The organism is Salinicola endophyticus (genome assembly GCF_040536835.1).
In the GTDB taxonomy this organism is placed as follows: domain Bacteria; phylum Pseudomonadota; class Gammaproteobacteria; order Pseudomonadales; family Halomonadaceae; genus Salinicola; species Salinicola endophyticus_A.
In genome coordinates this window covers 3,289,274-3,403,399 of record NZ_CP159578.1, presented here as the reverse complement: position 1 = coordinate 3,403,399, position 114,126 = coordinate 3,289,274, and the positions used below count along the sequence as shown (strand labels likewise).

The following is a 114,126-nucleotide window of genomic DNA, read 5'->3' as shown; positions in this document are numbered from 1 at the left end:
CCCGGCATTGGGCGGCGGTGAGCTGCGCGGCGACGACAACATCGCCAAGGTCTCGCTGGTCGGCGTGGGCATGCGTTCGCACGCCGGTGTGGCGTCCAAGATGTTCCGCGTGCTGGCCGAGGAGAACATCAATATCCGCATGGTCTCGACCTCCGAAATCAAGATCTCCGTGGTCATTGACGAGAAGACGATGGAACTCGCCGTACGCGCGCTCCACACCGCCTTCGGCCTCGACAAAGACAGCATCCAAAGCGAATAACCGAATAAACCTTCAAGAATGTCTCAGGCGTTCTACGCTTAGGGTGAGTTGGACGAAGTGAAAGGAAGCGAGCGCTTCTTCAACGTAGCCGAGGGTGGTCATGGAACTGCGTCATTGGCCTGGTTGGCCTTATGGCGCATAATCGCTCCTCGGGCGGTGAGCGACCGCCGCAAGCGGCCCGAGAGCGTGACCCGAGAATGGAAGAAGGCCCTGAGAAGGAGATCAGACAATGCTCATCCTGACCCGTCGAGTGGGAGAGACTCTCATGATCGGCGACGATATCACCGTCACCGTCCTGGGAGTGAAAGGGAATCAGGTGCGCATCGGCGTCAATGCGCCCAAGGATGTGGCCGTCCATCGCGAAGAGATCTATCAGCGCATCCAGCGTGAGAAATCCGAAGACGAAGATGGCGGTCCCGGCGTATAGCGCAGTGCGCATACTGGAACCGTCTGGGCTGGTGAAGTCGTCCCCTTTATCGGCTCGGGCTCGTCTCGGAACCCTCATCTACGCTCTCTATCCTACGCTACGCCTCGCCTCTCGCGGTAACCCGTTCATCCTTTGAGGTTTTTTTGGAAAAAAGTTTGGGCTTCGACTGGACAAGCCCCGGCGAAATGGGTAACCTACGCGCCGTCGATCAGGGAGAGGTGGCCGAGTGGCTGAAGGCGCTCCCCTGCTAAGGGAGTATGGGGTTTATAGCCTCATCGAGGGTTCGAATCCCTCCCTCTCCGCCATTGACCTTTGGGTTCGACCCGAGAGTCACGGCAAGGATCGACAAACGCAGCGATAGCTCAAGCATCGCCTGCGACTCGCGACAGAGTCAGTGACAAGCGCCCGTAGCTCAGCTGGATAGAGTACCTGACTACGAATCAGGTGGTCGGAGGTTCGAATCCTCCCGGGCGCGCCACTCACTCGATCGCTGCAACCGCGACAAAACGCGAAGACCTTGCAGCAACGTCGCACAAGAGACTGACATGTCTCGACCGATTTCAAGCGCCCGTAGCTCAGCTGGATAGAGTACCTGACTACGAATCAGGTGGTCGGAGGTTCGAATCCTCCCGGGCGCGCCATACAGATGACACCCGCATGCTTCGGCATGCGGGTGTTTTCGTTTGCGCGTCGCGCAGCGCCTGCAAGCGCAGGGCGGGTTACGCCGGGAAGGTCGCGCCGGCAAGGCGGGCGGCCAAAGTGGCGGACGCCCGCCAGCGTCTTATACCAGCGCTGTGGTCGGCTCCGTGGCCGGTGCAGGTTCGCTCAGCGCCGGCTGGGCCAGCCCGGCCAGCAGCGGTGCCAGCGCGGTCTCCCGGCGCAGCGCGGTGAAGCGCGCTGCGGCCTCGGCGTCGCGCCCGCGCATGATGTTGAGCCACTGCTTGAGCAGCGCGACGATGAACTTCTCCGCCATGCCCGCTGCCTGCTTGCGCGCGGCGTAGCGGCACAGCACCTCGGCGCGGGCCGCCCAGGGCGTCGTCGCCAGGCGCTCGCCGCCGCTCGCCTGCCAGTGGCGGATGCGGCGCGCCAGCCAGGGGTCGGCGAGCATGCCACGGCCGAGCATGACGTCGTCGCAACCGGAGAGCGTCCGTGCCTGCCAGTACGCCTCGAGCGTCCAGATATCGCCATTGACCACCACCGGTACGTCGACGGCGGCGCGAATCCTGGCAACCCACTCCCAGTGCGCCGGCGGGCGGTAACCCTCGCGCCGGGTGCGCGCATGCACCACCAGCTCATGGGCGCCGCCGTCCTCGGCGGCCAGCGCGCAGGCCAGTGCCACCCGACGGTCGTCGAAGCCCAGGCGCAGCTTGGCGCTCACCGTGGCGCCACGGGCGGCAGCCACCGCGGCGACCGCCGCCACCGCGCGCGCCACGCGCGCCGGCGTACGCAGCAGCGAGGCGCCGCCATCGTGGCGATTGACCGTCTTGGCCGGGCAGCCGAAGTTGAGGTCGAGCCGGATGGCGCCCAGGGCGATCGCCTGCTCGGCGTTAGCGGCCAGGGCGGCCGGGTCGGAGCCGAGCAGCTGCAGCGTCACCGGGGTCGCGGTCGGGGTCTGTGGCCCCGCCGCATCGGCCTCGGCCAGCTCCGGGCAGTGACGCAGGAAGACCCGCGGTGGCAGACGCGCATCGACCACGCGCACGAACTCGGTGACGCACCAGTCCAGCGCGCCATCGGCGCTGAGCAGTGCCCGGGTATCGGCGTCGATCACGCCCTCCATGGGCGCCAGACCGAGACGCCCGCGCGGGGCGGCATCGGTGGGCACGTAGGTAGCGGCGTGAGTGGGGGCGGAAAAGGGGTGTCGTGCCATGCGGCCTCCAAGGATCTGGCGGCCGCTAAACTAGCACAACCGTGGCGGTATGCCATGCCCCGATGAAGCGCCCCCGGCGGGCGGGTCTGGCCAGGGGCGCGCCGCTCAGCGGATGCCAGCGCGGTGTCTGTCGCGCAGTACTCGGCGCACGCTGAACGCCACCGATAGTGCTGCCAGCACCAGTAGTGCCAGCGAGATAGGGCGGGTGAAGAACAGCGTCCAGCTCTCGTCGGCCATCAGCGCGCGGCGCAGGTTGGTTTCGGCGATCGGCCCCAGGATCACCCCCAGCACCAGCGGCGCCAGCGGATAGTCGAGCTTGGCCAGCAGATAACCGAACAGCCCCACCCCGATCAGCAGATAGAGGTCGGTCAAGCGGTTGTTGAGCGCCAGCGCGCCCACCGCGCAGCACACCAGCACCACCGGTACGATGATCGACTTGGGAATGTCGGTGATGCGCAAGAACCAGCGCAGGCTGAGCAAGCAGAACACCAGCACCATGCCGGCGGCGAGGAACATCGCCAAGAACATGCCATAGACCAGGTCGGGATTGTCCATGATCAGCCGTGGCCCGACGCTGATCCCCTGCACCATCAGCGCCGCCATCAGCACCGCATCCACCGCGCTGCCGGGGATGCCCAGTGCGATCATCGGGATCAGCCCACCGCCGGCGGTAGCGGAGTTGCCCGACTCCGAGGCGACCACGCCGTCGGCGATCCCGGTGCCGAAGCGTTCCGGAGTCTTGGAGGCGCGCTTGGCCTGATCATAGGCGATCAGATTGGCGATGCTGCCCCCGGCGCCGGGTACCGCGCCGATCACCACCCCCACCAGCGACGAGCGCAGCAGGTTGAGCGGGCGCGACAGCACCTCGCGCATCACCACCAGTGGCTTGACCGTGAGGCGCCCCTGGATCAGCGCCTGGCCCTGGCGCAGCTCGTCCGGGTTTTCCACCTCGCCGGCGAGCTGGCTGACCGCGAAGATCCCGATCAGCACCACCAGGAAGGGCAGGCCCGCGGCGAGCAGGTCGAGATCGAAGGTGAAGCGCGGCACGCCCATCATCGGATCGGGCCCCACGGTCGCCACGAACAGTCCCAGCAGGCTCATCATCAGCCCCTTGAGGATCGAGCGACCGACCAGGCTGGCGACCACGGTAATGGCGAACAGGATCAGCGAGAAGTACTCCCAGGGCCCCAGCTTGACCGCGATCAGCGCCAGCGGCGGGGCCGCCACGATCAGCACCAGGGCGCTGATCAGCGCGCCGAAGAACGAGGCCCAGATGCCCAGGCCCAGGGCGCGGCCGGGCTCGCCGCCGCGGGCCATGGGGTAGGCATCGAAGGTGGTCGCCACCGAGGATGGGGTGCCGGGGATACCCAGCAGGGCGGCACTGATCAACCCGCCGGAGCAGCCGCCGACATACACCGCCAGCATCGTCGCCACGCCCTGCAGCGGCGGCATGCTGAAGGTCACTGGCAGCGTCAGCACGATCGCCATGGTCACGGTGAAGCCGGGGATGGCGGCGGCGATCACCCCGGCGACGACGCCGATCAGCATGCTGATCAGGGTCGCCAGCGAAAACAGCTGTTCCACGCTCGACAGCAGAGCATCGGTCATTGGCATGCGCGGGTCTCTCGTTGTCGGGCTACCACAGTCGCCCGGCGGGTAGCGGAATCTGGAACACCTGGCCGAACAGCAGATAGAGGCCCACGCCGAACGCCACCGCGACCCCCGTTGCCACCAGCAGACGTCGCCCGCGACGCGCGCCGAGCAGCCACTGCACCGCGAGCAGGAAGGCCAGCGAGGCAGGTGCGAAGCCGAGCCACGGCATTGCCAGCGCATACAGCGCGAACGCCGCCAGGGTGGCGAAGGCCAACCGCCGCTGGTAAAGCCAGGCGCAGGTACCCGCGCCGCGTGGGGCGTGGCCCAGGGCCAGCGCCGCCTGCAGTGCCAGGGCCAGGTTGAACAGGATCAGCGCGCCCAGCACCAGGCGCGGGAAGGCGCCGGCGCCCAGCGGCTCCCACATCGAAGAGGGCAGCTCGCCGGCAGCCACGAACAGTGCCGTGAACAGCGCCGCCAGGGCGAGATTGAACAGCAGATTGGCCAGCACTGCGCCACGGCTGCCGTCGACCGCCGGCCCCGAGGGGGCGGCGGCCGTGACGCTGTCGGCGCTCATCGGGCCAGCTTGCCGGAGAGACGCTGGACGGTGTCGTCGACCTCGGCCAGATAGTCGGCATAGGCCGTGGGGCCCATGAAGTCGACCTCGGCGCCGAGCGCGCGCATCTTGTCGACGAACGCGGGGTCTTTCGACATCGCCTCGAAGTCCGCCGCCAGTGTCTCCACCTTGGCCGGGTCGATCCCCTTGGGGGCGACGATACCGCGGTTGATGCTCAGCTTGAGTCCGGGATAGCCGAGCTCCTTGAAGGTGGGCACGTCCGGGGTCTGTGCCGGCCGCTGGGGGGTGCCCACGGCGAGGAAGCGCAGGTCGCCGTTGTCGACGAAGCCCAGCGAGGAGGAGATGTCACCGATCGCGGCGTCGATGTGCCCGCCCACCAGACCGCGGATGCGCGCCCCGGTGCCCTCGTAGCCCACATAGCGGAAGGAGGTGCCGATGGCGTCCTCGATCATCGCGCCGTGGACGTGGGGAATGCCGCCGAGGGTGGCACCGAAGCGCACCTTGCCGGGGTTTTCCTTGGCGTAGGCGGCGAAATCGGCAAAGGTCTCCCAGCCGCTGTCGGCGTTGACCACCAGATACTGCGGCGACGAGGCCAGCGAGGCGATCGGCTGGAAGTCATCCCAGTCGAGCGGGGTGAGCCCGGTGGCGTGGGCCGCCATCAGCCCCTCGTGGACCTGGCCCAGGGTGTAGCCGTCTGGCTTTTTCTGGGCCAGCGCCTTCAGCCCCAGGGTGCCGCTGACCCCGGGCATGTTGATCACCGGCAGCGGCTGGCCTAGGTACTGCTCGGCGGCGTTGGAGATCACCCGCATCAGGGAATCGCTGCCGCCGCCGGGTGACCACGGCACGATGAATTCGATGGCGTGGTCGGGGTAGTCGTCGGCCTGGGCGGCGGGGCTGGCGCCGAGCACGCCCAGCCCCAGCGAGCCCAGGCTCAGCCCGGCGGCGAGGGAGGCGAGGGCGGCGCCGAACCGGCGGCGCGCGCTAGCGGAGGTCTTGATCGGTCGAGGAAACATCGAATCGTCCTTTATTGGCATTGGAATGGCGTCGGATGTCGTCTGTCGCAGATTGTCGTTGTGGCCCGGTGCGCATGCCGCGATCACCGGGAGTCGGCCAGCTCAGCCGAGCAGTAGTCCTCCATAGATGAGTCCGAGCAGCACCGCCCAGATCGGGTGAAGCTTGAAGCGCCACAGCAGCAGCGTGGCCGCGGCGCCGATGATCGCCACGTGCAGCCAGCCGGCGTTGTCCACGCCTTCGGCGGCGAACGACCAGGTCAGATAGGCCATCAGCACCATGATCACCGGGCGCACCCACTGGCTCATCGACTTCACCTTGATCGAATCGCGGTAGCGGTAGAGGGTGCCCAGCGCCACCAGCATCAGCAGCAGCGACGGTGCCACGGTGGCGAAGGTGGCGATCGCGCTGCCGCCGATACCGGCGACGTCATAGCCGATGTAGCCGGCCATCTTGGTGGCGATCGGGCTGGGCAGGGTGTTGCCCAGGGCCAGGGTCTCGGCGAACTGCTGCGAGGTCATCCAGCCGTAGCGGCCGACCACCTCGTTCTCGATCAGCGGGATGATCGCCGGGCCGCCGCCGTAGCCGACGATGTTGGGAATGAAGAACGCCAGGAATAGCTCCCAGTAGATCATGAGCTGGCCTCCTTGCGCCGCCGGTTGCGCTCAGGGCGCAGCAGCGCCGCGACCAGGATGGCGCCGATCACCAGGCCCGGGTGGATATCGAGCCCGTAGATCAGCCCGCCGGCGACCGCGCCCATGATCAGGCTGGCGATCCAGCCCAGCGCGGCCCGCGACTTCTGCCAGAAGTCCCAGGTCAGCTGCGCCATCATCACCATCACCACCGGCACCACGCCTTGGCTCATGCCCTCGATCCAGCGCTGATCGCGGTAGCGGGTGAACAGCCCGAGCAGCGCCACCATGGCCACGATGCAGGGCAGGATCTGGGCCAGCACGGCGATCACGCAGCCGCCGAGGCCGCCGACCCGGTAACCGATATAGCCGGCCATCTTGGTCGCGATCGGCCCCGGCAGGGTATTGCCGATGGCCAGCACGTCGCCGAATTCGGCGTCATCCATCCACGCGTAGCGGGTGACCACTTCGGCCCGCACCAGCGGGATCATCGAAGGACCACCGCCGAAGCCGAGCAGGCCGACGCGCAGGAAGGCGAGAAACAGTTGCCACTGGGTGCGCATGCCCTGAGTCCGCATGGTCACAGCACCGCGATGCTGGAGTCGGTGCGCGGCTCGGTGCCGCCGCAGTAGACCCCGGTGTCGGGGTGGCGCAGGATGATCTGGCCGCGGCCGTAGCTGGTGCTGTCGATCGCCAGTGAGACCTGATGGCCGCGCGCGGCCATGTCGCGCACCAGATGCAGCGGATAGCCGGGCTCGATACCCACCTGACGCTCGCCCATCCACTGCCAGCGCGGGGCGTCCAGCGCCGCCTGCGGGTTGAGTCCGTAATCGATCAGATTCATCACCACCTGCATATGTCCCTGTGGCTGCATGAAGCCGCCCATCACCCCGAACGGCCCCAGGCCGATACCGTCACGGCTGAGAAAGCCCGGGATGATGGTGTGGAAGGTGCGCTTGCCGGGGGCGAGCACGTTGACGTGGTCGGCATCGAGGCTGAAGCCGTGGCCGCGGTTCTGCAGCGAGATGCCGGTGTCCGGCACTACCACGCCGGAGCCGAAGCCGTGATAGTTGCTCTGGATGTAGGAGACCATGTTGCCGTCGGCGTCCGCGGTGGCCAGATAGACCGTGCCGCCGGCCTGGGGCTGGCCCGGCTCGGGGTCGATGGCGGTGGCGCCGATCAGGCGCCGGCGGGTGTCGGCGTAGGCGTCGCTGAGCAGCGCCGCCACGCTGGTGCGCATGTGGCCGCTGTCGGTGATGTGATGGTGGCCGTCGGTATAGGCGAGCTTCATCGCCTCGATCTGGCGGTGCAGCAGCTCGGGGTCATCGCGCACGCTGGGATCGAAGCCCTCCATCAGGCGCAGCGCCATCAGTGCCACCATGCCCTGGCCGTTGGGCGGAATCTCCCACACCTGGTAGCCGCGGTAGTCGGCGGCGATCGGCTCGACCCACTCCGGGGTGTAGCCGGCCAGATCCTCGGCGCGCAGGTAGCCGCCGGTCCGGCGCGAAAAGGCGTCGATGGTCTGCGCCAGGGCGCCGCGGTAGAAGCTCTCGCAGTGGCTCTCGGCCAGCGCTTCCAGTGTGCGCGCCTGGGCCTCGTTGCGATGCAGCTCGCCGGGGTGTGGGGCGCGGCCTAGGGGCGCGAAGGCATCGAGCCACGGCGCCACCGCGGGGTCGTCGGCGCGGGCGCGGAACTCGCCTTCGGCACGCTGCCACAGGACGCTGATCACCGGCGATACCGGAAAGCCCTCGCGGGCGATGCGGATCGCCGGCGCCAGCAGAGTGGCGAAGTCGAGCTTGCCGAAGCGCTGCGACAGGGTTGCCCAGGCCGCCGGCGTGCCCGGCACCGTGACCGGCGTCCAGCCGTGCAGCGGCATCTCGCTGTGGCCCGCGGCGCGGACCGCCTCCGGGGTCAGGGCGGCGGGGGCATGGCCGCTGGCGTTGAGGCCGTGGAGCTGGCCGCGGCCGCCTTCGCTTGCGATCCACACCAGGGCGAAGGCGTCACCGCCGATGCCGTTGCCGCTGGGCTCGACCACGCTCAGCACCGCGGCGGTGGCGATCGCGGCATCCACCGCGTTGCCGCCCTGGGCCAGCATGTCGCGCCCCGCCTGACTGGCCTGGGGCTGCGAGGCGGCGACCATGCCGCGCTGGGAGTAGGTCGCGCTGCGGCGCGAGGGGTAGGGGTTGTTGTGGTCGAAGGCGAGGCTCATGGCGGCGATCCCGAAGGTTCTTGTCGTTGAGGTTCGTCTCCCTGACGTTGGCACCGCGGGGTGCTGCGGTGGCGCGAGCACATGGTCGTCACGGGGTACGATCGGTTATGCTGAAAAAATCGATTTTTACTATGACGTCGATTTTATACGAGGGTCAAGCGCTACCGGACCGAGGAGTACGCCATGGATCGACAGCAGGGCACGGCATGAGCATGAGACAGGCGCCGGCCAAGGCGCTGGATGCCACCACCGCGGCGAGTCAGGTCTACGCTGCGCTCAAGCGCGATCTGATCCGCGGGCGCTTCGCCGCCGGCGAGAAGCTCGCGATCAGCCATCTCCGGGAGACCTATGCGGTGGGTTTGAGCCCGCTGCGTGAAGCGCTCAACCGCCTCGCCGCCTACGGGCTGCTGGCGCAGGAGAATCAGCGCGGCTTCCGCGTGCCGGCGCTGAAACGCCGCGAGCTCGACGATATCGCCGGGCTGCGCCAGCAGTTCGAGGTCCAGGCGCTGGAGGCAGCGCTGCACCATGGCGATGCCCTGTGGGAGGCGGAGCTGCTGGCGGCCTTTCACCGGCTCAAGCGCGCCGACGAGCAGCCCGATGCGCTCGAGCACTGGGAGCAGATGCACCTGCAGTTTCATCGGCGCCTGCTCGAACCCTGTGGCTCGGTGTGGCTTTTGCGCTTCATCGAGCAGCTCCACGACCAGTTCGATCGCTACCGGCGCATGGCACCGGCGCATCAGGACATTCGCGCCCAGCTCGATGTACAGCACGCCGAGCTGGTGGAGCTGGCGCTGGCGCGGGGGATCGCCGCGGCGCGCGAGCTGATCCACGCGCATATCCAGCTCTCCTACGATGTGGCCAAAAGCGCCTGCAGCGAATGAACGAACGCCTGCAGCGAATGAACGGGCGCCTGCAGTGAGTCGGCGAGCGCTGTCTACTCGTCGAGGCACTCCAGCTCGCCCCGCAGACGCTGCGCCAGCAGCCCCAGATCGAGACTGTTGTCGGCGGGCCAGGCCAGCGTCAGGGTGACGCCCTGGCCATCGTAGTCGGCCGCTTCCACCGGTACCTCGTGGGCCTGCAGCCAGTGGCGCGCCTGGGCTTCGAGAGCGAAACCGACACGCACTCGCCGCGCGTGGCGCTCGGTGAACTCACGCCGTGGCAGGCTCTCAAGCGCCTGGGTCACCGCCTGGGTGTAGGCGCGCACCAGGCCGCCGGTGCCCAGCTTGATGCCGCCGAAGTAGCGCGTGACGACCACCGCGACCTGGCCCAGGCCGCTGCCCTCCAGGGCCTGGAACATCGGCCGGCCAGCGGTACCACCGGGCTCGCCGTCATCGGAGAAACCGATCGCCACCTGCTCGCCGGGGGCGCCGGCGATGAAGGCGGAGCAGTGGTGGCTGGCATCGGGGTAGGTGGCGCGCGCCTCGTTCAACAGGTGGTCGAAGGCAGCCGCGTCCGGGGCGTGGGCGACCCAGGTGATGAAGCGACTCTTGTCGATTTCGAGGCTGTGGGTGTGGATCGCCCCCGGCGCCAGCGCGGGAATCGCATAGCGCATCAGGCCGCCTGGGGCGGATTGCGCATGACACCCATCACCAGTCCGAGCACCTGCACGTCCTCGTTCTTGAGAAAGATCGGCGCCATGGTGTCGTTGGCCGGCTGCAGGCGCACGCCGGATTTCTCGATGAACAGCTTCTTCAAGGTCACTTCCTGGTTGTTGATCAGGACCACGGCGGTTTCGCCGTTCTCGGCGGATTCGTAGCGCTCGATGATGATGATGTCGCCATCGAAGATATTGCAGTCGATCATCGAGTCGCCGCGCACGCGCAGGGCATAGGTGTTGCGCCGCACCAGTTGGGCGGGCACGTGGACGGTGGCGTCGTCCAGGCACGCCTCCATCGGCAGGCCGGCGGCGACCTGACCCAGCAGGGGGATCTCGACCAGCTCGGTGGCGTCCACCGGTTCCCAGTGGCCGTCGATCAGGGGCAGGTGTGGCTGACGCTGCAGAAAGCTCGGTGCGGAATTTGTCATCGTCTTCTCCCGAGGAAACGGCTTCATCATAGCAAGCCGGCGGTGGGCGGCAAGGCGCGCCGACGGCGGCCGGGCTGGATATCGCCCCCGCGGTGGCTTAGGCTCTGCCGATTCGTTTCGCGGTGCGCTTATTCAAGGAGTCGTGCAGTCGGCATGCGCCTCAAGTCGATCAAACTGGCGGGTTTCAAATCGTTCGTCGATCCGGTCACGGTACCGTTCGACGGCAACATGACCGCGATCGTCGGCCCCAACGGCTGCGGCAAGTCCAATGTCATCGATGCGGTGCGCTGGGTCATGGGGGAGTCCTCGGCCAAGACCCTGCGCGGTGAGTCGATGACCGACGTCATCTTCAACGGCTCCAGCGGCCGTTCGCCGGTGGGCCAGGCCTCCATCGAACTGCTCTTCGACAACCGCGACGGCAGCCTCGGCGGCGCCTATGCCGACTACGCCGAGATCGCGGTCAAGCGCCAGGTCACCCGCGACGCCCAGTCGAGCTACTTCCTCAACGGCCAGAAGTGCCGCCGCCGCGATATCGCCGATATCTTCCTGGGCACCGGCCTGGGTCCGCGCTCCTACGCCATCATCGGCCAGGGCATGATCTCGCGCCTGGTCGAGGCGCGTCCGGAAGAGCTGCGCACCACTCTCGAAGAAGCGGCCGGTATCTCCAAGTACAAGGAGCGCCGACGCGAAACCGAGAACCGCCTGCGGCGGACCCAGGAGAACATCGAGCGTCTCGACGACATTCGCGAGGAGCTCGACAAGCAGCTCGAACGGCTCAAGCGTCAGGCCGATGCCGCGCGCCGCTACCGCACCCTGAAAGAAGAAGAGCATCGCCTGCGCGGCGAGCTGGCGCTGCTGCGCGAGCGCGCGCTGCGCAGCCAGCAGCGCGAGGAGGCGGCGCGGGTCGCCGAGTACGAGACCCAGGTGGAGCGCGAGGTGCTCGGCCTGCGCCAGTGCGAGACCCGTCTGGTCGAGGGGCGTGAGCAGCATGACGAGATCGCCGCCGAGCTGGAGCAGCACCAGGCTGCCTTCTACCAGACCGGGGCCGACATCGCGCGGCTGGAGCAGTCGCTCGAACACGTGCGTCAGCGCGACCAGCAGCTCGCCGCCGATCTCGACGCCGCCCGCCGCGAGCGCGAATCGCTGGCGGCGCTGGCGGGCGAGGACGACGCCCGCGGCGAGGCCCTGGCCGAACGACTCGAAGCGCTGGCACCGGAGGCGGAACTGGCCGACGAGACGCTGCTGACGCTGGCGCAGAGCCTGGAAGAGGCCGAAGCCGAGGCCGAGGCGCACCAGACCGAGTGGGAGCGCATCGAGCAGCAGGCCGGCGACAGCCGCCACCGCGCCGAGCGCGAGCAGGAGGCGATCCAGCGCCTGGAACGCCAGAGCGAGGAGCTGGTGGCGGAGATCGAGCGCCGCCAGCAGCAGCGTGCGGCGCTGCCCGATGTCAGCGCGCTGGAGGCCCAGCGGGACGAACTGCAGGCGGCGCTGGCGATCCTCGACGAGCGCCAGGAGACCCTGACGATCCGGCGTGAAGCGCGCCAGGAGGAGCGTGAGCAGGCGCGTGAGACGCTCGCCGCGGCCCAGCGCGAGCGCGATGCCCTGCGCGAGCGCCACCACCGCGCCCAGGGCGAGATCGCCTCGCTGGAGGCGCTGATCGAAGCCGCGCTGGCGGATGACGACAGCGCTCTGACCGAGCAGCTGGCAGCGCACGCGCTGGACACTGCCCCCCGGCTTGCCGAGTGCCTCGAGGTGGAGCCGGGCTGGGAGCGCTGCGTGAGCTGGGTGCTGGCGCCCTGGCTCAAGGCGCGGGTCACCGATCTGACCCCGGCGCGAGAAGTGCTGGAGCAGTTGGCCAGCGGCGAGCTGCCGCTGGTCGCCCCGGAGGGGGCGGCCGCGCCGGCGCCGGCGGATTCGCTCGCCGCCAAGGCCCGCGGCAGCGCGGCGTTGGGCGCCCTGCTCGGGGCCGTGCGCTGCGTCGACGATCACGCCAGCGCCTGGGCCGCACAGGCCGCGCTCACCCCCGGCGAGAGCGTGATCACAGCCGACGGGCTGTGGCTCGGCCATGGCTGGGTGCGCCGGCTGGGCGAGCAGGACGCCCAGGGCGACAGCGTGCTGCTGCAGCGTCAGCGGCGCGAGGCGCTGGCACTGCAGGTGGCGGAGATCGACCAGCGCCTGGTGGCGCTGGCGGAGAGCCTCGAGGCGGGCGAGGCGGCGATCGAGGAGAGCGAGCGCGGGCTGGAAGCGCTGCGCCAGGCGGAGCTCGACCTCTCCCGTGAGCGCCAGCAGCAGGCCACGCGTCTGGCCACGCTGGAGAGCCGGCTCGAGCACAGTAGCGCGCGGGCCGCCGAACTCGCCGCCGAGAGCGAAGCGCGTCAGGCGCGTCTGGAAGAGACCCGCGAGATGCTGGAAGAGACCCGCGAGCGCTGGCAGCAGGCACTGGCCGAGGTCGAGGCGGGGTCCGGGCAGCGTGCCGCCATCGACGCCACCCGCCAGCAGGCGCGGGAGCGCCTGGCCGAGCTGCGTCGCCAGCAGCAGCAGGCGGGGCAGCGCCAGCAGCAACTGGCGCTGGAGCGCCAGCGTCTCGAGACCCAGCGCGGTGAACTGGCGCAGCAGGCGCAGCGCAGCCGCACCCAACTGGCCGCGCTGGAAGAGCGCTGTGCGGGGCTGGCGGCCGAGCGTGAGCGCCTCAACCAGCCCGATGACGACCAGCAGATGCGCCTGGCCGAGCTGCTAGAGCAGCGCAGCCAGCAGGAGAGTGCCCTCAACCAGTGTCGTGACCGCGCCAACCAGCTCGGCGAGATGCTGCGCCAGAGCGAGCTCGAGCGTCAGCAGCACGAGCGCGATCTGGAAGGGCTGCGCACGCGCCTGCAGGAGGGTCGCATGCAGCTCCAGGCGCTGGCGCTGAAGGCCGATGCCCAGGCCGAGCAGCTCGCCGAGCAGCAGCACGACGTCGACGCCCTGGGCGCCGCGCTGGACCCCAACGCCACCGAGTCGGCGTGGCAGACCCGGCTCGAGGAGACCGGCGAGCGCATCCGCCGCCTGGGCGCGATCAACCTGGCGGCGATCGAGGAGTACGACCAGCAGGCCGAGCGCCGCGACTACCTCGAGGCCCAGCACGCCGAACTCAGCGAGGCGATCGAGACCCTGGAGCGGGCGATCCGGCGTATCGATCAGGAGACCCGAACCCGTTTCAAGCAGACTTTCGAGCAAGTCAATCAGGGCCTGATGGCGCTTTTCCCCCGAGTCTTCGGCGGCGGGGCCGCATGGTTGACCCTGACCGGGGAGGATTTGCTGGAGACCGGGGTGGCTATCATGGCGCGCCCCCCGGGCAAGAAAAACAGCACCATTCATCTGCTCTCCGGCGGCGAAAAGGCGCTGACCGCACTGTCGCTGGTGTTTGCCATCTTCCAGCTCAATCCGGCGCCTTTTTGCATGCTCGACGAAGTCGACGCGCCGCTGGACGATGCCAATGTGGGGCGCTATGCGAAACTGGTGAAGGAGATGTCAGAGAGCGTGCAGTTCATCTTCATCACCCACAACAAGATTGCCATGGAGGCCGCCGAACGATTGATGGGGGTGACCATGCAGGAGCCAGGTGTCTCACGCCTGGTCGCTGTCGGGGTCGACGAGGCGGCGTCGATGGCAGAGGCGTCCTGAGCTTGCCCGAAATAGCCAAAGCGGCTATCGGCGTAATAGGATGTCGAGCATTAGGGAGAATTGAAGGGCGGTTGCTGGCGGGCAAAAACTTTACTTGACAATGAAAAAAAGTCGCCCATTTTAGGAAAATCACGCTATGCTAGGACCCACATGCCGCAGGCATGTTGTCCTCTACCCGCATAGTGGCACCGCGAACAGGCAAGACGACCCATGGAACTAAGAGAGTGGCTGATCATCCTGGGGCTGGTTTTGGTGGCGACCATCGTGATCGATGGCTTCCGTCGTCTACAGCGCCAACGTCGTGTTCCGCGCCTTGACCAGGCGATGGAATCCAGCGGAAGCGACGCCGGATCCAGCGTGGATCCGGAAGAGGAGGCCCGTGCGGCCGAGATCAACTGGGAATTGCCCAATGGAGGGGCACGTGTCGTCCGGCCGGCGACGTTCGAGCGCAGCAGTGATGGCGCCGAACCCATCCGCCCGGCCGAACCCAAGCGTCAGGAGCGGATTCCCGACGACCAGATCAAGGGCGGCGTGTTCGGCCGCTACAAGTCGCGTACGTCGTTCGCCGATATGCAGGAGAACGTCAAGAGCGCGATGAAGGCCGGCGCCAAGCGGGTCAGCGACTCCGCCCATCGCCTGGGTCAGAAACGCGACGAGGCCGCCGCCGCTCGGACGCAGGAGCGGGCGCACGAAGAGCCGCGCCTGTCCGCCGCCGAGGCTGGGGTCGACGCGCGCGCCGAAACCGCCGAAGCCCGCGTCACCGCCGACGCGTCGCGGTTGGAAGAGTCGCGTCTGCAGATCACCGCGCTGACGCCGGCCGGCGAGATGCCGGCGGTGACTGAAGCGCCGGCTAGCGTCGCCGAGGAAGCCGAGATGCGTGGTGCGGCCGATGCGTCGACCTTCGACCAGGCAGCGTTCGATCGAGCCACCCAGGATGACGCGCCGCGGCGTGATGTGGTCACCACGCATCCTGCGGTGGAGCGCGCTAAGCGCCATCACGTCAGCGCTGCGCGGGCCCGTGAAACGCTGTCGAATGCCGAGGAAGTCATCGTCATCAGTGTGCTGGCGCGCACCGAAGAGGGCTTCGACGGCACCACGCTGCTCAACCTGATGCTGGCCTGCGGCCTGCGTTTCAGCGAGATGGGCATCTTCCACCGCTACGAGACCGAGGCGAGCGACAGCGAGCTGCAGTTCTCGATGGTCAACGTGCTCAAGCCGGGCGTGTTCGATCTCGACAAGATGGACGAGATCGTCACCCCGGGGGTCACCTTCCTGATGCCGCTGCCCGGCGCCAACGACACCGCCGCGGCGTTCGAGGCGATGCTCGAGACCGCGATGGTGCTGGTGCGCCATCTGGGCGGCGAGCTCAAGGACGAGAACCACAGCGTGATGACCGCGCAGACGATCGAATTCGCCCGCCAGCGGGTGCAGGAGTTCGAACGTCGCCACCGGCTGCACCGCTATCAGGCCAACTGACATGGCCTGACGCCGAACGCGGTATCGGTATCGATGACGGGGCCTTCGGGCCCCGTCGTCGTTTGGCCGCTGCGTGCTGCGTTGGCATCGCGCGGCGTTCGGCCTGTCCGCCGCCTTCCGCTACAATGCTCCCACCCTGTCAGCGATCGAACCGGACGCCATGAGCCAGACCCCCCAAGCGGCGCAGGAGCGCGCCGCGACCCTGCGTCAGCAGCTCGAAGACGCCAACTACCACTACTACGTCGAAGACGCGCCGCAGCTCACCGATGCCGAGTACGACCAGCGCCTGCGCGAGCTGCAGGCGCTGGAAGCCGAGTACCCCGAACTTGCCACCCCCGATTCGCCGACCCAGCGAGTCGGCGTCAAGCCCGACAGCGGCTTTCCCGAAATCGAGCACGTGGTGCCGATGCTGTCGCTCGACAATGCCCTCGACGAAGAGGAGCTGCTGGCGTTCGGCAAGCGAGTGGCCAAGGGGTTGGAGCGCGACGCCTCGTCACTGGTGTTCTGCTGCGAGCCCAAGCTCGACGGCCTGGCGGTATCGCTGGTCTATGAAAATGGCTACCTGCGCTACGGCGCGACCCGTGGCGATGGGCGCACCGGCGAGGAGATCACCAACAACCTGCGTACCCTGCGCTCGATCCCGCTCAAGCTACGCGGCAAGCATTGGCCTTCACTGCTCGAGGTGCGTGGCGAAGTCTACATGCGCCACTCCGGGTTCGAGGCGCTCAACGCCCGCGCCCTGGAGAACGGTGACAAGGTCTTCGCCAACCCGCGCAACGCCGCCGCCGGCAGCCTGCGCCAGCTCGATCCCGCGATCACCGACCAGCGCCCGCTGGAGTTCTGCGCCTATCAGGTGGCGCGGATCGAGAGTGAGGCCGAACTGGCCGTCACCCACTCCGGGCGCATGGCGCTGCTGCGCGACTGGGGGCTGCCGACCAACCCCGAACTGGCGGTGGTGGAGGGGATCGATGGCGTGGTCGACTTCTGCCGCCGGCTGGGCGAGAAGCGCGAGTCGCTCGACTACGATATCGACGGCGCGGTGATCAAGCTCGATGCGCTGAGCGATCACAACGTGCTGGGCTTCGTCTCGCGCGCACCGCGCTGGGCGATCGCCTTCAAGTACCCCGCCCAGGAGCAGGTGACGCGGCTGCTCGACGTCGAGTTCCAGGTCGGGCGCACCGGCAAGCTGACCCCGGTGGCCAAGCTCGAACCGGTGCAGGTGGCCGGGGTCACCGTCTCCAACGCCACCCTGCACAACATGGATCAGATCGCGCGGCTGGATCTGCGTATCGGCGATAGCGTGAGGATCTATCGCGCCGGCGATGTGATCCCCAAGGTGGTCGAAGTGGTGCGTGAGCGGCGTCCGACGGATGGTCGCGAGATCGTGCTGCCGGAGAACTGCCCGGTGTGCGGCTCGAGGGTCGAGAAGCTCGACGGCGAGGTCGATGCGCGCTGCGCCGGTGGGCTCTACTGCCCGGCCCAGCGCAAGGAGGCGCTCAAGCACTTCGCCAGCCGCCGCGCGCTGGATATCGACGGTCTGGGCGAGAAGCTGATCGACCTGCTGGTCGAGCGTGAGTGGGTCGAGACCCCCGCCGATCTGTTTCGACTCGAAGCCGCGCGTCTCGCCGAGCTGCCGCGGCTGGCGGAGAAGTCCGCCAACAACTTGGTCAACGCCCTGGAGACGGCCAAGCAGACGACGCTTGCGCGCTTCATCTATGCCATCGGCATCCGCGAGGTGGGCGAGACCACGGCGGCCAATCTGGCGCGCCATTTCGGCAGTCTGGAGGCGCTGCGCCACGCCGAGCTGGAAGCCCTCGAAGCGGTCGCCGACGTCGGCCCGGTGGTGGCCCACCACGTGCACACCTTCTTCCGTCAGCCCCATAACCAGCAGACGCTGGACGATCTGATCGCCGTCGGCGTGACCTGGGACGAAGAAGAGATCGGCGAGCGTCCACAGCCGCTGGCGGGGCAGACCTGGGTGCTCACCGGCAGTCTGGAGAGCATGACCCGCGATGACGGCAAGGCGCGCCTGCAGGCGCTGGGGGCCAAGGTCGCAGGCTCCGTCTCCAAGAAGACCACCGCGGTGGTCGCCGGCGAAGCGGCCGGCAGCAAGCTGGAGAAGGCCATGCAGCTCGGCGTCGAGGTGATCGACGAGACCACCTTCATCCAGCGCCTGACCGAGTGGGAGGGGGGCGAATGAGCCGCTTTGTCGAAGTCCCCCACCGCATGCTGCCGGCGGAGACGCTGGACGCGCTGCTCGAGACCTTCGTTACCCGTCAGGGCTACGACACCACCGATGTCGCCAGCGACATGCACGACTGGGTGCGCGAACTCCGGCGCCAGCTCGAACGCGGCGAGCTGCTGATTGTTCACGATCTGCAGACCGAGTCGACCGAGGTGATGACGCTGGCCCAGTGGCAGAGCTTCGGCCGCGCGGTGGCCGATGACGAGGAGGAGGGCGACTGGTAGCCGCCCGGCGCGTGAATGAAAGCCACAAACGACAACGGCGCCCGCAGGCGCCGTTGTCGTTGGGCGGGCTGTTCAACGAGTCAGGTGAAGAACAGCGGCACCACGATGCTCGAGATCAGCAGAATCAGCGCCCCGCCGAGGCGCGAAGAGATCTGCGCGAACGGCATCAGCTGCATGCGCTTGGCCGCGGAGAGCACGGCAACGTCGCCGGTGCCGCCCATGTTGGCCATGCACAGGCCGGCGGTGATGGCCGACTCGATCGGGTAGAAGCCGACCAGCTTGCCCACCAGCCCAGCGCCGAAGGCCGCACCGGCGACCACCGCGAAGACGATCAGCACATAGGTGACCGAGATCGCGTCGATGACCTGGCCGAGATCGGTGTAGGCGATGCCGATACCGAACAGCAGGGCGAAGGTCCAGTTCTTGGCGACGAACTTGAACCACTGCGAGGCGGCTTCGTTGACCGACTCCGGCACCAGGTTGGCGATCTTGAGCACGGCGACCAGGATGATCATCAGCGCGTAGGGGTGCAGCGGGATGAAGTCGCCCAGGATCTCGCCAGCGACGAAGAAGGTCAGTGCCGCGACCAGACCGATGCCCAGCTTGGAGAGATCGGGCTTGCTCTCGCGCTCTTCGATCTCCACGCCCGGCATCATCTGGCCGTTGCCGGTCAGGCTCGGCATCCGGTTGGCCAGACCGTTGAGCAGGCCGGCGATGATGATGGCGAAGACATTGCCCAGCGCCAGCGCCGGCACCAGGATCGAGATGTAGTAGCTCGCCGGCTGGCCCAGCAGCTGCTCGTAGATCTGGCTCATCGGCACCGCGCCGGCGCCCATGCCACCACCCATGATCGGCAGCGTGATCACCACCACCGCGTCCTGGGGCGAGAAGCCCAGCAGCCAGCCCACCGCCACCGCGAACAGCGCCGCGAACAGCACCGCGCAGACCAGCGGTAGGGCATAGCGCGAACCGACTTTGACCAGCACCTTGGAGTCCATGCCCAGGATGCTGCCGGTGATCAGCGCGGCGATGTAGAAGTTGAGAAAGCCGCCGCTCTTCATGAACTGGGTGACGTTGTCGGTGACATCGGCGGGCAGCCAGTTGACGTAGACCAGCGCCGCGGCGCCGAAGATGGCGAGAATCGCGCCACCGCCGAGATAGCTTTTGATGATCGGCAGGCGGTCACCGAGGAACCCGAGCAGCTCGCCGAAGATCATCATCACCAGCAGGGCGCCGATCATGCCGGTGGGGATCGTATCGGTGGCGATGGCGGCGATCATTACCAGCGCGGCGATGGCGAACAGCGGTAGCGGAAGGCCGAAGATCGGCGTCGACAGCCAGTGGCGCGGTCGGGCCGACTCGGCGTGAGCGTTTTGCGTCACGGTTGCGGTCATGGTTCACTCCCAGGATTGCGCGCCCTGCCGGGCGGGTAGGCGGCAGGATAAGAAGCTAGGCCGCGGCGGCCAAACTTTCTGAAGTTAACTAAGCCTTAATAAAATATTGAAAGGGAGCGGCGCGGTGCTGGCACAAAGTGCCGGACTGGGGAATACCCCCTTGGTCTAAAGCTACAGGGTCTGAAACTACAGGATCTGAAACTTCAGCCTCGAGCCGTGACGCCGGATCACGCTCCCCGACATACCCGTGCCGCCCTCGGATACCCCTCGTGAAACGACTGCGTCTCAGTGCCCAGATCTTCATCCTCGTGGCCAGCATGATCGTGCTGACCCTGGGGGTGGCTTTTCTGCTGTTCGACTATCAGCTCAAGGAGAACCTCGAACGCGCCCAGGGTGAGCGGGTGATGGGGCTGGCGGCGGCACTCGCCGACCGCAGCGACATCCGCCATGCGCTCGAGGCCACGCCGATCGTCCACGATGCCGACTCGGCGCTGCGTCGGCACGTCGAAGCCCTGCGCGAGCGCCTGGGGGTCGACTTCATCACCGTGATGGATCGCGACCACCTGCGTCTCACCCACCCCGACCCCAACGAGGTCGGGCGCCACTTCCGCGGCGGCGACGAGGGGCCGGCGCTGGCGGGGGAGTCCTATGTGTCGCGCTCCGAGGGTACGCTCGGGGTGAGCATCCGCGGCTTCGCCCCGGTGCGCGCCGCCGACGGCCAGGTGATCGGCGCGGTGGCCACCGGCGTGACCCTCTCCCGGGTCGGGCTGCTGCTGGCCGAGAAGCGTCAGGTGGTGCTGCTGGGCACGCTGCTGCTGATGCTCGTCGGCGGTCTCGGCGCCTGGTGGCTGGCGCGCTACATCAAGCGCATTCTGCTCGGCTTCGAGCCGCACCAGATCTCGCAGTGGGTGCAGGAGCGCCAGGCGCTGTTGGCGTCGCTTCACGAAGGGGTGCTGGCGATCGACGCCGGCGGTGAACTGAGCCTGATCAACCCCGCGGCGCGTGAGCTGCTGGCCCCGGTGGGGGCGGCACCCGCCACCGGCGTGCCCGCCGCTACCCTGGCCCAACTGTTCGGCGACGGCACCCCGGCGATCAACCAGCGGCTGACCCTCAACGGCCGCGCGCTGATCGTCAATCGGGTGCAGATCCGGGAGCGGGCTCGGCCTCGCCGCCGCGGGCGCGAGGTCGCCGCTGACAACGGCGCGGAGCGCATCGACGAGACCCGCAGCGGCGGCAGCGTGGTGACCCTGCGCGATCGTAGCGAGGTCAACCGCCTGGCCGAGGAGCTGACCGGGGTCAGCCGCTACGCCCAGGCGCTGCGCGCCTCCACCCACGAATTCAAGAACCGCCTGCATGTGATCCTGGGGCTGGTCCAGCTGCGTGACCTGGGGCGTCTGGAGCGCTATCTGCACGAACTCGACGATACCCTGATCGCCCCCGCTGCGGCGCGCGTCTCCGGGGTCAAGGATCCGGTGCTGGCGGGCTTTCTGCTGGCCAAGGGCAGCGAGGCGCGGGAGCGCCGCATCGAGCTCGAGGTGGAGCTGGAGAGCGATATCCCGGCGGCGGCCGAGGAGGAGGTGTGCCATCTGCTGGTGACGATCATCGGCAATCTGCTGGAGAACGCCTTCGAAGCGGTCGCCGGACGCGACGAGCGCCAGGTCACCCTGACGCTGGGGCTGGATGCCGAGGCGCTGTCGCTGCACGTCGCCGACAGCGGCTGCGGCATGGACGCGGCCCAGCGCGACGAGGTGCTCGAGCAGGGGGTGTCGACCAAGGGCGAGGGGCGTGGCTATGGCCTGGCTATGGTCCGCGCCCACATCGATTCCCGCGGTGGCCATCTGGCGATCTATTCCACCCCCGGACGTGGCACCCTGGTCGAGGTGACATTACCCTACGCGGTGGCCCCATCCTGGATTACCGACGGAGTGACATGAGCATGCGTGTACTGGTGGTAGAAGACGACCCGATGGTCATGCGGCTCAACGTCGAGTTTCTCAATCGCATCGAGGGGATCAGCCTGGTCGCCCAGTGCGAGGATCTGCCCGCTGCGCGGGACGTGCTGCAGCGTGAGTCGGTGGATCTGCTGCTGCTGGATGTCTTTCTGCGCGAGCACAACGGCCTGGCGCTGGTGCGCGAGCTGCGCCGCCAGGCCCGCGATATCCAGATCATCCTGATCACCGCGGCCTCGGAGATGGAGACGGTGCGTGAGGCCAAGCATCTGGGGGTCGACGACTATCTGGTCAAGCCGTTCGAGTTCCAGCGCTTCCAGGAGGCGCTGAGCCACTGTCTGGATACCCATCGGCGGCTGGCCGGGCTGCCGGCGCGTGCCCATCAGCGCGACGTCGATGCGCTGTTCCGCCGCGATGGCGCTGCCGTGGCGCCGCCCCAGCGCCCCGGCGACCTGCCCAAGGGACTCACCCTCAACTCGCTGTCGCAGGTGGCGCGCGCCGCCGCCGAGCACCAAGAGGCGACCTTCACCACCGAGGCGCTGAGCGAGGATACCGGGATGTCGCGGGTCTCGGTGCGCAAATACCTCAAGCACCTGGTGGATCAGGGCGTGCTCGAAGAGTCCTTCCACTACGGCCATATCGGCCGCCCCTCCTTCACCTACCGCTGTCTCGACGCCGAGGCGCTGGGGCGGCTGGGCGGTACGCCGACCTCCTGAGCGGCTGCTTTATCACCACAGATACCCGCTTCAGATGACCGGCTGTTTCAGCTGAACGGCCGTGCCAGTTGATAGACAACGGTGCTCGCACGAGCGGGTCTCTGCTCACGCCTGGCGGATCAGCTCGGCGATCAGCCGCCGCCCTGGGTGCAGGTGATCGACCAGCTCCCGTGCCAGCGGCAGCGGCTCGTCATGCAGGCGTGAGGCGATCAGCTCGGCGCACAGCGGCGCGCTGACCAGCCCGCGCGAGCCATGGGCGGTGCTCACCCAGAGACCCGGACGGTGACGCCCGGGGGCGGTAAAGCGCTGCCGCGCGTCCTTGGCCAGTGCGGCGTACGTTTCTCGCCAGGCGGCGCTATCCGGCAGTGGCCCGGCGTAGGGCGTCTTGTCGGGGCTGGCGGCGCGCACGCTGGCACGGCCGTCGAGTGCGGCCAGGGCCGCCGCCTCGCCATCGGCGCAAAGCGTAGCGTGCAGCGCCGGGGCGGTGCGCGAAAGCTCCTCCAGGTTGCGCCGCTGGTCGGCCTCGCGCAGCTGTGTATCGCCGTCGTTGGGGGTGAAGGTGGCGCCGAAGGTGAGCCTGCCGGCATAGGGCGGCAGCACATAGCCTTCGCCGCACAGCACCTGTGTCGGCGTGCCCGGCGCTGCCCACTGCAGGCTCGAGATCTGGCCGCGGACCTGCTGCAGCGGCAGGCCGTCGAGCCAGGCTGCGCTGGCGTGGCCGCTGGCGAACACCACCTGATCCACCTGCAGGTGCCCGGTGGATAGCGTGAGCTGCCAGCCCCCGTCGCATTGCGCGAGTGAGTCGAGCGCAGCGCGCTGGAACTCGACCCCCGGCGTTGCCGCCAGACGTTGGCAGAGCGCCACCGGGTCGACCCAGCCCGCCAGCGGATAGGCCAGCGCCGCGTGCGCCAGCGGCGTCCCCGCCAGCGCGCTGGCGCGGTCCGCATCGCAGCCGCTGACCACGCACTCGGGCAGGGCGTGGTTGGCCAGGAAACGCTGCTGGCGGCGCTGCTCGCGCTCACCGCTGGCGAGCGCGAGCAGGCCGCTGTCGCACCACAGGCTGCGCTCGGGGTCGAGGGTGGCCAGCCAGCGCTGGACGTAGAGCAGGGCGGCCAGGTAGAAGCGGCTCTGGCGGTTGCTCTCCGCGGCCAGCTTGACGTAGAGCGCCGCCTGGGGGTTGCCCGAGGCGCCGCTGGCGATGCCTTCGCGGTCGATCAGGCTGACCCGGCTGCCGCGGCGCGCCAGCGCCTCGGCCACGCTGGTGCCGGCGATCCCGGCACCGATCACCGCCACGTGGCCGGCGCGACGCGGCGGTGGCGGCGTGAACCAGGGCGTGGCGGCGCGCGAGTCGGCGTGCGGAATCGGGCGCTGATCCGGCTGCCATTCGCCGCGCAGCATCTCGCGCTTGCGCCCGAACCCCGGGACCTTGCGCCACTGAAAACCCTCGGCGGCGAGGCCGCGCCGTACCAGACCGGCGCAGGTGAAGGTGGCAAAGGTGGCCCCCGGGCGGCTGGCCGAGGCCAGCGCGGCGAACAGCGCCGGCTGCCACATATCCGGATTCTTGGCCGGGGCGAAGCCATCCAGGAACCAGGCATCCACCTGGCCGTCGAGCTGTGCCAGGCAGGTGGCGGCATCGCCGAAGTGCAGATCCAGGGTCACCCGCGGCGCCAGGCGCAGGCGGTGCACGCCGGGTACCGGCTGTGGCCACTGTGCGATCAGCGCCTGGGCGCGGGAAGCGAAGTCCGGCCAGCTCTGCCACACCCGCTCGAGTGCCTCGCGCGACAGCGGGTGCTTCTCGGTGGAGACCAGGTGCAGCCGCGCCGTGGCCGGCGCATGCTGTTCGAAGCACTCCCAGGCGCACAGCAGGTTGAGCCCGGTGCCGCAGCCGGTCTCGCCGATCACGAAGGCGCGCGTGGCGTCCCAGGCGCGGAAGCGGCTCGGCAGGTCGTTGTTGTCGAGGAACACGAAGCGTGTCTCCTCGCGGCCGTTGTCACGCGAGAAGTAGACGTCGTCGTAGCGGGTCGAGAAGGGCGCTTCCTGCTGCGCGTCATCCTGGCGCCAGTCGAGTTCCGCGGGCTCCAGGCGCTCGCCGAAGGCGGCGAGTCGGTCGTCGGTCATGTGATAGAAGGTCTCGCGTTTCCACACCAGGGTGATCAAAAAGTGATCGACTCACGCCAGCGGACGTCGTTTCGGGGACAGCGAAAGGCGTCCGCGGGATCTTCACAACGTTATCCACAGCAGCTGTGAAAAAGCTCACATCGGGGACTTGTGGATAACGCCTGATCGTTCAGGGCAGGACGTGCTTGAACGGCTTGACCTCGACCTTGGCGTAGACCCCGGCGGCGACGTAAGGGTCGGCGTCGGCCCAGGCCCGGGCGGCTTCCAGCGACTCGAACTCGGCGACGATCAGGCTGCCGCTGAAGCCGGCCTCGCCCGGATCTTCGCCGTCGATGGCGGGGAAGGGGCCGGCCAGGATCAGGCGGCCGTCGTCGCGCAGCGCTTCCAGGCGTGCCAGATGGGCCGGGCGCGCCTCGCGCCGCAGCGAAAGGCTCGAATCGTTGTCATGACCGATGATGGCGTAGCGCATCAGGAGGGCTCCTCAGGGGTTGAGCGGGACATGTGACGTGCCAGGAAGAGCGCCTGTCCGATCACGAACAGCAGCGTCAGTCCGAGCATGCCGAACAGCTTGAAGTCGACCCAGGTCGCTTCGTCGTAGTGGGTGAAGACGAAGACGTTGAGAATCGCCATGGCGAAGAAGAACAGCACCCAGGCGAGATTGAGCCGTCGCCAGACCGCCGCCGGCAGCGATACCGCCTTGCCCATCATGCGCTGGGCCAGGGTCTGCCCGCCGAACAGCGGCGAGAACAGGAAGGCGATGCCGAACAGGGCGTTGATGACGGTCGGCTTCCACTGGATGAACGCCGGATCGCGGAAGGCGATGGTGGCGCCGGCGGAGGCGATCACGATGATCGAGGTGATCAGCAGCATCTTCTCGATGCGCCGCTGGCGCCACCACACCACGCCGAGCTGAATCACGGTGGCGGGGATCAGGATGGCGGTGGCCGTGATGATATCGCCGGTCAGATGATAGACGGCAAAGAAGATCGCGATGGGGAGAAAGTCGAACAGCAGTTTCATGCGCAGGGCTCCGAGAGGGCGGGGCGCGGATTGACCGCGACGGCGGCGGCCCTCACCATGTGCGGCCTATTCTGACAAAGACGCCCCGCGGCGTCATGCCCATGTCCCTTGCCGCCAGTGATTCCGAGAGTACCGCCGCGCCGCTTGCGCGCGCGCCCCTGACCGCCGCCACCCCGCTGGACGAGGCCCGCGGTGTCGATCTGCACCTGCACTCCAGTGCCTCCGATGGCCGGCTCACGCCCACCGAGCTGGTCGATCTGTGCCATGCCAAGGGGCTTTCGCATATCGCGCTGACCGACCACGACACCCTGGCCGGGGTCGAGGAGGCGCGCCAGCGCTGCGCGCATCACGGTATGCGTCTGCTGTGTGCCAGCGAGCTGTCGTGCCAGTGGCGCGGCATGGCGATTCATATCGTGGCGCTGCTGCCCCAGGGGCCGAACGCTGATTTCACGGCCAATCTCGAAGGGCTGGCCGAGGCGCGGGTGCGGCGTGCCGAGGAGATTGCCCGACGGCTGGAGAAGCTGGGGCTCGACGACGCCCTGGCTCGGGCGCGGGCGATCGCCGGTAGTGAGCGCCCACTGGGGCGGCCCGATTTCGCTCAGGCACTGGTCGATGCCGGGATGGCTGCGGACCGTCAGGCGGCGTTCAAGCGCTATCTGGGGGCCGGCAAGCGCGGTGACGTCAAGACCCACTGGCCGGCGCTGGAGACGGTGGTCGGCTGGATCGTCGATGCCGGCGGCGTCGCCGTGGTCGCGCATCCGCTGCGCTATGGCATGACCCGGCGCAAGCGTGATCTGCTGTTCGAGGCCTTCATCGGCGCTGGCGGGCAGGCTGCGGAGTTGGTGAGTGGTTACCAGAACCGCGATACCACCTTCGATCTGGCGCGTCAGCTCGCCCACCACGAACTCTACGGCTCGCTCGGCAGCGACTTCCATTTCCCCGGCGGTGCGCTGGCGCCGGGCACGCTCAGTCCGGCGCCGCGCTCCCACGTGCGCCCGGTGTGGGCGCATCCCGCCCTGGCCGATGTCGTCGCCCCCTGCTGAGCGGCTCCTACCGAGCCATCGCCCACCTTGGCCCGCCTCGCGCTGAGCCTTGGCGGCAGGCGCCGGGCGCGGCATCTGTTACGCTGACGGTGAATGGCGCCGTGCGCGGTGCCTTGCGTCATACCGGCGTGTCGCCAGCGCGTGGCCGCCGTGGCGGGATCAGACCCCAAGGAGGGCACGACATGACCCAGTTTTTCCAGATCCATGCGCAGAACCCGCAGAAGCGCCTGATCGATCAGGCGATCGGTATCCTGCGCCAGGGTGGCGTGGTCGCCTATCCGACCGACTCCGGTTATGCACTGGGCTGCTGCCTGGGCGAGAAGAAGGCGATCGAGAAGATCAAGTGGCTGCGCCAGCTCGATGACCGTCACAACTTCACCCTGGTGTGCTCCGATCTTTCCGAGATCGGCACCTACGCCAAGGTCGACAACAGCGTCTTCCGCCTGCTCAAGTCGCACACCCCCGGGCCCTACACCTTCATTCTCAACGCCACCAGCGAAGTGCCGCGCCTGCTGCTGCACCCCAAGCGGCGTTCGATCGGCGTGCGCGTGCCCGACCACCGTATTACCCATGCGCTGCTCGAGACCCTGGGTGAGCCGCTGATGAGCGTGACCCTGATCCCGGTGGATGAAGAGCTGCCGATGACAGATGCCGAGGAGATCCGCGAACGCTACGGCGCGCATATCGACCTGATCATCGATGGCGGTGCCTGCCACCTGGAGCCAACCACGGTGGTCGATCTGCGCGAGATCCCGCCGACCCTGGTGCGCGAAGGGCGCGGCGACCCCGCGCCGTTCCGCTGAGGCGCGTGCCGCGATAGCACGCGGCGGCAGCCCTCGAGCGAAAATCGGCCGATGTCGATACAGCGCCCCCGCCGGTACCACCCGGCGGGGGCGCTGTGTTTCGGGCACATCACCTGGCGGCTGGCCTGAGCCTGGCCGCCCGCGTGATCAATCCGTCTTGAGCGGTGCCGCCCACGCTTCCAGCGTCGCGTCGCTCCAGCTGCCATAGCTGGCATTGGGGAACATGATCCAGTCGTCGCCGAAGTGCGCCGCCTGCTCGGCCACCAGGCGCTTCTGGGAGGCCAGATCGGCGTGATGAAAGTCGCCGGAGAAGTCGGCCAGCGAGTCGCCGAGTTGCAGCACCAGCCGATAGTCGCGCTCGATGGCGGCACGGCGCTCGGCCTTGGAGGGCCCCAGCAGGCGCACCTGGGCGTCGTCGACCTGGGGCAGACGCAGCGCTTTCAGCGTCGCCAGCGTGGCGGCCTTGTTCTCGTCGTAGCGGTCGGAGACGTAGAAGATCGTTACGCCGTGGGCGTCGGCATAGTCGAGGAAGGCCCGGGCGCCGGGAATCAGGCGCGGATGCCCCTGGCGCTCCCACACCTTCCAGGTATCCCAGCTGGTGAAGTCGTGACACGCCTGCATGTCGCGCACCAGCAGCGCGCTGTTGTCGATCACCGTCTCATCGAGGTCGGTCATGATCGCCAGATTGGTGGCGTCGGGGTGGGCAGCGATCTTCTGCGCCAGGCGCATCGTGGCCAGGGCATAGTTCTGGCGCTGCAGCGCCTGGACCTCCGCCGACTGCTGCTGGTAGCGCAGCGCCATGGCGTACTCTTTGGGCGCGCACTCGCCAGCGCTCGCAGCGGGCGCTGTCTGCGCGGTTGCGCTGGTGGCACACAGCAGGCCGCCGAGCAGCAGGGCGCCGGCGATGCCGCGACTGATAGGGGAGGTGATTGTCATCTTGGGTTCTCCTGACATCGGCGATGCCCGCGCAGGGCGGGCGACCTAGCTACCTTAGAGAAGCCTCGGCGAGGCTTCAAACCGCGCCATGCGCGGCATTCCGGCATGGCACGCGTTTTTGGTCATGGCCGTCGGCGACGACTGTGTCGGTTGCGACGGCGGGTCACGACTCCCGGGACGCTATACCGAGAGCGCTTCCAGGTGGCGTCCGCCCGCACGACGTGCCGCCGGGCGCTCACCGGCGCTGGGGTCGTTGGCCGGTGTCCAGGTCACCATCTCGCTATCGCCTTCGGTGCCGATCTCCCGTTCGGGTACTGTGTCCGGGGCCTCGGCGGCGCCGAGCTGGAAGGTGTCGACGCTGTCGCGCTGACGCTGGGCGCGGGCTTCGATATCGCGGGTGGCGTCCAGGGTCTGCGCTGCCAGCTCGACGTTGCGCTGGGTCGCCGAATCGATCTCGGCGATGGCCTGGTCGATCTGGGCGATGCCCTCATGCTGCTGCTGGCAGGCGGTGGTGATGCTGTCGAGCAGTTGACTCATCTGGCGGCTGGAGTCGACCGCGGTCTCCAGCGCCTGACCGGCCTGGGTGAGCACCTCGGCGCCCTGCTGGACCTGCTGATGGGTGCCTTCGATCTGCTCGCGGATGGTCTGCGCCGCCTCCGCGGAGCGCGAGGCGAGATTCTTGACCTCGGCGGCGACGACCGCAAAGCCGCGGCCGTGTTGGCCGGCGCGCGCGGCCTCCACCGAGGCGTTGAGCGCCAGCATGCTGGTCTGGTAGGCGAGCGAGTCGATCAACGCGATCACCTCCAGCGATGCCTGGGAGCGCGTCTGGGCGGCTTTCATCTCGCTCACCGCGGAGGCCATCTGCTGGCCGCTGTGCTCAAGCTGCTGGCGGCTCTCCTCGGCCAGATGGCGGCCGCGCTCGGTGTGCTCGGCGGTATGCCCGACCGAGGCGGTGATCTGCTCCATGCTCGCCGAGGTCTCCTGCAGCGCCTGCGCCTGCTGCTGGCTCCCGTGGTTGAGCTCTTGGCTGGCCTGCGACAGGCGGCTCGCGTCATCGCTCAAGGCGTTGCTCTCCTGCTGCAGCTGGGAGACCAGCGTCGCCAATGACGCCTGCATGGTTGCCACCCCCTGTTTGAGCTGGCGCATCTCGCGCATGCCGCGGGTGGTCAGCTGCTGGGCCAGATCGCCGGAGGCGATGCCGGTCAGGTGCGAGCGCACCCGACTCAGCGGGCTCAGCAGATGGCGATTGACGCTATGGAAGGCCAGCGCCAGCAGCAGCAGGGTGACACCGCCCGCGATGATCAGACCCAGCTGCATGAGGTCGACGTTGCGCTGCATGGCTGAGACGCCATTGGCGGCATTGCTGGCACCGGCTTCGGTCAGCGTATCCAGCGCCTGGTCGAGGTCGGCGGTGAGTGCGTTGGTATGCTTGACGCTCTGCTGGTAGGCGGCCAGGTTCCAGCTCTTGAGCGCCGCGAAGCCAGGCTCGATGCCGTCTTCGATCAGCGCCTGGAAGCGCGCCTTGAGCGCTACATCCCGGGCTTCGCTGGCGGCCAGGGTATCGAGAGTCTCGCGGGCGCGGGCCAGCGTCTCCTCGGCCTTGGCCCAGGTCGCCTTGGCCGCCTTGACCTTGAGCCGGTTGTAGTCGGTCTGGTAGCTGTCGAGCAGCACCCGGGTCTGCATCAGGTCGGCGTAGACGGCGCGCGCCGTGCCCAGGCGCTCGACGTTGAGATGGTAGACGGAGGCGAAAGCCGCCTGCGCCTGTTTCATGGCGAGATAGCTGCCGCCGCCGATCAGCCCGATCAGCAGGGCAAAGGTGGCGAGCAGGGCGATCAGCCCGCTGCGGAGGGTGAGGCGAAACGGTTTCATGGCAGGCTCCCTGAGGACAAACGTCAATACCGGGAGAGCTTGCCGGGTGAGTGTCACACTAAGATGACAAAGCGTTACAGTTCCCGTTCAGGTGAGCCACGTCGGGAGAGCGTTCAGCCCGCGGTCTCTTCTGCAGGGGCGTTGGGATCTTCACTCTCCTCGTCGAGCCAGGTGCCGCAAAGGCGGCAGTAGCGTGAGTCGCGTTCGTGGCCCTCGTGACCGCAGCCGGGACAGGCCTCGTCGGAGTAGCGCTCCTCGCGAATCGAGCGGATCACCTCGGCCGAGAAGACGCCGGTGGGCACCGCCAGGATCGAGTAGCCCAGCACCATCATGAAGGCGGAGATGAACTGACCGACCGGGGTGACCGGGGCGATGTCGCCGTAGCCCACGGTGGTCAGCGTGACGATGGCCCAGTACATCGAGCGCGGCATGCTGGTGAAGCCGGCTTCCGGCGGTTCGATCATGTAGATCAGGGCGCCGAAGATGGTGATGATCAGCAGTACCGTGATCAGGAACAGCAGGATCTTGCGCTGGCTGCGGCGCAGCGCCTGCACCAGCATGCGCCCCTCGCCGACGAACTCCATCAGACGCAGCACCCGGAACACCCGCAGCACGCGCAGGATGCGCAGCACCAGCAGCGACTGCGCCCCGGGCAGGAACAAGCTCAGCCAGGTGGGCAGAATGGCGAGCAGGTCGAGCACGCCGTAGAAGCTCTTCAGATAGCGCAGCGGCCGCTCCAGGCAGTAGAGCCGCAGCACCAGTTCGAGGGTGAAGATCAGGGTGAAGATCCACTCGACCAGCAGGAACCACTCACCATAGTGTTGATGCAGGTGGGGTACGCTATCCAGAAAGACCACCACCACGCTGAGCAGGATCAGCGTGATCAGTGCAATATCGAAGGCCTTGCCCGCACGGGTATCCGATTCGAAGATGATCTGAAACAGCTGCTTGCGGAAACTGGATTCCCCAGACTGCATGATGGGCATGCCCTGTGCGTGGATGAAATGGTCGCCAAAACGCCGAGAATGCGCGCGCGGGCTGGCGTTAAACTTCGGTGAAGCGTGGCCGATAACCCGGGATATCACGGCTTGCGCCGACTGGCGATGTCACTGCGCCGGGCACGGGCCGCCGCGGCTGCCCGTCACCCTCTGGATCAGTGTAACCGTGTCCCCTATTTCAGGCAGCCTCGTTCATGATGGGATTGATTAAACGGATATTGATCGACCCTAGCGAATTCACGCTGGGTGAGGCGGCAGTGCACCGCGATCTGCGCCGCCGTGACATGGGACCCGGCGAGGAGTCGCTGGGATGAGTGTCTCCTCGAAAGCCTCGCCCGAGGGTCGCGAAGCGCATCTGCTTGCTCAGATCGATGCGATCGGCAACCAGCTGTGCCAGGCCGTCGACGGCACCTTCGATTTCTACGTCCACACCGACAGCGACGAACTCGCGATTCAGAAGCTGGCCCAGCTCAACAACGTCACCCTCGATGCGGTGCGCCGCACCATCGGCGAGCTGGAGCAGACCCGGCGTGAGCTCGAGGGGCGGGTCGAGGAGCGTACCCAGCGCCTCGATCTGATCCTGAGTGCCACCAATGACGGAGTCTGGGAGTGGGAGATCGACGCGGGCCAGGTCACCCTGTCGCCGCGCTGGGCCAGCATGCTGGGCCAGGACTCCGCCGAGATTCGCCAATCCTTCGAGGCGTGGCTGGAGCTGATTCATCCCACCGATCGTGATGCGGTGGAGCACGCGTTCTATCGTCATCTCGACGGGCTCAGCGATGTGGTCGATATCGAGTATCGTGTGCGCAATGCGCGCGGCGCCTGGCGCATGATGCTGTGCCGCGGGCTGTGCCAGCGCGACGAGCGGGGCCGCGCGCTGCGCATGGCCGGCACCCTGAGCGATACCACCGAACAGCGCCTGAGCGATCCGCTCACCGGCCTGCCCAACGGCGCCTATCTCGACCTGCTGATGCAGGAAAAACTGGGCAGTCTGCCGCGCCCGCCGCTGTCACTGGTCAAGTTCCAGCTGCTCAATGTGGCCCAGCTGTTCGATGGGGTTGCGGTCGAACACGCCATTGCGGCGTTGCGCAAGCGCGTGCAGGCGCTGCGCCAGCGTTTGCCCGCCCGGGTCACGCTGATGGCGCTGCCCGAGCACACCTTTGCCATGGTGCTGGAGCTCGACGCCGTGGCCGAGCTCGACCGCGTGCTCGAGCCGGTCGAGGCACTGCTCGCCGAGCCGGTGGAGATAGCGGGCCGGCTGGTATGGCTGTCGCATGTCAGTGGAGTGGCGATCGTCAGCCTGCACGAGGCCATCAGTGCCGACGAGTGGCGCCGCCAGGCGCGCTTGGCCCTGGCCAGCGCGCGCCAGTCGGATGTCGGCACGCGCTGCTATTACAGTGAGTCGCTGCGTCAGTGGGAGCGGCATCAGGGGCGCGCGGAGCAGATGATTCGCGGCGCGCTGGCCAATCGCGGGGTGTGCTGCTTTCTGCAGCCGATCGTCGATATCGTCGCCGGCACGGCGCGCGGCTTCGAGGCGCTGATGCGCCTGGAGGACCCGGTCGAGGGGTTGGTCAGTCCGGGCGCTTTCGTCGAGGTGGCGGAGCGCACCGGGCTGATCGCTCCGCTGTGGGAGATGCTGATGGATCAGGCGCTGCCGGTGCTCAAGGACCCGGGCATGCGCGAACGCTTCGGCGAGACCTTCCTGGTCAGCGTCAATCTCTCGTCGCGCCAGTTGATGGATTCGCGTCTGCTCGAGCTGATGCTGGCGGCCTGCGCGCGCCATGGTGTGGCGCAGTCGCGGCTACAGATCGAGGTGACCGAGAGTGCGGTGCTGAGTGATCCGGTGCGCGCCTCGCGTATGCTCGAACGCATGCGCGAGGCGGGTATCCAGGTGGCGATGGACGACTTCGGCAGCGGTTATTCGTCGCTGGCGCAGCTCACCTCGCTGCCGCTGGATACGGTCAAGATCGACCGCAGTCTGGTGCTGAACGTGAACACGCTGCCACGCAAGCAGCATGTGCTGGCGGCCGTGGTGGCGCTGTGTCAGCGCCTCGAACACGGCGTGGTGGTGGAAGGGGTCGAGGACTGGGAGACGGTGACGCTGCTGCGCCAGTGGGGCGTGCGCGATATCCAGGGGTTCTTCTACGCCCGGCCGATGCCGATGGCCCAACTGGTCAAGCAGTTCGAGCTGCCGTTACCGCTGTCGCCGGCGGGGGCGTCAGCCAATGACGCCGCCGGCTAAGAGGGTGTTTACAAAATGCCTGCGCTCGGCAATACGGCGTTAAAATCGGCCTCGTACGCGAGCCCGTTCAAAATGCTCATTTACAACCCGTAAACTCCGCGTTTTCGCCGATTTTGCCTTGTCTTGCCTTCGCTCGCCGAATTTGTAAACGCCCTCTAAGCTCCCGCGCTCTCGTCTCCAGTCTCGTCCCCAGCCCTCAGCCGAGCCGCCGCAGCGCCAGCCAGGCGCTGCTCGCCCACGGCATCTCGCCGCCGCTCAGCGGTGCCGACAGGGTCGCCAGCGCTGGGTGCGAGCCCTGCGTGGCGAGGGCCGCCAGGCGCGTCTGGGCGCAGCGCAGCCAGGCCGGGTCGCCGCTGTCCTGCCACACGTCCAGCGCTTCGATCAGCGCATCCAGGCTCGCCTCGGGCGCGTGTGCCGGCGGCCGCGGCCAGCCGTGGCGCAGCGCCCCGGCGCGGCTCGCCTTGCTGTGGTTGGCGGGGCGTGCAGCGAGCGGCGTGCCACCGGCGCCGACCGGCTGGCACAGCGTTTCTGCCAGCCGCCACAGCGCCTCGGGTGCCCCGGCTTTCAGTTCCAGCTCCAGCTCGCGGATCGCCAGGGTCGCGCCATCGGCGCGGATCTCGCCCTGATCGAGGGCGATCTCGATCTCCGCCTCACCCTCACGGTAGCACCAGGTGCGGCGCTCGAAGTCGGTGGTGAAGGCCGGGCGCAGCTGCGTCAGATCGACCCCGGCCAGGGCCGGATGCTCAAGCTCGCGCAGCCCGGTCTCGTCGAGCCCCACGGCGTTGCAGACGCGCTCGTCGAGCGACCACTCCCATTCGCCACGGCTCGACAGGCCGCCGTGACTCGCCGCGGCGCTCTTGAGCGTCTGCACGCGCTTATCGCCGATCCGGCGTACGCGCAGGGCGACCCGGGCGGCTTCCAGGGCGCCGTCCGGGGTGTCGTAGTAGCAGTTGCCGAGCGTGTGGGTGGCCGTGGCCAGCGTCGAGAGCAGCGGATGCGCCGCCAGCGCTGCCGGGGCGGACTCGGCGAGCGCCAGTTTGAGTTCGATTTCGTCGCTCATGTGCGCTCCCGCATGGGTCTGAAGGGAAAAACGTAAGCCTTCGTGTCGCGTTCATGAATTTTTCATGACGCCCCGAGACGCAATCATTATACTGGCGCCGCCACTTCCAACGCATCCAGGCCACGCTATGGTGAGTACCAATCCGTTCTCGGCGCTGTTTGGACGTTCGCCGTTCCAACCGCTGTTGGCCCACATCGTCAAGACCAGCGAATGTGCCGGTCAGCTCCTGCCGTTCTTCGACGCGGCGCTCAGCGGCGATTGGGAAGCGGCGCGCGGTTACCGCGAGGCGATCACCCAGCTCGAGCACGAGGCGGACGAGCTCAAGACCCAGCTGCGGCTCAACCTGCCCAACACCATGTTCCTGCCGGTGTCGCGTTCCGACCTGCTCGAACTGATCAGCGTGCAGGACAAGATCGCCAACAAGGCGCGCGATATCACCGGCATCATGCTCGGCCGCAACATGAACATCCCCGACCTGCTGGCCGAGCCGATGCGCGACTACCTGCGCACGGCGGTGGCCACGGTGGACCAGGCGCGTAAGGCGCTGGAGGAGCTCGAGGACCTGCTCGAGTCCGGGTTCGGCCGCAACGTCTCCGACGTGATGCAGACCCTCATCCGTGAACTGCACGAGCTCGAGCACCAGGCCGACGACCAGCAGATCGCGATCCGTCGCCAGCTGTTCCAGCTCGAAGCCGAGCTGCCGCCGGTGGACGTCATCTTCCTCTACAAGATCATCGAATGGATCGGCGAGCTGTCCGACCGCGCCGAGCGCGTGGGTAGCCGCCTGCAGATTCTGACGGCCCGCTGATCGCGGGTCTTCTTTTTACGCCTTCGTCACGCCACTCATAGCGAACTGAGCCTATGTCCATCATTGCGCAATACGGTGATGTCTTCATCATTCTCGCCTGTGTCTTCGGCTTCTTCATGGCCTGGGGGGTCGGCGCCAACGACGTCGCCAATGCCATGGGGACCTCGGTCGGTTCCAAGGCGATCACGATTCGGCAGGCCATCGTCATTGCGGTGATCTTCGAGTTCCTGGGCGCCTGGCTCGCCGGTGGTCAGGTCACCGAGACCATCCGCAAGGGCATCATCGACGCCAGCCTGCTGCAGCAGGAGCCGCAGATGCTGGTCTACGGCATGCTCGCCTCGCTGCTGGCGGCGGGGTCTTGGTTGATGATCGCCTCACTCAAGGGCTGGCCGGTTTCCACCACCCACTCGATCGTCGGCGCTATCGTCGGCTTCGCCATCGCCGGTCTGGGCGTGGATTCGGTGCACTGGAACGCGGTCGGCACCATCGCCCTGAGCTGGGTCACCTCACCGCTGATCGCCGGGGTGTTCGCCTACGTGCTGTTCCGCTCGGTGCAGGTGCTGATCTTCGACAACCCCGACCCGTTCGCCGCGGCCAAGCGCTACGTGCCCGGCTATATCTTCTTGGTCGGTTTCATCGTCTCGATGGTGACCCTGGTCAAGGGGCTCTCGCATGTCGGGCTCGAACTGAGCTTCGGCGAGAGCCTGCTGCTGGCGACCGCCTTCGGCGTGGTGATCATGATGTTCGGGCTGCTGCTCGAGAACCGCATCAACCGTGGCGAGCGGCGCTCGCGCGGGCAGTACGACTTCTCCAGCGTCGAGCGTATCTTCGGCGTGCTGATGATGTTCACCGCCTGCGCCATGGCTTTCGCCCACGGCTCCAACGACGTCGCCAACGCGGTCGGCCCGCTGGCCGCGGTGATCAGCGTGGTCGAGAGCGCCGGCAGCGTCGGTGGGTCGTCGGCGATGCCGTGGTGGGTCCTGGTGCTGGGCGGCGGCGGTATCGTGGTCGGCCTGGTCACCTATGGCCACAAGGTGATCGCCACGGTGGGTACCGGGATCACCGAACTCACCCCGAGCCGGGGCTTTGCCGCCACGCTCTCCGCCGCGTCCACCGTGGTGCTGGCCTCGGGTACCGGGCTGCCGATCTCGACCACGCACACGCTGGTCGGTGCGGTGCTCGGGGTCGGCCTGGCCCGTGGCATGGCGGCGCTCAACCTGCGCGTGCTCGGCTCGATCGTGCTCTCGTGGCTGATCACGCTGCCCGCCGGGGCGCTGCTGTCGATCATGTTCTTTTTCATGTTCAAGGGCATGTTCGGCTAGCGCTGGTACGAAAACTGGCTTTACCCGCGCCGACGCGCGGGCCTGACGCTCTGGTATAGTGATGGCTCGATCCCCCGAGCCAACCCACTTGCCGGAGCGTCTCTCCATTGGATTCGCGTTTCCCCTTCGTCGACTGGTTCCGTAACTCGTCCCCCTATATCAATGCCCACCGCGGCAAGACGTTCGTCATCCTGATCGAAGGCGCGGCGATGGCGTCGTCGCGCTGGGACCAGCTGCTGCAGGATCTGGCGCTGTTGCACACCCTCGGCGTGCGCCTGGTGCTGGTCTACGGCATCCGCCCGCAGGTGAGCGCGGCGCTGGAGGCCGAAGGCATCGAGGTGGAGCGGGTCGAGGGGCGCTGGGTGGCGCACCGCGGCATCATGGACCATGTCGAGCGCATCGCGGCGCGCCAGCGTCTGGATATCGAAGCGCATCTCTCGCTGGGGCTGCCCAACACGCCGCTGCACGGGGTCGAGCTCACCGCGGTCTCGGGTAATCTGGTCACCGCCAAGCCCTTGGGTGTGCGCGGTGGCATCGATTTCGACCACAGCGGCGAGGTGCGGCGGGTGCGCAGCCAGGCGATCGAGAGCCTGCTCGCCGGCGGGAATCTGGTGATCCTGCCGCCGCTGGGATACTCGCGCACCGGCGAGGTGTTCGATCTCGACGCCGCCGATATCGCCCAGCACGTGGCCGTGGCGCTGAAGGCCGACAAGCTGATTCTGCTCGGCGAGTCGGCGGGGCTGCATGACGACGACGGCCGGCTGCAGCGCCAGCTCGGCCCTGCCCAGGGCGAGAGCCTGCGCCAGCAGGCCGACCCCGGCAGCGAGCTGTGGCGGCATCTCGGCGCCGCCTGCGAGGCGGCCCGCCACGGCGTGGCGCGTACCCACCTGCTCTCCTGGCACGACCACGACGCCCTGCTGGGTGAGCTCTTCACCCGTGACGGCGTGGGCACGATGATCACCCAGAACCGCTACGAGCAGCTGCGCCAGGCGGTGCTCGACGACGTCGGCGGGCTGTTGGCACTGCTCAAGCCGTTGGAGGCGCGGGGCATGCTGGTGGCGCGGACCCGCGAACGGCTCGAGCACGAGATCGACGACTACGTGGTGATCGAGCGTGACGGCATGATCATCGGCTGCGCCGCGCTGCATCGCTTTCCCGACGCGGCGATGGGGGAGCTTGCGTGTCTCGCCGTGCACACCGACTACCGCCGCGGCAGCCGCGGCGACACCCTGCTCAGCGAGGTCGAGCGCCGCGCCCGGCGCCACGGCTTCACCCAGCTCTTCGCCCTGACCACCCACACCACGCACTGGTTCTTCGAGCGTGGTTTCGAGCTCTCCACCACCGAGTCGCTGCCGAGCCTCAAGCGCGAGGCCTACAATCAGGCGCGACGCTCCAAGGTGCTGTTGAAGTCGCTGTAGATGTGGTTGAAGTTGCTATAGAGGTGGTTGAAGTCGCTATAGATGTAGTTGAAGTCGCGGGAAAGAGACACCTTTCAGCCCCGGTTCCGGCCGGGGCCGTCTCTTTTTTGAGACTTTATATCCTGTTGATATTATTGATCTTTCGGGAATCCTTCAAAAAATCGTCGGCTATCGGCGACGTTTTTCCGTGTTGATCTGCATGATTTTCGCCGTCGGCCGTTCCCGGGCCGTACCCTGGTCTTTCGTGCCAATCATAAGTTTATGATTTTAAATGAAAAATAAAAAACTGGCACGCCCCTGGCTATATCATTTACCGAGAGCGACGAGACGAGTCTTCCGAGCTTGTCTCATCGAGTCTCGCCGCGGCCCATCATCACCCTGTGCCGGGCCCGGTGAGCTTGAGAGCGTCCGCTCCACGCGATGTGTGACTTAGGTTGCGATGAGACGGGTGCGGCCTGCGGGCAAGGAGACGCACCATTAGGGCAAGGATGCCCCGGCAAGGATGCCTTCCCCCTCCTGCGAGGGGACCCATGATGACCGGCCGCTGTGGCGACCGGTTCAGGACTGGGACAGGCGGTTCGCCGCCACGCATCACGACAGCCCCTGATTGGCCAATGTCGTGATTGCGGTTCCAGGGGCCTCACGGCCCGCGGAACGCCTTCGAACAGCTGATTCAGGCAGTTTTTCAAGGGCGTTCCAGTAACCCTTCAGTTCCCTGCGTACCTTGGGCCGGCTCTGCCGGCCCTCTTTTTTTGTGGCCGCCGGGTTCTCTGCGGTTGCTGGATTTTTGCGGCTGTCGGGTTTTCTGCGGCTACCGAATTTTACGGCCGGTACGGCCGAGGCGGGTCGCCCGTGTCGCCGCATGGGCATTCAATAAAAATGTTATCCTTGCGGAACGATCCATGACTCGAATGGGCCTCCTGCACAGAGCCACGCTTATGACTTCCGAGCTCTCCCGGCGCTGGCGCCCGCGCTCACTGATGCAACTGGTACTGCTGGCGTTTCTCTTCGTCATGCTGCCGATCGCCATCCTCATGTTCCAGGCCGGCCAGGCGCTGTCCCAACTCTCCTCGCTGGCCGACCAGAGCGCGCGACAGGCGGTGGAAGAGACCCGCCGTGCGCGCATGCTCAGCTCGCTGGCGCTGCAGATGGAGCGCAGCGCGCGCCAGTACGCGGTGATCGAGGAGGAGGGGCTGCGCGACATCTACAACGAGAAGTCGCGCCAGTTCGGCGAACTGCTGGCTCAGCACCGTGCGCTGATGGCTGACAATCCCGATTTCCAGTCGCTGTCCGCGCGCTACGCCCAGCTCGCGGTGCTGCCGCACATGCCCAGCGACGACATGGACACCTTCCTCGATCGCTTCTCCGGCTTCGCCAGCGAATCCGACGCCGTGCGCGAGGCGACCAACACCCTGATCGATGAGCGCATCGCCAACATCCGCCAGCAGGCCAATGCGGTGAAGGCACGGCTGTGGATGCAGTCGGCGGCGCTGGTCTCCGCCAGCCTGATGCTGATGCTGTTCTTCACCTGGCTGATCACGCGCCCCATCCGCCAGCTCGAACAGCGTATCTTCGGGCTGGGCAGCGGTGAACCGGAGACCACGCCGGTGCGTATCCAGGGCCCGGCGGAGCTGGTCCAGCTGGGCGAGCGCCTGACCTGGCTGGCCCAGCGGCTCTCCGAGCTGGAGGCCCAGAAGCAGCAGTTCCTGCGTCACATGTCGCACGAACTCAAGACCCCGCTGGCGAGTATCCGCGAGGGCACCGCGCTGCTCTCCGACGGGGTCGCCGGCGAGCTCAACGAGCGCCAGGACGAGATCGTCGGGCTGATCGACGACAACGGCCAGGAGCTGCAGCGCCTGATCGAGCAACTGCTCGACTACAACCTGCTGCAGAACAGTCGCTGCGTGACGGTAACCCGCTTCGATCTCGCCACGGTGATCCAGGAGGTGCTGGCCAAGCATCGTCTGGCGCTGGACAGCAAGGGGATGCAGGTGACCAGCCCGCACCACCCGCTGATCTGGCAGGCCGACCGCGAGCGCACCGCGCGGGTCCTCGACAACCTGATCTCCAACGCCATCGCCTATGGCGAGGATGGCGGCCGCCTGACCATCCGCCTGGCGCAGCAGCGTGACTGGCTGACACTCGACGTGGCCAACAGCGGCGAGCCGATCGCCGAGGCCGACCGCGAGCATCTGTTCAAGGCGTTCTACCAGGGCAGCGCGCGGCGCAAGGGGCCGCTCAAGGGCTCGGGGATCGGGCTTTCGATCGCCGCCGACTGCGCGCGCCTGCAGCAGGGCGATCTGGCCCTGGTGGCGGATACCGAACTACCGGTCTGCTTCCGGCTGACCCTGCCCTGGGTCGAGCCGGCAGCCGACGATAACGAGGTCAGCGGCTCCACGGGCACGCTGACCCATGACGCAAGGACGACGACATGACCATGCGAATGAAGGGTGTGCTGGCACTGGCCGCACTGGCCCTGCTCAGCGGCTGCCAGTCGCTGGCCGAAACCGACGCGCCGCCCCCGGGCTGCGGCGAGCTGCCCACCTTTGCCGACAACGTCTGCCTGCTCGACTCCTGGGTCGCCTTCGGGCTCGATGCCCAGCGCGGCGACGCCGAGTGGCGCGAGATGATGCTCGAGCGGCTGGACGGCTCGCGTGCGGATCAGAAGGCCGCACGCGCGGTGGTGCTGGCATGGGATGCCCCCCAGGACTGGCGCCGGGCCTCCGACCTCTACAAGGCGAGTATCAGCAGTGCACCGACGCGCCTGCAGCCGCTCTTGCAGCAGTGGCTCAACGACCTGGAAAAGCGCCGCCAGCTCTATGCCCAGCGCGCCGGCAGCAGCGGGGGCGGCAGCGCCAACCAGGCGCTCCAGCGCGAGAACGAAGCGCTGAAACAGCAGCTCAAGGAGATGTCGGACAAGCTCGACGCGCTCACCGACATCGAAAGAACGATCAACTCACGCGACTGAGCCATCGGCTCGCGCGGCGGCTCAGACCCCGCGCGGTCCCGTCACACCGAACGTGACCGGTCTGTCCTGATGACAGGCCGCGCGATGGCAGGAGGAGTCCATTCATGTCTTTGCAAACCGACGTCACCAAGCGCCGCCCGACGCGCACGCCCGCGATGCAGCCGGGGCGGTCTACCAGCACCGCGCACATCCTGCTGGTCGACGACGACCCCAGCCTGCTCAAGCTGTTGGGCATGCGCCTGGAGAGCCGTGGCTTTCGAGTCACCACCGCCGAGAGCGGCCGCGCCGCGCTCAGCCACCTGGCCGACGACACCCCGGATCTGGTGCTCTCCGATCTGCGCATGGACGAGATGGATGGGCTGGCGCTGTTCCATGAACTGCAGCGCCGCGTGCCGGGCATGCCAGTGATCATCCTCACCGCCCATGGCTCGATCCCCGATGCGGTCAGCGCCACCCAGCAGGGGGTGTTCAGCTTCCTGACCAAGCCGGTCGACCGTGACGAGCTGTTCGCCGCCATCGACGAAGCGCTGGCGCAGACGCCGACCACGCGTGGCGAGGGCGGCGAGATGTGGCGCTCCCAGATCATCACCCGCAGCCCGCAGATGGAGCGCATTCTGGAGCAGGCCTACATGGTCGCCGCCTCCGATGTCAGCGTGCTGGTGACCGGCCCCAGCGGGACCGGCAAAGAGTTGCTGGCCAATGCCATGCACCAGGCCAGCCCGCGCGCCGACAAGCCGTTCGTGGCGATCAACTGCGGCGCGCTGCCGGAGCAGCTGCTCGAGAGTGAGCTGTTCGGCCATGCCCGCGGCGCCTTCACCGGTGCGGTCAGCCAGCACGAGGGGCTGTTCCTGGCCGCCGACGGCGGCACCCTGTTCCTCGACGAGATCGGCGACATGCCGCTGACCCTGCAGGTCAAGCTGCTGCGGGCGCTGCAGGAGCGCCAGATCCGCCCGCTGGGCAGCACCAAGTCGGTGCCGATCGACGTGCGCATCATCTCGGCGACCCACCGCGATCTCGACCGCGCCATGCACGAAGGCGACTTCCGCGAGGATCTCTACTACCGCCTCAACGTGGTCAATCTCAAGCTGCCGCCGCTCAAGGAGCGCGCCGAGGACATCCCGTTGCTGGCCAAGCACATGGTGGCCCAGGTCGCCGCCCGGCATAAATCGTTCGTCAAGGGCTTCTCGCCGGAGGCGCTCAACCTGCTCGCCTCCAGTGCCTGGCCCGGCAACGTGCGCCAGCTGGTCAACGTGGTCGAGCAGTGCGTGGCGCTGACCAGCACGCCGATGATCCCCGAAGCGCTGGTCTCCCAGGCGCTGGCGGCGGAGGAGAACGCGCTGCCCTCGTTCAGCGAAGCGCGTGCCGGGTTCGAACGCAGCTATCTGATCAAGGTGCTCAAGATCACCGAGGGCAATGTCACCCAGGCGGCGCGTATCGCCGGGCGCAACCGCACCGACTTCTACAAGCTGCTGGCCCGCCACGAACTCGACCCCGGCGCCTTCAAGCCCACCGCGATGCCTGACACCACGAGCTGAGCGCATCCGGCGCCGGCGGTGTTGGCCGCCGGCGTCTCTTGATGCTTCACGCCATATCTCTCTTTACGCCTCCTGCTCTACGCCTCTCGTTCTACGACCCTCTCACGCTAAACACCGCTTTCCGGCCCAGCCGGCTGCCCCGAGGCAGCCTGAACCAGATCCGCGAGGCGCTGACGCAGCCAGCGCTGTAGCGGGTGGGTGGTGGTGCGCTCATGCCACAGCAGGGCCATGTCGAAGCCGGGCACGATCAGCGGTGGCGCCAGCCGCTGCAGTTGTTCGGCTCGCCCGACTGTAACCCGCGAGGGCACCAGGGCGAGCAGCTCGCTGCGCGCCACGATCTCCGGAACGACCAGAAACCCCGGCGCCGAGAGCGCCACACGGCGCTGCCGGCCGATCGCCGCCAGGGTGTCGTCCACCGGCCCGCGGAAGCCACCACCCTGGGGCGAGACGATGACGTGCTCTAGCGCGCAGAAGGTGTCGAGATCGAGCGGACCGCTCACCTCGGGGTGCCCGGCGCGGGCGATGGCCACGTAGTGCTCGTGGTAGAGCCTGCGCATGCGCAGGGTCTCCGGGGCCATCTCTGGCATCGTCAGCGCCAGGTCGACCTCGCCGCGGGCCATCTGCGCCGCCAGCGCGGTATGGTCCAGCGTGCGCCAGGCGATCGTCAGCCCAGGGGCCTCTTGGCTCAGCGCCAGGGCCAGCGGCAGCAGCACCGCGTACTGCACGTAGTCGCTGGCGGCGAGGGTCACCGTGGCGCGGGCGGTGGCAGGGTCGAAGGGGCTGGTGCTGGCCACCACCTGGCGCACGCTCTCGAGCGCGGCGTGCAGCGGCGCCTGCAGCTCCAGCGCGCGCTGGGTCGGGATCATGCCGCGCGGGGCGGGCAGCAGCAGCGGGTCGCCCAGCAGTTCACGCAGCCGGGTCAGGCGGGTGGAGATCGCCGGCTGGCTGAGATGCAGGCGCTGGGCGGCGCGGCTGACGTTACGCTCCGCCAGCAGGGTATCCAGGGTCACCAGCAGATTGAGATCCAGTCGCTCGATATCCATTCGGTTTATACCTGGTCATAAAATATCCGATTTCAAAGATACCAGAGCCGGCGGCAAGATCGTGGTCGAACCCCTCGCTAGCGGGGCGCCACTCATAAGGTATTGACCATGTCCCATATTCTGATCATCCACGCCCACCCCGAACCGCAGTCACTGACCAGCGCGCTTAAAGACCTGGCGGTTGCCACTCTCGAAGCGCAGGGGCACGAGGTGCAGGTCTCCGACCTCTACGCCATGCGCTGGAAGACACTCGCCGACCGCGAGGATTTCACCGAGACGTTCGATGCCGAGCGGCTGCGCTATATCGCCGAGTCCCGCCACGCCTACGCCAGCGATACGCAGACGACCGATATCGCCGCCGAGCAGCAGAAGCTGCTGTGGGCCGATGCGGTGCTGTTCAGTTTTCCGCTGTGGTGGTTCGGCATGCCGGCGATCCTCAAGGGCTGGGTCGACCGGGTCTTCGCCTTCGGCTTTGCCTATGGCGTGGGTGAGCATGGTGGCGAGCGCTGGGGTGACCGCTACGGTGAGGGCATGCTGGCCGGGCGCCGCGCCATGCTGATGGTACCGATCGGCGGGCGCGCACCGCACTACAGCGAGCGCGGGGTCAACGGCAGCCTGGAGGAGATTCTGTGGCCGATTCACCACGGCACGCTGTTCTATCCCGGTCTGACGGTCATGCCGCCGTTTCCGGTCTATTCGAGCGACCGCCTGGACGAAGCCGGCTGGCAGCAGGTCGCGTTGGACCTCGAGCGGCGTCTGGCGGGGCTGTTCAGCGATGCGCCGATTGCCTACCGGCGCCAGAACGGCGGCCACTACGACGGCGAGCAGCGGCTCAAGCCGGGGCTCGGCGCGGGGGAAGGGGGTACGCGTATCCATCTCGTGCAGCCGGGTGATCCGGCGCAGCGCCCGGCGCGTGTCTGACACGTCAGCGTGAGTGTGGGTTGGGGGCGAGGCGGGAGCCGCTGAAGAGGCGGCCCTTCAGCGCTTCAGGCGCCGCTTCACTTCCAGCTTCAGACGCCCTTCGCCGAGGCGGGCGGTGAGCGTCTGGCCTGGCTGGGTCTGGCTGGCGGCGCGGATCACCTGGCCGCTGTCATCCTGCAGGATGGCGTAGCCGCGCCCCAACACCGCCAGCGGGCTGACCGCGTTGAGCTCCCGCGCGACCCCTTCGAGCCGCTGGCGCTCCTGGCGCAGCCGCATCTGCTGGGCAGCTTCGAGGCGGGCCTGCAGATGCTCGACCCGCTCACGGGCCTGGCCCAGGGTGCGGCTGGGGTCGAGCAGGGTAAAGCGGCGCTGGGTGGCGTCGTAGCGCTGGCGCTCCTGCTGCAGGCGCTGGCGCATCGCCAGCCGCAGGCGCCGCTCCAGCCCGTCCAGATGCTGACGCTGCTGAGCCAGCCGCTCGCCGGGGTGGCGCAGCCGCGCGCGCAGATGGTCCAGACGCTGCGACTCGGCATCCGCACGCCGCTGCCAGGCGCGCACCAGCCGGGCGCGCTGCTGGGCCAGCCCTGCGCTCAGCTCGCGGCGGTCCGGCACCAGCCGCTCCGCTGCCGCCGAGGGGGTCGGCGCGCGCAGGTCGGCGGCGAACTCGGCCAGGGTGAAGTCCACCTCGTGGCCGATGGCGGCCAGCACTGGCAGGCGCGAATGAAAGATCGCCCGTGCCAGATGCTCGTCATTGAACGCCCATAGATCCTCCAGGCTGCCGCCGCCGCGGGTGATCAGCACGGCATCGAACGGCTCGGGGGCGCCCGGCGTCCGCTCCGCGACCGGCGTCTCGGCGTCCCGCCGCGCCTGGCGGTTGACCAGTGCGAGTGCACGGATCAGCGCCGGCGGCGCCTCGCGCCCCTGCACCGGCGTCGGGAACAGGCTCACCCGGGTCAGCGGCCAGCGCGCCGCGAGCACCGCCAGCACATCGCGGATCGCCGCGCCGCTTGGCGAGGTGATCAGCGCCAGATGGCGCGGCGGGTAGGGCAGGGCACGCGCATTGGCGAACACGCCCTCGGCCTCCAGCTGACGCTTGAGCCGCTCATAGGCCGCCATCAGCTCGCCTTCGCCGCTCGCCTGCACCGCATCGACGATCAACTGATAGTCGCCGCGCGGCTCGAAGATCGACACCCGCCCGCGCACCTTGATGCGATCGCCATCCTTCAGCGCCACGCGGGAGAGGCTGGCGCGGTTGCGGAAGAAGGCACAGCGCAGCTGCGCCCGGGCATCCTTGAGGGTGAAATAGAGATGGCCGGAAGCGGGGCGCGCCAGCCCCGAGATCTCGCCCTCGACCCAGCAGTCGCCGAAGCCGCGCTCCAGCATCTGGCGGGCCTGGCGGTTGAGATCGCTGACGGAGAGGGCCTGGGGCGTCGGGGCGGGCATGCGGGTTTCCAGCGCTCGGGGATGGCCCGGCAGCGTAACATGAAGGCCGCCACGGGCGGCAGCGAGGCGTTACAGCAGGGCGCTGCCACCCTCGATCACCAGCAGAATTCCGCCGAGCACGACCACGCTATCCAGTATCAGCGAGTGCGAGCGCAGCGAGAGCCGCCGCGACAGTCGCTTGGCGAGAAACGTACCGGGAACGGCGCAGGCGCCGATCAGCAGCGCCATCAGCCATAGCGCGGGCGGTAGCGCACCGGCAGCCTGGAACAGCGACACCTTGGCGATGCCCAGCACGAAGGAGATACCGGCGTCGGTAGCGATCACGCTGGCGCCGCTCAACCCCGCCGAGAGCAGCAGCGAGATCAGCACCACGCCGGAGCCCGAGGTGCCGCCCATCAGCAGCCCGTAGCCGCCGGCGCCCAGCGCCAGCCCCGGCTTGCCCAAGTGGCCGTGGCGTCGTACCAGCAGTGGCCGCAGCGGCACGACCGCTATCAGAAATAGCCCCAGCACCACGCTGATCATGGGCCCGGAGAGGCGGGTATAGCCGTAGGCGCCGAACAAGCAGAAGGGCAGGGCGAAGGTCACCACCCACAGCGCCCGGTTACGGTCGAACTGGTGACGAAAGGCGGCGACGCGGCTGGCGTTGGTGATCAGCGCCGAGAGACTGACCACCGGTACCACCGCTTCCGGCCCGATCATGGGTATCAGGATGGGCGGTAGCAGCAGCCCGGTGCCGTAGCCGCTGATACCGCCAATGAGCGAGGCGAGGAAAGCGGTGGCGGCGACGCCGAGATAGTCGGCCAGGGTGAGCGTCGAGTCGAGCATCGATGGAGACAGTAAACTCGCCATGAGGGATGTCCTCCCGAGGTGGCGCGGGGTGACCATGAGCCAGCGTTGGCACCATACGCCGATCTCCCGGCGAGAGGAATGTCAGGGCGACCGGGCATTGAGGCTCATCGACCAAATGACTATAATGCGCGATTAACTTTTCGCAGCACCCGCCGAGTCGTCAGTCCCCAGACCCGGCGCCGGACGGGCGTTGCCACCGGCCCCCACCACCTGCCAAATTGGGTTTCCGACTATGCTACGTATGGCGCAAGAAGCTCTTACGTTCGATGACGTATTACTCGTACCCCGCTACTCGGATGTCCTGCCCAGAGACGTCGACCTCAGATCCCGCCTGACCCGCAAGCTGACCCTCAACATCCCGCTGCTCTCTTCCGCCATGGACACCGTCACCGAAGCGCGCCTGGCCATCGCCATGGCCCAGGAAGGTGGCATCGGCATCATCCACAAGAACATGACCATCGCCCAGCAGGCGTCGGAAGTGCGCAAGGTCAAGAAGCACGAAAGCGTCATCGTCAAGGACCCGGTCACCGTGGGTCCGAACGCCAAGCTTCAGGACCTGCTCTCGATGGCCGACGAGTACGGCTACTCGGGCTTCCCGGTGGTCGAGGGCGAGACCCTGGTGGGCATCGTCACCGGGCGTGATATGCGCTTCCAGCCGGACCACAGCGACACCGTCGAAGCGATCATGACCCCGCGCGACAAGCTGGTCACCGTGCTCGAAGGCACCGATCTCGACACCATCAAGTCGAAGCTGCAGGAAAACCGCATCGAGAAGATCCTGGTCGTCGACAAGGACTTCCACCTGCGCGGCTTGGTCACCGTGCGCGACATCGAAAAAGCGCGCACCTACCCCAACGCCGCCAAGGACGCCGACGGCCGCCTGCTGGTGGGTGCCGCCGTGGGCACCGGCCCGGAGACCCCGGAGCGGGTCGCGGCGCTGGTCGAAGCCGGCGTCGACGCGCTGGTGGTCGACACCGCCCACGGCCACTCCAAGGGCGTGATCGACCGCGTGCGCTGGGTCAAGGAGCACTACCCGGAGCTGCAGGTGATCGGCGGCAACATCGCCACCGGTGAAGCCGCCGTGGCGTTGGCCGAAGCCGGCGCGGATGCGGTCAAGGTGGGCATCGGCCCCGGCTCCATCTGCACCACCCGCGTCGTCACCGGTGTCGGCGTACTGCAGATCACCGCGGTGGCCAACGTCGCCGAGGCGCTCGCTCCCTACGACATCCCGCTGATCGCCGACGGTGGCGTGCGCTACTCCGGTGATATCGCCAAGGCTATCGTCGCCGGCGCCAGCACCGTGATGCTCGGCAGCATGCTCGCCGGCACCGAAGAGTCCCCGGGCGAGGTCGAGCTGTTCCAGGGCCGTACCTACAAGGCCTACCGCGGCATGGGCTCGATGGGCGCCATGTCCCAGAGCCAGGGCTCTTCCGATCGCTACTTCCAGAGCAAGGACGAAGGCGTCGAGAAGCTGGTGCCGGAAGGGATCGAAGGCCGCGTGCCCTACAAGGGCCAGATGAGCGCTATCGTGCACCAGATGATGGGCGGCCTGCGCGCCTCCATGGGCTACACCGGCTGCCACAACATCGACGAGATGCGCACGCTGCCGGAGTTCGTCAAGATCACCGGCGCCGGCGTGGTCGAGTCCCATGTGCACGACGTGCAGATCACCAAGGAAGCGCCGAACTACCGGGGCGCCTGATCGTTGGTGATTCGGGAAACCTCCTGTGCATCGCTCGAAAGGTTTCCCGTCATGGCCGAGTGCCTCCTGCAGGGGCTCGGCCAGCGACACAGTTTCCAGCCACTCCCGGCTTTGTCAGCGGCGCCTAACAGCGCCGCTGCTCGTTTAAGACTCACACCCAGGGCTCATTCGATGACCGATATCCATTCGCACAAGATCCTGATTCTCGACTTCGGCTCCCAGTACACCCAGCTGATCGCCCGCCGCGTGCGCGAGATCGGGGTCTACTCGGAGATCCGCGCCTTCGATATCACCGAAGAAGAGATCCGCGAATACAACCCCAACGGCATCATCCTCTCCGGCGGGCCGGAGTCGGTCTCCGAGCTGGGCTCGCCGCGTGCCCCCGAGTGCGTGTTCGAGCTGGGCCTGCCGGTGTTCGGCATCTGCTACGGCATGCAGACCATGGCGGAACAGCTCGGCGGCGCCACCGAAGGCTCCGACAAGCGTGAGTTCGGCTACGCCCAGATCAACGTCTCCAGCGAAGACGACCTGCTCGGCGGCATCAAGGATCACGTCGGCCACGACGGCGGCGCGCTGCTCGACGTCTGGATGAGCCACGGCGACAAGGTCGCCCGCGCCCCGGCCGAGTTCACCGTGACCGCCTCGACCCCGAGCTGCCCGATCGCTGCCATGAGCTGGGCCGAGAAGCGCCTCTACGGCGTACAGTTCCACCCGGAAGTGACCCACACCCTGCAGGGCCAGCGCATCCTCGAACGCTTCGTGCTCGAGATCTGCCAGGCCGAGCGGCTGTGGACCCCGGCGCAGATCATCGAAGATCTGACCGAGCGCGTCCGCGCCCAGGTCGGCGACCGCCACGTGCTGCTCGGCCTCTCCGGCGGGGTGGACTCCTCCGTGGTCGCCGCACTCCTGCACAAGGCGATCGGCGAGCAGCTCACCTGCGTGTTCGTCGACAACGGCCTGCTGCGCAAGAACGAAGGCGACCAGGTGATGGAGACCTTCTCCCAGCACATGGGGGTCAAGGTGATCCGGGTCGACGCTGAAGACGAGTTCCTGACCAAGCTCGGCGGTGAAAACGACCCCGAAGCCAAGCGCAAGATCATCGGTAACACCTTCATCGACGTCTTCGACCGCGAAGCGGCCAAGATCGACGGTGTCGACTTCCTCGCCCAGGGCACCATCTACCCGGACGTGATCGAATCCGCCGCCAGCAAGACCGGCAAGGCCCACGTGATCAAGTCGCACCACAACGTCGGCGGCCTGCCCGAGACCATGAAGCTCAAGCTGGTCGAACCGCTGCGCGAACTGTTCAAGGACGAAGTGCGCAAGCTCGGCCTCGAACTCGGCCTGCCCTACGACATGGTCTACCGCCACCCCTTCCCGGGGCCGGGCCTGGGCGTGCGTATTCTCGGCGAGGTCAAAAAAGAGTACGCCGACATCCTGCGCGAAGCCGACGCCATCTTCATCGAAGAGCTGCACAACGCCGACTGGTACCACAAGACCAGCCAGGCCTTTGCCGTCTTCCTGCCGGTGAAATCGGTCGGCGTGGTCGGCGACGGCCGCCGCTACGAGTGGGTCATCGCCCTGCGCGCCGTGGAAACCATCGACTTCATGACCGCCCGCTGGGCTCACCTGCCGTACGAGTTGCTCGAAAAGGTCTCTAACCGCATCATCAACGAGATCAGCGGCGTCTCCCGCGTGACCTACGATGTCAGCAGCAAGCCGCCGGCGACGATCGAGTGGGAGTGATTTTCTAAAGGTTCAAGGCTCACTGTCGTTATGCGTTAAAAAGCCCGCCATCGAGCGGGCTTTTTGCTTGCTTTCTTGCTCAATGAGACGAAGTCTGGTAACAATTATTAAATTGCTTTTTCTAATGGCGTGGCTGCGTCCCGTAAGCATGCAGGGGTGCTGTTAATAAAAGGCGGTGAGCCAGATGCGATTTTTAAAAGGCGGCGGATGTTTTTTTGTGTTTAAGCTGCAGGGGTTTTTGAGTGTTTTGAAAAAACCGCTTAATGTTGGTTTTTTTAGGTTGTATGGGAATAGAGAGTTTTCTGGCGAAGAATTGTTTGGCTCTGTTTATAAAAAATCTTGGAAGCTTGATGCTTTGACTCCCGAGTATCTTGAATCTGAGCATGAGGGATATGTTGAGACTATAGAGGCTGCTCTTGGAAAAAGCCATATACGGAACATAGCATTATCTGGGAACTATGGTGTCGGCAAGAGCAGTATATTAGGGGAGGTCGCGAGACGCCAGAAGGGGCGTATTGTTGAACTTTCGTTGTCGACGCTCGCGCCGATCGAAGAATCCAAGATTGATGATTCGGTACCTATTCAAGCGACGACACCGACCAACCGCATCCAGCAGGAAATCGTCAAGCAATTACTATACAGGGAAGATCCTAATAGGATGCCGGCCTCTCGTTTTCGACGGATCGAACGCTTTCGTTTGAAACATGAGACGGTAAGTGCGTTGCTGCTAGGGGGCGTTATAGCTATTATTTTCTTGTTAACAGGATGGACCGTAGAGATCGCCACTGCGTTAACTGCTCAGAGTGATATAGGCGTCTGGACTCATTTTATGGCAGCCGGCGTTGCGGCGATAGTTTTGCTGCTGGCTCGCTGGTTGTATCATGGGCGGCTTCATATCAAACAGCTTTCGGCGGGCTCGGCAACTGTCACTCTTGATGACAATTCCGTATCGTATTTCGATCAATATCTTGATGAAATTGTCTACTTTTTTGAGGTTTCAGGCCGGGATGTCGTGATCTTCGAGGATATTGACAGGTTCGATGATTCTCATATTTTTGAAACACTTCGTGCACTGAATACGTTGCTTAATGCCTCGCCGCAGATCAATAAGCCTATTCGTTTTATATATGCTATAAAAGACAGTATTTTCGATAATATGGGTCTAAGGTTAGAGGGGCGAAAGTTTGAGTCGAGTGTGTTCAAAGTCAATGACCCGGCACAATCCGAGAGTATGCGTGCTAATCGCACAAAATTTTTTGATCTGATTATTCCGGTGGTTCCTTTTGTCACGCATCGGAGTGCTCGTAATATAGCAGTTCAGTTGCTTGGCAAGATCGACCACAAGGTAGAGCCAGAGTTGCTAGATTTGTCTGCGCAATATGTGCCAGATATGCGACTCTTGAAGAATGTTTGTAATGAGTTTGTTGTTTTTCGGGATCGAATATTCTCTGGTGACGGGAAGCAGCTCAATCTCAGTGAGACTGAGCTATTCGCGATGATGCTCTACAAGAGCACGCACCTAACAGACTTCGAAACCATCCGGCTCGGCACGAGTAAATTAGATATACTTTACAAGGTCAGTCGTGCGCTTGTGGCCGAAAACATCAAACGAATCGAGAGCGAGCTGCGCGTGCTTCGTCAGCGAGCTACACTGATCGATAGAGAGACTACACGAAGTGCAATTTTAGGTGAACGCTTGATTGCACACGTGCAGCGAACGGCAGAGGCAGTAGGCTACTCGACGCATAACGCAACGTTCTCTTTCGACCGGGCTAGCCGGTCAACGGAGGACCTTAAAGGAGCAAGCTTCTGGGCAGACTTTGCTAAGGCAAAGGAAGATGAGGCTGTGTTGAAGTGGAACGCTGCTACTAACTACGGTCGGGTCTCTTTGACGTTCAGTCGGAAGAACCTTGCAGCAGCTCTTGACGATACGTTGGACGCCGAGAGATGGGATGAAGCTGATCGTAAAGCGCTGAATGAGCAGATTGATGAGCGAACTGAAAATATCAGATTCCTGCGGAGTGCCGATCTCGATGATCTCGTAAAGCGACCGGAGTTCCTTGTGGTGTATAAGGAGGAAAAGCAGTCTTTGGAGTCAATCGCAGAGGCGCTCTTGACTTTGGGTTTGGCTTGTCAGCTTGTCCGTGCCGGATACCTCAATCGTAATTTTACACTGTATACGTCCACGTTCCATGGCAATCGTGTGAGTCCGGCTGCGACAAATTTCATCATTCATCACGTTGAAAGAGACTTGATGGATGAATATTTTGAACTTGCTCCGGATGACGTGGATGCCGTTGTTCGTGAACGAGGCAAAAATGGGTTAAAGGAACCAGCGCTATACAATATTGCCATTCTTGACCGTCTTTTAGTGACTGATGTTAATGCGGCCGATATAATGACTCGCTCCTTGGTCGGCCTCGGGCTGAGTCAGAAAAGGTTTCTGCAGGCGTATCTGACTGCAGGGGAGCAGCGCCGGAGATTCTTGGAGCGATTTACGGGAGCTTCCACGCAAGTTCTCATCTATCTTGTGAGCCAAGCTGAGTTAGATGAATCTTCGAGAATAGAATTGTTAGACGTTGCCCTTGCGCATCTTCCAGAGTCGAAGCGACGAACCGATGTCGCGGTGTCTGAATACCTGGCGGCGCACTACGCTGAGTTCTCTGTACTTACGTCTGATGCGACTACATCGACCCTGGCAGAACCTATCGGCGCGCTCTTTGCAGATGCAAGTGTCATTCTGCCTAGTTTGGAGGTGCTTGGTCGATATGTTCGGCCGTCATTCGTATCGCGCAACTTGTACAAGATTACGCACAAGAATCTCTCTATTGTCATTGATAATAAAGTAACGGTGGCGCTCGACGTCATTCGTGCAGCCAATAAGACGGTTTACGCTTATGTGCTTAGCCATTTGCAAACGTACTTGGATGCCGTCGAGAATGCTTCTGCGACGATCGATGCAAGCGAAAACTTTATTGCTGTAATAGAGGATGTGCTCGAGCAAGCATCATCCTGTCTCGATGATGTTGTTGAACGCGCGTCTCCAGCTTGTGAGCTTGCAGACATCGCTGAGGCGCCTGAAGGGGTATGGCCGGCATTGCTCAAACACAAGCGAGTTCCAGCAACTTTCAACAACGTAAGCCGCTACTTCGTGGCTCTTGAGTCGGTGGATGCTCCACTAGGGAGGCTACTATCCGCTGCCGGAAAAATTTCAGAGACCGGTGTCGCTGATGAGGAGTTAAAGCCTGACTTGGCAATTGCTATTTTGGCGGCGACTATTTATCTTCCATCCGCAGCGCTACGTGCGGGGCTGGTGGCGAGTTTGAAGCTAAATAAACACCTCGATGTCGAGAATGTTAAGGTTGAGAAAGGTGATCTTTTTGCATTACTGCTGAAGCACGACATCATTGCGGACGAAGCAAAGTCCTACGAACATCTGGCAGCGACTGATTGGCCGACACGCAAGGGATTCATCCGCGAATCGAAGGATTTCTTGAGTTATATGACGCCAGAGCTAGTGAAGGGTGATTTGGAATTTCTTCTCAGCAGCAGTGAAATTAGCTCGGCAGTCAAAGTCACGGTTGTCGAACAGTCGGTAGAGTATGCTGAAGTGGCCGGGCCGAAAGGGCTTGAGGAACTAGCTCGATATGCTGCTCAAAATGAGCACGAAATTCCATCAAATATTGTGCAGCGGATGGCGGAGAAAGGCGTTGCATCGCAGTATGTTGTAAAACTACTCAGTTGTCACATAGGGTCGATCAGCAGTGACCAGCTTTTTATAGTCTTGCAGGCATTGAGTGGAGACTATCCAAAGCTCACTGAGGTTGGGCACGATAAACCTCGCATCCCCAATACACCTTTCGACCGTGCGCTGCTTGAGCGCCTCAAACTGGAAGGCATCGTTGGAAAGTATGATGATCAAGAATCACCGATCAAAGTGAATAAGAAATACAAGTGAGAAGGTCCTGAACAGACTCTGCTGCTGACGTTTTTAATTGCGAGAGACGGCGTACTAGGCATCGCCGATGCCGTGTCCGAGCACAGCACGCCGGACTGTATCTGCGGCGCGTTCGATGGCCGCACCCCGGAGGTGTATTACTACGCAGGGGAGGACCATGTCCTGAGTAGTGAGGCGGAAAATACCCACCACACCCAACTGCTCGACTTCTTCGCGCGCCATCTGGTGGGGTGAGTCTTGCCCCGATGCAGGGGCCGAGCGGGCCACGCACAGATTATCCGTGAGCAGGCGCCGCTGATGATCAGGCGCAAGGCATACCAACGAAAACGGCCAGGCATATCGATGCCTGGCCGTTTTGCATTACGAGCGATGCAGGGCGAGATCAGCGTACGATGCTGACCGGGCCGTGGTCGTCGCAGTGGTTGCCATGCGGGTGGTGCAGGTGGCCATTGACCAGATAGTCGACATGGTCGCCATGCGGCACGGCTTCATGGCCGCAGTCCGGGCCGTGCACGTGGTCGGCGGCATGGTCGCTGCAATGATGATTCGGGGTGCAGGCTTCCGGGTTCTGATCGGAGACTTCGATCACGTGCTCGTCGATGTGATCACCGTGCGGATGATGCAGGTGACCATCGTGTAGATAGTCCACATGGCCGTTGTGCTCGACCTGGGTGTGACCGCAGTTCGGGCCGTGTTCATGCGGGTGGTTGTCGTGCGTGTTGCAGCTCATCGTCGACTCCTGTGTCAGCTTGCGTTAGAGGGCTTGCATGAGAAGGGCAGTGGGTGGCGCTTCAGCCCGAGCGAGGCATCCCCGTGTCTACGACGACTGGGCGTCCTCATCGGCATGCGCGAGCGCGTTGTCCATCAGTTGAACGACATGCTGGTCGGCCAGGCTGTAGTAGAGGTGCCGCGCATCGCGGCGCCGCTTGACCAGTTGAGCGTTCAGCAGTGTCTGCAACCGGGCGGAAACCGTCGAGAGCTTGGCATCATCACCCACCAGCTCGCCGACGCAACGCTCGCCATCCTTCAAGCGATAGAGCAGATCCAGCCTGGCGGGATCACCCAGCGCCTTTAACAGCGCCGCACTGCGCGTCAGCTGATCGGCGGAGGGCAGCGTGGAGGAAATGGGCGATGCATGCTCATTGTCTGAATGCTCGCCCGAGTAGGGGCTAGCGAGCTTCGGGCGTCACGCAGGCGATTCGCGCCCAGGCCTCGGCGACCTCGTCCAGGGTGGTCGCCGGCACGCCACGTAGGTCACGCGGATAGTCGACTCCGTTGGCCTCGGTGGCGCGGGTGGCGTGAAACTGGCCGTTGGCCGCCCGCAGAATCCACCCGCCTGAGTGACAGCGGGAAGAGGCGAGAAAGGCGACCCCCGGCGCCACGGCGGCGGGCTTCAGCTCTTGCGGCTCCTCCTCGACGCCCCACATGCGCGTCTTGGCGATCGGCGAGACCGCATTGACCACGATGCCGTGATCCGCGCCCTCGGCGGCCAGCACGTTCACGATGCCGACTGCGGCCATCTTCGCCGCAGCGTAGGCGGCGAGCCCCCGGTGGACGTACTGCGGAAAAAGCGCGCGGTCAGAGGTGGTCAGGACGATACGCCCGTGGCCCGCTGCACGCAGGCTGGGCCAGGCGGCCTGGGCCAGCCATAGCGGCGCGCCGGCCATCACCGCCATGGCGTGCTCGAACGATGACGCTTGGATCGCCTCGATCCGTTCGTAGGCCACCCAGCCGGCGTTGTGGATGAGAGCATCCAGGCGGCCACGTACCCCGAGGCATGCAGTCACCAGCGCATGACACTGCTCGCGGGTCTCGATGGGGGCGTCAAAAGGATGCGCTTCGATGCCTTCATCGCGCAGGCGCTGCGCCGCGGCGCGGGCGACGTCAGGGTCGAGCCCGTTGCCGCTGTCATCGGCGCCCACGTCATGCAGCAGAATCGTCGCGCCGAGCGTGCCGATCAGGCGGGCATAGGCCAGCCCCAGGCCGCGCCCGGCCCCGGTGATGAGCACGACCTGATCTTGAAAAACAGGTGTCTGAGCCATGGCTTCCTCCTGTGGGCATGAACCCTAGAGACATGAGTACTAGAGATATGAGAACGAGAGAGGGAAGCATGAGAGGGGCGTTATAATAGTGCCAATATCTTTGTAGAGCGGTTTTGATATGGCTTTCGTATCAAATGCGGTGGCGTCGGGGCGGGGCATGGTCGACCTGCGCAAGATGGCGCAGTTCGTCGCCGTGGCCGAGGAGCAGCATTTTCATCGAGCCGCCGAGCGGCTCGGCATGTCCCAACCGCCTCTGACCGTGGCGATGCGCAGGCTCGAGGAGGAGCTTGGCGTTCAGCTTCTGGAGCGGGGCGGTAAACGCGTGCTGGGGCTGACGGCAGCAGGGGGGGTCTTTCTGCGCGAGGCCCGGGAGACCCTGCGTCAGGCTGATCTATCGGTTCAGGCCGCACGTGATACCGCCGCGGGCTGCCTTGGCCATGTGCGTCTGGGTTATGTCGGCAGCGCGCTCTACGGCCGCCTGCCCGATACGATCCGCGATTTTCGAACCGCGAAGCCGAGGGTGGATCTCGAACTGCGGGAGGCGACGACCGCCGCACAGCTGGCCGCGCTGCGCGAAGGGCGGCTCGATGTCGGCGTGGTCATCCCGCCACTCGGCGAACATACCGACCTTGCGTTGTACCCCTTCGATCAGGATCGGCTGTGCATTGCGCTCGCCCGGGATCATGCCCTGGCCGCGAAGCGGGAACTCACCGTCGCCGATCTCGCCGATGACGCCTTCATCATGTGGCCGATGCACGAGGGGCGCGGGTTTCACCTCCAGGTGGTTCGGCTCTGCGCCAACGCCGGCTTCGTGCCCCAGGTGGTACAGGAAGCGCACGGCATGCATGCGGTGCTCTCGCTGGTCGCCGTGGGGGCGGGAGTGGCGATCGTGCCCGAGAGCATGCAGACCTTCAGGCAGGATCACATCATATATCGTGCCATCGACGCACCCGATGCGGCCTTCACGCTGGCGCTGGCGGTGGCGGCGAATGCGCCGTGCGTCGCCGAGTTCGTGGCCATGGCGACTGGTCGCTGACAAGGCGCCCCATTGTGGGCCCGCGCCTGCGCGGCCTACACTGCCAGCATCACTCCTTGTGCAGGTTCGCCGTCATGCTCGATGCGCCGACGCCGCCTTCGGTGACCCGCCCGGCAGGCGCCTCTTCGCCCGCCGCGGTGCTGCCCACCGCCTGTAGCCATGAGCCGGACCCGGCGCGCGCCGCGCGTGAACTGGCGCAGGCGTTGGCGGAACCGCTGGCAGGGGCGCACCTGGGCGCGGTGCTGTTCTTCTGCAGCGCCGAGTACCCGCTGGCGGCCCTCGGCGAGGCGCTGACCGCCGCTTTCGAGGGGGTGCCGGTCAGTGGCTGCACCACCGCCGGGGAGATCACGCCGAACGGTTACGCCCGCGGCGGCATCGTGGCGATCGGCTTTCCCCGGGCGCATTTTGCCGTGTCGACCGCGCTGATCGACGATCTGGCGCACTTCGATCTGATCCGCGCTCAGCGCCTCACCGATACCTTGCTCAATGAGTGCCGCCATCAGGCGCTAGCGCCAATCGCCGGGCACAGCTTCGCGCTGACCCTGCTCGATGGTTTGTCGAGCAGTGAAGAGCAGGTGCTGGCCACGTTGGATGCGGCGCTGGGCAGCATCCCCAGCTTCGGCGGTTCGGCCGGCGACGACAATCGTCTGGCGCATACCCACGTCTTCCACCAGGGGCGCTTTCACGATCAGGCGGCGGTGGTGGTGATGGTCAATACGCCGCTGCCGTTCGAGGTGTTCAGCACCCACCATCTGCGGCCGCGGGGCGAGAAGCTGGTGGTCACCGCCGCCGACCGCCAGCGGCGCACCGTGTTCGAACTCAACGCCGCGCCCGCCGCCGAGGAGTATGCGCGGCTGGTGGGGCGCCCGGTCGAGGCACTCGACGAGACCGACTTCGCCCGCCATCCGCTGGCGGTGCGTATCGGCGAGGCGCACTACGTGCGTTCGATCCAGCGCGTCAATCCCGATGGCAGCCTGACCTTCTACTGCGCGGTGGAGAACGGCATCGTGCTCACCGCGATGACCCCGGCGCCGATTCTCGACGACCTCGAGACAGTGTTCGCCGGGCTGGAAGCGCGCCTGGGGCCGCCGGCGCTGGTGATCGGCTGCGACTGCTTCCTGCGCCGCCTGGAGATCGAGGCGCTGGAGAGGGTCGCGGCGGCGGAAGACGTGTTGCGGCGCCATCGCACGGTCGGCTTCAACACCTATGGAGAGCAGCACCATGGGATGCACATCAACCAGACCTTCACCGGCGTGGCTATTGGACGCCCCGAGGGCAGAGACGGCGGAACCGGCGAGCGAGCGTGAGCGCCCACTCGCCGAATCGCTATGGCGTCATGCTCGCCGGGTTCCCAGAGCGTCACGGCGAGTGCGCTCCGGGCTGGGCTTAGTTGGCCGAGGCGGTAGGGCGGATGGTGATTTCCGTGGTATCGACGCTCTCCGGGGCCTCGATCACCTGGCGCACCGCTCGTGCGATATCGACAGGCTTGAGCGCGACTTCACGATAGTGCGCAACGAGGTCTGCGGTGTCTTCGTGGGTGATGGTCGAGGCCAGATCGCTCTCGACCACGCCAGGGTTGACGCAGGTTACCCGCAGGTGGGGGCTCTCCTGGCGCAGCCCGTCGGATATCGCGCGCACCGCGAACTTGGTGGCGGAGTACACCGCCGAGGTGGGCATCACCTGCAGGGCGCCGATGGAGGCGATGTTGATGATCTGCCCAGCCTGCTGGCGCTCCATGGTCGGCAGCACCGCGCCGATGCCCCACAGCACGCCCTTGATGTTGACGTCGACCATGCGCTCCCACTCGTCCAGCTTGCAGGCGGCGAGCGGGGAAAGCGGCATGATGCCGGCATTGTTCACCAGCACATCGATACGCCCCCAGCGCGTCAGCGCGGCCTGGGCGAAGGCGGCCATGGCGTCGCGGTCGGTGACGTCCAGGGCATGAATCTCGACGCTGCCACCGTCGGCGCGGATCTCGGTGGCGATACGCTCCAGCGCGTCGAGACGGCGCGCACCGAGCATGACCTTGGCACCGGCGGCGGCCAGCTCGCGGGCGATACTCTCGCCGATACCGCCACTCGCGCCGGTGATGAGGATGACCTTGTCGAGGGTTTGCATGATGTGTGCTCTTTGGATGAAGAAGAAGCCCAGTGCTTCTTGCCTGCTGCACACGGTAAGCGGCGGCATCGTCAAAGAGAACTGGCTCTGGACTGGACCTGGTGGTTAGCATGATTTATCAATAGTCATGGACCTCAATCTCTTGACGCTTTTCGTCACCGTCGCCCAGACGGGTAACTTCCGTGCCGCCGCCGATCGTCTGGGGGTGACCCGCTCGGCGGTGAGCCAAGGCGTGCAGCGGCTCGAACGCCACCTCGGCCGGCCGCTGTTCCTGCGCACCACGCGCAGCGTGCGCCTGACCCAGGAGGGCGAGCAGTTCCTGGCGGCGGTCTCGGCGCCGTTCGATGAGCTCGGCGCGGCCATCGAATCGGCACGCGACCGGGAAGCGTCGCCCCGCGGCCAGCTGCGTATCACTGCGACCTCGATCGCCGAGCGCTTTCTCTCCGGCCCGCTGATCGCCAGCTTCGCCGAGGCCTATCCGGACATCACCCTGGACGTGACGGTGAGCGACGAGGAGTTCGATATCGTCGCCGCCGGCTACGATGCGGGCGTACGGCTGGGGGAAGTGATCGAAAAGGATATGGTCGCGGTGGCGCTGACCGGTGATCAGCGCCAGGTGGCGGTGGCCACGCCCGGCTATCTGGCCCGCCACGGCCCGCCGCGCCACCCGCGGGAGCTGACCCGCCATCGTTGCATCGGCTGGCGGCCACTGCCGGAGACCGCAGCGTATCGTTGGGAGTTCGAACGCGACGGGCAGGCGTTCGACGTCGCGGTCGAACCGCAGATCACCACCAACGACATGCAGTTGATGCTGCGTACCGCGCTGGCGGGCGGCGGCATCACCTTCGGCATGGAAGAGACCTTCAAGCCCTATCTCGACCGTGGCGAGCTGGTCTCGCTGCTCGATGAGTGGCTGCCGCCGTTCTCCGGCTTCTTTCTCTACTATCCCAGCCGTCGCTCGGTCACGCCCAAGCTACGCGCCCTGATCGAGCACAGCCGACACTTCCGCTGAGCAGACTATGGAGAGCCGCACCATGGGAAGCACATCGACCGGACCCTCACCGGGGTGGCTACTGGATGCCCCGAGTGCCGAGACGGCGGAACCGGCGAGCGAGCGTGAGCGCGCGCTGGCCGAGGAGAACGCCCGCCTGCGACGGACCTGCGCGGCGCTGATCGAGCGCGTGGAGTCGAGCGGGGTTGCCGGTGGTGCGCCCTATGCCGCCTTCGAGCACGCCGTGCTGCTGGCCGAGCAGGTGCGCGAGCGTACCGAGGCGCTGCACCGCACCCTCGACGAGCTGGGCCAGGTCAACGATCAGCTGCGCGACGAGATCGCCACCCGCGTGGCCGCCGAAGCGCGCCTGCGCGAGGCCAAGCGCGAGGCCGAGGCGGCCAACCTGTCGAAGACTCGCTTTCTGGCCGCGGTCAGCCACGACCTGTTGCAGCCGCTGAACGCCGCGCGGCTGTTCACCAGCGCGCTCGACGAGCACGAGGTGCCGGCGGCGTCCAAGCCGCTGGTCGGCCAGATCGGTCGCTCGCTCAAGGATGTCGAGGCGCTGCTGGGCACGCTGGTCGATATCTCACGGCTCGATGCCGGCGTGCTCAAGCCGGATATCGCCGCCTTCGGTGCCGATGAGCTGCTCGATACCCTGGCCGAGGAGTACCGCCAGGTGGCGCAATCCCAGGGGCTGACTCTGCACTATGTGCGTAGCACCGCGGTGGTCGACTCCGACCTGCAGCTGCTGGCGCGGGTGGTGCGCAACTTTCTCACCAACGCCATCCGCTACACCGCCACCGGGCATGTCCTGCTGGGCTGCCGGCGGCGCCACGACGGCCTGGAGATCGTGGTCGGCGACACCGGGCCGGGGATCGCCGACGATCAGCGCGAGGCGATCTTCCTCGAATTCCGGCGTGCGGCGGCGGGGCTCGACCGCGAACAGCGCGGCCTGGGGCTGGGGCTGGCGATCGTCGATCGTATCGCCGCGATGCTGGGCCACCCGATCACCCTGCGCTCGCGGCCGGGGCAGGGCTCGGCCTTCTCGGTTCGCGTGCCCTACGCCTGCCGTGCGCCACGCCCCGCGACCCCGGCGGAGGTCATGCCGGGCAATGACCAGCTCGCCGGGGCGAAGGTGTGGATCGTCGACGATGACCCGGCGGTGCTCGAAGGCATGCGCGCGCTGCTCTCGGGGTGGGGCTGTCGCATCGCGGGCGGGCTATCGCTGGCCGCACTGCGCGAGGCTGCCGCGGACCTGCCCAGGCCCGACCTGCTGGTGGTCGACTACCACCTCGACGCGGCGGACGACGACGGCCTGGCGGTGGCCGAACAGCTCCAGCGCGAACGGCCCGGCCTGCCGGTGCTGATGGTCACCGCCAATCACGATGCGGCGCTCAAGGCGCGGATTCGCGAGCGCGGCTACGCCTACCTGTTGAAGCCGGTCAAGCCGTTGCGCCTGAAGATGCTGCTGGTGTCGCTTCTTAGCCTCTCCGCTTAGCGCGGCGGAAACCGAGGATCGTCGAGATCCAGCGTCTGGGCGGTGATAATCGCCTGCACCCGGCTGTTCACCCCCAGCTTGCGCAGGATCGCCGAGACATGGCTCTTGACCGTGGTCTCGGCGATCGCCAGGTCGCGAGCGATCGCCTTGTTGGATTCCCCCCGGCTGAGACACGCCAGCACCTGCAACTGCTTGGCGGTGAGCTGGGAGATACCCTCGCTGAGGGGGTCGCCGTGGGCGGCCGCCGTTGACGCTGTAGCTCTGAGTGAGTGCGCGGCCCTCGTTGAAGGTGTGGTGGGCGCGGCGGACGTCGTGGCGTCAGTCGGCACGTGGCGGGCGGTGGGGCGGCGCAGGATATCCGCCGGCAGGTAGACCTGGCCTGCGAGAATCTGGCGCAGCGCCGCCAGCAGGTCGTCGCGCGGGGTCGACTTGGGCAGATAGCCCACCGCACCCAGCCCCAGCGCTTCGAGCACGATATCGCGGCTCTGCTCGGCGGAGAGGATCGCCACCGGCAGCCACGGCAGCGCCTCGCGCAGCCGGCGTAGGCCGGCCAGGCCCTCGCTGTCGGGCAGTGCCAGATCGAGCAGCAACAGGTCGAGCTCCTCCTGCGCCTCGGCCTGGGCGATCGCCTGGGCCAGGCTCGCGGCTTCCAGCACGCGGCTGTCGGGGAGGGCGGCGGCGATCGCACCGACCATGGCCTCACGGAACATCGGGTGATCGTCGGCAACCAGCAAGGTGTACATGGCGTCGGCTCCGGGGTGGCGTCTCCTCCCAAGGGAGGAGACGATTTCCTGCTTGAGGAGTATGTCGCAGCCTGGCGTCGTGACCAAGAATCGATCTGTGTCACGCATAACGATAACGCCAGGAGCACAGCCATGATTTACGCCAACCCCGGAAGCGACGGCGCCCTCGTCAGCTTCGACAAGCGTTACGGTAACTACATCGGCGGTGAGTTCGTCGCGCCGGTGAAGGGCCAGTACTTCGAGAATATCAGCCCCGTCACCGGCGAGGTGTTCTGCGAGATCCCGCGCTCCACCGCGGAGGATATCGAGAAGGCGCTGGACGCCGCCCACGCCGCCGCCCCGGCCTGGGGCAAGACCTCGGTCGCCGAGCGCAGCAACCTGCTGCTCAAGATCGCCGACCGTATCGAGCAGAATCTGGAGATGCTCGCCGTCGCCGAGACCTGGGACAACGGCAAGGCGGTGCGCGAGACGCTCAACGCCGACCTGCCGCTGGCGGTGGATCACTTCCGCTACTTCGCCGGCTGCATCCGTTCTCAGGAGGGCACCGCGGCCGATATCGACGCCAACACCGTGGCCTATCACTTCCACGAGCCGCTGGGCGTGGTAGGGCAGATCATCCCCTGGAACTTCCCCATCCTGATGGCGGTGTGGAAGCTCGCCCCGGCGCTGGCAGCGGGCAACTGCGTGGTGCTCAAGCCCGCCGAGCAGACCCCGGTCTCGATCCTCAAGGTGATGGAGCTGATCGGCGATCTGCTGCCGCCCGGCGTGGTCAACATCGTCAACGGCTACGGCGAAGAGGTCGGCCAGGCGCTGGCCACCAGCAAGCGTATCGCCAAGATCGCCTTCACCGGCTCGACCCCGGTCGGCTCGCACATCCTCAAGTGCGCCGCCGAGAACATCATCCCCTCCACCGTCGAACTCGGCGGCAAGTCGCCCAACGTCTACTTCGCCGACATCATGAACGCCGAGCCGGAGTTCATCGACAAGGCGGTCGAAGGGCTGGTGCTGGCCTTCCTCAACCAGGGTGAGGTGTGCACCTGTCCGTCACGGGCGCTGATCCAGGAGTCGATGTACGACGCCTTCATGGCCAAGGTGATCGAGCGCACCAAGGCGATCAAGCGCGGCAACCCGCTGGACACCGACGTCCAGGTGGGCGCCCAGGCCAGCCAGGAGCAGTACGACAAGATCCTCTCCTACATGGACGTGGCCCGCGAGGAGGGCGCCGAGTTCCTCACCGGCGGTGGCAAGGAGAGCCTGGAGGGCGCCTTCGGCCGGGGTTACTACATCCAGCCGACCCTGCTCAAGGGCAACAACAAGATGCGCGTCTTCCAGGAGGAGATCTTCGGCCCGGTGGTCGGCGTGACCACCTTCAAGGACGAAGCCGAGGCGCTGGCGATCGCCAACGACACCGAATTCGGTCTCGGTGCCGGGGTGTGGACCCGCGACATGAACGTCGCCTTCCGCATGGGCCGGGGCATTCAGGCCGGGCGCGTCTGGACCAACTGCTACCACCAGTACCCGGCGCATGCCGCCTTCGGTGGCTACAAGAAGTCCGGCATCGGCCGCGAGACCCACAAGATGGCGCTGGAGCATTACCAGCAGACCAAGAATCTGTTGGTGAGCTATGACATCAACCCGATGGGCTTCTTCTAGGCCGCCTGTCGCGATCCGCTCACCCTTGGCACGGCGCCGGCTCCCCGCCGGCGCTGTTCTTCAACAAGAAAACCTTTCCAACAAGAAAACCCAAGGAGCATGCCATGGATTCCACGATGCAAGCCGCCGTGGTTCGTGCCTTCGGCGAACCTCTGGTCATCGAAGAAGCGCCGGTGCCGCGTCCGGGCCCCGGTGAACTGCTGGTCAAGATCGCCGCTTCCGGCGTCTGTCATACCGACCTGCACGCCGCCCACGGCGACTGGCCGGTGAAGCCCGAACCACCGTTCATTCCCGGCCATGAAGGTGTTGGCCACGTGGTGGCGGTGGGCGCTGGGGTCACGCACGTCAAGGAGGGCGACCGGGTCGGCATCCCCTGGCTCTATTCCGCCTGCGGCCACTGCGAGCACTGTCTCGGCGGCTGGGAGACATTGTGCGAGTCCCAGCAGAATACCGGCTACTCGGTCAATGGCGGCTTCGCCGGCTATACGCTGGCCCAGGCCGACTATGTCGGTCGCATTCCCGATAACGTCGATTTCCTGGAAATCGCCCCGGTACTGTGTGCCGGCGTGACGGTCTACAAGGGGTTGAAGATGACCGATACCCGCCCGGGGCAGTGGGTGGCGATATCGGGCATCGGCGGCCTCGGCCACATGGCGGTGCAGTACGCCAAGGCGATGGGCCTCAACGTGGCCGCAGTGGATATCGACGACACCAAACTGGCGCTGGCCGAGCGGCTCGGCGCCACGGTCACCGTCAACGCCAAGCAGCATGACCCCGCCGCCTATCTCAAGCAGGCGATCGGCGGTGCCCACGGCGCGCTGGTCACGGCGGTCTCGCCCAAGGCCTTCGAGCAGGCGCTGGGCATGGTCCGCCGGGGTGGCACGGTGGCGCTCAACGGCCTGCCGCCGGGGGACTTTCCGCTGTCGATCTTCGACATGGTGCTCAACGGCACCACGGTGCGCGGGTCGATCGTCGGCACCCGGCTCGACCTGCAGGAGGCGCTGGACTTCGCCGGCGAGGGCAAGGTGAAGGCCACGGTGCATGCCGACAAGCTGGAGAACATCAACGCCGTCTTCGATCGCATGATCGCCGGGAAGATCGAAGGGCGGGTAGTGCTCGACATGACGAGTTGAATGCGTCAGCGAACGGCTGCTCGGGGCGTGCCAAGGCACGCCCTTTTTCGTGGGGACGTCTTTTTGCGCAGACACGCCTTTTGCTTAGGCGCGTTTTTGTGCCCAGGCACGTTGGCCTGACATGCCGGGGTATGCCGGTGCTATGTCCGATGGCGTGCCAGTATCTTCTCTGCGCCTTCGAGGATGAGCTCGATGCTGAAGTCGAGCTGCTCGGCACTGTAGGTATCGATATCAAGAGACGCGATCCGCTCGAGATTGGGAAAATCGTGGCTTTCCACCGCCCCGAGTGCGGATTTCAGGAGCTGTTTGCGCGTTCGGGTCGCTTCCTTGTGAGCCTGCGCCAGGTCGCGCGCATGCCCCAGACAAAGCGTTGCCAGCGCCGTTACCAGACGTATGGCCTCTTCGTCAGTGAAGCCAGCCATATCCAGCTGCTGGAACAGGCTCTCGACAGGTTGCAACGTCAAATCATTCGTGACGTCATTGAACCAGAGATAATCCACCAGCTCGGCGAGCGCCGCTGCACTTTCTGCCAGATCATGCGCATAAATCCGGCATGCCTCTCTCCAGCCCTCGGCCTCTGATACCCGGCTCTGTGAGATCTGCTTGGAAAATGCGTCATGCGCCAGCAGTTCGAAGAGCGATTGGCGGCCTTTGACGTGATAATGCAGTGCCTTGCGGTCCACGTTCAGGGTATCGGCGAGCGACTGCATGGAAAGTTTTTCCAACGGCAGCGTTCTTGCTGCGGCAATGATCTGGTCGACATCCAGCCCTGCTCGCTTGCCCGGGCGTCGTGCCCCACTCGCCTCTGTTTCCTCGCGCCCTGTTGCTTCCATGTGCTGTCTGACCGGTCGTGTTAAAGGCCTATCATCGCCTTTGCCATTCCAGCTTGGCAAGGCGACGGCGACAGCACTGACGCAGCGTTGGGTGCTGCCGGCGGCGTGAACTGAATACCGGCACCGAATTGGCTTGCCTCGGGTGGCCTGGGTCAACCCGGCCAGGCTCCGAAGGCACCCGTGCCCCTGCGATCCAGGCGCCGCACCGCGGGCACAGGCACCCTTCACTGACGCCCTTTGCAATGCCCAGCCGCCCCCTCCCAAAGGCTAAGTTGACACTGCTATGGGCAGGGTCTTAAATCATATTCCCACTCGGGAATATGGAGCATAGTCATGGCAACACGAGACACACAGGCCGCGTCTCATCCCAATGTCATCGTTAGCCGGGACCGGCTACGGGGAAAGGCGACCCGGTGGAGACGCCATGGGGTGCCTACCGTCGCCAGCGACGAGGATGCGGCACAGCGCGGCGTATTCGGCCCAGGCTCTCTGGCTTGGGATGTGCTTCTTCACCCCGCGGTCATCGTCTTTCAATCACCGGCACAGTTCATTCTGCAGCTCACGTACAAGCCCGTGGTCGCGGGTGTCAGGGACTGGGACCCGATTTCGAAGAAGGCGCATCGTGGCGAGCTGACGCTGTTCGACGTCTTCGATCGAGGCCAGAGAAACTCCGGCATCCACGCTCCCATGTGGCTGGGAGACAAGGACACGGCGGCCCGTGTCGCGGAGCACCTGATCCGCGTGCATGGGAAGGTCGCGGGTGATGTGATCGATGTCGGCACGCCCGAACTCGGCGGTTACGATGCCAACTCGCCGCGAGACTCCATGTGGGCGACGTTGACCGAAATGCATTCGATGCTTTGGGTCTACGAGCGTCTGGGTTTTCACGGCCTCAGGCTGCCGCGGCGGCTGAAGCCGGAACAGCGCGATCTCTATATCAAACAGGTCAGCGAGTACTCCCGGCTTTTCCCGCATGACGAAGACGAGCTGCCGCAATCGATGGATGACCTGCAAAAGCTCTATCGGAAGTATGATGATCTGTTCGGTGTCACCAAGACATTGTCGATCATTCCGGAAACAGGGCAGAACTTCCATCAGCTCTGGCAGGAGTCGATCAAGAAGAACTACCACCCGTCGCAGCGCAAGGTGAAGTTCCAGCTTTTCTTCCAGGAAGGACTGTTCAAGCTGCTCGCCATGGGGGCCGTCTCGGGTAAAGCGCGTAAAAACAGCGGCCTGACGCCACGACAGGAGAAAAAGGTACTGGCGGCTCGGGTGCTGCTGCTTCCTCTGGCCTGGTTGCTTCAGACGCGACCGGTCGAGCGTTACTTCATGCGTATGATGTGGGGCCCCGACGCGGTAGAACTGGTAGCACAAGCGCGCAAGCGTCACGCCGAAGCCAAAAGGAAAGGCGCCTGATAAGCCTGGCCTCTCTCCTGCAAGAAGCGCTATCAAGAATCTCCAGGAAACCGCTGATGTCAGCGGTTTCTTGCTTTCCTGGTGCCGGCTGGTTCCGTTTCCGCTTTCTCTTGCGTCATCGAATGAAAGAGGCGCACACCGCTATGCCACTCGATGTATCTATTGATTCGCTCGCCGACTTCCCATGCAAAACAATGCCGCTCTACCTATCACCGATAGATAGAGCGGCAGTCGTCAGGTCAGATTGCGTGTGTCAGTGAGTGATGCTTTTCTTGAATGCCGAGACGGCCGCGGCAACGGCACCATCGATACTGGCTTGGGCGTTGCTGTCGAGCATGGTGCCATCGACGAAGGCGTCGGCAGTTCCCTGTTCGCCCGTGCTATTGGCGACGGTGCGATAGTGAGTGAAGGTATCGAATCCGGCACGACCGTGATAGGCGCCGGATCCGGATCGGCCCACACCGCCAAAGGGAGCACCCGGCAGTGAGGCGTGGACGAAGCCATCGTTACGAGTGACGCCGCCACTGGTCGTCGCATCGAGGAAGCGGCGAAAATCCCTGCTGTCCTCACCATACCAATAGGCCGCCAGCGGTGCCGGGCGGGCATTGATATAACTGATCACCTCTGACAGGCCCTCGTAGCGCTTCAACACCAGGACAGGGCCAAAAATCTCCTCGCTGTTGATCTGGGCCGTTTCGGGCGTATCGATGAGTAGGGTCGGCGGAATTCTGCGTGTGGCGCTATCGGCCAAGGACGCGAGTTGCTCCGCTTCCAATGCGACGACCTTCTGGGCGCCCTTTGAAACGGCGTCATCGATCAGTGAGGTAATGCGCTCGACATTCTTGTCGTTGATGATGGGGATGATGGCGGGGTTGTTCAGAAGGTCGCCACTCAGGTTTTGCAGCACTGCCTTCAGGGCGTCCACGAAGGCATCAAACCTTTTCTCCGGCACGAAAACGTAGTCCGGGCATAGACATACCTGCCCGCCATTCAAGAGGCGGCTCGAGGCAACTCTCTTGGCGGCAAGGTCGATGTCGGCATCGTCGGCAATGACGACCGGGTTCTTGCCGCCGAGCTCCAGGGTGACAGGAACCAGATTCTTACCAGCGCTTTGAGCGACCAGTTCGCCGATAGCTGGCGATCCCGTGAAAAACAGATGATCCAGCGCTAGCGTCGAGAAGGCCTGGGCAGTGCCGAGATCGCCATTGAAGACACAGACTTCGCTTTCATCGAACCGTTCGCTGAATATCTCTCGCAACAGCTTTCCGGTCCGCTGGTGGTGTTCGGGAAAGTTCAGCATGACCCGGTTACCCGCTGCCAGCGCCAGCATCGCTGGCTGGAAGGTCAGTGTCAGCGGAAAGTTCCAAGCCCCCATGATACCGACAACGCCCTTGGGTTTGGCTTGTACGAAACCACCAGGCACTTCGCGGGGTTCCATCCACTGCGGCAAATTGGTCAGTGCCTGCTCGATATCTTCGACCCAGTTTAGCCCATCGAAGGCTTTGGAGACTACCGGCGGGCGCGATCCGAAGTCGGAGGAGAGGGCGTCTGCCAGGGCGTCCATGTTCTCCAGCAGCGCTAGCGCCATCCGGCTGACGCGGGAGCGTCGCTGTGCGACACTCCCGCCTCCATAGTGAAGGAAGTCTGCGCGCTGCAGGTCCAGCACCCGTTGCAGTTCATGACGGTCGTAGCTCATTGCATTTACCTCGTGCCTTGCTGAAAGTATTTCAGCGATAGAAAACAGATGGATCGTCAGCGGAGCGCGGCCATGAATGCCGTGCTATTTACACCTCCACCATTTCAAATTCGGATTTGGCCATGCCACAATCAGGGCATACCCAATCTTCCGGAATCTCATCCCAGGCGGTACCTGGTGCAATTCCCTCCTCAGGGAGTCCTGCCGCCTCGGAATACTCGAATCCGCATACGGTACATCTCCAGACTCTGTTCATTCCGGGTGCCTCCTGGGTGTTGTCCAAGCTTGGGTGAATGGCCCTGGCGCTATTAGAAGAATAGGTTGAGGCCGAAACTGAGGTTCAGCGCATCGTCTTTCGTCGGGGCGAAGCTGGGGTTCGAAACGTGACTAAGCGCCGTGCTCAAGTAAGCCCCCGAGTAAATTCGTGTCATATAAGACACTGTGGCAGCATCCGAATGGTGCGCGGTGTCGATCGACATGGCGGCATAAGCGTCCCTCGCTTCCGGACTGAACTTGGTCCGGTTGATATTGAAGGACAACATGTCGTATGGGCGCGAAGGTATGATGCCGCGCTTGTACAGGCGAGCTTCCAGATACTCGGTGAAAAGGTTCCTGTCGGAAGGCGCATAGTTGTAACTGCCGCCAAGAATCCACCCCTGACCGTGCGTCTGGGTATCGCCGGGCGATGTCAGCTGTACGTCTGCGGCGACATAGTAGGCGTAATTGCCATTACTCTTGCCGTCGCCATCCATTTCAGCGTAATCGGAAGAGTTATGAATCGCGCCGGCGCGCAGCCACATGTAGCGTGTAGCGGCCGAAGGCTTTCTCTTTAGGCCGATCTCATCGATGAACAATGTTCCGGCGCTGGGTGTGCGCCAGCGGAACCCATGCGAATTGTTGTCGGCTTCCACTTCCGGGCCCTCCGGTGACATGCTCCGTTGGACACCCAGTTTGTTGTAGAAGCCATTGTCGGCGTTGAATGTGAGATTGATGCCGGGTGAGGAAAACGGCAGTCGGCTGAGACCGACCTGGAAGGGGATCACGGAATTGATGCCCTGCGTTCCCCCTGCTAATGAGCCGCCGGTGTAAATGCCAATGTACTCGAGCGCATTACTCAGGTAACCCGCCTTCATTTCCCATTGTTTCTGATTGAATGACTGGTAGTAGGCGAGTCGACTCAAGCTGGCCGTCGCACGCGGCCCCTGGGGCTGCCAGTTCGTCGAGGTGTTGACGACGGCGAAAATGAGCTGCTTTTGATCCACGCCTTCCTGATCGAAGTTGTAAGTCACCAGAGCCTGTTCGGTCGACATGCCCGTCAGCTTTTCACCATTGTAGGTCTGTTTGCCATGAAAGCTGGGGGAGCGCAGATTGTAGGTGAGGCTGTTCAGGCTGAGGAGCTGGAGACCGATGTTATGCTCGGCGAGTTGACTGCGCACGCCCCCCGCGTCTTGCAGGATCGTGTCTCTGGACGTCGGCATTTTGACGAGGAGACCCTGCTCCATGTACTCGTCGAACTTGTCGAAACTGGGCCCCGATAAAGGTGCGAAAACATTGGTTTTCGTGCCCTGTTGCCCATTCTCGTAGTCATTCCCGGCCGCGCTGGCAGGATTGTAGAAACTTTGGAGTGCCAGCGCGGCGGTGATGGCAATGCCTATCGAGACATGTCGGCAGGCATGGGCCGATACGGTATTGCGTGTGCCGTGGGCATCGCTGCGCTGGCAATATTTACGGTCGTTCTGGGCGCCCGTGAGGCGCTTTTCAAGCTTGGCGTGGCGGCTCATTTTAATTGTTAGCCCTCCGGGGCTTCGTATTGTGCTTGCTATTATGTGTGGTGCCTTTTTCTGATCGTGGTAGGACACCTCTGCCCACGTCTTTCAGTCGTTGATGATTCTGTATTTCGCGGTTACCCAAGGTCTCGCTGATACGGCTGTCTACGCTATGTGGCGGACGATGTCGTGACATCGAGTGGAGCACCTGCTGGCGTCGGTCACTCTCGAATGATGAACCGTGCTTGCCGGTGTCTCATCTCCGGTTCGTACATCACTAATATTGTCGCGTGAGCGATGGGGGCGGCTGGGGTAGACAGGAGTGCGGACGAGGGGTTGGACTAAAGTGTGATTCACCATGGCGAATGGTGGATGCCTGCTTTAGTGATCCGAGCCAGCGGGTGCCAGGTAGTCTCGCCCGCCGCGGCATGACGCGTATAACCCCGGATAGTCGTGTCATCGCGTTGCTCATGGCTATCTCCCCACATCTCTATTCCCGGCCGGGAATACCGAGTTTCTGAAGCCTATGGCACACTTTTTTTGTTGTCAAGCGCGTTCGCGGAAGGCGTATAAGACCATCGGGTTATTGACGAAAATCTTCTGATGTATTTTCAGTTTTCGATTCCCAGTACAACAAGGGGGAAGGCTGTCGACGCCTGTCCAGGGCGAGCCTTGGACGATCAGTGATGGATAACTGACTACATGAATTCCGGTGCATGATCTCTGCATTTGGTAGAAAAATGTAGGCTCGATTCTCGCTATATTGTTGATTGGTCAGATGCGTTATTGGTCTTTTAATGCATCGATTGAAACCGAAACATTCTCGATTGTTCTACTGACTTTGGTGCTCGAATCTTTGCGATGGGTGTGGGGTGGATCCAGGAATTTTTCCGGATATTTCGGGGATGCATGTGGGCCATGACTGTCATTGTGAAGGGAGCTGTCGCTAGGTTCGTCTACGAAAATGGCGCGGGTAGCTTTAGCCCTTGGTGTCGTGACGGCTGAATTTGACGCCGTGATGGCTGATTTCCGAAGGTGGGTTATTCGATGCGAGCAGCGGGGGGAGGTCCCACATCGGCGGGGAGCTGGCGACAGGCCTGCTGGCTTTTGGCTCATCGGGGGCTCGCACAGGGGGCACCTTGGTCGCCCGGCCAGATCTCGTGCCCTTCATGAGTGTGATTCATCTTGAGCTGAATTCTTATCGCTTTTCATGCATCCAGCCGCTCTGGCATAAATAGCACATCCGCTTCGACGGCAGTCGCCCAGGTGCCTGTCGCCGATACGCCAGACAGGGTATTCGCCAATCCGTATTGGCAACCCGTACTGAGAACCACGTGCTGGCCAACTGCGTTGATGGACGCTGGGCCTTCTCAGGGCGCCAGCGGCTCTCTCGACCAACATCTCGACCAACAGGGTGCTTTCGCGATGAGTCACGATTTCACATTCGATATCAAGAGCGTGCGGTTCGACGAAAACTATCGCCCGGCCGAGAACACGCGCACCACCACCAACTTCGCCAACCTGGCGCGAGGGGAGCGGCGCGAGGAGAATCTGCGCAATGCGCTGACGATGATCGACAACCGCTTCAATGCCCTGGCGCATTGGGACAACCCCAGGGCGGATCGCTACGCCGTCGAGCTCGACATCATTACCGGTGAGCTGAGCGTGGGGGCCGAGAACGAGGACGACACCTTCCCGGCGATCGAAATGCTCAAGACGACGATCATCGACAAGCACACCGGCAAGCGTATTCCGGGCATGGTGGGGAACAACTTCTCCTCCTATGTGCGCGACTACGACTTCAGCGTGTGGCTGTCGGAGCACAACCGCGATCGTTCCGAGTTCGGCATCCCCGAGGGCTTCGGTGATCTGCACGGCAAGCTGTTCAAGCGCTTCGTCGACTCCGACGCCTACCGGGCTTCCTTCAGCAAGGCGCCGGTCATCTGCCTCAGCGTCTCCAGCAGCAAGGTCTATCGCCAGACCGACAATCGCCACCCGGTGCTGGGCGTGGAGTATGAAAACGACGACTCCTCGCTGACGGACTTCTACTTCGGCAAGATGGGGCTCGAGGTGCGCTACTTCATGCCGCCGCAGGCCGTCGCGCCGCTGGCGTTCTACTTTTCCGGTGATCTGCTGGCCGACTACAGCGATCTCGAACTGATCAGCGCCATCAGCACCATGGAGACGTTCCAGAAGATCTACCGCCCCGAGATCTACAACGCCAACTCGGTCGCCGGCAAGATCTACCAGCCGAGCCTGGAGCATCAGGACTACTCGCTGACGCGCATCGTCTACGACCGTGAAGAGCGCAGCCAGCTCGCCGTCGAGCAGGGCAAGTTCACCGAGCGGCACTTCATCAAGCCCTACCGCCAGGTGCTCGAGCAGTGGTCGGCCAGCTACTCTTTTTGACCGACCCGTGCCAATGGGTCGATCCGTTTCAGCGACGTTTTTTGATCAGCCCGTTACAACCACATTCTTTGCTCAACCCGTTATGAAGGTCATTTTTGCATGAAGACTCTGTTGCCCACATCGACCGCCGGTAGCCTGCCCAAGCCCGCCTGGCTGGCCCAGCCCGAGACGCTCTGGTCGCCGTGGAAACTGCAGGACGAGGAGCTGGCCGAGGGCAAGCGGGACGCACTGCGGGTCTCCCTGCACGACCAGCAGCGGGCGGGTATCGATATCGTCAGTGACGGCGAGCAGACTCGCCAGCACTTCGTCACCACCTTCATCGAGCACTTGAGCGGCGTCGATTTCGAGCAGCGCGAGATCGTCAAGATCCGCGACCGCTACGACGCCAGCGTGCCTTCGGTGGTCGGCCCCGTGGCGCGTGAGAAGCCGGTCTTCGTCGAGGATGCCAAGTTCCTGCGCCAGCAGACCGACCAGCCGATCAAATGGGCGCTGCCCGGGCCTATGACCATGGTCGATACGCTCTATGATGGCCACTACAAGAGTCGCGAAAAGCTGGCCTGGGAGTTCGCCAAGATCCTCAACCAGGAAGCCCGCGACCTGGCGGCGGCCGGCGTGGATATCATTCAGTTCGATGAGCCCGCCTTCAACGTCTTCTTCGACGAGGTGAACGACTGGGGCATCGCCGCTCTGGAGAAAGCCATCGAAGGGGTCGAGTGCGAGACCGGCGTGCATATCTGCTACGGCTACGGCATCAAGGCCAACACCGATTGGAAGAAGACCCTGGGGTCGGAGTGGCGCCAGTACGAAGAGATCTTCCCCAAGCTGCAGGCGTCGAATATCGATATCGTCTCGCTGGAGTGCCAGAACTCCCACGTGCCGATGGAGCTGATCGAGCTGATCCGGGGCAAGAAGGTGATGGTCGGGGCTATCGACGTGGCCACCAACACCATCGAGACACCGGAAGAGGTCGCCGCGACCCTGCGCAAGGCGCTGCAGTTCGTCGATGCCGACAAGCTCTACCCCTGCACCAACTGCGGCATGACGCCCTTGTCTCGCCAGGTCGCGCAGGGCAAGCTGAAGGCTTTGAGCGCTGGTGCGGCGATCGTGCGCCAGGAACTCGCCCGCTAGCTTCGGCCGCTACAGCGAGTTCGACGTCGGTGAGCCATTAACGGCTCACCGACGCGTCTTGGTTCGCTGGAGGGTGTAAGAAAAGGCGCCGGCGCTCGGCCACCTCTGGAAATGCCGCCCCATGACCACGGTCGCGATCTTCGTCGACACCCAGAACGTCTACTACACCACCCGCGACGCCTACGCCAAGCAGTTCGACTATCGCCGCTTCTGGGCGCGGGCGACGGCGGGCCGCGAGGTGCTGACCGCGCGCTGCTACGCCACCGACCGCGGCGATCCCAAGCAGCGCGGCTTTCAGAACACCCTGCGCAGCATCGGCTTCGAAGTGAAGCTGAAGCCGTTCATTCAGCGCGCGGACGGCTCCGCCAAGGGCGACTGGGACGTGGGCATCACCCTCGATGCCATCGAGTACGCGGCCCGGGCGGACGTGGTGGTGCTGGTCTCCGGTGACGGTGATTTCGACCTGCTGGCGCGCAAGATCCGCGAGGTCCACGGCAAGCGGGTCGAGGTCTACGGTGTGCCCAAGCTCACCGCGCACTCGCTCATCAACGCAGCGAGTCAGTTCATCCCCATCGAGGGCGATCTGCTGCTGGGGTGATTCCCCTGATGGCCTGGCCTCCATGGCCTGCTGTCGTCTGTCGCCACCGCACTCATCTGCGACCGCCTAGGTGCTGTCTGAAAAGTCGACGAGCGAAGGCAAGGCCGGGGCGCGCAGCTAAGGCAAAAATCGGCGAAAACGGACCGGGCTGGCGCTCCAGTTTACGGGGTGTAAATGAGCATTTTTGACCGGGCTGGCGCTCCAGTCGATTTTTAACGCCGCATGGGCGAGCGCAGTACTTTTCAGACAGTGCCTAGCGAGCCTCTGGGCACCCTGTGTCTTGCGCTGGGGCCCGCCGCCGCAGCCACAGGCTGAGTCCCAGACCCAGCAGAGCGACCAGGCCGGCGGCAAAGGATAGCGTGTCGACGGGCATGTGCAGTGCCAGGGCAAGCCCGCCGAGCGAGGCGCCGCGCATGCTCTCCAGTTTTCGCCGCGACCATGCGCAGGCGGGGAACTATCCCGCCATTGGCCAACTGGTCAGCGAACTCGCCCGCACTCACCCGAATTTCGCCAGTGGTGGCGCCGGCACGAGGTGGATGCCCCGTGTCAGGGCGTGCGTGCTCTCGATCTCCCCGATCTCGGCGAGATCGATTTCGAGCACACCAGTCTGGTCGTCGACGAGAGCCGTCATCTGCGCCTGGTGATCTATGCGGTACGCGAAGGGGAGCCAAAGGCCGACGCCTTCGCAAGTTGGTTAGTAGAGGCTTAGCGCTGGTACCAAGTCTTTTGATGGCTCACGCGCTGTTGCTTACTTCTTGTGCTTCGCGTTTTCGACGTGCTGCCAGAACGTGTTCAACACAGGGGCATTTTCCACCGGGGCGGCCGCGACCAGCCCGAAACAGCGCTCTATTCTCGGCCGCAAGGGCTGTACGCGCAGGCCCTTTCTGTCTTCCGGCAGCACCGATTCAGGCACGATGGCGATGCCCATGTCTTCACGTACCAGGGCGCAAGCGCTGGCCCAATCTCGTACGCTCACGCGAACCTCACCGAACGTCAGACCTCTGGCTTCAGCCAGACTCTGACCGTTGACGCGGCAACCGCCGCTGGCATGGATGTACGGCTGTGTGACGAGTTCATCCAGCTCGACACCCTGCGTGCTGGCGCGCCGGGCAAGCGGATGTGACGAGGGTAGCAAGGCGACCCAGGCATCGCGGCCGAGTATCAGCGGGTGACGATCCGGTGTGGGGTTCAATACCACGCCCAGATCGATGTTGCGCCCGGCCAGCCAGGTTTCGACTTCCTCGTCGCTGCCTTCCAGCAGCACGATCTCGATCCCCGGGTGGCGCTGGCGGAAGGTCGAAAGCAGAGTGGGGAGCCAACGCGAGAGGATCGAGGGGAAGCTGCCCAGGCGAAGTCGACCGTTACCAAGACCCTTGCGTTCATCGGCGAGCGCACGAATGGCATTCAGACTGGTGAGCATGGCGCGTGCGTGCTCGACGACCGACGCGCCAAAGGCCGTCAGGATCACCTCACGACGCAGGCGAGTGAACAGCGGGGCGCCCAGGGTTTTCTCCAACTGGGCGATTGCCTGGCTGGCGGCGGACTGGGTCATGCCGACGCGTTCGGCACCTTGCGAAATCGTGCCGGTATCCGCTACGGCCACGATCAAGCGCCAATGGGTGAGATTCATCATGGTAGTAGTTTAGCTAATATCTGAACGATCAAATATCCATTTTACGGATACAAGAGCGAGACGCATCCTGATAACCCGATGGCCAATAACGGCATGTCGCTACTCTGGGAGACGTTTCGATGAAGCTCTATTACGCGCCTGCGACCTGCTCGCTTTCGCCGCACATCGTTTTGCGTGAGCTAGGTCTGTCATTCGAGCTGGTGCGCGTCGATAACCGTAAGAAAATGACCCAGGATGGTCGGGACTTCATGACCATCAATCCGAAGGGATACGTCGCGGCGCTGGAACTGGACGATGGCAAGATATTGACGGAAGGCCCGGCAATACTGCTGTATCTGATCGATATCTCTCCGCGCACGGATCTGGCGCCGCCGGCAGCGAGCTGGGAACGCTACCGGCTGCAGGAATGGCTGGCGTTCATCAACAGCGAGATCCATGCCGGTCTGGCGCCGCTGTTCGATGCCTCACTGCCCGCTGCGGCCGGCGAGCGCTTCCGCGCCAAGATACACAAGCGTTTCGACTACCTCGAGGGCGTGCTGGCGAGGCAGGATTACTTGATGGGAGAGCGCTTCGGCGTCGCGGATGCCTATCTCTATACGCTGCTCGGTTGGTGCCGTTTCTTCGAGATCGAGCTTGCACATTGGCCGGCGCTGAATGGCTACCGTGAGCGAATCGGCGAGAGACCTGCCGTGCGGGAGGCGCGAGACAGGGAGGAGAGCCGGCCGTTCGGTTGAAGCGAGCTCCAGTGTGTCGACGGCCCGGCATCGAGGGGGGCAGCTAACTACTCCTTGCGATCTCGGTCGAAGCGCGCCATGGCGGGAAAGGGCGGCAGCCAGCTTTCGCGTCGGATCGTCCATAGCTCATACGCCGGCGTGAATTGGTCGGGGTTGTCGAGCGCGCCCAGATGCAGCTCGATTTCGCCGTCGCTCACCGCAAAGACCGACGAACCACAGACCGGGCAGAAGTGGCGTCCCTGGTACTCACGTGGCTCGCCTTCGATAGTGACCGCCTCCGTGGGATAGTCGGCGGCTGCATAGAAGAGTGCGCCGTGATGCTTGCGGCAGTCCATGCAGTGGCAGATGCCGACCCGAAGTGGCTCGCCATGTGCCGTGACGCGGACGTTACCGCACAGACAGCCTCCAGTGACCTGATCCATTGTCTGCCTCCTGATTTGTCTTTCGACCGAAGCGGTGCCGATGCACCTGCTCTCCACTCACCGATGTACCCAGTCCAGATGCTCGAAGGCGCCATGAGCGTGGTCCTCGCGGAACATCTCGTGATCGCGACGCAGGCGATCGGCGGCTTCGGCGGCGAACTCCACCATGTCGCAGGTGAATAGCTCGGCGGGTGTCACCGCCTTCACGATCGCGGGTTCGATGTCGTAGTCGATCCGGCCGGAGTCGTCGGAGAGGGCGTGCACGCCGGCCAGCACCTGGCCGCATAGGCGGGCGTAGGTCTTCCACTCGCTCTTGGAGAGGTCGTCGAGGTCGATATCGTCGCGGAAGGGCGCACGCTCGCGGGAGAGATAGCTGTGGCCTTCGAACTCGACGTGGCCGTAGAAGATGTCGCCGCGCACCAGATGGACCGCCTGGGCGTGGCTGATGCGCTCGGCGCGGCTGTCCAGGGTATAGGCTGAGGGTGGCACCAGCCCGGATAGGGCGGAGCGCCGGGCCTGTTTGAGTTCGATGATCAGGTCGTCCTTGCCCTCGCCGCCGGGGCCTTCGAGCAGCACGTAGTAGCGGTTCAGCCCGAGCGAGGCGGTACCCTGGCCGAGCCGGATCGCCACGTCCTTCACGTGCACGCCCTTGCCATCCTGCGCGCGGGCACGGGCCGGTATCTCGATGTCGTTGTCGGCGATCAGGCGATCCATGATCGTCTGGAACTCGTCGCGCCGCGAGGAGATCGGCACCAGCTTCTGGGTCGGGCGGAAGCCGCGGCGGCCCTCGTCGAGATAGTCCTCCGCCAGCCATTCGTCGCGGGGCTCGTCGGCATCCTCGAACAGCTTCTTGATCAACTTGGGCGCGTTGTCGTGGCGCATCTCCTCATCCTGCTCGGTGCCCTCCCGCGCCAGCCGCTGCATCGCGTCGATATAGCCCTCGACGAAGTGGCGCACGACCTTGAGCGCCTGCTTGCGCTTGAGATCGCCCTCGGTCTCGGCGGCGATCAGAAAGCCCACCGCGCCGCGCTTGAGGTCCCAGGTGAAGGGGGCGTAGTAGGCCTCGTCGAAATCGTTGACCGAGAAGATCGGCACGTTATCGGCGTTGGGCATGACGCCGAAATTGCTGGGATGAACGTCACCCAGCGCAAGCACCGTGGGCATCCAGGCGTCGTCGCCGGCCATGTCGCGATAGAACAGCAGGGCGGTACCCCGGAAGAACGAGAAGAGCGAATCGGCGAGCTTGTCGAACTTGGCACTGGCCTCTTCGGAGCCATCGGCGATACGCGTCTGGTGGTCTTCGCGCAGCGTCTGGCGCACGTGGCGGCGGCGTTCGTGGCCGCTGAGCGCGCGCGGGCGCAGCACGAATTCGCCCGCGGCGACCGCTTCGGCCAGGCGCTTGAAGGTGGCATAGCGGGTGGCGACCTGGGGCGCCTCTGCGGCAGCGTCGCCGTGCTGCGCCAACGCCTGCGCCAGTTGCGCCTTGGTCATCGTCGAGCGCCCCTCGATGCCGCGCTGCTGGGCCTCGGCGTAGAGCGTCTTGCGGGTGGCGTCGGGTGGGGTGGTCATGGTCGGCTCCCTGGCGGTTGATCGGCGTCGGCTATGGCTTGCTATGCTCAGCATGGACGATACCGGCGCATCGCGCTTGCCGGCCGGTGCGTTGTCTTTTCTCTTTACCCGCAGCTCGTAATCACCCCGCTGGCCGCTGACGGAGCCACCCAATGGCGCATCGCAAACCTCACCTGCCGACCAAGACCTGCCCGGTTTGCCAGCGCCCTTTCACCTGGCGCAAGAAGTGGGCACGCGACTGGGACAGCGTCATCTACTGCTCCGAGCGCTGCCGTCGGGCCGGGCGCCAGGCGTTGCCGGAGGCATGAGCGGCGAGATGCACAGCTCGGAATCACGCCGCTCAGCGGTTGGTCTGGCCACGGCCCGCCAGGATAACGCCCAGCGCCGCGACGGCCATGCCGACCCAGCCCAGCATGGGCATCGGCTCGTCGATCAGCAGCCACGCCAGTAGTGCCGCCGTCGGCGGAATCAGATAGAACAGTGCGGAGACCTGCGTCGCCGCGCCGCGGCGGATCATCGCCAGCAGCAGCGTCAGCGCGATCAGCGAGTTGCCCACCACCAGGTAGCCCAGCGAGGCGACCATCTCGACGGACCAGACCAGCTGATACTGGCCGAACAGCAGCACCAGCGGCAGCGTGGTGACCAGCCCGGTGGCGTACTGAATGGCATTGGCGGTAACCGGGTGCAGCGGGCTGCCGAAGCGCTTCTCGTAGAGTGTGGCCGCGCTGGTGCCGTCGCTGCATCTGCCCCGGCAGCGCCAGGGCTGGCGCGCGCTGGCGCTGGAGACCCCCTGCCGGCGCCTGCTCGGGCTCGAACTGGCCAGCGGCGATACCCCGGCGCCCGGCACCGACGTTTTTATCGCTACGGCGGTGGAGGTGTTCGCGACATGCCAGTCTCCGTCGAAGCCAAGATCCTGAGCCCTTCGTCGCCGGTCGGCGCGGGGGCTGTGCGATTGCGTCATTCGAGGCAGTGCGGCAGGTAGTGACTGCCTTGTTATCGATGCGCTCGCAGGCTTTGCGCACCTGATAGACAGCATGTGCGTCGACAGGGAGTTGCCATGACTGAAAGCGTCGAGATGTCGCATTACGTATAATAACAGTTCACTACATAATGAAATGGAGATAGCATCTGGCACAGGTGCCGAAGAGGCGGCGCCGAAGGGCTTCCGGGCCGGTGTGGCGGTTGCACGGCACCTTGAGCGGGGGTAGTAGGCATTTGTCGTCAATACATAATAAGTACGGCCTGCATTGGCTGACGGGGCAGTTCCGCGATGGCGATAGAGAGTCACTGTATCGGCAGTCGGACGGGGTTCGGATGCATTTCGAGGCCCCTATCTCATTAGTGGTAGCGGCGCTGATATTCGGCATGTTCGCGATTGCCGACTACCAAATACTAGGGCCGATCCGAGAGTACTATCTGTTGATCGCCATGCGTGCCGTGGTGGTCGGTATCTGTCTTTTCCTGGCATTGATCATGGTGATTCGAGGTGATAGCTCTCATCGGATGTGGCTGCACGCCCTGCCGCTGTGGGTACTCGCGACGGGGATCATTCTGATCGTTCCCTTGCGCCCGGACAGCCTCTCCACTCAGATCATGGCGGTGATCGTGGCCACCATCGGCTTCTATCTCCTGATCCCCAATCTGCTGACGGTAGTGGCGTTTGCCAGTCTCTACTTGAGCATCGGATTTCTCGCTGCCGCTGCGCTGTTTGCAGAGGCGTCGCCGGGGGCGCTCCTACGCCTCGCGCTGCTGCTGATCATGACCAACGGCGTGGGGTTCTGTGCCTTGCTGAGACTGGAGAAGTTGCAGCGCACACAGTTCGCTCTGCTGCATGAGGAGCGTGATCAAAATCGTCAACTGCTCAAGGAGATCGCGCACCGGGAGTTGCTGGAAGAACAGTTGCGCCGGGTTGCCGAACGGGATGCGCTGACGGGCCTGAACAGCCGGCGTCATTTCATGAAGTTGGCCGAGGCGCTGTTACAGGTGTCGCACGAAGATCAGACGCCATTCAGTCTGTTCATGATCGACGTGGATCACTTCAAGCGTATCAACGATACCTGTGGCCACAGTCAGGGCGATTGGGTGCTGACCCAGGTCGCCGAGATTTGCACGCAGGCGCTGCGCCCCACCGATGTGATCGGTCGTTTCGGGGGGGAAGAGTTCGTGGTGGCGTTGCCCGATACCGACGCCGAGCAGGCCGTGATCGTTGCCGAGCGCTTGCGGAGAAAGGTGGCTGCGCTGCCCCTCGAGGAAGCGATGCGCGAGCTGCAGCTGAGTATCACCATCGGTATCGCGGTCGCGCGGGGCGATGAGCTATCGCTGCAGAGCGTGATCGCGCGAGCGGATCAGGCGCTTTATGCGGGCAAGCGAGAGGGCAGGAACCAGGTCGTGGCCTGCGCCGAGATTGAGACGGAAAAGCGTGCCGCAGAGGGTCTGGTTTGATGGGTTTCTGAGCGTCTCATGTAGCGCTGGCGTGGCCTCAGTGCGAAGAGACGAAGGTAGCCGCAGCCTGTGCCGGCGGGATCGCGAATCCCGCCTTCATTCGCCTGACTTCCGCGACCGGTGTGCGGCCGAACAAGCGTTTGAACTCGCGACTGAATTGCGAGGGGCTTTCGTAGCCGACCCGAGCGCTCGCGGCGGCGGCGGTCATGCCGTTTCTCACCATCAGTAGCCGGGCCTGATGCAGGCGGGTGGATTTCAGGTATTGCATCGGAGAGGTGCCGGTCACGGCCTTGAAGTGGGTATGAAAGGTCGCGATGCTCATGCCGGCGCGCTGCGCGAGCTGGCCGACATCGAGATCTTCCTGGTAAGCGGCGTGAATGCAGCGTAGTGCCCGCGCCACCTTGCCGAACTGGCCCTGCATCGCCAGTGCCGCCCGCATCGAGGGGCCTTGAGCCCCGGTCAGAACGTGGAAATAGATCTCGCGCACCAGTGCCGGACCAAGAATCGCAGCGTCCAGCGGGCGGCTCATGGCATCCAGGAAACGCCACACCGAGGTTTGCAGATGCGCTTCCATGGGGGTGGAGATCATGCCGCGTGGGGTGGTCGTGGGTACATCGCCGAACGTGTCTATCTGCAGCATCACCTCGGCGGCGAGCTCGAAGTCCAGATGCATGTAGATCGCCAGCAGCGGCTCTCGCTCGCTGGCGTCGGTTTCCATGGTGAAGGGGACCGGCACGGAGACCGCCAGATAGTGCCGAGCGTCGTAGCGATAGACCTGCCCGCCGAAGAAGCCGCGCTTCTGGCCCTGGCAGACGATCACGATACCGGGGTCGTAGAGCACCGGAGTGGACGCGAGCGGGCGGTTCGAACGTAGGAACCTCACGTCCGACAGGGTGGTCAGGTTGTAGCCCTCATCGGGCGCGAACCTTTCCAGCAGGGCGATGATTGCCTGCTGTTGGGCGTCCGACTCGGGGTGATGCCGCTGGTTTGCTGGGAGCATGATGGCAGCCTTTTTCAACGGACGGTCACGACGCACTGCGCGGTGCGGCGCTCGCTAGAGTCTGCCATATTCTGGCCGCATGAAGCTGGCGGGAGACATGGCAGCTGGTCATAGATTTAGGCAATGATGTGAGACATTGAGCCATCGTCGGCCGGTCTGAGCATTTCTATCATGCAAGTCGTTTCGCGAGTGCTGTGTTGTTCTCGAATGACTTGTGAGGAGTGCTGCTGTGATCGACGTCCTGAATCCTGCCAATGGTCAAAAAGTCGGCGAGGCGCCGGCCATGTCGCTGAATGAAGTGAACGCTGCCATCGATCGTACCTGCGCCGCCTTTCCTGCCTGGTCGCGCAAGCTGGCGAAGGAGCGCAGCGATCTGCTGCGTCGCTGGTTCGAACGCATCCGCGACGACAAGGCGGCTTTCGCCGAGCTCATCGTCAAGGAGAATGGAAAGTGTCTCGCCGAAGCCTACGGTGAGATCGACTATGGGCTCGGTTTCATCGAGTGGTACGCGGAGGAAGCCAAGCGCGTCTACGGTGACACCATCCCCCGCCATGCGCTGGATTCGGCCATCACGGTCGTCAAGGAGCCGCTGGGCCCGACGGCGGCCATTACGCCCTGGAATTTCCCCTTCATGATGATCACGCGCAAGATCGCCACCGCGCTGGCGGCGGGCTGCACCATGATCATCAAGCCCTCCGAGGAAACGCCGCTGACCGCTTACAAGCTGCTGGAGACGGCGCGGGAAGTCGGTATTCCGGAAGGCGTGTTCGAGATGGTCACCGGAGATCCGAAGGCGATCGGCGAATGCTTCACCGGCGACACCCGCATCCGCAAGCTCTCGTTCACCGGATCGACGGCGGTAGGGCGTCTACTCGCTGGCGCCAGCGGGCAGACGCTGACCCGCATGACACTGGAACTAGGGGGTAACGCCCCGTTCATCGTCTTCGGCGATGCCGACCTCGAGGCCGCCGTGGAGGGCGCGATGGGTGCCAAGTTGCGCAACTCGGGCCAGGTCTGCATCTCGCCCAATCGCTTCTATGTGCACGCGTCGATTCACGATGCCTTCGTCGAGAGACTCGCCGAGCGGGTCTCGCGTGTGGCGGTGGGCGATGGCATGCGCGACGATTTTGCGGTCGGGCCGATGATCAACCGGGCCGGCTTCGACAAGGTGACGTCACTCGTGGATGCAGCTCGCGCGCATGGCGCTCGTATCGTGCTCGGTGGCCAGGCGCATGCGGAGGGTGGGCTGTTCTACGAGCCGACTATCGTCACCCACCTCGATGACGGTGCCGAGATGGCGCAGACCGAGATATTCGGGCCAGTATTTCCGATCTATCGCTTCGAGACCGAAGAGGAGGTCATCGCACGCGCCAATGCCACCGAGTATGGCCTGGTGGCCTATGGCTATACGCGGGATCTGGGGCGTGCGTTCCGCCTGTCCCGCGCGCTCGAGGCGGGGATGGTCATCCTCAACAGCGGTTCGGTGGGGACGGCGTCGGTTCCGTTCGGTGGCGTCAAGCAGTCCGGCTATGGTCGTGAGGGCAGCTACTACGGTATCGAGGAGTACGTCGACGTGAAGTATGTGCTGATGAGCGGGCTGGGCCGGTGACTCGGCCTGCTCTCCAGAGGCTCACCAGAGACTCTCCATACAGTCTCCAGACGCTCACCAGACGGCCTCCAGATGCCAACCAGGCCAGGCCCTCGCTAGTCGCGCTCGGTGTCGTCCTCGCCCCGAAGCACCGGCAGTGCCCGTAGTCGCGGCACCGCGAAGTCGAGAAAGGCACGCACCTTGGCCGCGGCCCGACGTCCCTCGACGTGGACCAGATGCACCGGCAGCGGAGCGGGTTCATGGTCTTGCAGCACGCGCACCAGTTGCCCTGAGTCGAGGTCCGGCCCCACTTGATAAGAGAGTACCCGGCACAGCCCCCAGCCCTGCCTGGCGACATCGATGGCAGCCGCCACGCTGCTCACCGTGAGTCGCGCGTTCACGCTGACACGCTGCGGGGCATTCGCGCCGAGCTGCCACTCCCGCGCTGCGGCGCCGCCCGCCAGGGCGACGAGGCGATGTCGGGCGAGATCGTCCGGCGTGCGCGGATGCCCCAAGCGGGCGAGATAGTCCGGCGAGGCGCAGATGACGCGACGCACCTGACCGATGCGCACGGCGGTGAGTTCGGAGTCGGGCAGGTGACCGATGCGCACGGCGATATCGAAGCCCTCCTCGACCAGATTGACGATGCGATCGAGCATCATCGCTTCCGCCTCGACCTGCGGGTAGTGGTCGAGGAAACCCGTGAGCAGCGGGGTGACGTGGAGGCGGCCGAACTCCTGCGGGCAGGTGATCCGCAGCCGGCCCACCGGGGTGTTGGCTGCCCCCGAGGCGGCATCGTCGGCAGCCTGCAACTGGGCGAGGATCTCGCGGACTTCTCCGAGGTAGGCTCGACCCGCCTCGGTCAAGCGCACACGGCGGGTCGAGCGGGTGAACAGGCGGGCGCCCAGATGGGTTTCCAGGGTATTGATGGCGCGGGTCGCGGAGGGCGCGCTGAGTCCGCTGGCGCGTGCTCCCTGGGCGAAACTTTCCGCCTCGGCGACGGCGACGAAAACGCTCAGGGCCTGTAGACGATCCATGACGGTGGCGGGGCTCCCGGTGTCGATGGCGTTTCAGCATTCATCTTGGAATTTCAAAATCCAAAACAGTTCCTTTCAGGATAGGTCCATTCTTTCAGTAAACGATGGCGAATAGTGTGGTCATCAGGACGCGCCGCGCGGCCGTCACTGACTCATGACGTCCATGAGTCGTGCCGTCCATGAGTCTTACCACGCCGATCCATGCCAACACTGAAGGAGTCTGATCATGTCGAATGCCAACGCCCTTAGCGACGTCCCCATCAAGCTCTACCGCAACCCCAAGTCGGGCCACTGCCACCGTGTCGAACTGATGCTGGCGCTGCTGGAAGTGCCCTATACGACCATCGATCTCGATATGGCCAACGGTGCCCACCGTGAGCCCGGCTATCTGAAGATCAGCTCGCTGGGGCAGGTGCCGGCGATCGATGACAACGGCCTCACCCTGGCGGACTCCAATGCGATCCTCGTCTATCTGGTCGAACGCTACGGTGATCCTGCCCGCTGGATCGGCAGCGAACCGCTGGAGAAGGCCCGCGTGCAGCGCTGGCTCTCCATCGCCGCTGGCGAGATCGCCCACGGCCCTTGCGCTGCGCGGCTGGTCACGGTGTTCGGCGCGCCGCTGGACCATGACGCCGCCAAGGCAAGTTCGCACACCCTGCTCAAGATGATGAACGCCCATCTCGATGGCCGCGCGTGGCTGGCGAGCGATCATCCGACGCTGGCCGACATCGCCGGCTACAGCTACATCGCCCATGCGCCGGAGGGCGGTGTGAGTCTCGATCCTTATCCGCAGGTGCGCGCTTGGCTGGGGCGCATCGAGGCACTGCCGCGTTTCGTCGCCATGGCGTCCTCGCCGCGGTTGGCCTGAACCGGAGAATTGCGTACGGAGGTTGGTCATGACACCCGAGACGACGCCCTTCCACGCCGGCGAGCGCGAGGCGCAGCGCCGCGCCGGCGTGGCGCCATCCGGTCGCTTCATCCGCGATCACATGCCTGAGCAGCATCGCGACTTCTTTGCCGAGCTGCCGTTCATTGTCCTCGCCGCCGGCGATGCCCAGGGCCGGCCCTGGGTCACGCTGCTGGCGGGAGAGCCGGGTTTCATCGACACGCCAAATGCACGAACGCTGAGCGTGGCGGCAGCGCCGGGGCGCGGGGATCCACTGGCGACGGCGCTGGAGGAGGGCGCCGAGGTCGGCCTGCTGGGGATCGAGCTGACCACGCGGCGTCGCAACCGGCTCAACGGGGTGGTCCGCGCGGCCCAGGGGCGTCTGGTCGTTGCGGTGCAGCAGAGCTTCGGCAACTGCCCGCAGTATATCCGCGAGCGGGCGTGGCATCGCGTCGAGCCCGCGCCAGCGCCCGCTGCCATCGTTTCGTCGCGGCTGGATGCCGGCCAGCGCGCGCGAATCACTGCCGCGGACACCTTCTTTATCGGCTCCGCTTGCGGTTCCGTTGCCGCCGCTACCGATTCCGCCCACGATTCAGGCAGGGAGCAGAGTACGAAGCGCGGTTACGACGCCTCCCACCGCGGCGGCGAGCCCGGGTTCGTCCAGGTCACCGGGGCTGGCACGCTGCGCTTCCCGGACTATCCGGGCAACAACTTCTTCAACACCCTCGGCAACCTGATTCAGAACCCGCGCGTGGGCCTGCTGTTCGTCGATTTCGAGACCGGCGGCCTGCTGCAGATCAGCGGGCGTGCCCGCATCGAGTGGCAGCCGGCGCATAGCGAGGATCCGAGCGCCCAGCGCTGGGTCGAGGTCAGCATCGAGCGAGTGGTCGAGCGCCCCGAAGCGCTGGACCTGCGCTGGCAGCGAGAGACGCCGGCGCTACAACTCGAAGTGGTCGACAAGCGCCGGGAGAGCGACCTGGTCACGTCCTTTCGGCTGGCCAGCGCCGACGGCGGCGCGCTGCCCCCGTTCCGGGCCGGGCAGCACCTGCCACTCGAACTCAGTGTGCCGGGGCAATCGGGTCGGGTTCGGCGCAGCTATTCGCTCTCGGGGTCGCCAGGGGATGAGACTTACCGCATCAGCGTCAAGCGCGAGGCGCATGGGATCGCGTCACGCTTTCTGCACGATCGAGTCGCGGTCGGCGACTGCCTTACTGCTCACGCCCCCGCTGGTGACTTCGTGCTGCCCGCTGGGCAGGGGCCGCTGGTGCTGATCAGTGCCGGTGTGGGCATCACGCCGATGCTGGCGATGCTGTACGCGGCGGTCGCTGAGGGCGCGTGCGGCGCCGCGCGCGATGTCTGGTTCGTGCACGCCACCCGCAACGGTGACTCCCATGCCTTTTGGGCGGAGGTCGATGCCGCAATTCAGGCCGGCGCACGCTCGGCCGGCCACCGGGCCGAGCGGCGTGTCTTTTATAGCGCGCCACTGGCCAGCGATATCCGTGGCAGGGACTATGATGCCGAAGGTCGCATGACGGCCAAGGATCTACTGGCACTAGACGCCGGGGACGATGCGCACTATCTGCTCTGCGGGCCCGCCGGGTTTCTCGCCGACATCAGCGCCGGCCTGGAAGCGGGCGGGGTGCCTGCCGGGCGCATCGCCTTCGAGACCTTCGGTCCGGCGGCGTGAGACGAGAGCTGCGATAGCGATCAGCGTATACGACTAAAGTCCTGATTCCCTGGAACGCTTTTCGGCGAGGGGAGTTGATACGCTAGGCGCTGCTTGTGTTTTCCCTTTCACCGCTTGCGAAGCGAGCATTAAGGCGACTCCATGATCATCTCAGGCCCTACCGATTACCGCCGAGCTGCCAAGCGGCGTATTCCTCGCTTTCTGTTCGATTATCTCGATGGCGGGGCGGTGACCGAAAGCACGTTGCGCGGCAACGTCGAGGCGCTGCAGGCCATTCCACTGCGCCAGCGGGTGCTCCAGGGTGGCGGTGATCCGTTGCTCGAGACCGAGGTGCTCGGCAGCCGCTGGAAGCTGCCGGTGGCGCTGGCGCCGGTCGGGGCGACCGGCATGTACGCGCGGCGTGGTGAGGTGCAGGCCGCCAGGGCCGCCGAGAAGGCCGGTATCCCCTATACGCTGTCGACGGTGTCGGTCTGCTCCATCGAGGAGGTGGCCGCGGGCGCCAGTGGCGAGCTGTGGTCGCAGCTCTATGTGCTCAAGGACCGCGGCTTCATGCAGAACGCGCTGGAGCGCGCCTGGGCGGCAGGCATGAAGACGCTGGTCTTCACCGTCGACATGCCGCTGCCGGGGTCGCGTTATCGCGACCGCCACTCCGGCATGTCCGGGCCGCATGCCAAGCTGCGCCAGGTGACTCAGGCGCTGACCCACCCCTGGTGGGCGTTCGACGTCGCGCTCAAGGGCAAGCCATTATCGTTCGGCAACATCGAGGCGTATACCGGACGCCAGATGAGCATGGACGATTACATGGGGTTTCTGGCCAAGAACTTCGATCCCTCCATCAGCTGGAGCGAGCTGGAGTGGATCCGCGAGAGCTGGAAGGGCAACCTGATCATCAAGGGGCTGCTGGACAAGGAGGACGCTCGTGATGCGGTGCGCATGGGCGCCGATGGCATCATCGTCTCCAACCACGGCGGGCGGCAGCTCGATGGCGCCATCCCCACCGCGCGGGCGTTGCCGCATATCGCCGAGGCCGTGGGCGACGAGCTGACGGTGCTGGCGGACTCCGGCGTGCGCTCCGGGCTGGATGTGGTCAGGATGCTGGCGCTGGGGGCGAAGGGCGTGCTGCTCGGCCGCGCCTACGCCTATGCGCTGGCAGCGGCCGGCGAGCGCGGCGTCTCGCATCTGCTGGAACTGATCGCGGCGGACCTGCGCGTGACCATGACGCTGATCGGTGCCCAATCGCCTGCCGATATCAATGCCAGCCATCTGGAATCGATGGTGAAGTCGTTGGAGAGCGAGCACCGCCCCGCGGTGGCGCCGCCGGAAGCCGCCAAGTTCTGAGCCCGGGGCGGCGTCTCGGGGCGTCACGGCTGTCGCGGCAGGTAGGGATGACACGGCCCCGTCGGCAGGATTGACCCATGTGATGGACTCGCCCCAGGGAAGGCGGGATGATCCGGCGAACGATTCACGCAAGCGAGACTCAGGGATGATACGGACGGGCTCATGGCTGCGCTGGTGGCTGGCGCTATCGATATGGCTGGTCTCCAGCCTGTGCCTGGCACAGACGCCGGACGCCGGCGGTGCCCAGGAGTGGTACGCGGCCGATTCGCTGAATCGTGGCCTGGGGCCGGTGCCGGACGCCGTCAAGCTGAGAACGCCGCGGGAGGCGATGCGCACCTTCCGCAATCTGGCCGACCAGGATGATTTCGCGGCGGCGGCGCATATCCTCAACCTCGCCGACCTCTCTCCGGCGGAACAGCGCGAGCGGGGCGCGGCGCTGGCGCGAGAACTCGCCGCCATCTTCCAGCGTGGCAAGTCGATCCGTCTTTCCGGCCTCTCCGGGCGTCAGGATGCCGCCACCGAGGACCCTACGGGCAAGAGCCCTTACGCCGGCGAGCCACGTCGCGATATCGAACTGGCTTCGCTCGAGGCCGACGGTGACACCTATGACATCCGGCTGGGGCGTTATCGCGTCGGCAACGCAGATCCGGTCTGGCTGATCACGCCGGAGAGCGTGGCGGCGATCCCTGCGCTCTATCACGAATATGGCCCGGCAGCGTTCGAGCGCCACATTCCCGAGCGTCTCAAGACCTCGTTCGGGCCGCTGCGGATCTGGGAGTGGATTGCGATCCCGCTGGTGCTGCTGGCGGTCGCGCTGATCGGCAAGGGTGTCTACCGCCTGATCGAGGTGGTGACGCGCTGGCTGCCCACCGGTGCGCCGAGCATCTTCGCCAAGCAGATTCGCGGCCCGGTAGCGCTTATCGTGATGTCGTTGCTGACCCAGGCGCTGCTCGATTACGTCGTCTCCTTCTCGGCGGTGGCGACGACCACCCTACGCGTGGTGCTGATCGCCATCCTGGCCTGGGGAATCGGGGCTGTCGGGCTGCGCCTGGTCGATACCATGATGCTGAAGATGACGCGGCGTCTCGCCGGGCAGATCGATGACTCCAAGCCCAGGGACGAGCGCAAGCTGCTCACCACGCTCTACGCGGTGCGGCGCATCATCATCCTCATTCTGGTGACGGCGGTATCGATCTATGTCCTCGGGCAGGTTCAGCTGTTCGAAACCCTGGGGCTCTCGCTTCTGGCCTCGGCCAGCGTACTGGCGGTGCTGGTGGGCGTGGCGGGGCAGGCGGTGCTCGGCAACATCCTGTCATCGTTTCAGCTGTCGCTGGCCAAGCCGATACGGGTCGGTGATCTGGTGATGTTCGAAGGGCAGTGGGCCTACGTCGAAGGGATCTTCTACACGCATATCCGGCTGCGGTTATGGAACGAGCGACGCCTGATCGTGCCGGTCACCTACTTCGCCTCGAAGGCGTTCGAGAACCTCTCGTCCAAGAGCACGAAGGAGTACCGCAGCCTCGTGCTGACGCTGCATCTGAGCGCCGACATCGCGATCCTGCGCGACAAGTTCCTCGAGTTCGCCAAGGCCGAGGAGAACGTGATCGAGCATCACAAGCTGCTGTGCTGCGTGACCGATCAGACCGGCCCGGCACAGACCGTGACCTGCTATCTGATGACGGTCGACCCGCTATCCGGATGGACCGCCGAGGTCAGCATCCGCGAGAAGCTGCTGGCGTTCATTCGCGACGAGCATCCCGAGTGGTGGCCCCGGGACGTGGTGGTGCTCAGTCATCGTGACATCGCCCGCGGGCACACCTCGGGCGAGGCTGGCGAGCCGGCGCCATGAGGCGCCCGGGCTCGCCGTGTCGTTGCTTGGCCATGCGCCTGGTTGGGCATTACCGGCAGGCTTGCTCGCCATCCACCCACAGCCAGTAGCCGACGCCGAATACAAGGACGCCCCGATGGCATATGCCACCGGGGCGTCGTGCCCTGCAGACGGGGTGTCAGACGTTTTTGGTGTCGTTACCCTCCCTGGCGGGTGCAGTGTCCATGATCGGTGCTTGTGACGCCTCGCCGGTTGCACCGGTGTCGTCATCATTATCCGTATTGTCACTGGTGCGGGTATCGCCACGGGTATCTGGATCGCCACTGGCGTCGACCGCCGGCACATCGCGGGTCACCCGCCAGACCGCATTGGTGAGGTCGTCGGCGATGATCACCGCGCCGTCGGGTGCCACGCTGACCCCCACCGGGCGGCCGCGGGTAGTGTCATCGCTGGCCAGGAAGCCGGAGACGAAGTCGACCGGGTCGCCGGCGGGTTGGCCATTCTCGAACGGAATGAACACCACCTTGTAGCCGACCGGATCGGCGCGGTTCCAGCTGCCGTGCTCGCTGACGAAGACCCCATCGCTGAACTCGCCACCGACCGCGGCATTGGAGAAGGCGACGCCGAGCGGCGCGCGGTGGGAGCCGAGGCTGTAGTCGGGAGCGATGGCGGACTCGACCTTGGCCGGGTCCTGCGGGCGCACCCGCGGGTCGACGTGCTGGCCCCAGTAGCTGTAGGGCCAGCCGTAGAAGCCGCCTTCCTGCACGCTGGTGAGATAGTCCGGCACCAGATTGGGGCCCAGCTCGTCACGCTCGTTGACCACCGCCCACAGCGTATCGGTGCCGGGCTGGAAGGTCAGCGCGGTGGGATTGCGCAGGCCGCCGGCGTAGGTGCGATGGGCACCGGTCTCGGTATCGATCTGCCAGATCTCGGCGCGGTCGACCTCGGCGGCCATGCCGCGCTCGGTGATATTGCTGTTGGAGCCGATCCCCACGTAAAGGTAGTCACCATCGGGGCTCGCGGTCAGCGCCTTGGTCCAGTGGTGGTTGATCTGTGCCGGCAGCGGGGTCAGCGTCTCGGGGGCGCCGCGGGCGGCGGTCTGGCCCGGCTGATAGTCGAAGCGCACCAGCGCATCCTGATTGGCGACATAGAGGTCGCCGCCCACCAGTGCCAGGCCGTAGGGGGCGTTCAGCCCGTCGGCGAACACCGTCTGCTGCTCGTAGGTGCCATCACCATCGGCGTCGCGCAGCAGGGTGAGGCGATCACCGCCCTTGACCGCGGTGGTGCCCTTGGACTGGATCAGCCCGGCAATGAAGTCCTTGGGCCGGACCTTGGGCGCGTTGCCGCCACCCTTGCCTTCGGCGACCAGGATATCGCCGTTGGGCAGCACCAGGGTCTGACGCGGCACCTGTAGATCGGTGGCGATGGCGGTGATGGTGTAGCCCTCGGGTACCTCGGGCTTGCGCTCGTTCCAGGGTGTCTGCTCGGGCACACCCATATTGGGCAGCAGGCCGCGCTGCGGATCGGGTAGCTGAGGGTCGGCGCCATACTGGGCCTCGGCGGCCAGGGCACCAGTGGCGACCAGCAGCAGTGGCAGCAGGGTCAGGCGAGGCAGACACGCGAGCGGGGCGGTGTGACGCGGGCGAGTGGTCATCAGGCGCGGCCTCCCGTCATCTCTTGTGCGATAGCGCGGTTGCGCGAAAGCCCGATCAGGGCCGCCACCAGGGCGAGCAGGGCAATCACGATCGAGAGTACGAAGCCGGTGGGCATCATCGCCCAGGCATCGCGGGCGTGGACCAGGGCATTGATGAAGCCGAGCACGAAGGTGACCAGCAGCAGCAGGCACTCCAGCCCGGCGCGGCCGCGCTGGCCGCTGGCCATCACGATGCCGCCCAGCGCGAACAGCCAGGCAAGGCCGTTGAACACCAGGCCGCCGGCGATAGCCCAGGAGGCAAAGGTCGACCACTGAATGTGATAGCTGGTGGCGTAGGCGTAGTCGCTCAACGCGGCGGTCAGATAGAGCGGGAAGGTGCCCGCCAGCAGCAGCCCGTGCAGCGGATTGATTCCGCGACGGACCACGCGGACGCGGGTCGATTCGGCAGTGGCGGTCATGGCAAGGTCCTTTTGCGGTGGCCAGCGAGGCGCTGAACGCCGTGTTGAGGCGGCTCATTGATTAGCGCTGTCGATTGAAGTGTAGCCGACATACCCGACTTGTCGTGGCGTGGTACTCGTGCCCCCGGTGAGCGCCGTCATGTTGTACCGAAGGCGCATGTCATCGGCGCGCCGGCATTGCTATCGTGCTCCGGCGTCGGCGGCTGTCCGCCTCACTCTCATCGTCATCGACAGGTGCCGTGTGCCTTTTATCGCCGTGTTCTATCTCGCGGTCGTCGTGCTGCTCTTCTCCGGCAATCTGGTGGTCGGCAAGTTCGCCACCGTCAGCGTGCCGCCGCTGACCCTGGCGTGGTCGCGCATGCTGGTGGTGTTCCTGGCGGTGACGCTGATCTTCGGTGCCGCCGCCTGGCGCCAGCGCGAGGTACTGGGGCGCGAGCTCAAGGCGCTGACGATCATGTCGATCAACGGCATGGCGCTGTTCTCCGCGCTGCTCTACTCGGCGCTGCGGGTCAGCGATGCGACCACGGTGGCGGTGCTGGAGAGTCTGACCCCGGCAGCCACCGCCATGCTGATGGCGCTGTTCTTCCGCGAACGACTGGGGCGCATACGCTGGCTCGGTATTCTGCTCTCCGCCGGCGGTGCGGCCTGGGTGGTCTCGGATGGGGCTCTGGTGCGCACGCTGGCGCGACTGCAGAGCGGTGATGCGCTGGTAGCGGCGGCGGTGCTGGCCTGGGTGATCTATTCGGTGGCAGCGCGCCACTGGCTGAGCCGGGTGCCGTTCTACGCCTCGCTGGTACCGATGACCGGCATCGCGGTGCTGTTCCTCACGCCGCTGGTGGTGGTGGAAAACGCCTTCTTCGCCGAGGCCTGGCAGCTCGACGGTCATGCCCTCGCCGCCATTCTCTATCTGGGGCTCGGCCCCTCGCTGGTCGCGCTGATCTGCTACAACCGGGCGCTGCTGCTGGTCGGACCCAGCCACACTGCGACCTCGCTCAACCTGCTGCCGGTGGTGACCATGGGGCTCGGCTATCTGATGCTCGGCGCGCCGATCACGCTCAATCAGGTGATCGGTGCGCTGGTGGTGATCGTCGGCGTCTCGCTGGTGACACTCAATCTGCGCCGGCGGCGGCTGCCACCGCTGGAGGGCTAAACGGGTGGCGCCTAGCGCCGGGTGCGCGCCGCCTGGGTGATCGCCCGCGCACACTCCAGCAGCGGCGGTCCGAGAGTATCGATGGCGTTCTCCAGCTGCCAGCGGCTGGCCGGGGCGGTGACGTGTACCGCCGCCACCGGCTGCCCCGAAGCGTTGATCACGGGCGCGGCGATATTGATGTCGCCGCGGAAGTATTCGGCGTTGTTCCAGGCCAGGCCGCGCCGGCGGCACTGCTGCACGATCGCCACCAGGTCCTCGATCTCGGTAATGGTGTTGGCGGTGTGGGCGATGCGCTCGCTGCGTGTCAGGTGATCGCGCAGGGCGGTGTCGTCGAGTGCCGAGAGGTAGGCACGTCCAGAGGCGGTGCAGAACATCGGCACGCGGCTGCCGATCGGCATGTGGATCGGGATGTAGTGGCGGCTGGTGAAGCGCGCCACATAGACCATGTCGAGCCCGCAGGGCTCGGTCAGCGAGACCGTCTCCAGGCAGCGATTGCTGAGATCCGATAGATACGGGTTGGCGCAGTCGATCAGCAGGTTGGCCTCGAGATACTGTGCCCCCACGCGGAGCACCCCGATGCCGATCCGGTATTTGCGACTCTGCGCCACGCGTACCAGGTAACCGAGCTGCTCCAGGGTATGGGTGATGCGCTGCACCGAGCCCATGCTCATCTCGGTGAGTCTGGCGATCTCCGACAGGCTGAGTTCGCTGTGGTGCGCATCGAACAGCCCCAGTACCACGAATGCCTTCTCGATCGACTGGTTGAACAGCGCCGAGCGGGTACCGGCGCTTGCTGAGTCGGCCATCGGGTCTCCTGTCATCGCTCCAGCCAATCCTGGGTCCGATAGTACTGGATCACCGCCGCGACGTAGAGCCGCTGCAGGCCGTGCAGCGGGATCGGCGCGATAGGGGTGAGCGGCAGCGGCAGGGCGTCGGCGAGTGCCCGGGTACCGAGATGGCGACCGATCAGGCTGCCTAGATGGGTGCCCATTCCCACGCCACGGCCGTTGTAACCCAACGCCACGTGCAAGCCGGGGGCGGGTTCGTGCACGTGCGGCATGGCATCCTGGGTCAGCGCCACCCGTCCGCCCCAGGCATAGTCGATCTCGACGCCCTTCAGCGCCGGATAGAGCCTGGTCATGCCGCTGATCAGATGGCGGAAATCGCTGGGGGCGCGGGGGTCATGGAAAGGCCCACGTCCGCCGAACAGCAGCCGGCCGGCGGCATCGCGGCGGAAATAGAACAGCAGCTTGCGCGCATCCGAGGCGACCTCTCCCCGGGGCAGAATGGTCGCGCCTTCCTCCGCGCTCAGCGGCCGGGTAGCGATCTGAAAACTGTTGGCGGCGATCACACTGCGCGCCAGACCGGGCTGCAGGGTGTCGGTATAGCCGTTGGTGCACAGCAGCACGCGCTCGGCCGTCACTTCCCCACGGGCGGTGGACGCCCGCCAGCCCCCGGCATGGCGGGCCAGCCCGGTCACTGCCGAACCTTCGTGGAGCTGTGCACCCGCGGCGCTCGCTGCTCGGGCCAGGCCGCGCACGAAGGCCAATGGGTTGAGGCTGCCCGCCCGGGGATCGCGCCAGCCGGCCAGATAGGCCGTGGTACCGAGGCGTTCGGCGCAGGCCTCCCGCGCCAGCCACTCGACCTCGACCCCACGCGCGGCCCACTGCGCGGCGCGGCTCTCGATCCGCTGGATACCGGCGCGGGTGGCCGCGGGTTGCAGCCAGCCTTGGCGCTGCGCGTCGCAGTCGATGGCGTGGCGCTGGATGAGCTCGAAGACCACGTCGGCATTGCGGCTGCTGGTGTCGATCAGGCGCTCGCCGCGCTCCTGACCATAGCGTTCGATCAGCTGATCGGGGTCGTACTTGAGCCCCGGGATGACCTGGCCGCCGTTGCGCCCCGAGGCACCCCAGCCGATCGTGTCGGCCTCCAGTAGACGCGTCGAGATGCCGCGTTCGGCCAGCGCAAGTGCCGCCGCGACCCCGGTGAAGCCGCCGCCGACGATCAGCACGTCGCTGTGGCAGGCGCCCTCGAGGGGGGGAAGCAGCGCCGCCGGCGGCTGGCTGTCGGCCCAGAGCGAGCGCAGCATCGGCTGTGAAGTGGGCATGGTCGCGCCTCCTGTTCAGTGGTCGAGCACGCGGCGCAGAAAATCCTGCGTACGCGCATTCTGTGGCTCGCTGAGCACGCGCGACGCTGGCCCCTCCTCGACGATCTGGCCGCCGTAGAGGAAGCAGACCCGGTCGGCCACCTCCTTGGCGAAACTCATCTCGTGGGTGACCACGACCATGGTCATGCCCTCCGCGGCCAGATCGCGCATCACCGTCAGCACGTCGCCCACCAGCTCCGGGTCGAGCGCGGAGGTGGGCTCGTCGAACAGGATCGCCTCCGGACGCATGGCCAGTGCCCGGGCGATCGCCACCCGCTGCTGCTGGCCGCCGGAGAGCTGGGTCGGATAGGCCGTCTGCTTCTCGGCCAGGCCGACCTTCTCGAGCAGCGCCTGGGCGTGCTGGCGCGCCTCGGCCCGCGACTCGCCCTTGACGAAGACAGGGCCCTCCATCACGTTCTCGAGCACCGTGCGGTGGGGAAAGAGATTGAAGCGCTGGAACACCATGCCGACCCGGGTGCGCAGGCAGTGGATATCGCTGCGCCGGACATCCACTGTCTGGCCATGGATGGTGATCGTGCCGCTGTCGTAACTCTCCAGACCGTTGATGCAGCGCAGCACGGTGGACTTGCCCGAGCCCGACGGGCCGATGAGACAGACCACTTCGCCGGCGGCGACCTCGAGACTGACGCCCTTGAGCACCTGGGTCGCGCCGAAGGCCTTGTGGATATGGTCGATGGCGATCATTGGTCGGCTCCCTGTCGCGACTTGGCGAAGAAACGCTCCAGGCGGTTGACGCCGAAGATCAGCGGCAGGCTGAGCGCCAGGTACATCAGCGCCACCATGGTGTAGACGGTGGTGTTCTGGAACGTCGAGGCGGCGATCAGCTGCCCGGCCCGGGTCATCTCTGCCACCGTGATGGTCGAGGCGAGGGAGGAGTCCTTGAGGATCATGACCGCGGTATTGCCGTAGGGGGGCAGGGCGATGCGTATTGCCTGGGGCAGGACCACACGGCGCATGATCAGGGCGCTCTTCATGCCGATGGACTTGGCCGCTTCGATCTGGCCCGAGTCGACCGCCTCGATGCCGGCGCGGAAGTTCTCCGCCTGATAGGCGCTATAGGCGATCCCCAGGCCGATGATGCTGGCCTGGAAGGCGCTCAGATCGATGCCCAGTTCGGGAATGACGAAGTAGATGTAAAAAAGCTGCACGATGATCGGCAGGCCGCGGATCACGTTGATGAAGGTGCCGGCCAGCGCCGAGACCGGCGTCAACGGCGAGCGTTTCATCAGCGCCAGCAGCAGCCCCAGCAGGGTGCTGAGCAGCAGGGCGCCCAGGGTGATCTGCACCGTGACCACGGCGCCCTTGAGCAGGATCGGGAAAAATGCGGCGATATCGGCGTACGCCATAGAGTCCTCCTGGGCCGAGGCCGGGCGCGCCGGACAGCGAGGTCCGGCGTGCGGCGGTCAGCGGGGAAGGGTGGGAGAGCGGCTGAGTGTTGGTGGTGGCACGGTGGGGCGTACTACAGCCCCCACTTGGCGAAGATGGCGTCGAGCTTGCCGCTTGCCTTGAGCTTGGCCAGGGAGGCGTTGACGCGCTCGAGCAGCGCGGTGTTGTCCTTGGCCACGGCCAGCGCGAGCTCGCCCACCATCTGCTGCTGGTAGTCGGGAGACAGCTCGAGATCGGCGAAGCGGCCCTGCTTGAGCTGGTAAGCCATCACCGGTGCGTCGCCAATGCCCGCCACGATGCGACCCAGGGAGACGTCGCGCATCATGTCGGCAAGGGTGTCGTAGTTGCGAATCTCGGGAAACAGCCCGGTCGCCTGCAGCTGGCGTACATAGGTCGTACCCACCTGGGCGCCGACCACCTGGCCCTTGAGATCATCGAGTGTATGAATGTCGCCCTGATGATCACGCTTGACGATCACGCCCTCACCGTAGGGATAGACATCGTCACTGAAGGCGACGACCTTGGCGCGCTCGGGGGTACGCAGCATGGCCGCCGAGATGATGTCGATCTTGCCCGAGGTGAGCGACGGAATCAGCGCATTGAACGGCGACTCCTTGATCTCGACTTTGGCCCCCATGTCCTGGCCCACCGCCTCGATCAGATCGACCATGGCGCCGGTGATCTTGCCGCTGGAGACATCCAGAAAGGTGAACGGGATACCGCTGGGGGTGGCGCCGGCGACCAGGGTCTCCTGTGCCTGAGCGGCGTTGATACCCGCTGTGGCGAGACCCAGCGCAGCGGCGGCCACGAGGCAGTGGCGGCGGAGGCGAGAGAGCCAACGCAAAGATGGGCGGGGAGTGGGTGAGTAATCGATCATGAGGCTACCTGTCTTGTGGGGTTGTTATGTCGACTCAGCGATTCACCTGCCTGTTCGAGCCTATCCAAGCGTTAAGTTATCGGCAAGTGTTAAAAGTTATCGAATATCGATAATAAGGCGCTGTCGTATCAGTGCGGCTTGCGCCAGCCCCGCCGAGGTATCTCCTAACAAGCGATCCCTGCTCGAAAAACCGGCGAGTCACGCGATACGTGGAGCAGCGCAGACGCGACGCTCTTGAAGGAATGGCAGGTTGCTCGAATACCACCAAGGTCTAACTGCTCGATCCCGGGCTGGACTGGGGTAAGCTGGCGACAGGTACCGGCACAGTGGCAGCCTGGTGGCTGATCACTCAGCAAGTGGGGGAGAACCGATGGAACATCGATTCTGGCAACAGCGCTGGGAGCAGTCACAGCTCGGCTTTCATCTGAGCTTCGTCCATCCCATTCTCAAGCGGCATCTCGCGCGCTATGCGCTCGCCCCGGGGACACGGGTGTTCCTGCCGCTGTGCGGCAAGACCCTGGATATCGGCTGGCTGCTGAGCGAGGGGTATGCTGTGGTCGGCGCCGAGCTGAGCGAACTGGCGGTGGCGCAGCTGTTCGCCGAGCTCGGGGTCGAGCCGACGATGAGCGAGTGGGAGGGCGGCCAGCGTTGGCAGCACGGCGCGCTGAGTGTATTCCAGGGCGATATCTTCGCGCTGACCCCAGCGGCGCTGGGTGCGGTCGATCTGGTCTACGACCGCGCCGCCCTGGTGGCGCTACCACCGACGATGCGCGACGCCTACGCCCGACAGCTCGTCGAGTTGAGCGGTGCCGCGCCGCAGCTGCTGATCACCTTCGAGTACGACCCGGCGGAGAAGGAGGGCCCGCCGTTTCCAGTACTCCCGGCGGAGGTCGCCCGCCACTACGCTGACACCCACGAGATCGAGGAGCTGTCGCGCAAGGACGTGCTCGACGCCGCGCTCAGCTTCCGCGATGCGGGCGTGTCGCGTTTCGTCGAAGTCGCCTGGCGGTTGCTGCCGCGTTCGCAGGGGCCAACTTGACCGCCGATGGGAACTCGCTATCGACCGTCGTCCAGACCAGGCGTGCCGCCTGACACCTGCCCATCCTCTACCGCCAGCGCGAGAAGCTCGCACTCTCGCTCAGGGTCGGTGAGACCACCTGAGCGAGAGTCCGTGCCTTGGGTCGAGGCGATCCGAAGACGATCCGCCGCTCAATAAGCCCCGGCGCTGGGTGGCGAGAGCGGCGCGTCACCGGCCATCGCACGCGCACGGCCGAACAGCACCCCCGTCAACAGCGAGAGCAGGGGAATCAGTGCCAGCATAGCGCTGATCCCGATGCTGCCGCCGGTCACCAGGGTGAAGTTGGAGAGCACCAAGGCCAGGCTGGCGAGCAGCAGCACGGCGGCGAGACTCGGCGCGATCCGCGTCTGCCAGCGCCGCTGCCCGGCGAGTTCAGGGTGGCGCCGGAAGAACGTCAGCGAAGCCAGGGTGGTCAGTAGCATCAAACCGATCATGCCCACGGTGGCGATACCCGCCATATAGCCGAAGACCTGCGTCAGCGGGTCCAGCCCCAGCGCCAGACACAGCAGCATCAGCGCCAGCGCGGTGAGTGTCTGCACCAGCGAGGCGTGGGAGGGCGCGCGATGGCGCGGATGGATGCGCGCCAGCCGCCGCGGCAGCGTGCCCTGACGCGCCAGGGTGAACTGATAGCGGGCGAGCACATTGTGAAAGCTCAGCACGCAGGCGAAGAGGCTGGTGAGCAGCAGCACCTGCATCAGATCGCGCATCACGCCGCCGGTGTAGTGCTCGGCGGTGTCGAGCAGCAGGTTGGCGTCGCCATCCAGGGTCTTCTGGGCGATGCCGGCGACCTCTCCGGCGCCGTTGGCGACCACCAGAGCCCACACCGAGAGGGTATAGAACACGCCGATGATCAGCACCGCGAGATAGGTCGCCCGCGGGATGGTGCGCGCCGGCTGGCGGGCTTCGTCACGAAACACCGCAGTGGCCTCGAAGCCGATGAAGCCGGTGAGCGCGAACAGCACCGCCACGCCGAGGCCGCTGGTGAGCGCGGCACTCGGCGTGAAGGAGGAGAACTCGATGCCGTGGGCGCCGCCGTCGGCGAAGATGGTCAGGTTCATGATCACCACCACGGCGATCTCCAGCACCAGCGCCACCCCCAGCACCTTGGCGCTGAGTTCGATATGGCGATAGCCGAGATAAGCGACGATGGCGACGGTGAGCAGCGAGTAGATCCACCAGGGGATGGCGGGGCCGCCGCTGTGGCGGACGAAGTCGCCGACCGCCCAACCCATGTAGCCGTAGACGCCGGCCTGAATGGCGGTGTAGGCAACCAACGCCATGAACGCGGTGCCCAGGCCCAGGCGCTTACCCAGCCCGAGGGTGACGTAGGAGAAGAAGGCGCCGGCCTCCTTGACGTGGGGCGTCATCGCCACGAAACCGACCGAGAAGATCAGCATCACCAGCGAGGCGATGAGAAAGCCCACCGGCGCGCCGGCACCGTTACCGGAGGCCAGAGCGATAGGGGCGTTGCCGCCGATCACGGTGAGCGGCGCGGCGGCGGCGATGACCATGAAGACGATACTGCCGGTACCCAGACTGCCGTGAAGGCGCGTCGGATCCGCAGGGGTGGTATTGTCCATGGGACGATTTCCTCGTTGTTTTTGGTTGGAAATTCGGGGTTGGAAATGCGGGGGTTGGAAATACGGATTGTCGCGATGACGCTGTCTAGCTAATGAAAAGCTCCTGGCGCAGATCATCGAGATAGGGGTTGGCAGCACGGCCCGCGGCCACCGCGGCCGGGTCGATCTCGGCGTGGATCAGCGCCTCGCCGGCGCTGGGCGCCTCGGCGAGGGGCTCGCCGTCCGGTGCCACGATCAGGCTGTGGCCGACGTAGTCGAACGCTGCCTCGCGGCCATGCTGGTTGGTATAGGCCAGATAGACCTGGCTCTCCCAGGCCCGGGTGGGGATGAGCCGCCGGTTGACGTGGGCGAACGGCTGCATCTGGGCGGTGGGCACGCAGATCAGCTCGGCGCCCTGGCGCGCGGCGGCGCGTACGCTCTCCGGGAACTCCACGTCGTAACAGATCATCAGGGCGATGCGCACGCCGTGATAGTCCGCCACGCAGGTGGGGCGGTCGCCGGCGGTGAACTGATCGCGGTCGACATCGCCGAACAGGTGCGCCTTGTGGTAGCGCGCGAGCACCTGACCGTCGTCGCCGATCAGATGCGCGGCGTTGTAGCAGGCGCCGTCTTCGATCTCCGGCCCGCCCACCACCAGGCCGATGGCGTGGCGTGCGGCGATCTCTCGCGCGCGCTCCAGCGGTGCCGCCTGCGCCAGCGCCCGGGTGTCGTCGCCGAGGACATAGCCGGTCAGGAACATCTCCGGGGTGATCAACAGCGCCGCGCCTTCCGCTGCGGCGCGACGGGCGCTCTCGTCCAGCCGCGCCAGATTGGTGGCGATATCGCCGTGCGTGCTCAGCGCCTGCCAGGCGGCGATCTGCATGAGGAACTCCTTTAGCATGAGACGAAGGGCGGCGGACGTGTCGGTGTCTCTGTCACGCCCGCCGGTACTGGCCGATGTCTGACCCGGCGTCCTCTCAGCCCAGTGTACCCAGCGCCTCGTCGATGATCGCCAGCCCCTGTTCGGCTTCACCGGCGGTGACGATGCACGGCGGCACCACGTGGATGCGGTTGGCAACCACGAACGCCAGCAGGCCACGTTCCATCATCGCCTGCTTGAGCTTGCCGACCTTGGCCGCCGCCAGCGGCGTGCGGCTGTCGCGATCCTCGACCAGCTCGATGGCGTGGAACACGCCCAGGCCGCGCACCTCGCCGACGTGAGCATGGCGCTGGGCCAGGCGGGCGAGGCCGGGGCTGAGTACCGTCTCGCCGATCTGGCGGGCGTTGTCGACGATACCCTCTTCCTGCATCGTCTCCAGAGTGGCGCAGATCGCCGCCATGGCCAACGGATGGCCGGAGTAGGTCAGGCCGCCGTAGAACATCTCGTCGTCGAAGTGGTGGGCGATACGCTGGTTGACGATCACCCCGCCGGCGGGCACGTAGCCCGAGTTGACCCCCTTGGCGAAGGTGATCAGGTCCGGCACCACGCCGAAGTGGTCCAGCGCCAGCCAGGCGCCGGTGCGGCCGAAGCCGGCCATCACCTCGTCGAAGATCAGCACCAGGCCGAACTCGTCGGCCAGTGCGCGTACGCCGGCCAGATAGCCCGGCGGCGGCACCAGCACGCCGGCGGTGCCCGGGATGGTCTCGAGCAGCAGCCCGGCGATGCTCGCTGGCCCCTCGCACTCGATCACCCGGCGCAGGTGGTGCAGCGCGCGCTGGCACTCCTCCTCTTCGTTGCCGGCCCAGAACTCGCTGCGATAGAGCCAGGGGTTGAAGAAGTGCACGTGGCCACGGGCGTACTCGTTGGGCACACGGCGGAAATCACCGGTGGCGGCGATCGCCGAGCCGGTGCCGCCATGGTAGGAGCGGTAGGCCGAAAGAATCTTGTCGCGGCCGGTGACCGCGCGCGCCATGCGGATGGCGTTCTCGTTGGCGTCGGCGCCGGCGTTGGTGAAGAACACCTTGGCGAAGCCGGCCGGGGCGCGTTCGAGGATTTTCTCCGCGGCGCGCCCGCGCATCCAGTTGGCGTGGGCGGGGGCGATGGTGGTCAGCTCGTCGGCCTGGGCCTTGATCGCCTCGATCACCCGCGGGTGCTGGTGGCCGATATTGGTGTTGACCAGCTGGCTGGAGAAGTCGAGGTACTCGCGGCCGTCGTAGTCCCACAGCCGGCAGCCTGCGCCGCTCTTGATCACCAGCGGATCGAGCGCGCCCTGAGCCGACCAGGAGTGGAACACATGGGCGCGGTCGAGCGCCTTCACCTGCTGATTGTCGATCGAGTGCATGGGGAATCCTGTCATGTCACATGGTGTCCGGGGAGCGCTGCTCACAGCGTTGGCATGGTGTACTGATTGGTCGCTTCCCGCAGACCGGAGGGCCAGCGCGCGGTGACCGTTTTCATGCGCGTGTAGAAGCGCACGCCGTCGGCACCGTGCACGTGCAGCGCGCCGAACAGCGAACGCTTCCAGCCGCCGAAGCTGTGGAACGCCATGGGCACCGGGATCGGCACGTTGACCCCGACCATGCCGACCTGGATCTGCTCGCAGTACTGCCGCGCGCTGTCGCCGTCACGGGTGAAGATGGCGGTGCCGTTGCCGAACTCGTGGTCGTTGACCATCTTGACCGCGGCATCGAAGCTCTCGGCACGGGCGATCGCCAGCACCGGGCCGAAGATCTCCTCGTCGTAGATGCGCATGCCCGGCTTGACGTGGTCGAACAGGGTGCCGCCGATGAAGAAGCCGTCACTGTCGTGCTGGAGCTGGCGGCCGTCGCGCACCAGCTCGGCGCCTTCCTGTACGCCCTGCTCGATATAGCCGCTGACCTTTTCCAGATGCGCACGGGAGACCAGCGGGCCCATGTCGTGGTCCGGGCCGTCGGTGAGGCTCTCGCCCACGCGCAGCTCGTCCAGGCGTGACAGCAGCTTCTCGCGCAGCTTCTCGGCGGTCTCGTCGCCCACCGGCATCGCCACCGAGATCGCCATGCAGCGCTCACCGGCACTGCCGTAGGCGGCGCCCATCAGCGCGTCCGCGGCCTGATCGAGATCGGCGTCGGGCATGACCACCATATGGTTCTTGGCCCCGCCGAGGGCCTGCACGCGCTTGCCGTGGGCGGAAGCGGTGGCGTAGACATACTCGGCGATCGGGGTCGAGCCGACGAAGCTGACCGCCTGCACACGCGAGTCGGTGAGCAGGGTGTCGACCGCCTCCTTGTCGCCGTTGACCACGTTGAGCACGCCGTCGGGCAGCCCCGCTTCGCTGAACAGCTCGGCGATGCGCAGGGTCGAGGAAGGGTCCTTCTCCGACGGTTTGAGTATGAAGGTGTTACCCGCGGCGATGGCGATCGGGAACATCCACAGCGGTACCATGGCCGGGAAGTTGAACGGAGTGATGCCGGCGCACACCCCGAGCGGCTGCATCAGCGAGAAGGAGTCGATACCGGGGCCGACATTGAGCGAGTGCTCGCCCTTCTGCAGATGCGGCATGCCGCAGGCGAACTCGACCACTTCCAGGCCGCGGGTCAGTTCGCCCTTGGCGTCCGAGAACACCTTGCCGTGCTCCTGGGAGATCAGCCGCGCCAGCTCGTCGCTGTGCTGCTCCAGCAGCGTCTTGTAGTTGAACAGGATGCGCGAGCGCTTCAGCGGCGAGAGCGTCGACCAGCTTTCGAAGGCGCGGCTGGCGGCGTTGATGGCGTACTCGACGTCATCGCGAGAGGCCAGCAGCACCTCCCCGGACTGGGCGCCGGTGGAGGGGTTGAACACCGGGCTGGTGCGGGTCGAATTCAGCGCGACGCGCTGGCCATCGATGAAATGCGTGATAGGAGCAGACATGGGGCAGCGTCTCCGGAGCGTGAGTCAATGGATCTGCGTGCGGCCAGCGGATGCGGTGGCAGGCACGGGGCGAAAAAGTGTGCTGCGAAGTAGCCTGCGGCAGGAGCAGAGCGTCAAGCAATCCCGGTATGCTTAAGGTCACTAAAGCATTTGGTTAACCTTCGGCGCGTAGGCACCGACGCAACGGCGGCGGGATGAGGGGCTGGGGAAAAAGAACAAAGGAGAGGAGTGAGGCATGAGCCAGCGTAGAATCACGCTGATGGGGCAACTGGGCGACGTCGACCTGCGCCTGCTGCGGATCTTTCGCAAGGTGGTGGAGTGCGGCGGCTTCTCGTCGGCGGAGGTCGAGCTCAATATCAGCCGCGCGGCGATCAGCATGGCGATGAGCGACCTGGAGACGCGGCTGTCGATGCGCCTGTGCCAGCGCGGCCGCAGCGGCTTCCGGCTGACCAGCGAAGGTCACGACGTGTACGAGGCCACGGTGCAGCTACTGGCCGCGGTGGAAGACTTCCGTACGCGGGTCAACGGCCTGCACTCGCGCCTGACCGGCGAACTCAACATCGGTATCACCGACAACCTGGTCACGCTGCCCGACATGCAGGTGACCGAGGCGCTGCGCGCACTCAAGGCGCGCGGCGATAACGTGCACATCAATATCCGCATGGCCCCGCCCAACGACATCGAGATGGCGGTGCTCGGCGGCAGCCTGCACGCGGGCGTGGTGCCGGAACTCAAGCGCGTGCCGGGGCTCGACTACCTGACGCTGTACGAAGAGCAGTCGGCGCTCTACTGCAGCGACCGTCACCCGCTGTTCGCGTGCCAGGCGCCGAGCGTCGACCAGATCGCCGGCCACGACGCGGTGGTGCCCTCCTACGCCCAGACGCCCGAGATCAAGCGCGTGCACGAAGCGCTCAAGCCGATGGCCTCGGCCACTGATCGCGAGGGGGTCGCCTTTCTGGTGCTCACCGGCAGCTACATCGGCTTCCTGCCCACCCACTACGCTCAGCGCTGGCGCGACCAGGGGCGCATGCGGCGCCTCGCCCCCGACACCTTCGAGTACGCCACTCGTTACGAATATTCCACCCGCTACTATGCCATCACCCGCAAGGGGCGCCCGCCCAACCTGGTACTGGAGAGCTTTCTGGAAGAGCTCGAGGCATGTCTGGTGCAGACGCGGGGCGAGTGTTAGCCACCCGCTAGGTGGTGCGATCGCTCACGACGCCGACCCGTCGTTGATCTCGGGTCGGCGTGGTTTACGGGCGTGCGGCCTAGCCTGAAGTGAGGGCGTCTGCCGGTGAGCGTGTCTCCTGGCGCTTCGAGGCGAAACTGACCGCGATGAACAGCGCCGCGTTGACCATCAGACCGCAGAAGCCGGGATGCCAGCCGAACGGTGAGCCGCCGAGGAACTGATAGTACAGCGTGACCAAGGCGCCGACCCCCAAGCCGATGAAGGCTGCAGCGCGGGAGGCGCGACGCCAGAACAGCGCGCCCAGCAGCATGGGCAGGAGCTGCACCACGATGCCGTAGGCCCCGAGCAGCAGCGAGACCAGCGAGGCGGGATTGGCCAGCGCCAGCAGGTAGGCTGCCAGCGAGATGACGATCACGCCGCCACGGGTCAGCTTCAGCACGCGCGCCTCGGGGAGATTGCGGCCGATGGGCAGGTTCTGGCCGATATCGCGAACCAGGATCGTCGCCGAAGTGTGGGCCAGGTTGGCCGCCGTCGACATCGCGGCGGCGAGCGCCCCGGAGAGCGCCAGGCCGATCAGCCAGGCGGGGAAGTCGGCCATCTTCACCACCAGCGTCAGCAGCACTTCGTCGGGCGAGTCGAGCGGCTGGTCGGCTAGCACCACGACCCCCGCGAAGCCGACGAACAACAGCGGAATCAGCAGATAGCTGTAGAGCGGGTAGAGCACGAAGACCCGCTTGAGCGTGCGCTCGCTGCGCGCGCTGTAGAACTTCATGAAGATATGCGGCCACATCACGCAGCCCAGTGCGCTCACCAGAATCGCGGTGGAGAAGGCGCCCCAGCCCATGCCCTGGGCACCCGGCATGGTCAGATACTCCGGCGCCTCTTGCTGGATCTGACGGAACATCTCGCCGACGCCGCCGAAGAACTGATCGGCCGTCGCCAGGCCCAGGAACCAGGCGATCACGACCATCATCACGCCCTGGAGCAGGTTGGTCCAACCGATGCCCTGCAGGCCGCTGGCGTAGACATAGGCGGCCACCACGCCGCAGGCCAGCAGGCTACCCAGCCAGAAGGGCACGATGCCCGAGGTGGCGGCTTCGAAGAGCATCCCTGCGCCGGCGATCTGGATGGTCAGGTAGGGGATCATCGCCAGCACGCTGATGATGCCGATGAACAGCCCCAGCAGGTTGCCGCGGGTGGGGTAGCAGGCGGCGAGAAATTCGGCCTGGGTCAGGAAGCCGTGACGACGCCCGAGGCGGGATATATAGGGCGCAATGAGCCACCACACGATCACCGCGAGGGTCAGGTAGGCAATGATGTAGAGGGCCGGTACGCCTTTGCCGTAGGCCCAGCCCGGGGCACCGAGAAAGGCGAAGGCGGAGAAGATCTCGGCGCCTAGGATGAAGAACAGCACCAGCAGCCCGACGTGGCGGCCGCCGGCGACATAGCCCTCGAGGGAGGAGCTCTGGCCGGCGTTGGCGCGCAGCCCGACGATCAGGACCAGTAGCAGATAGCCCAGTGTCAGGCCGGTGATGATGACGGAATCACTCATCGTCCACCTCCTCGCCGGCTTCCTGGCGGTAGGCGATCACCAGACCGACGAACAGTACGAAGACCCAGGCGACGTACCAGAAGATGAAGAAGGGCAGCCCCAGAATCATGGGCTCGATGCGGTTGGCGATGAGCGCGCCGGGCCACACCATGGCCAGCGTGCAGACCCCAAAATAGATCAGCATGCCCTTACTGGGCAGGGAGTTTCGAGACATCGTGATCACCTCATTGTTGTTGGTGTGAACCTGAATCGTCGCTGTGGGTGTGAACCTGAATCGTCGCTGTGGGTGTGAACCTGAATCGTCGCTGTGGGTGTGAACCGTAATCGTCCTTGGTAGTGTGAACCGGGCGCTGACGCGCGCCGAGGTCAGCTGCCGGGAGTCGATGACGCCAGTGCGGCGAGCGCGATCGCCGTGAGTAGCCGGCAGCCGGTGGGTATCAGGGCATCGTTGAAGTCGAAGCGCGCGTTGTGCAGCGGCGCGGTCGCCTCACCTTCGGCGGTGCCGAGAAAGCAGTAGGCACCGGGGCAGTGCTCGAGCATGAAGGCGAAGTCCTCGCCGCCGAGACTGGGGGCGACGTCCGAGATCAGCGCGGCGTCGCCCAGGGTGGCACGGGTCACCCGCTCGACGTGGCGCACCGCCGATTCGGCATTGAGCGTGGCCGGAAAGATACGCTGGTAGTCGAGGCTGATCTCGCCGCCGTAGGTAGTGGCGACACCGGCGCAGGTGCGGCGCACGGCCTCTTCCAGTCGCTGTCGCGTGGTCTCGTCGAGGGTTCGTGCGGTGCCGCTGATACGTACCTCGTCGGGAATGATGGCAAAGCCCTCCAGCTCGCCACCCTGGATGCCGCACAGGCTCAGCGCCGCCGGCGACAGCGGGTCGATATCACGTGACACGACGCTGTGCAGGGCCTGGATCAGGGCGCCGGCCATGCGTACCGGGTCGGTGGCGAGATGCGGGTCGACACCACCGTGGCCGCCATGGCCGCGTACGCTGATATCCAGCCGGTCGGTGGCGGCCATGATCGCGCCGCTGCGAATCGCCACCTGCCCGGCCGGTAGCGTGGGCCAGTTGTGCAGGGCGTAGATGGCATCCATGGGGAAACGCGTGAAGAGGCCATCTTCGACCATCGCCAGGCCGCCACCGAGCCCCTCCTCGGCGGGTTGGAACACCAGATAGACCGTGCCGGCGAAATCACGCCACTCGGCCAGATAGGCGGCGACGCCCAGCAGCATGGTGGTGTGGCCGTCGTGCCCGCAGGCGTGCATGACCCCGGGGCGCTGCGAGACATGCTCATGCGTCGACAGCTCGTGGATGGGCAGGGCATCCATATCGGCGCGTAGACCGACTCGTCGGCCGTTGTCGGGCCGCTGGCCGGTGAGCGTGGCGACGATGCCGGTCCGGCCGATGCCCGAGACGAAAGGAATCTCCAGGCGTGTCAGCTCTTCAGCGATCAGCCGGGCGGTTTCATGCTCCTGGAAACCCAGCTCGGGATGGCGGTGCAGCGTCTGACGCAGATCTGTGAGGCGCGCGTGATGGCGCTCGAAAAAGGGGGAGTCGATGAGATCCATGAGCCGTGGTCTGTTGTTGTTGGGGTCGATTCATCGTGGCGTATCGGCAACCATCGTTAAAATCGTATTATTCTCGCCTTTGCATACTTTTTTTGGATGGTGGCCGCTGAGGCTGTCAATGGCGGTCGGGAGAATCGCCGGCGGCCGTCGTCAGGTCCGTCTAGGATAGCCGCGGTGTGATTCGCCGAATCGGAGCCCGCCATGGACTTCAAGCAGCTGCGTTACTTCATGGCCGTCGTGGAGGAGGGCTCGATCTCCGCGGCGGCGATTTCCCTGCCACTGGCACAGCCGGCGCTGACCCGCCAGCTCCAGCTGCTCGAGGAGAGCGTCGGAGCGCCCTTGCTGCATCGCTCCCGCCGGGGGGTGACCCTGACCGCGGCGGGCGAAGCCTTCCACCGTGATGTGGGCCGACTGCTGAGCCAGTTCGAACAGGCCAAGCGCAACGCTCGTCGGGTGTCCGAAGGGCAGATGGGGCAACTGCGGCTAGGGGTGACGGTCATGCATCTCTGGGTCCCCCGGATCACCCAGTTGCTGAATGACTTTCGTCACCAGTATCCCGCCGTCACCTTGAAGGTGGTCTCGCTGCTGTCGGGCCCGCAGATCGAGGCACTGCGTCGTGATCAACTGGATGCGGGTATCCTGTTCTTTCCGCCGGAAGACGATCCTGGCCTCTGCTATCACCCGCTGTATGAAGATCGTCTGGTACTGGTCGCGCGGGCTGGCTCCCGTCTGGCTCAGCACCCGCCGCGTCGCCTGGCGGCGCTGAACGGCGAGGATTTCATCTGGTTCGACCGCAGCGCGACCCCGACCTATCACGATCGACTGATTCACGCGTTTCAACGTGCCGGCTTCACGCCGCACGTGGTCCAGGAGGGGACCGACAACGCCACCATGCTCTGTCTGGTCGCCGCGGGTATGGGTTGCACCATCCTGCCCGAGATGACCATGGCGGGTGCGCCCGCCGGGGTGGTCTCGCATCCGCTCGAGGATCTCGACATGGCGCTGCCGCTGATGCTGGTCTGGCGACGTGACGCCAGCCTGCCCGCCGTTCACCGGCTGATCGATGTCGCCGAGTCGTGGGATTTGCGCGTTTGAGCGGTTTTCCGCGATGTTTGTCTATCACGGTCCTGACAGCCAGGGCGCCTGATGAAACGGGATCGGCCGAGCATGGCAAGCGGCTCACGCTGACGGATTACCTGATCGCGCGCGCGGCGCTGGTCGCCCGCATGGCCGATTTCCATCGCCGGTTCGAGCTGCTGGTCACGCCCACGCCCACGCCCACGCCGCCGCTGGCCGCTCAGACGGGAAAGCGCACCGCGTAGAGCTCGCTCACCCAGTCGATGAACACCCGCACCCGAGCGGCGAGCTGGCGCCGCTGCGGGTAGACCGCCCACAGCGTCAGGCGCGGCTTCTCCCACTCGCCCAGTACCTCTTCGAGCACACCCTGGGCCAGCTGCTCCTCGATATGAAAGCGCGGTAGCTGGATCAACCCGCAGCCCTGGCGGGCGGCTTCCACGTAGCTCCCGGCGTCGTTGACGGTTAGCCAGCCGCCGGCCGCGAACCCTTGTATTCGCCCGTCGATGAGCAGATCGAGGGTGTCGTCCGCAGCGTTGCTGCCGGAGAAGAAACGCACCACCTGATGCTGTACCAGCTCTTCCGGGTGACGGGGCCGGCCGGCTCGGTCCAGATAAGCGGGGCTGGCGCAGATCGCCTGGGGCAGCTCGGCGAGCCGGCGGCCGATCAGGCTGGAGTCCGCCGGCTCGCCGGCGCGCAGGGCGCAGTCGATGCCTTCACCCACCAGGTCGACGCGGCGGTCGCCGCTGGTCAGCACCACATCGAGCTTGGGATAGCGTGCGCGAAACGCCTGGATATGGGGCAGCACGATGTACCGCGCATGCACGCCGTGCATCTCGACGCGCAGGGTGCCGGCCGGGCTTGCGGCGACCGGGCCCAGCGCCGCCTCCGCCTCTTCGAGGTCGGCGAGCAGCTGTACGCAGCGTTCGTAGAAGGCCGCGCCCTCCGGCGTGGGGTGCACCTGACGGGTGGTGCGCGCCAGCAGACGGGCGCCCAGGCGCGCTTCGAGCTGCTGGATGGCCAGGGTGGCGCTAGCTCGGGGGATGCCGAGGCCGTTGGCGGCGCGGGTGAAGCTGCCGGTCTCGACGATACGGGTGAACAGCGTCAGGGCGTCGAAGCGGTCCATGGCAATTGTTATGTCAGGTTGAATGGTGTTGCCAGTATGGCGGCGATTATTTGCCAAGTATGAACCTCGATACTGGTTCCGCAGGTAACACCTCTGTCGGGCATACGTCCCTGACATCGCTATCCAAGGAGCCAGATCATGAGTCATGCCAATACGCCATACACCGATCAGCGTGTGGCCATCGTCACCGGCGGTTCCCGCGGCATCGGCTACGCCGTTTCACGCAAGCTGGCGGCCGAGGGCTTCGCCGTGGTCGTCAACTATGCCGGCAATATCCGGCGCGCCGAGGAGACCGTCGCAGAAATAGAAGCTGCGGGCGGCCGGGCGCTGGCGGTACAGGCCGATATTGCCGACCCGGTGGCGGTGGAACAGCTGTTCACGACCGCGCGGGAGGCCTTCGGCCGCCTCGACGTGGTGGTCCACAGCGCGGGTGTGCTGGAGATGGGGCATGTGACCAGCGACAACCTGGCGATTCTCGACCGTACCCTGGCGACCAATCTGCGTGGCAGCTGGCTGGTGATGGCCCGGGCCGCCGAAAGCCTCAGCGAAGGCGGGCGTATCATCGCCTTCTCGTCGTCGGTGCTGGGCAAGTCTTTCCCCGGCTATGGCGCCTATATCGCCAGCAAGGCCGGCGTCGAAGGGCTGGTGCGGGTGCTCGCCAACGAGCTGCGCGGGCGCGGGATCAGCGTCAATGCCGTGGCGCCGGGGCCGGTGGCCACCGAGATGTTCTTCGCTGGCAAGAGCGACGAGCAGGTCGCTAACATCGCCGCGCTCTCGCCGTTCGAGCGCCTGGGCCAGCCCGAGGAGATCGCCGATGTCGTGGCCTTCCTCGCCGGGCCCCAGGGGCGCTGGGTGCATGGCCAGATCCTGCGCGTCAACGGCGGCATGGTGTGAGTGCGGTTCAGGTCATCTCTTGGGTGGGCTGACGCTGGCGACGGCGACGCGTTTCGAGCATCAGGCGTGCGCCGATCGCCGCGGCGACGAGCCCTGACACGGCGCCCACCCCGAGGGCCCAGCGCGGGCCGGCGTGATCGGCAATGGCGCCGACGATGGGGGCGCCGACCGGCGTGCCGCCCATGGTCACCGCGATCCGCAGTGCCATGATGCGCCCGCGCATCATCGGTTCGGTGGCGAGCTGCATCAGCGCGGTGGCCGCGGTCATGAAGGTCAGCGCGGAGAGGCCGATGAGCGTCAACGCCGCGGCGAACAGATAGACGTTGGGGGCGAACGCCGCCACGCCACAGAAGAGGCCGAAGCTCAGGGTGGCGATGCACAGTAGACGCACCCGTGGGCGCTCACGCCGGGCGGCGAGCAGCGCGCCCACCACCGAGCCGACCGCCAGGCAGGAGGTCAAGAGACCGTACTGGCCGGCATCGCCGTGAAAGACGCTGACCGACATGGTCGAGATATAGATCGGGAAGTTGAAGCCGAAGGTGCCGATCAGGAACAGCATCAGCAGGATTGCCATCAGGTCCCGGCGCCGCCACACGTAGCGAAACCCTTCGGTCAGGCCGCCGGCCTGGCGCGGCGGACGCGGAGTGGGGTAGAGCTCGCTGACGCGCAGCAGGCCGAGCGACCCCAGCACCACGGCAAACGAGATGGCGTTGACGATGAACACCCAGCCGGTGCCGATCGCTGCGATCAGCAAACCGGCCACGGCGGGGCCGACCATGCGTGCGGCGTTGAACGAGGTGGCGTTGAGCGCCACCGCATTGGAGAGGTACTTCTCGCCGACCAGATCGTTGACGAAGGTCTGGCGTGCCGGGGCATCGAAGGCGCTGACGCAGCCCAGCCCCAGGGCGAAGGCGTAGACCTGCCACAGTGTGACCACGCCGGTGAGGGTGACCACACCGAGCCCCAGCGCGAGCAGGCCGAGCAGCGCCTGAGTGAGCAGGATCAGGCGGCGCCGGTTGCAACGGTCGGCGGCGTAGCCGGTGAGCGGCAGCAGCAGTAGCTGGGGGCCGAACTGCAGCGCCATGGTGATCCCCACGGCGCTGGCGTTGTGCTGGGTCAGCACGGTGAGCACCAGCCAGTCCTGGGCGACGCGTTGCATCCAGGTGCCGGTGTTGGAGATCAGCGCGCCGGCGGCCCACAGGCGGTAGTTGTAGACCCTGAGCGACCGGAACAGCCGTTTGTCGCTCATGGTTGGCGAATGGCGATAACGTGACAACGGGACGGCA

At 65.5% G+C, this 114,126-nt stretch carries 99 protein-coding genes and 3 tRNA genes (1 of these 102 running past the window's edge); 51 read left to right on the top strand and 51 right to left on the bottom strand.

The annotated features are described in order from the left end of the window. The 5 genes from ABV408_RS15455 to ABV408_RS15435 all read left to right on the top strand — a co-directional run. Positions 1-259, top strand: the final stretch of a protein-coding gene (locus ABV408_RS15455; RefSeq protein ID WP_035475539.1) for an aspartate kinase. The gene continues 986 nt to the left of window position 1, outside the view; the window shows 259 of its 1,245 coding nt (coding positions 987-1,245); its start codon lies off the left edge, out of view; its stop codon occupies positions 257-259. Between the two features lie 229 nt (positions 260-488). Further along, positions 489-686 (top strand): carbon storage regulator CsrA, encoded by a 198-nt coding sequence (gene csrA, locus ABV408_RS15450; protein WP_035475538.1) that lies wholly within the window; start codon positions 489-491, stop codon positions 684-686. 212 nt (positions 687-898) lie between these two features. Continuing rightward, positions 899-991 (top strand) — tRNA-Ser (locus ABV408_RS15445). Positions 992-1,087: 96 nt separating this feature from the next. Then, a tRNA-Arg gene (locus tag ABV408_RS15440) sits at positions 1,088-1,164 on the top strand. Positions 1,165-1,250: 86 nt separating this feature from the next. Further along, positions 1,251-1,327: transfer RNA gene (locus ABV408_RS15435), tRNA-Arg, on the top strand. 140 nt (positions 1,328-1,467) lie between these two features. Here the strand turns inward: ABV408_RS15435 and ABV408_RS15430 are convergent. The 7 genes from ABV408_RS15430 to ABV408_RS15400 form a co-directional block, all read right to left on the bottom strand. Further along, entirely contained in the window at positions 1,468-2,463 is a 996-nt protein-coding gene (locus tag ABV408_RS15430) for a tRNA-dihydrouridine synthase family protein (RefSeq protein ID WP_353982249.1), read from the bottom strand. Positions 2,464-2,658: 195 nt separating this feature from the next. Beyond that, a complete protein-coding gene (locus ABV408_RS15425) occupies positions 2,659-4,167 on the bottom strand; it encodes a tripartite tricarboxylate transporter permease (RefSeq protein WP_353979778.1) in 1,509 nt (502 codons plus the stop codon). Positions 4,168-4,189: 22 nt separating this feature from the next. Continuing rightward, positions 4,190-4,720, bottom strand: coding sequence for a tripartite tricarboxylate transporter TctB family protein (locus ABV408_RS15420; RefSeq protein ID WP_353979777.1), 531 nt, complete (start codon positions 4,718-4,720; stop codon positions 4,190-4,192). Next, positions 4,717-5,733, bottom strand: a complete 1,017-nt coding sequence (locus ABV408_RS15415; protein ID WP_353979776.1) for a tripartite tricarboxylate transporter substrate binding protein — start codon at positions 5,731-5,733, stop codon at positions 4,717-4,719. The genes ABV408_RS15420 and ABV408_RS15415 overlap by 4 nt, the downstream gene beginning before the upstream one ends. A gap of 102 nt (positions 5,734-5,835) precedes the next feature. Further along, positions 5,836-6,366 carry a chromate transporter gene (locus tag ABV408_RS15410; RefSeq protein ID WP_035472583.1) on the bottom strand — a complete coding sequence of 177 codons (531 nt, stop codon included), beginning with the start codon at positions 6,364-6,366 and terminating at the stop codon, positions 5,836-5,838. Next, positions 6,363-6,941: a chromate transporter gene (locus tag ABV408_RS15405; protein WP_353979775.1), complete on the bottom strand. Its 579-nt coding sequence runs from the start codon at positions 6,939-6,941 to the stop codon at positions 6,363-6,365. Before ABV408_RS15405 ends, ABV408_RS15410 begins: the two co-directional genes overlap by 4 nt. A gap of 2 nt (positions 6,942-6,943) precedes the next feature. Then, positions 6,944-8,572 (bottom strand): gamma-glutamyltransferase family protein, encoded by a 1,629-nt coding sequence (locus ABV408_RS15400; RefSeq protein WP_353979774.1) that lies wholly within the window; start codon positions 8,570-8,572, stop codon positions 6,944-6,946. A gap of 212 nt (positions 8,573-8,784) precedes the next feature. On the opposite strand from ABV408_RS15400, the gene ABV408_RS15395 reads away from it, so the two are divergent. Further along, complete coding sequence (locus ABV408_RS15395) at positions 8,785-9,453, top strand: GntR family transcriptional regulator (protein WP_405049947.1); 669 nt, start codon at positions 8,785-8,787, stop codon at positions 9,451-9,453. A 53-nt stretch (positions 9,454-9,506) separates the two neighbouring features. Here ABV408_RS15395 and ABV408_RS15390 read toward each other — a convergent pair whose 3' ends face one another. Both ABV408_RS15390 and ABV408_RS15385 read right to left on the bottom strand, forming a co-directional pair. Next, positions 9,507-10,124 carry a YigZ family protein gene (locus tag ABV408_RS15390; protein WP_353979772.1) on the bottom strand — a complete coding sequence of 206 codons (618 nt, stop codon included), beginning with the start codon at positions 10,122-10,124 and terminating at the stop codon, positions 9,507-9,509. Next, a complete protein-coding gene (locus tag ABV408_RS15385) occupies positions 10,124-10,597 on the bottom strand; it encodes a LexA family transcriptional regulator (RefSeq protein WP_353979771.1) in 474 nt (157 codons plus the stop codon). Before ABV408_RS15385 ends, ABV408_RS15390 begins: the two co-directional genes overlap by 1 nt. Positions 10,598-10,750: 153 nt before the next feature. Here ABV408_RS15385 and smc point away from each other — a divergent pair, with 153 nt between their 5' ends. The 4 genes from smc (at position 10,751) to ABV408_RS15365 (ending at position 18,202) form a co-directional block, all read left to right on the top strand. Continuing rightward, positions 10,751-14,257, top strand: a complete 3,507-nt coding sequence (smc, locus tag ABV408_RS15380) for a chromosome segregation protein SMC (protein ID WP_353979770.1) — start codon at positions 10,751-10,753, stop codon at positions 14,255-14,257. 210 nt (positions 14,258-14,467) lie between these two features. Continuing rightward, the gene (zipA, locus tag ABV408_RS15375) at positions 14,468-15,733 is read left to right on the top strand and encodes a cell division protein ZipA (protein ID WP_353979769.1); all 1,266 of its coding nucleotides are present in this window, start codon (positions 14,468-14,470) and stop codon (positions 15,731-15,733) included. A gap of 160 nt (positions 15,734-15,893) precedes the next feature. Then, positions 15,894-17,933, top strand: coding sequence for an NAD-dependent DNA ligase LigA (ligA, locus tag ABV408_RS15370; RefSeq protein ID WP_353979768.1), 2,040 nt, complete (start codon positions 15,894-15,896; stop codon positions 17,931-17,933). Continuing rightward, the gene (locus ABV408_RS15365) at positions 17,930-18,202 is read left to right on the top strand and encodes a YheU family protein (protein WP_035476976.1); all 273 of its coding nucleotides are present in this window, start codon (positions 17,930-17,932) and stop codon (positions 18,200-18,202) included. The genes ligA and ABV408_RS15365 overlap by 4 nt, the downstream gene beginning before the upstream one ends. A gap of 80 nt (positions 18,203-18,282) precedes the next feature. Here the strand turns inward: ABV408_RS15365 and ABV408_RS15360 are convergent, their stop codons facing one another. Continuing rightward, complete coding sequence (locus tag ABV408_RS15360) at positions 18,283-19,596, bottom strand: 2-hydroxycarboxylate transporter family protein (RefSeq protein ID WP_353979767.1); 1,314 nt, start codon at positions 19,594-19,596, stop codon at positions 18,283-18,285. Between the two features lie 269 nt (positions 19,597-19,865). On the opposite strand from ABV408_RS15360, the gene ABV408_RS15355 reads away from it, so the two are divergent. Continuing rightward, the gene (locus ABV408_RS15355; RefSeq protein WP_353979766.1) at positions 19,866-21,530 is read left to right on the top strand and encodes an ATP-binding protein; all 1,665 of its coding nucleotides are present in this window, start codon (positions 19,866-19,868) and stop codon (positions 21,528-21,530) included. Continuing rightward, positions 21,527-22,261, top strand: coding sequence for a response regulator (locus ABV408_RS15350; protein WP_353979765.1), 735 nt, complete (start codon positions 21,527-21,529; stop codon positions 22,259-22,261). The genes ABV408_RS15355 and ABV408_RS15350 overlap by 4 nt, the downstream gene beginning before the upstream one ends. A gap of 105 nt (positions 22,262-22,366) precedes the next feature. On the opposite strand, the gene mnmC is transcribed toward ABV408_RS15350, so the two are convergent. From mnmC to ABV408_RS15335, 3 genes are all read right to left on the bottom strand, one after another. After that, positions 22,367-24,379: a bifunctional tRNA (5-methylaminomethyl-2-thiouridine)(34)-methyltransferase MnmD/FAD-dependent 5-carboxymethylaminomethyl-2-thiouridine(34) oxidoreductase MnmC gene (gene mnmC, locus ABV408_RS15345; protein WP_353979764.1), complete on the bottom strand. Its 2,013-nt coding sequence runs from the start codon at positions 24,377-24,379 to the stop codon at positions 22,367-22,369. A 169-nt stretch (positions 24,380-24,548) separates the two neighbouring features. Then, positions 24,549-24,848 carry a YciI family protein gene (locus tag ABV408_RS15340; protein ID WP_353979763.1) on the bottom strand — a complete coding sequence of 100 codons (300 nt, stop codon included), beginning with the start codon at positions 24,846-24,848 and terminating at the stop codon, positions 24,549-24,551. After that, the gene (locus ABV408_RS15335; RefSeq protein WP_106419506.1) at positions 24,848-25,399 is read right to left on the bottom strand and encodes a septation protein A; all 552 of its coding nucleotides are present in this window, start codon (positions 25,397-25,399) and stop codon (positions 24,848-24,850) included. The genes ABV408_RS15340 and ABV408_RS15335 overlap by 1 nt, the downstream gene beginning before the upstream one ends. Positions 25,400-25,494: 95 nt before the next feature. Between ABV408_RS15335 and ABV408_RS15330 the strand changes: the two genes are divergently transcribed. After that, positions 25,495-26,442, top strand: a complete 948-nt coding sequence (locus ABV408_RS15330) for a PHP domain-containing protein (protein WP_353979762.1) — start codon at positions 25,495-25,497, stop codon at positions 26,440-26,442. 182 nt (positions 26,443-26,624) lie between these two features. Then, on the top strand, positions 26,625-27,245 hold the full coding sequence (locus ABV408_RS15325) for an L-threonylcarbamoyladenylate synthase (RefSeq protein ID WP_353979761.1): 621 nt from the start codon (positions 26,625-26,627) through the stop codon (positions 27,243-27,245). Between the two features lie 147 nt (positions 27,246-27,392). Here ABV408_RS15325 and ABV408_RS15320 read toward each other — a convergent pair whose 3' ends face one another. From ABV408_RS15320 to ABV408_RS15310, 3 genes are all read right to left on the bottom strand, one after another. Continuing rightward, positions 27,393-28,181, bottom strand: coding sequence for an HAD family acid phosphatase (locus tag ABV408_RS15320; RefSeq protein WP_353979760.1), 789 nt, complete (start codon positions 28,179-28,181; stop codon positions 27,393-27,395). A 180-nt stretch (positions 28,182-28,361) separates the two neighbouring features. Further along, positions 28,362-30,050, bottom strand: coding sequence for a methyl-accepting chemotaxis protein (locus tag ABV408_RS15315; RefSeq protein ID WP_353979759.1), 1,689 nt, complete (start codon positions 30,048-30,050; stop codon positions 28,362-28,364). Positions 30,051-30,163: 113 nt separating this feature from the next. Continuing rightward, positions 30,164-31,036 carry an ion transporter gene (locus tag ABV408_RS15310; protein ID WP_405049919.1) on the bottom strand — a complete coding sequence of 291 codons (873 nt, stop codon included), beginning with the start codon at positions 31,034-31,036 and terminating at the stop codon, positions 30,164-30,166. A gap of 322 nt (positions 31,037-31,358) precedes the next feature. Here ABV408_RS15310 and ABV408_RS19430 point away from each other — a divergent pair, with 322 nt between their 5' ends. Next, positions 31,359-33,290 carry an EAL domain-containing protein gene (locus ABV408_RS19430; RefSeq protein WP_405049918.1) on the top strand — a complete coding sequence of 644 codons (1,932 nt, stop codon included), beginning with the start codon at positions 31,359-31,361 and terminating at the stop codon, positions 33,288-33,290. A gap of 196 nt (positions 33,291-33,486) precedes the next feature. Here the strand turns inward: ABV408_RS19430 and ABV408_RS15290 are convergent, their stop codons facing one another. Next, positions 33,487-34,350 carry a CYTH domain-containing protein gene (locus tag ABV408_RS15290; RefSeq protein WP_353979757.1) on the bottom strand — a complete coding sequence of 288 codons (864 nt, stop codon included), beginning with the start codon at positions 34,348-34,350 and terminating at the stop codon, positions 33,487-33,489. 127 nt (positions 34,351-34,477) lie between these two features. Between ABV408_RS15290 and ABV408_RS15285 the strand changes: the two genes are divergently transcribed. The 6 genes from ABV408_RS15285 to glrR all read left to right on the top strand — a co-directional run bounded on the left by ABV408_RS15285 (position 34,478) and on the right by glrR (position 42,401). Beyond that, the gene (locus ABV408_RS15285; protein ID WP_353979756.1) at positions 34,478-35,158 is read left to right on the top strand and encodes a TIGR00153 family protein; all 681 of its coding nucleotides are present in this window, start codon (positions 34,478-34,480) and stop codon (positions 35,156-35,158) included. Positions 35,159-35,211: 53 nt separating this feature from the next. Next, positions 35,212-36,480: an inorganic phosphate transporter gene (locus ABV408_RS15280; protein WP_353979755.1), complete on the top strand. Its 1,269-nt coding sequence runs from the start codon at positions 35,212-35,214 to the stop codon at positions 36,478-36,480. A 107-nt stretch (positions 36,481-36,587) separates the two neighbouring features. Further along, a complete protein-coding gene (gene argA, locus ABV408_RS15275; RefSeq protein ID WP_035471346.1) occupies positions 36,588-37,898 on the top strand; it encodes an amino-acid N-acetyltransferase in 1,311 nt (436 codons plus the stop codon). 938 nt (positions 37,899-38,836) lie between these two features. Then, positions 38,837-40,333 carry an ATP-binding protein gene (locus tag ABV408_RS15270; protein ID WP_353979754.1) on the top strand — a complete coding sequence of 499 codons (1,497 nt, stop codon included), beginning with the start codon at positions 38,837-38,839 and terminating at the stop codon, positions 40,331-40,333. Beyond that, positions 40,330-40,866, top strand: a complete 537-nt coding sequence (locus tag ABV408_RS15265) for a hypothetical protein (protein WP_353979753.1) — start codon at positions 40,330-40,332, stop codon at positions 40,864-40,866. Before ABV408_RS15270 ends, ABV408_RS15265 begins: the two co-directional genes overlap by 4 nt. A gap of 155 nt (positions 40,867-41,021) precedes the next feature. Next, a complete protein-coding gene (glrR, locus tag ABV408_RS15260) occupies positions 41,022-42,401 on the top strand; it encodes a two-component system response regulator GlrR (protein ID WP_353982246.1) in 1,380 nt (459 codons plus the stop codon). Between the two features lie 107 nt (positions 42,402-42,508). Here glrR and ABV408_RS15255 read toward each other — a convergent pair whose 3' ends face one another. Then, complete coding sequence (locus ABV408_RS15255; RefSeq protein WP_353979752.1) at positions 42,509-43,444, bottom strand: LysR family transcriptional regulator; 936 nt, start codon at positions 43,442-43,444, stop codon at positions 42,509-42,511. A gap of 108 nt (positions 43,445-43,552) precedes the next feature. Here ABV408_RS15255 and ABV408_RS15250 point away from each other — a divergent pair, with 108 nt between their 5' ends. Then, positions 43,553-44,365, top strand: coding sequence for an NAD(P)H-dependent oxidoreductase (locus ABV408_RS15250; protein ID WP_353979751.1), 813 nt, complete (start codon positions 43,553-43,555; stop codon positions 44,363-44,365). 57 nt (positions 44,366-44,422) lie between these two features. Here ABV408_RS15250 and xseA read toward each other — a convergent pair whose 3' ends face one another. Together xseA and ABV408_RS15240 are read right to left on the bottom strand one after the other, a co-directional pair. Next, positions 44,423-45,805, bottom strand: a complete 1,383-nt coding sequence (xseA, locus tag ABV408_RS15245; RefSeq protein WP_353979750.1) for an exodeoxyribonuclease VII large subunit — start codon at positions 45,803-45,805, stop codon at positions 44,423-44,425. Between the two features lie 69 nt (positions 45,806-45,874). Beyond that, positions 45,875-46,654 (bottom strand): sulfite exporter TauE/SafE family protein, encoded by a 780-nt coding sequence (locus ABV408_RS15240; RefSeq protein ID WP_353979749.1) that lies wholly within the window; start codon positions 46,652-46,654, stop codon positions 45,875-45,877. Between the two features lie 232 nt (positions 46,655-46,886). On the opposite strand from ABV408_RS15240, the gene guaB reads away from it, so the two are divergent. The 4 genes from guaB (at position 46,887) to ABV408_RS15220 (ending at position 54,294) form a co-directional block, all read left to right on the top strand. Beyond that, complete coding sequence (gene guaB, locus ABV408_RS15235) at positions 46,887-48,356, top strand: IMP dehydrogenase (RefSeq protein ID WP_035477352.1); 1,470 nt, start codon at positions 46,887-46,889, stop codon at positions 48,354-48,356. Between the two features lie 171 nt (positions 48,357-48,527). Beyond that, positions 48,528-50,102, top strand: coding sequence for a glutamine-hydrolyzing GMP synthase (gene guaA / locus ABV408_RS15230; protein ID WP_353979748.1), 1,575 nt, complete (start codon positions 48,528-48,530; stop codon positions 50,100-50,102). Positions 50,103-50,286: 184 nt separating this feature from the next. Further along, complete coding sequence (locus ABV408_RS15225) at positions 50,287-54,060, top strand: DNA-binding protein (RefSeq protein WP_353979747.1); 3,774 nt, start codon at positions 50,287-50,289, stop codon at positions 54,058-54,060. Positions 54,061-54,132: 72 nt separating this feature from the next. Continuing rightward, entirely contained in the window at positions 54,133-54,294 is a 162-nt protein-coding gene (locus tag ABV408_RS15220; protein ID WP_353979746.1) for a hypothetical protein, read from the top strand. A 148-nt stretch (positions 54,295-54,442) separates the two neighbouring features. Here ABV408_RS15220 and ABV408_RS15215 read toward each other — a convergent pair whose 3' ends face one another. From ABV408_RS15215 to ABV408_RS15205, 3 genes are all read right to left on the bottom strand, one after another. Then, the gene (locus ABV408_RS15215) at positions 54,443-54,790 is read right to left on the bottom strand and encodes a hypothetical protein (RefSeq protein ID WP_353979745.1); all 348 of its coding nucleotides are present in this window, start codon (positions 54,788-54,790) and stop codon (positions 54,443-54,445) included. 87 nt (positions 54,791-54,877) lie between these two features. Continuing rightward, positions 54,878-55,090 (bottom strand): hypothetical protein, encoded by a 213-nt coding sequence (locus ABV408_RS15210; RefSeq protein ID WP_353979744.1) that lies wholly within the window; start codon positions 55,088-55,090, stop codon positions 54,878-54,880. 139 nt (positions 55,091-55,229) lie between these two features. Beyond that, positions 55,230-56,102 (bottom strand): SDR family NAD(P)-dependent oxidoreductase, encoded by an 873-nt coding sequence (locus tag ABV408_RS15205; protein ID WP_353979743.1) that lies wholly within the window; start codon positions 56,100-56,102, stop codon positions 55,230-55,232. A 157-nt stretch (positions 56,103-56,259) separates the two neighbouring features. Here ABV408_RS15205 and ABV408_RS15200 point away from each other — a divergent pair, with 157 nt between their 5' ends. Both ABV408_RS15200 and nosP read left to right on the top strand, forming a co-directional pair. Further along, entirely contained in the window at positions 56,260-57,138 is an 879-nt protein-coding gene (locus ABV408_RS15200; RefSeq protein ID WP_353979742.1) for a LysR family transcriptional regulator, read from the top strand. 74 nt (positions 57,139-57,212) lie between these two features. Beyond that, positions 57,213-58,445, top strand: coding sequence for a nitric oxide-sensing protein NosP (nosP, locus tag ABV408_RS15195; protein ID WP_353979741.1), 1,233 nt, complete (start codon positions 57,213-57,215; stop codon positions 58,443-58,445). A gap of 79 nt (positions 58,446-58,524) precedes the next feature. Here the strand turns inward: nosP and ABV408_RS15190 are convergent, their stop codons facing one another. Then, complete coding sequence (locus ABV408_RS15190; protein ID WP_353979740.1) at positions 58,525-59,256, bottom strand: SDR family oxidoreductase; 732 nt, start codon at positions 59,254-59,256, stop codon at positions 58,525-58,527. A 127-nt stretch (positions 59,257-59,383) separates the two neighbouring features. Here ABV408_RS15190 and ABV408_RS15185 point away from each other — a divergent pair, with 127 nt between their 5' ends. After that, the gene (locus tag ABV408_RS15185; RefSeq protein ID WP_353979739.1) at positions 59,384-60,268 is read left to right on the top strand and encodes a LysR family transcriptional regulator; all 885 of its coding nucleotides are present in this window, start codon (positions 59,384-59,386) and stop codon (positions 60,266-60,268) included. 22 nt (positions 60,269-60,290) lie between these two features. Then, positions 60,291-61,745 carry a hybrid sensor histidine kinase/response regulator gene (locus tag ABV408_RS15180; RefSeq protein WP_353979738.1) on the top strand — a complete coding sequence of 485 codons (1,455 nt, stop codon included), beginning with the start codon at positions 60,291-60,293 and terminating at the stop codon, positions 61,743-61,745. On the opposite strand, the gene ABV408_RS15175 is transcribed toward ABV408_RS15180, so the two are convergent. Then, complete coding sequence (locus ABV408_RS15175; protein WP_353979737.1) at positions 61,742-62,488, bottom strand: response regulator transcription factor; 747 nt, start codon at positions 62,486-62,488, stop codon at positions 61,742-61,744. The genes ABV408_RS15180 and ABV408_RS15175 overlap by 4 nt on opposite strands. 132 nt (positions 62,489-62,620) lie before the next feature. Between ABV408_RS15175 and ABV408_RS15170 the strand changes: the two genes are divergently transcribed. Both ABV408_RS15170 and adhP read left to right on the top strand, forming a co-directional pair. Continuing rightward, complete coding sequence (locus ABV408_RS15170; RefSeq protein WP_353979736.1) at positions 62,621-64,141, top strand: aldehyde dehydrogenase family protein; 1,521 nt, start codon at positions 62,621-62,623, stop codon at positions 64,139-64,141. A gap of 104 nt (positions 64,142-64,245) precedes the next feature. Beyond that, complete coding sequence (gene adhP / locus ABV408_RS15165) at positions 64,246-65,274, top strand: alcohol dehydrogenase AdhP (RefSeq protein ID WP_353979735.1); 1,029 nt, start codon at positions 64,246-64,248, stop codon at positions 65,272-65,274. 140 nt (positions 65,275-65,414) lie between these two features. Here adhP and ABV408_RS15160 read toward each other — a convergent pair whose 3' ends face one another. Next, on the bottom strand, positions 65,415-66,107 hold the full coding sequence (locus ABV408_RS15160) for a TetR/AcrR family transcriptional regulator C-terminal domain-containing protein (RefSeq protein WP_353979734.1): 693 nt from the start codon (positions 66,105-66,107) through the stop codon (positions 65,415-65,417). A gap of 429 nt (positions 66,108-66,536) precedes the next feature. On the opposite strand from ABV408_RS15160, the gene ABV408_RS15155 reads away from it, so the two are divergent. Further along, a complete protein-coding gene (locus tag ABV408_RS15155) occupies positions 66,537-67,523 on the top strand; it encodes an oxygenase MpaB family protein (RefSeq protein ID WP_353979733.1) in 987 nt (328 codons plus the stop codon). A 253-nt stretch (positions 67,524-67,776) separates the two neighbouring features. Here ABV408_RS15155 and ABV408_RS15150 read toward each other — a convergent pair whose 3' ends face one another. The 3 genes from ABV408_RS15150 to ABV408_RS15140 all read right to left on the bottom strand — a co-directional run bounded on the left by ABV408_RS15150 (position 67,777) and on the right by ABV408_RS15140 (position 71,000). Beyond that, positions 67,777-69,219, bottom strand: coding sequence for an aldehyde dehydrogenase family protein (locus ABV408_RS15150; RefSeq protein WP_353979732.1), 1,443 nt, complete (start codon positions 69,217-69,219; stop codon positions 67,777-67,779). Between the two features lie 88 nt (positions 69,220-69,307). Then, positions 69,308-69,475, bottom strand: a complete 168-nt coding sequence (locus tag ABV408_RS15145) for a rubredoxin (RefSeq protein WP_353979731.1) — start codon at positions 69,473-69,475, stop codon at positions 69,308-69,310. A 52-nt stretch (positions 69,476-69,527) separates the two neighbouring features. Beyond that, the gene (locus tag ABV408_RS15140) at positions 69,528-71,000 is read right to left on the bottom strand and encodes a carbohydrate porin (protein ID WP_353979730.1); all 1,473 of its coding nucleotides are present in this window, start codon (positions 70,998-71,000) and stop codon (positions 69,528-69,530) included. Between the two features lie 1,410 nt (positions 71,001-72,410). Between ABV408_RS15140 and ABV408_RS15135 the strand changes: the two genes are divergently transcribed. From ABV408_RS15135 to ABV408_RS15120, 4 genes are all read left to right on the top strand, one after another. After that, positions 72,411-73,394 carry a DUF1852 domain-containing protein gene (locus ABV408_RS15135; RefSeq protein WP_353979729.1) on the top strand — a complete coding sequence of 328 codons (984 nt, stop codon included), beginning with the start codon at positions 72,411-72,413 and terminating at the stop codon, positions 73,392-73,394. A gap of 99 nt (positions 73,395-73,493) precedes the next feature. Then, complete coding sequence (locus ABV408_RS15130) at positions 73,494-74,522, top strand: methionine synthase (protein ID WP_353979728.1); 1,029 nt, start codon at positions 73,494-73,496, stop codon at positions 74,520-74,522. Positions 74,523-74,643: 121 nt separating this feature from the next. Next, positions 74,644-75,120 (top strand): NYN domain-containing protein, encoded by a 477-nt coding sequence (locus ABV408_RS15125; protein ID WP_110714640.1) that lies wholly within the window; start codon positions 74,644-74,646, stop codon positions 75,118-75,120. Between the two features lie 373 nt (positions 75,121-75,493). After that, positions 75,494-75,829 carry a hypothetical protein gene (locus ABV408_RS15120; protein WP_353979727.1) on the top strand — a complete coding sequence of 112 codons (336 nt, stop codon included), beginning with the start codon at positions 75,494-75,496 and terminating at the stop codon, positions 75,827-75,829. A gap of 39 nt (positions 75,830-75,868) precedes the next feature. Here the strand turns inward: ABV408_RS15120 and ABV408_RS15115 are convergent, their stop codons facing one another. Beyond that, complete coding sequence (locus ABV408_RS15115; RefSeq protein WP_353979726.1) at positions 75,869-76,753, bottom strand: LysR family transcriptional regulator; 885 nt, start codon at positions 76,751-76,753, stop codon at positions 75,869-75,871. A gap of 119 nt (positions 76,754-76,872) precedes the next feature. Here ABV408_RS15115 and gstA point away from each other — a divergent pair, with 119 nt between their 5' ends. Then, the gene (gstA, locus tag ABV408_RS15110; protein WP_353979725.1) at positions 76,873-77,487 is read left to right on the top strand and encodes a glutathione transferase GstA; all 615 of its coding nucleotides are present in this window, start codon (positions 76,873-76,875) and stop codon (positions 77,485-77,487) included. A 47-nt stretch (positions 77,488-77,534) separates the two neighbouring features. On the opposite strand, the gene ABV408_RS15105 is transcribed toward gstA, so the two are convergent. Both ABV408_RS15105 and ABV408_RS15100 read right to left on the bottom strand, forming a co-directional pair. Beyond that, the gene (locus tag ABV408_RS15105) at positions 77,535-77,909 is read right to left on the bottom strand and encodes a GFA family protein (RefSeq protein WP_353979724.1); all 375 of its coding nucleotides are present in this window, start codon (positions 77,907-77,909) and stop codon (positions 77,535-77,537) included. Between the two features lie 57 nt (positions 77,910-77,966). Then, positions 77,967-79,478, bottom strand: a complete 1,512-nt coding sequence (locus ABV408_RS15100) for a DUF2252 family protein (protein ID WP_353979723.1) — start codon at positions 79,476-79,478, stop codon at positions 77,967-77,969. 152 nt (positions 79,479-79,630) lie between these two features. Between ABV408_RS15100 and ABV408_RS15095 the strand changes: the two genes are divergently transcribed. Beyond that, on the top strand, positions 79,631-79,786 hold the full coding sequence (locus ABV408_RS15095; protein WP_353979722.1) for a DUF2256 domain-containing protein: 156 nt from the start codon (positions 79,631-79,633) through the stop codon (positions 79,784-79,786). Between the two features lie 32 nt (positions 79,787-79,818). Here the strand turns inward: ABV408_RS15095 and ABV408_RS15090 are convergent, their stop codons facing one another. Then, on the bottom strand, positions 79,819-80,325 hold the full coding sequence (locus ABV408_RS15090) for a DMT family transporter (RefSeq protein ID WP_353979721.1): 507 nt from the start codon (positions 80,323-80,325) through the stop codon (positions 79,819-79,821). 467 nt (positions 80,326-80,792) lie between these two features. Here ABV408_RS15090 and ABV408_RS15085 point away from each other — a divergent pair, with 467 nt between their 5' ends. Next, positions 80,793-81,920, top strand: a complete 1,128-nt coding sequence (locus tag ABV408_RS15085) for a GGDEF domain-containing protein (protein ID WP_353979720.1) — start codon at positions 80,793-80,795, stop codon at positions 81,918-81,920. Between the two features lie 37 nt (positions 81,921-81,957). Here the strand turns inward: ABV408_RS15085 and ABV408_RS15080 are convergent, their stop codons facing one another. Further along, positions 81,958-82,938: an AraC family transcriptional regulator gene (locus ABV408_RS15080; protein ID WP_353979719.1), complete on the bottom strand. Its 981-nt coding sequence runs from the start codon at positions 82,936-82,938 to the stop codon at positions 81,958-81,960. Positions 82,939-83,134: 196 nt separating this feature from the next. Between ABV408_RS15080 and ABV408_RS15075 the strand changes: the two genes are divergently transcribed. Then, complete coding sequence (locus tag ABV408_RS15075) at positions 83,135-84,529, top strand: NAD-dependent succinate-semialdehyde dehydrogenase (protein ID WP_353979718.1); 1,395 nt, start codon at positions 83,135-83,137, stop codon at positions 84,527-84,529. A gap of 95 nt (positions 84,530-84,624) precedes the next feature. On the opposite strand, the gene ABV408_RS15070 is transcribed toward ABV408_RS15075, so the two are convergent. After that, positions 84,625-85,545: a LysR family transcriptional regulator gene (locus ABV408_RS15070; RefSeq protein WP_353979717.1), complete on the bottom strand. Its 921-nt coding sequence runs from the start codon at positions 85,543-85,545 to the stop codon at positions 84,625-84,627. Positions 85,546-85,771: 226 nt separating this feature from the next. On the opposite strand from ABV408_RS15070, the gene ABV408_RS15065 reads away from it, so the two are divergent. From ABV408_RS15065 to ABV408_RS15050, 4 genes are all read left to right on the top strand, one after another. Next, a complete protein-coding gene (locus ABV408_RS15065; RefSeq protein WP_353979716.1) occupies positions 85,772-86,413 on the top strand; it encodes a glutathione S-transferase in 642 nt (213 codons plus the stop codon). A gap of 28 nt (positions 86,414-86,441) precedes the next feature. Continuing rightward, a complete protein-coding gene (locus ABV408_RS15060) occupies positions 86,442-88,118 on the top strand; it encodes a pyridoxamine 5'-phosphate oxidase family protein (protein WP_353979715.1) in 1,677 nt (558 codons plus the stop codon). 141 nt (positions 88,119-88,259) lie between these two features. Then, a complete protein-coding gene (gene lldD / locus ABV408_RS15055) occupies positions 88,260-89,456 on the top strand; it encodes an FMN-dependent L-lactate dehydrogenase LldD (RefSeq protein ID WP_353979714.1) in 1,197 nt (398 codons plus the stop codon). Positions 89,457-89,601: 145 nt separating this feature from the next. Beyond that, positions 89,602-91,305: a mechanosensitive ion channel domain-containing protein gene (locus ABV408_RS15050; protein WP_353979713.1), complete on the top strand. Its 1,704-nt coding sequence runs from the start codon at positions 89,602-89,604 to the stop codon at positions 91,303-91,305. A gap of 157 nt (positions 91,306-91,462) precedes the next feature. Here ABV408_RS15050 and ABV408_RS15045 read toward each other — a convergent pair whose 3' ends face one another. Together ABV408_RS15045 and ABV408_RS15040 are read right to left on the bottom strand one after the other, a co-directional pair. Then, on the bottom strand, positions 91,463-92,938 hold the full coding sequence (locus ABV408_RS15045) for a sorbosone dehydrogenase family protein (protein WP_353979712.1): 1,476 nt from the start codon (positions 92,936-92,938) through the stop codon (positions 91,463-91,465). Then, a complete protein-coding gene (locus ABV408_RS15040) occupies positions 92,938-93,396 on the bottom strand; it encodes a DUF2231 domain-containing protein (RefSeq protein WP_106419554.1) in 459 nt (152 codons plus the stop codon). Before ABV408_RS15040 ends, ABV408_RS15045 begins: the two co-directional genes overlap by 1 nt. Before the next feature lie 241 nt (positions 93,397-93,637). On the opposite strand from ABV408_RS15040, the gene ABV408_RS15035 reads away from it, so the two are divergent. Further along, positions 93,638-94,546, top strand: a complete 909-nt coding sequence (locus tag ABV408_RS15035; RefSeq protein WP_353979711.1) for a DMT family transporter — start codon at positions 93,638-93,640, stop codon at positions 94,544-94,546. Positions 94,547-94,557: 11 nt separating this feature from the next. Here the strand turns inward: ABV408_RS15035 and ABV408_RS15030 are convergent, their stop codons facing one another. The 5 genes from ABV408_RS15030 to ABV408_RS15010 form a co-directional block, all read right to left on the bottom strand. Then, complete coding sequence (locus tag ABV408_RS15030; RefSeq protein WP_353979710.1) at positions 94,558-95,352, bottom strand: IclR family transcriptional regulator; 795 nt, start codon at positions 95,350-95,352, stop codon at positions 94,558-94,560. Between the two features lie 11 nt (positions 95,353-95,363). After that, on the bottom strand, positions 95,364-96,653 hold the full coding sequence (locus tag ABV408_RS15025; RefSeq protein ID WP_110717635.1) for an FAD-binding oxidoreductase: 1,290 nt from the start codon (positions 96,651-96,653) through the stop codon (positions 95,364-95,366). 15 nt (positions 96,654-96,668) lie between these two features. Further along, entirely contained in the window at positions 96,669-97,397 is a 729-nt protein-coding gene (locus ABV408_RS15020; RefSeq protein WP_353979709.1) for an amino acid ABC transporter ATP-binding protein, read from the bottom strand. Next, on the bottom strand, positions 97,394-98,059 hold the full coding sequence (locus tag ABV408_RS15015) for an amino acid ABC transporter permease (RefSeq protein WP_353979708.1): 666 nt from the start codon (positions 98,057-98,059) through the stop codon (positions 97,394-97,396). Before ABV408_RS15015 ends, ABV408_RS15020 begins: the two co-directional genes overlap by 4 nt. A gap of 113 nt (positions 98,060-98,172) precedes the next feature. Then, a complete protein-coding gene (locus ABV408_RS15010; protein WP_353979707.1) occupies positions 98,173-98,907 on the bottom strand; it encodes an ABC transporter substrate-binding protein in 735 nt (244 codons plus the stop codon). Positions 98,908-99,346: 439 nt separating this feature from the next. Between ABV408_RS15010 and tmpT the strand changes: the two genes are divergently transcribed. Next, on the top strand, positions 99,347-100,015 hold the full coding sequence (gene tmpT / locus ABV408_RS15005; protein WP_353979706.1) for a thiopurine S-methyltransferase: 669 nt from the start codon (positions 99,347-99,349) through the stop codon (positions 100,013-100,015). Between the two features lie 170 nt (positions 100,016-100,185). Here the strand turns inward: tmpT and ABV408_RS15000 are convergent, their stop codons facing one another. From ABV408_RS15000 to ABV408_RS14985, 4 genes are all read right to left on the bottom strand, one after another. Continuing rightward, positions 100,186-101,634, bottom strand: a complete 1,449-nt coding sequence (locus ABV408_RS15000) for an APC family permease (RefSeq protein ID WP_353979705.1) — start codon at positions 101,632-101,634, stop codon at positions 100,186-100,188. An 85-nt stretch (positions 101,635-101,719) separates the two neighbouring features. Continuing rightward, positions 101,720-102,496: a carbon-nitrogen hydrolase family protein gene (locus ABV408_RS14995; protein WP_353979704.1), complete on the bottom strand. Its 777-nt coding sequence runs from the start codon at positions 102,494-102,496 to the stop codon at positions 101,720-101,722. Between the two features lie 94 nt (positions 102,497-102,590). Further along, positions 102,591-103,895 carry an aspartate aminotransferase family protein gene (locus ABV408_RS14990; protein WP_353979703.1) on the bottom strand — a complete coding sequence of 435 codons (1,305 nt, stop codon included), beginning with the start codon at positions 103,893-103,895 and terminating at the stop codon, positions 102,591-102,593. A 41-nt stretch (positions 103,896-103,936) separates the two neighbouring features. Further along, entirely contained in the window at positions 103,937-105,436 is a 1,500-nt protein-coding gene (locus tag ABV408_RS14985) for a CoA-acylating methylmalonate-semialdehyde dehydrogenase (protein ID WP_353979702.1), read from the bottom strand. 235 nt (positions 105,437-105,671) lie between these two features. On the opposite strand from ABV408_RS14985, the gene ABV408_RS14980 reads away from it, so the two are divergent. Continuing rightward, positions 105,672-106,625 (top strand): LysR family transcriptional regulator, encoded by a 954-nt coding sequence (locus tag ABV408_RS14980; protein WP_353979701.1) that lies wholly within the window; start codon positions 105,672-105,674, stop codon positions 106,623-106,625. A gap of 79 nt (positions 106,626-106,704) precedes the next feature. Here ABV408_RS14980 and ABV408_RS14975 read toward each other — a convergent pair whose 3' ends face one another. The 3 genes from ABV408_RS14975 to ABV408_RS14965 all read right to left on the bottom strand — a co-directional run bounded on the left by ABV408_RS14975 (position 106,705) and on the right by ABV408_RS14965 (position 109,746). Continuing rightward, entirely contained in the window at positions 106,705-108,177 is a 1,473-nt protein-coding gene (locus tag ABV408_RS14975; protein ID WP_353979700.1) for a sodium:solute symporter family protein, read from the bottom strand. Next, positions 108,170-108,391, bottom strand: a complete 222-nt coding sequence (locus ABV408_RS14970) for a DUF3311 domain-containing protein (RefSeq protein ID WP_353979699.1) — start codon at positions 108,389-108,391, stop codon at positions 108,170-108,172. Before ABV408_RS14970 ends, ABV408_RS14975 begins: the two co-directional genes overlap by 8 nt. A gap of 152 nt (positions 108,392-108,543) precedes the next feature. Continuing rightward, positions 108,544-109,746, bottom strand: a complete 1,203-nt coding sequence (locus ABV408_RS14965; protein WP_353979698.1) for an amidohydrolase — start codon at positions 109,744-109,746, stop codon at positions 108,544-108,546. A 201-nt stretch (positions 109,747-109,947) separates the two neighbouring features. Between ABV408_RS14965 and ABV408_RS14960 the strand changes: the two genes are divergently transcribed. Both ABV408_RS14960 and ABV408_RS14955 read left to right on the top strand, forming a co-directional pair. Then, complete coding sequence (locus tag ABV408_RS14960) at positions 109,948-110,841, top strand: LysR family transcriptional regulator (protein WP_353979697.1); 894 nt, start codon at positions 109,948-109,950, stop codon at positions 110,839-110,841. Then, entirely contained in the window at positions 110,838-111,068 is a 231-nt protein-coding gene (locus tag ABV408_RS14955; RefSeq protein ID WP_353979696.1) for a hypothetical protein, read from the top strand. The genes ABV408_RS14960 and ABV408_RS14955 overlap by 4 nt, the downstream gene beginning before the upstream one ends. Here ABV408_RS14955 and ABV408_RS14950 read toward each other — a convergent pair. Further along, on the bottom strand, positions 111,044-111,946 hold the full coding sequence (locus ABV408_RS14950) for a LysR family transcriptional regulator (protein WP_353979695.1): 903 nt from the start codon (positions 111,944-111,946) through the stop codon (positions 111,044-111,046). The two genes, ABV408_RS14955 and ABV408_RS14950, sit on opposite strands and share 25 nt — an antisense overlap. Before the next feature lie 138 nt (positions 111,947-112,084). Between ABV408_RS14950 and ABV408_RS14945 the strand changes: the two genes are divergently transcribed. Further along, the gene (locus ABV408_RS14945) at positions 112,085-112,840 is read left to right on the top strand and encodes an SDR family oxidoreductase (protein WP_353979694.1); all 756 of its coding nucleotides are present in this window, start codon (positions 112,085-112,087) and stop codon (positions 112,838-112,840) included. Positions 112,841-112,847: 7 nt separating this feature from the next. Here the strand turns inward: ABV408_RS14945 and ABV408_RS14940 are convergent, their stop codons facing one another. Beyond that, positions 112,848-114,089: an MFS transporter gene (locus ABV408_RS14940; RefSeq protein WP_353979693.1), complete on the bottom strand. Its 1,242-nt coding sequence runs from the start codon at positions 114,087-114,089 to the stop codon at positions 112,848-112,850. Positions 114,090-114,126: the final 37 nt, after the last annotated feature.

Bases quoted from the DNA above. Each gene is read 5' to 3' on its own strand.
- csrA (WP_035475538.1), top strand. From the start codon at position 489: ATGCTCATCCTGACCCGTCGAGTGGGAGAGACTCTCATGATCGGCGAC.
- ABV408_RS15430 (WP_353982249.1), bottom strand. From the start codon at position 2,463: ATGGAGGGCGTGATCGACGCCGATACCCGGGCACTGCTCAGCGCCGAT.
- ABV408_RS15425 (WP_353979778.1), bottom strand. From the start codon at position 4,167: ATGCCAATGACCGATGCTCTGCTGTCGAGCGTGGAACAGCTGTTTTCG.
- ABV408_RS15420 (WP_353979777.1), bottom strand. From the start codon at position 4,720: ATGAGCGCCGACAGCGTCACGGCCGCCGCCCCCTCGGGGCCGGCGGTC.
- ABV408_RS15415 (WP_353979776.1), bottom strand. From the start codon at position 5,733: ATGTTTCCTCGACCGATCAAGACCTCCGCTAGCGCGCGCCGCCGGTTC.
- ABV408_RS15410 (WP_035472583.1), bottom strand. From the start codon at position 6,366: ATGATCTACTGGGAGCTATTCCTGGCGTTCTTCATTCCCAACATCGTC.
- ABV408_RS15405 (WP_353979775.1), bottom strand. From the start codon at position 6,941: ATGCGGACTCAGGGCATGCGCACCCAGTGGCAACTGTTTCTCGCCTTC.
- ABV408_RS15400 (WP_353979774.1), bottom strand. From the start codon at position 8,572: ATGAGCCTCGCCTTCGACCACAACAACCCCTACCCCTCGCGCCGCAGC.
- ABV408_RS15395 (WP_405049947.1), top strand. From the start codon at position 8,785: ATGAGACAGGCGCCGGCCAAGGCGCTGGATGCCACCACCGCGGCGAGT.
- ABV408_RS15390 (WP_353979772.1), bottom strand. From the start codon at position 10,124: ATGCGCTATGCGATTCCCGCGCTGGCGCCGGGGGCGATCCACACCCAC.
- ABV408_RS15385 (WP_353979771.1), bottom strand. From the start codon at position 10,597: ATGACAAATTCCGCACCGAGCTTTCTGCAGCGTCAGCCACACCTGCCC.
- smc (WP_353979770.1), top strand. From the start codon at position 10,751: ATGCGCCTCAAGTCGATCAAACTGGCGGGTTTCAAATCGTTCGTCGAT.
- zipA (WP_353979769.1), top strand. From the start codon at position 14,468: ATGGAACTAAGAGAGTGGCTGATCATCCTGGGGCTGGTTTTGGTGGCG.
- ligA (WP_353979768.1), top strand. From the start codon at position 15,894: ATGAGCCAGACCCCCCAAGCGGCGCAGGAGCGCGCCGCGACCCTGCGT.
- ABV408_RS15365 (WP_035476976.1), top strand. From the start codon at position 17,930: ATGAGCCGCTTTGTCGAAGTCCCCCACCGCATGCTGCCGGCGGAGACG.
- ABV408_RS15360 (WP_353979767.1), bottom strand. From the start codon at position 19,596: ATGACCGCAACCGTGACGCAAAACGCTCACGCCGAGTCGGCCCGACCG.
- ABV408_RS15350 (WP_353979765.1), top strand. From the start codon at position 21,527: ATGAGCATGCGTGTACTGGTGGTAGAAGACGACCCGATGGTCATGCGG.
- mnmC (WP_353979764.1), bottom strand. From the start codon at position 24,379: ATGACCGACGACCGACTCGCCGCCTTCGGCGAGCGCCTGGAGCCCGCG.
- ABV408_RS15340 (WP_353979763.1), bottom strand. From the start codon at position 24,848: ATGCGCTACGCCATCATCGGTCATGACAACGATTCGAGCCTTTCGCTG.
- ABV408_RS15335 (WP_106419506.1), bottom strand. From the start codon at position 25,399: ATGAAACTGCTGTTCGACTTTCTCCCCATCGCGATCTTCTTTGCCGTC.
- ABV408_RS15330 (WP_353979762.1), top strand. From the start codon at position 25,495: ATGCCCATGTCCCTTGCCGCCAGTGATTCCGAGAGTACCGCCGCGCCG.
- ABV408_RS15325 (WP_353979761.1), top strand. From the start codon at position 26,625: ATGACCCAGTTTTTCCAGATCCATGCGCAGAACCCGCAGAAGCGCCTG.
- ABV408_RS15320 (WP_353979760.1), bottom strand. From the start codon at position 28,181: ATGACAATCACCTCCCCTATCAGTCGCGGCATCGCCGGCGCCCTGCTG.
- ABV408_RS15315 (WP_353979759.1), bottom strand. From the start codon at position 30,050: ATGAAACCGTTTCGCCTCACCCTCCGCAGCGGGCTGATCGCCCTGCTC.
- ABV408_RS15310 (WP_405049919.1), bottom strand. From the start codon at position 31,036: ATGCCCATCATGCAGTCTGGGGAATCCAGTTTCCGCAAGCAGCTGTTT.
- ABV408_RS19430 (WP_405049918.1), top strand. From the start codon at position 31,359: ATGAGTGTCTCCTCGAAAGCCTCGCCCGAGGGTCGCGAAGCGCATCTG.
- ABV408_RS15290 (WP_353979757.1), bottom strand. From the start codon at position 34,350: ATGAGCGACGAAATCGAACTCAAACTGGCGCTCGCCGAGTCCGCCCCG.
- ABV408_RS15285 (WP_353979756.1), top strand. From the start codon at position 34,478: ATGGTGAGTACCAATCCGTTCTCGGCGCTGTTTGGACGTTCGCCGTTC.
- ABV408_RS15280 (WP_353979755.1), top strand. From the start codon at position 35,212: ATGTCCATCATTGCGCAATACGGTGATGTCTTCATCATTCTCGCCTGT.
- ABV408_RS15270 (WP_353979754.1), top strand. From the start codon at position 38,837: ATGACTTCCGAGCTCTCCCGGCGCTGGCGCCCGCGCTCACTGATGCAA.
- ABV408_RS15265 (WP_353979753.1), top strand. From the start codon at position 40,330: ATGACCATGCGAATGAAGGGTGTGCTGGCACTGGCCGCACTGGCCCTG.
- glrR (WP_353982246.1), top strand. From the start codon at position 41,022: ATGCAGCCGGGGCGGTCTACCAGCACCGCGCACATCCTGCTGGTCGAC.
- ABV408_RS15255 (WP_353979752.1), bottom strand. From the start codon at position 43,444: ATGGATATCGAGCGACTGGATCTCAATCTGCTGGTGACCCTGGATACC.
- ABV408_RS15250 (WP_353979751.1), top strand. From the start codon at position 43,553: ATGTCCCATATTCTGATCATCCACGCCCACCCCGAACCGCAGTCACTG.
- xseA (WP_353979750.1), bottom strand. From the start codon at position 45,805: ATGCCCGCCCCGACGCCCCAGGCCCTCTCCGTCAGCGATCTCAACCGC.
- ABV408_RS15240 (WP_353979749.1), bottom strand. From the start codon at position 46,654: ATGGCGAGTTTACTGTCTCCATCGATGCTCGACTCGACGCTCACCCTG.
- guaB (WP_035477352.1), top strand. From the start codon at position 46,887: ATGCTACGTATGGCGCAAGAAGCTCTTACGTTCGATGACGTATTACTC.
- guaA (WP_353979748.1), top strand. From the start codon at position 48,528: ATGACCGATATCCATTCGCACAAGATCCTGATTCTCGACTTCGGCTCC.
- ABV408_RS15225 (WP_353979747.1), top strand. From the start codon at position 50,287: ATGCGATTTTTAAAAGGCGGCGGATGTTTTTTTGTGTTTAAGCTGCAG.
- ABV408_RS15215 (WP_353979745.1), bottom strand. From the start codon at position 54,790: ATGAGCTGCAACACGCACGACAACCACCCGCATGAACACGGCCCGAAC.
- ABV408_RS15205 (WP_353979743.1), bottom strand. From the start codon at position 56,102: ATGGCTCAGACACCTGTTTTTCAAGATCAGGTCGTGCTCATCACCGGG.
- ABV408_RS15200 (WP_353979742.1), top strand. From the start codon at position 56,260: ATGGTCGACCTGCGCAAGATGGCGCAGTTCGTCGCCGTGGCCGAGGAG.
- nosP (WP_353979741.1), top strand. From the start codon at position 57,213: ATGCTCGATGCGCCGACGCCGCCTTCGGTGACCCGCCCGGCAGGCGCC.
- ABV408_RS15190 (WP_353979740.1), bottom strand. From the start codon at position 59,256: ATGCAAACCCTCGACAAGGTCATCCTCATCACCGGCGCGAGTGGCGGT.
- ABV408_RS15185 (WP_353979739.1), top strand. From the start codon at position 59,384: ATGGACCTCAATCTCTTGACGCTTTTCGTCACCGTCGCCCAGACGGGT.
- ABV408_RS15180 (WP_353979738.1), top strand. From the start codon at position 60,291: ATGGGAAGCACATCGACCGGACCCTCACCGGGGTGGCTACTGGATGCC.
- ABV408_RS15175 (WP_353979737.1), bottom strand. From the start codon at position 62,488: ATGTACACCTTGCTGGTTGCCGACGATCACCCGATGTTCCGTGAGGCC.
- ABV408_RS15170 (WP_353979736.1), top strand. From the start codon at position 62,621: ATGATTTACGCCAACCCCGGAAGCGACGGCGCCCTCGTCAGCTTCGAC.
- adhP (WP_353979735.1), top strand. From the start codon at position 64,246: ATGGATTCCACGATGCAAGCCGCCGTGGTTCGTGCCTTCGGCGAACCT.
- ABV408_RS15160 (WP_353979734.1), bottom strand. From the start codon at position 66,107: ATGGAAGCAACAGGGCGCGAGGAAACAGAGGCGAGTGGGGCACGACGC.
- ABV408_RS15150 (WP_353979732.1), bottom strand. From the start codon at position 69,219: ATGAGCTACGACCGTCATGAACTGCAACGGGTGCTGGACCTGCAGCGC.
- ABV408_RS15145 (WP_353979731.1), bottom strand. From the start codon at position 69,475: ATGAACAGAGTCTGGAGATGTACCGTATGCGGATTCGAGTATTCCGAG.
- ABV408_RS15140 (WP_353979730.1), bottom strand. From the start codon at position 71,000: ATGAGCCGCCACGCCAAGCTTGAAAAGCGCCTCACGGGCGCCCAGAAC.
- ABV408_RS15135 (WP_353979729.1), top strand. From the start codon at position 72,411: ATGAGTCACGATTTCACATTCGATATCAAGAGCGTGCGGTTCGACGAA.
- ABV408_RS15130 (WP_353979728.1), top strand. From the start codon at position 73,494: ATGAAGACTCTGTTGCCCACATCGACCGCCGGTAGCCTGCCCAAGCCC.
- ABV408_RS15125 (WP_110714640.1), top strand. From the start codon at position 74,644: ATGACCACGGTCGCGATCTTCGTCGACACCCAGAACGTCTACTACACC.
- ABV408_RS15115 (WP_353979726.1), bottom strand. From the start codon at position 76,753: ATGATGAATCTCACCCATTGGCGCTTGATCGTGGCCGTAGCGGATACC.
- gstA (WP_353979725.1), top strand. From the start codon at position 76,873: ATGAAGCTCTATTACGCGCCTGCGACCTGCTCGCTTTCGCCGCACATC.
- ABV408_RS15105 (WP_353979724.1), bottom strand. From the start codon at position 77,909: ATGGATCAGGTCACTGGAGGCTGTCTGTGCGGTAACGTCCGCGTCACG.
- ABV408_RS15100 (WP_353979723.1), bottom strand. From the start codon at position 79,478: ATGACCACCCCACCCGACGCCACCCGCAAGACGCTCTACGCCGAGGCC.
- ABV408_RS15095 (WP_353979722.1), top strand. From the start codon at position 79,631: ATGGCGCATCGCAAACCTCACCTGCCGACCAAGACCTGCCCGGTTTGC.
- ABV408_RS15085 (WP_353979720.1), top strand. From the start codon at position 80,793: ATGCATTTCGAGGCCCCTATCTCATTAGTGGTAGCGGCGCTGATATTC.
- ABV408_RS15070 (WP_353979717.1), bottom strand. From the start codon at position 85,545: ATGGATCGTCTACAGGCCCTGAGCGTTTTCGTCGCCGTCGCCGAGGCG.
- ABV408_RS15065 (WP_353979716.1), top strand. From the start codon at position 85,772: ATGTCGAATGCCAACGCCCTTAGCGACGTCCCCATCAAGCTCTACCGC.
- ABV408_RS15060 (WP_353979715.1), top strand. From the start codon at position 86,442: ATGACACCCGAGACGACGCCCTTCCACGCCGGCGAGCGCGAGGCGCAG.
- lldD (WP_353979714.1), top strand. From the start codon at position 88,260: ATGATCATCTCAGGCCCTACCGATTACCGCCGAGCTGCCAAGCGGCGT.
- ABV408_RS15050 (WP_353979713.1), top strand. From the start codon at position 89,602: ATGATACGGACGGGCTCATGGCTGCGCTGGTGGCTGGCGCTATCGATA.
- ABV408_RS15045 (WP_353979712.1), bottom strand. From the start codon at position 92,938: ATGACCACTCGCCCGCGTCACACCGCCCCGCTCGCGTGTCTGCCTCGC.
- ABV408_RS15040 (WP_106419554.1), bottom strand. From the start codon at position 93,396: ATGACCGCCACTGCCGAATCGACCCGCGTCCGCGTGGTCCGTCGCGGA.
- ABV408_RS15030 (WP_353979710.1), bottom strand. From the start codon at position 95,352: ATGGCCGACTCAGCAAGCGCCGGTACCCGCTCGGCGCTGTTCAACCAG.
- ABV408_RS15025 (WP_110717635.1), bottom strand. From the start codon at position 96,653: ATGCCCACTTCACAGCCGATGCTGCGCTCGCTCTGGGCCGACAGCCAG.
- ABV408_RS15020 (WP_353979709.1), bottom strand. From the start codon at position 97,397: ATGATCGCCATCGACCATATCCACAAGGCCTTCGGCGCGACCCAGGTG.
- ABV408_RS15015 (WP_353979708.1), bottom strand. From the start codon at position 98,059: ATGGCGTACGCCGATATCGCCGCATTTTTCCCGATCCTGCTCAAGGGC.
- tmpT (WP_353979706.1), top strand. From the start codon at position 99,347: ATGGAACATCGATTCTGGCAACAGCGCTGGGAGCAGTCACAGCTCGGC.
- ABV408_RS15000 (WP_353979705.1), bottom strand. From the start codon at position 101,634: ATGGACAATACCACCCCTGCGGATCCGACGCGCCTTCACGGCAGTCTG.
- ABV408_RS14995 (WP_353979704.1), bottom strand. From the start codon at position 102,496: ATGCAGATCGCCGCCTGGCAGGCGCTGAGCACGCACGGCGATATCGCC.
- ABV408_RS14990 (WP_353979703.1), bottom strand. From the start codon at position 103,895: ATGCACTCGATCGACAATCAGCAGGTGAAGGCGCTCGACCGCGCCCAT.
- ABV408_RS14985 (WP_353979702.1), bottom strand. From the start codon at position 105,436: ATGTCTGCTCCTATCACGCATTTCATCGATGGCCAGCGCGTCGCGCTG.
- ABV408_RS14980 (WP_353979701.1), top strand. From the start codon at position 105,672: ATGAGCCAGCGTAGAATCACGCTGATGGGGCAACTGGGCGACGTCGAC.
- ABV408_RS14975 (WP_353979700.1), bottom strand. From the start codon at position 108,177: ATGAGTGATTCCGTCATCATCACCGGCCTGACACTGGGCTATCTGCTA.
- ABV408_RS14970 (WP_353979699.1), bottom strand. From the start codon at position 108,391: ATGTCTCGAAACTCCCTGCCCAGTAAGGGCATGCTGATCTATTTTGGG.
- ABV408_RS14965 (WP_353979698.1), bottom strand. From the start codon at position 109,746: ATGGATCTCATCGACTCCCCCTTTTTCGAGCGCCATCACGCGCGCCTC.
- ABV408_RS14960 (WP_353979697.1), top strand. From the start codon at position 109,948: ATGGACTTCAAGCAGCTGCGTTACTTCATGGCCGTCGTGGAGGAGGGC.
- ABV408_RS14950 (WP_353979695.1), bottom strand. From the start codon at position 111,946: ATGGACCGCTTCGACGCCCTGACGCTGTTCACCCGTATCGTCGAGACC.
- ABV408_RS14945 (WP_353979694.1), top strand. From the start codon at position 112,085: ATGAGTCATGCCAATACGCCATACACCGATCAGCGTGTGGCCATCGTC.
- ABV408_RS14940 (WP_353979693.1), bottom strand. From the start codon at position 114,089: ATGAGCGACAAACGGCTGTTCCGGTCGCTCAGGGTCTACAACTACCGC.